This window comes from Streptomyces sp. NPDC043853, from assembly GCF_056436025.1.
The window spans coordinates 56,000-171,342 of record NZ_JBWKDJ010000001.1; the positions used below are offsets into that span (position 1 = coordinate 56,000).

At 73.1% G+C, this 115,343-nt stretch carries 78 protein-coding genes and 7 pseudogenes (2 of these 85 running past the window's edge); 31 read left to right on the forward strand and 54 right to left on the reverse strand.

Annotated features, from left to right (window positions below; all coding sequences use genetic code 11):
- Both AC067U_RS00255 and AC067U_RS00260 read right to left on the reverse strand, forming a co-directional pair.
- Nucleotides 1-1,954, reverse strand: partial view of a SpoIIE family protein phosphatase gene (locus AC067U_RS00255; RefSeq protein WP_478827351.1) — the 5' portion only. The gene continues 110 nt to the left of window position 1, outside the view; the window shows 1,954 of its 2,064 coding nt (coding positions 1-1,954); its start codon is at nt 1,952-1,954; its stop codon lies off the left edge, out of view.
- A 7-nt stretch (nt 1,955-1,961) separates the two neighbouring features.
- Entirely contained in the window at nt 1,962-3,464 is a 1,503-nt protein-coding gene (locus tag AC067U_RS00260) for a DUF6777 domain-containing protein (protein WP_478827352.1), read from the reverse strand.
- 221 nt (nt 3,465-3,685) lie between these two features.
- Between AC067U_RS00260 and AC067U_RS00265 the strand changes: the two genes are divergently transcribed.
- Nucleotides 3,686-5,179 carry a lipase maturation factor family protein gene (locus AC067U_RS00265; RefSeq protein ID WP_478827353.1) on the forward strand — a complete coding sequence of 498 codons (1,494 nt, stop codon included), beginning with the start codon at nt 3,686-3,688 and terminating at the stop codon, nt 5,177-5,179.
- 475 nt (nt 5,180-5,654) lie between these two features.
- Here AC067U_RS00265 and AC067U_RS00270 read toward each other — a convergent pair whose 3' ends face one another.
- The gene (locus tag AC067U_RS00270) at nt 5,655-5,828 is read right to left on the reverse strand and encodes a hypothetical protein (RefSeq protein ID WP_478827354.1); all 174 of its coding nucleotides are present in this window, start codon (nt 5,826-5,828) and stop codon (nt 5,655-5,657) included.
- A 302-nt stretch (nt 5,829-6,130) separates the two neighbouring features.
- On the opposite strand from AC067U_RS00270, the gene AC067U_RS00275 reads away from it, so the two are divergent.
- Nucleotides 6,131-6,724 carry an HD domain-containing protein gene (locus AC067U_RS00275; protein WP_478827355.1) on the forward strand — a complete coding sequence of 198 codons (594 nt, stop codon included), beginning with the start codon at nt 6,131-6,133 and terminating at the stop codon, nt 6,722-6,724.
- On the opposite strand, the gene AC067U_RS00280 is transcribed toward AC067U_RS00275, so the two are convergent.
- Nucleotides 6,703-8,184: an SDR family NAD(P)-dependent oxidoreductase gene (locus AC067U_RS00280; protein ID WP_478827356.1), complete on the reverse strand. Its 1,482-nt coding sequence runs from the start codon at nt 8,182-8,184 to the stop codon at nt 6,703-6,705. The two genes, AC067U_RS00275 and AC067U_RS00280, sit on opposite strands and share 22 nt — an antisense overlap.
- A gap of 237 nt (nt 8,185-8,421) precedes the next feature.
- Between AC067U_RS00280 and AC067U_RS00285 the strand changes: the two are divergent.
- Nucleotides 8,422-9,228 (forward strand): annotated as a pseudogene (locus tag AC067U_RS00285) (DMT family transporter); the annotation flags it as partial.
- Between the two features lie 64 nt (nt 9,229-9,292).
- Nucleotides 9,293-9,340, forward strand: a pseudogene (locus AC067U_RS00290) (hypothetical protein); the annotation flags it as partial.
- Nucleotides 9,341-9,378: 38 nt separating this feature from the next.
- Here AC067U_RS00290 and AC067U_RS00295 read toward each other — a convergent pair.
- From AC067U_RS00295 to AC067U_RS00325, 7 genes are all read right to left on the reverse strand, one after another.
- Nucleotides 9,379-10,659: a transglycosylase family protein gene (locus tag AC067U_RS00295; RefSeq protein WP_478827357.1), complete on the reverse strand. Its 1,281-nt coding sequence runs from the start codon at nt 10,657-10,659 to the stop codon at nt 9,379-9,381.
- Between the two features lie 261 nt (nt 10,660-10,920).
- On the reverse strand, nt 10,921-11,094 hold the full coding sequence (locus tag AC067U_RS00300; protein WP_478827358.1) for a hypothetical protein: 174 nt from the start codon (nt 11,092-11,094) through the stop codon (nt 10,921-10,923).
- Nucleotides 11,095-11,136: 42 nt separating this feature from the next.
- Nucleotides 11,137-11,778, reverse strand: a complete 642-nt coding sequence (locus tag AC067U_RS00305) for an arylsulfatase (RefSeq protein ID WP_478827359.1) — start codon at nt 11,776-11,778, stop codon at nt 11,137-11,139.
- Nucleotides 11,775-12,107 (reverse strand): GNAT family N-acetyltransferase, encoded by a 333-nt coding sequence (locus tag AC067U_RS00310; RefSeq protein WP_478828241.1) that lies wholly within the window; start codon nt 12,105-12,107, stop codon nt 11,775-11,777. Before AC067U_RS00310 ends, AC067U_RS00305 begins: the two co-directional genes overlap by 4 nt.
- Nucleotides 12,108-12,202: 95 nt before the next feature.
- Nucleotides 12,203-12,622, reverse strand: coding sequence for an aspartate 1-decarboxylase (panD, locus tag AC067U_RS00315; RefSeq protein WP_478827360.1), 420 nt, complete (start codon nt 12,620-12,622; stop codon nt 12,203-12,205).
- A gap of 628 nt (nt 12,623-13,250) precedes the next feature.
- Nucleotides 13,251-14,690, reverse strand: a complete 1,440-nt coding sequence (locus AC067U_RS00320) for a hypothetical protein (RefSeq protein WP_478827361.1) — start codon at nt 14,688-14,690, stop codon at nt 13,251-13,253.
- Between the two features lie 17 nt (nt 14,691-14,707).
- Nucleotides 14,708-15,634, reverse strand: coding sequence for a hypothetical protein (locus AC067U_RS00325; RefSeq protein WP_478827362.1), 927 nt, complete (start codon nt 15,632-15,634; stop codon nt 14,708-14,710).
- A gap of 610 nt (nt 15,635-16,244) precedes the next feature.
- On the opposite strand from AC067U_RS00325, the gene AC067U_RS00330 reads away from it, so the two are divergent.
- A complete protein-coding gene (locus tag AC067U_RS00330; protein WP_478827363.1) occupies nt 16,245-17,318 on the forward strand; it encodes a hypothetical protein in 1,074 nt (357 codons plus the stop codon).
- 181 nt (nt 17,319-17,499) lie between these two features.
- Here AC067U_RS00330 and AC067U_RS00335 read toward each other — a convergent pair whose 3' ends face one another.
- The 5 genes from AC067U_RS00335 to AC067U_RS00355 all read right to left on the reverse strand — a co-directional run bounded on the left by AC067U_RS00335 (nt 17,500) and on the right by AC067U_RS00355 (nt 21,958).
- The gene (locus tag AC067U_RS00335) at nt 17,500-17,901 is read right to left on the reverse strand and encodes a DUF6463 family protein (RefSeq protein ID WP_478827364.1); all 402 of its coding nucleotides are present in this window, start codon (nt 17,899-17,901) and stop codon (nt 17,500-17,502) included.
- Nucleotides 17,902-18,042: 141 nt separating this feature from the next.
- On the reverse strand, nt 18,043-18,762 hold the full coding sequence (locus AC067U_RS00340; protein ID WP_478827365.1) for a DJ-1/PfpI family protein: 720 nt from the start codon (nt 18,760-18,762) through the stop codon (nt 18,043-18,045).
- A gap of 151 nt (nt 18,763-18,913) precedes the next feature.
- Nucleotides 18,914-19,861: a GlxA family transcriptional regulator gene (locus AC067U_RS00345; protein WP_478827366.1), complete on the reverse strand. Its 948-nt coding sequence runs from the start codon at nt 19,859-19,861 to the stop codon at nt 18,914-18,916.
- 34 nt (nt 19,862-19,895) lie between these two features.
- Entirely contained in the window at nt 19,896-20,579 is a 684-nt protein-coding gene (locus tag AC067U_RS00350; RefSeq protein ID WP_478827367.1) for a class I SAM-dependent methyltransferase, read from the reverse strand.
- 392 nt (nt 20,580-20,971) lie between these two features.
- Nucleotides 20,972-21,958, reverse strand: coding sequence for a GlxA family transcriptional regulator (locus AC067U_RS00355; RefSeq protein WP_478828242.1), 987 nt, complete (start codon nt 21,956-21,958; stop codon nt 20,972-20,974).
- An 818-nt stretch (nt 21,959-22,776) separates the two neighbouring features.
- Between AC067U_RS00355 and AC067U_RS00360 the strand changes: the two genes are divergently transcribed.
- Together AC067U_RS00360 and lysA are read left to right on the forward strand one after the other, a co-directional pair.
- Nucleotides 22,777-23,142, forward strand: a complete 366-nt coding sequence (locus AC067U_RS00360) for an SAV_915 family protein (protein WP_478827368.1) — start codon at nt 22,777-22,779, stop codon at nt 23,140-23,142.
- A gap of 11 nt (nt 23,143-23,153) precedes the next feature.
- Nucleotides 23,154-24,494, forward strand: coding sequence for a diaminopimelate decarboxylase (lysA, locus tag AC067U_RS00365; RefSeq protein ID WP_478827369.1), 1,341 nt, complete (start codon nt 23,154-23,156; stop codon nt 24,492-24,494).
- Nucleotides 24,495-24,756: 262 nt separating this feature from the next.
- Here the strand turns inward: lysA and kdpB are convergent, their stop codons facing one another.
- Nucleotides 24,757-26,907 carry a potassium-transporting ATPase subunit KdpB gene (gene kdpB / locus AC067U_RS00370; RefSeq protein ID WP_478827370.1) on the reverse strand — a complete coding sequence of 717 codons (2,151 nt, stop codon included), beginning with the start codon at nt 26,905-26,907 and terminating at the stop codon, nt 24,757-24,759.
- Nucleotides 26,908-28,045: 1,138 nt separating this feature from the next.
- On the opposite strand from kdpB, the gene AC067U_RS00375 reads away from it, so the two are divergent.
- On the forward strand, nt 28,046-28,852 hold the full coding sequence (locus AC067U_RS00375; RefSeq protein WP_478827371.1) for an SDR family NAD(P)-dependent oxidoreductase: 807 nt from the start codon (nt 28,046-28,048) through the stop codon (nt 28,850-28,852).
- Between the two features lie 167 nt (nt 28,853-29,019).
- On the opposite strand, the gene AC067U_RS00380 is transcribed toward AC067U_RS00375, so the two are convergent.
- The 3 genes from AC067U_RS00380 to AC067U_RS00390 form a co-directional block, all read right to left on the reverse strand.
- Complete coding sequence (locus tag AC067U_RS00380; protein WP_478827372.1) at nt 29,020-29,472, reverse strand: YbhB/YbcL family Raf kinase inhibitor-like protein; 453 nt, start codon at nt 29,470-29,472, stop codon at nt 29,020-29,022.
- Nucleotides 29,473-29,607: 135 nt separating this feature from the next.
- Nucleotides 29,608-31,140: an amino acid permease gene (locus AC067U_RS00385; RefSeq protein WP_478827373.1), complete on the reverse strand. Its 1,533-nt coding sequence runs from the start codon at nt 31,138-31,140 to the stop codon at nt 29,608-29,610.
- An 84-nt stretch (nt 31,141-31,224) separates the two neighbouring features.
- Nucleotides 31,225-32,205, reverse strand: a complete 981-nt coding sequence (locus AC067U_RS00390; RefSeq protein WP_478827374.1) for a hypothetical protein — start codon at nt 32,203-32,205, stop codon at nt 31,225-31,227.
- 311 nt (nt 32,206-32,516) lie between these two features.
- Between AC067U_RS00390 and AC067U_RS00395 the strand changes: the two genes are divergently transcribed.
- The 3 genes from AC067U_RS00395 to AC067U_RS00405 are packed head-to-tail and all read left to right on the forward strand — an operon-like array spanning nt 32,517 to nt 36,639.
- Nucleotides 32,517-33,953: an FGGY family carbohydrate kinase gene (locus AC067U_RS00395; RefSeq protein WP_478827375.1), complete on the forward strand. Its 1,437-nt coding sequence runs from the start codon at nt 32,517-32,519 to the stop codon at nt 33,951-33,953.
- Nucleotides 33,950-35,416: an FAD-dependent oxidoreductase gene (locus tag AC067U_RS00400; RefSeq protein WP_478827376.1), complete on the forward strand. Its 1,467-nt coding sequence runs from the start codon at nt 33,950-33,952 to the stop codon at nt 35,414-35,416. Before AC067U_RS00395 ends, AC067U_RS00400 begins: the two co-directional genes overlap by 4 nt.
- Nucleotides 35,413-36,639, forward strand: coding sequence for an NAD(P)/FAD-dependent oxidoreductase (locus AC067U_RS00405; RefSeq protein WP_478827377.1), 1,227 nt, complete (start codon nt 35,413-35,415; stop codon nt 36,637-36,639). Before AC067U_RS00400 ends, AC067U_RS00405 begins: the two co-directional genes overlap by 4 nt.
- A 148-nt stretch (nt 36,640-36,787) precedes the next feature.
- Here the strand turns inward: AC067U_RS00405 and AC067U_RS00410 are convergent, their stop codons facing one another.
- The 8 genes and pseudogenes from AC067U_RS00410 to AC067U_RS00445 all read right to left on the reverse strand — a co-directional run bounded on the left by AC067U_RS00410 (nt 36,788) and on the right by AC067U_RS00445 (nt 46,476).
- On the reverse strand, nt 36,788-38,575 hold the full coding sequence (locus AC067U_RS00410; protein WP_478827378.1) for a cation:proton antiporter: 1,788 nt from the start codon (nt 38,573-38,575) through the stop codon (nt 36,788-36,790).
- 41 nt (nt 38,576-38,616) lie between these two features.
- Nucleotides 38,617-39,660, reverse strand: coding sequence for a cytochrome d ubiquinol oxidase subunit II (locus AC067U_RS00415; RefSeq protein ID WP_478827379.1), 1,044 nt, complete (start codon nt 39,658-39,660; stop codon nt 38,617-38,619).
- Complete coding sequence (locus AC067U_RS00420; protein WP_478827380.1) at nt 39,657-41,132, reverse strand: cytochrome ubiquinol oxidase subunit I; 1,476 nt, start codon at nt 41,130-41,132, stop codon at nt 39,657-39,659. Before AC067U_RS00420 ends, AC067U_RS00415 begins: the two co-directional genes overlap by 4 nt.
- 39 nt (nt 41,133-41,171) lie before the next feature.
- A pseudogene (locus tag AC067U_RS00425) lies at nt 41,172-41,474 on the reverse strand (SDR family oxidoreductase); the annotation flags it as partial.
- A gap of 245 nt (nt 41,475-41,719) precedes the next feature.
- Nucleotides 41,720-42,721, reverse strand: a complete 1,002-nt coding sequence (locus tag AC067U_RS00430) for a peptidogalycan biosysnthesis protein (RefSeq protein ID WP_478827381.1) — start codon at nt 42,719-42,721, stop codon at nt 41,720-41,722.
- Nucleotides 42,718-43,962, reverse strand: coding sequence for an MFS transporter (locus AC067U_RS00435; RefSeq protein ID WP_478827382.1), 1,245 nt, complete (start codon nt 43,960-43,962; stop codon nt 42,718-42,720). Before AC067U_RS00435 ends, AC067U_RS00430 begins: the two co-directional genes overlap by 4 nt.
- A 1-nt stretch (nt 43,963) precedes the next feature.
- The gene (locus AC067U_RS00440) at nt 43,964-45,208 is read right to left on the reverse strand and encodes an ATP-grasp domain-containing protein (protein WP_478827383.1); all 1,245 of its coding nucleotides are present in this window, start codon (nt 45,206-45,208) and stop codon (nt 43,964-43,966) included.
- A 14-nt stretch (nt 45,209-45,222) separates the two neighbouring features.
- Nucleotides 45,223-46,476 (reverse strand): ATP-grasp domain-containing protein, encoded by a 1,254-nt coding sequence (locus AC067U_RS00445; RefSeq protein ID WP_478827384.1) that lies wholly within the window; start codon nt 46,474-46,476, stop codon nt 45,223-45,225.
- A 216-nt stretch (nt 46,477-46,692) separates the two neighbouring features.
- Here AC067U_RS00445 and AC067U_RS00450 point away from each other — a divergent pair, with 216 nt between their 5' ends.
- The 4 genes from AC067U_RS00450 (at nt 46,693) to AC067U_RS00465 (ending at nt 53,426) form a co-directional block, all read left to right on the forward strand.
- On the forward strand, nt 46,693-48,132 hold the full coding sequence (locus AC067U_RS00450; RefSeq protein ID WP_478827385.1) for a coproporphyrinogen-III oxidase family protein: 1,440 nt from the start codon (nt 46,693-46,695) through the stop codon (nt 48,130-48,132).
- Nucleotides 48,129-49,187, forward strand: coding sequence for a DUF1152 domain-containing protein (locus AC067U_RS00455; protein ID WP_478827386.1), 1,059 nt, complete (start codon nt 48,129-48,131; stop codon nt 49,185-49,187). The genes AC067U_RS00450 and AC067U_RS00455 overlap by 4 nt, the downstream gene beginning before the upstream one ends.
- Nucleotides 49,188-49,498: 311 nt before the next feature.
- On the forward strand, nt 49,499-52,153 hold the full coding sequence (locus tag AC067U_RS00460) for a SpoIIE family protein phosphatase (protein WP_478827387.1): 2,655 nt from the start codon (nt 49,499-49,501) through the stop codon (nt 52,151-52,153).
- Between the two features lie 127 nt (nt 52,154-52,280).
- Nucleotides 52,281-53,426, forward strand: a complete 1,146-nt coding sequence (locus tag AC067U_RS00465; RefSeq protein ID WP_478827388.1) for an ABC transporter substrate-binding protein — start codon at nt 52,281-52,283, stop codon at nt 53,424-53,426.
- A 94-nt stretch (nt 53,427-53,520) separates the two neighbouring features.
- Here the strand turns inward: AC067U_RS00465 and AC067U_RS00470 are convergent, their stop codons facing one another.
- The 4 genes and pseudogenes from AC067U_RS00470 to AC067U_RS00485 all read right to left on the reverse strand — a co-directional run bounded on the left by AC067U_RS00470 (nt 53,521) and on the right by AC067U_RS00485 (nt 57,108).
- A complete protein-coding gene (locus tag AC067U_RS00470) occupies nt 53,521-54,072 on the reverse strand; it encodes an NADPH-dependent FMN reductase (RefSeq protein WP_478827389.1) in 552 nt (183 codons plus the stop codon).
- 255 nt (nt 54,073-54,327) lie between these two features.
- Nucleotides 54,328-54,477, reverse strand: a pseudogene (locus AC067U_RS00475) (hypothetical protein); the annotation flags it as partial.
- 48 nt (nt 54,478-54,525) lie between these two features.
- Nucleotides 54,526-55,473 (reverse strand): annotated as a pseudogene (locus AC067U_RS00480) (biotin/lipoyl-containing protein); the annotation flags it as partial.
- A 222-nt stretch (nt 55,474-55,695) separates the two neighbouring features.
- Complete coding sequence (locus AC067U_RS00485; protein ID WP_478827390.1) at nt 55,696-57,108, reverse strand: aldehyde dehydrogenase; 1,413 nt, start codon at nt 57,106-57,108, stop codon at nt 55,696-55,698.
- Between the two features lie 601 nt (nt 57,109-57,709).
- Here AC067U_RS00485 and AC067U_RS00490 point away from each other — a divergent pair.
- A complete protein-coding gene (locus AC067U_RS00490; RefSeq protein ID WP_478828243.1) occupies nt 57,710-58,519 on the forward strand; it encodes a transposase family protein in 810 nt (269 codons plus the stop codon).
- Between the two features lie 79 nt (nt 58,520-58,598).
- Here AC067U_RS00490 and AC067U_RS00495 read toward each other — a convergent pair whose 3' ends face one another.
- The 9 genes and pseudogenes from AC067U_RS00495 to AC067U_RS00535 all read right to left on the reverse strand — a co-directional run bounded on the left by AC067U_RS00495 (nt 58,599) and on the right by AC067U_RS00535 (nt 70,807).
- On the reverse strand, nt 58,599-59,609 hold the full coding sequence (locus AC067U_RS00495) for an MBL fold metallo-hydrolase (RefSeq protein WP_478827391.1): 1,011 nt from the start codon (nt 59,607-59,609) through the stop codon (nt 58,599-58,601).
- 169 nt (nt 59,610-59,778) lie between these two features.
- Nucleotides 59,779-60,405: a TetR/AcrR family transcriptional regulator gene (locus tag AC067U_RS00500; protein WP_478827392.1), complete on the reverse strand. Its 627-nt coding sequence runs from the start codon at nt 60,403-60,405 to the stop codon at nt 59,779-59,781.
- A 58-nt stretch (nt 60,406-60,463) separates the two neighbouring features.
- Nucleotides 60,464-62,038, reverse strand: coding sequence for a DHA2 family efflux MFS transporter permease subunit (locus AC067U_RS00505; RefSeq protein ID WP_478827393.1), 1,575 nt, complete (start codon nt 62,036-62,038; stop codon nt 60,464-60,466).
- Nucleotides 62,039-62,307: 269 nt separating this feature from the next.
- The gene (locus tag AC067U_RS00510) at nt 62,308-62,961 is read right to left on the reverse strand and encodes a hypothetical protein (RefSeq protein WP_478827394.1); all 654 of its coding nucleotides are present in this window, start codon (nt 62,959-62,961) and stop codon (nt 62,308-62,310) included.
- A 673-nt stretch (nt 62,962-63,634) separates the two neighbouring features.
- A complete protein-coding gene (locus AC067U_RS00515) occupies nt 63,635-65,380 on the reverse strand; it encodes an ABC transporter ATP-binding protein (protein ID WP_478827395.1) in 1,746 nt (581 codons plus the stop codon).
- Nucleotides 65,377-66,123: an ABC transporter ATP-binding protein gene (locus tag AC067U_RS00520; RefSeq protein WP_478827396.1), complete on the reverse strand. Its 747-nt coding sequence runs from the start codon at nt 66,121-66,123 to the stop codon at nt 65,377-65,379. The genes AC067U_RS00515 and AC067U_RS00520 overlap by 4 nt, the downstream gene beginning before the upstream one ends.
- A 190-nt stretch (nt 66,124-66,313) precedes the next feature.
- Nucleotides 66,314-67,195, reverse strand: a pseudogene (locus tag AC067U_RS00525) (ABC transporter transmembrane domain-containing protein); the annotation flags it as partial.
- Nucleotides 67,196-67,299: 104 nt separating this feature from the next.
- On the reverse strand, nt 67,300-69,951 hold the full coding sequence (locus AC067U_RS00530; RefSeq protein ID WP_478828244.1) for a SpoIIE family protein phosphatase: 2,652 nt from the start codon (nt 69,949-69,951) through the stop codon (nt 67,300-67,302).
- Nucleotides 69,952-70,168: 217 nt separating this feature from the next.
- Nucleotides 70,169-70,807 carry a hypothetical protein gene (locus tag AC067U_RS00535; protein ID WP_478827397.1) on the reverse strand — a complete coding sequence of 213 codons (639 nt, stop codon included), beginning with the start codon at nt 70,805-70,807 and terminating at the stop codon, nt 70,169-70,171.
- Between the two features lie 174 nt (nt 70,808-70,981).
- On the opposite strand from AC067U_RS00535, the gene AC067U_RS00540 reads away from it, so the two are divergent.
- Entirely contained in the window at nt 70,982-71,653 is a 672-nt protein-coding gene (locus AC067U_RS00540; RefSeq protein WP_478827398.1) for a M15 family metallopeptidase, read from the forward strand.
- Nucleotides 71,654-71,799: 146 nt separating this feature from the next.
- Complete coding sequence (locus AC067U_RS00545; protein ID WP_478827399.1) at nt 71,800-73,617, forward strand: VanW family protein; 1,818 nt, start codon at nt 71,800-71,802, stop codon at nt 73,615-73,617.
- Between the two features lie 64 nt (nt 73,618-73,681).
- Here the strand turns inward: AC067U_RS00545 and AC067U_RS00550 are convergent, their stop codons facing one another.
- From AC067U_RS00550 to AC067U_RS00570, 5 genes are all read right to left on the reverse strand, one after another.
- Nucleotides 73,682-76,678 carry an NHLP bacteriocin export ABC transporter permease/ATPase subunit gene (locus AC067U_RS00550; protein ID WP_478827400.1) on the reverse strand — a complete coding sequence of 999 codons (2,997 nt, stop codon included), beginning with the start codon at nt 76,676-76,678 and terminating at the stop codon, nt 73,682-73,684.
- Between the two features lies 1 nt (nt 76,679).
- A complete protein-coding gene (locus tag AC067U_RS00555; RefSeq protein WP_478828245.1) occupies nt 76,680-78,797 on the reverse strand; it encodes an NHLP family bacteriocin export ABC transporter peptidase/permease/ATPase subunit in 2,118 nt (705 codons plus the stop codon).
- A 116-nt stretch (nt 78,798-78,913) separates the two neighbouring features.
- On the reverse strand, nt 78,914-79,720 hold the full coding sequence (locus tag AC067U_RS00560) for a hypothetical protein (RefSeq protein WP_478827401.1): 807 nt from the start codon (nt 79,718-79,720) through the stop codon (nt 78,914-78,916).
- A 109-nt stretch (nt 79,721-79,829) separates the two neighbouring features.
- Nucleotides 79,830-80,069, reverse strand: coding sequence for a hypothetical protein (locus AC067U_RS00565; RefSeq protein ID WP_478827402.1), 240 nt, complete (start codon nt 80,067-80,069; stop codon nt 79,830-79,832).
- Between the two features lie 698 nt (nt 80,070-80,767).
- Entirely contained in the window at nt 80,768-82,222 is a 1,455-nt protein-coding gene (locus AC067U_RS00570) for a glyceraldehyde-3-phosphate dehydrogenase (RefSeq protein ID WP_478827403.1), read from the reverse strand.
- Between the two features lie 384 nt (nt 82,223-82,606).
- Between AC067U_RS00570 and AC067U_RS00575 the strand changes: the two genes are divergently transcribed.
- The 5 genes from AC067U_RS00575 (at nt 82,607) to AC067U_RS00595 (ending at nt 89,964) form a co-directional block, all read left to right on the forward strand.
- On the forward strand, nt 82,607-85,174 hold the full coding sequence (locus AC067U_RS00575) for a SpoIIE family protein phosphatase (RefSeq protein WP_478827404.1): 2,568 nt from the start codon (nt 82,607-82,609) through the stop codon (nt 85,172-85,174).
- Between the two features lie 104 nt (nt 85,175-85,278).
- Nucleotides 85,279-86,064, forward strand: a complete 786-nt coding sequence (locus tag AC067U_RS00580) for a carbonic anhydrase (protein ID WP_478827405.1) — start codon at nt 85,279-85,281, stop codon at nt 86,062-86,064.
- Nucleotides 86,065-86,464: 400 nt separating this feature from the next.
- Nucleotides 86,465-87,742: a serine hydrolase domain-containing protein gene (locus tag AC067U_RS00585; protein WP_478827406.1), complete on the forward strand. Its 1,278-nt coding sequence runs from the start codon at nt 86,465-86,467 to the stop codon at nt 87,740-87,742.
- Nucleotides 87,743-88,052: 310 nt separating this feature from the next.
- Nucleotides 88,053-88,781 (forward strand): cyclodityrosine synthase, encoded by a 729-nt coding sequence (locus tag AC067U_RS00590; RefSeq protein WP_478828246.1) that lies wholly within the window; start codon nt 88,053-88,055, stop codon nt 88,779-88,781.
- Entirely contained in the window at nt 88,771-89,964 is a 1,194-nt protein-coding gene (locus tag AC067U_RS00595; protein ID WP_478827407.1) for a cytochrome P450, read from the forward strand. The genes AC067U_RS00590 and AC067U_RS00595 overlap by 11 nt, the downstream gene beginning before the upstream one ends.
- Nucleotides 89,965-89,983: 19 nt before the next feature.
- On the opposite strand, the gene AC067U_RS00600 is transcribed toward AC067U_RS00595, so the two are convergent.
- From AC067U_RS00600 to AC067U_RS00610, 3 genes are all read right to left on the reverse strand, one after another.
- Complete coding sequence (locus AC067U_RS00600) at nt 89,984-90,397, reverse strand: PaaI family thioesterase (protein WP_478827408.1); 414 nt, start codon at nt 90,395-90,397, stop codon at nt 89,984-89,986.
- Between the two features lie 48 nt (nt 90,398-90,445).
- Nucleotides 90,446-92,473, reverse strand: coding sequence for an oxidoreductase (locus AC067U_RS00605; RefSeq protein WP_478827409.1), 2,028 nt, complete (start codon nt 92,471-92,473; stop codon nt 90,446-90,448).
- Nucleotides 92,474-92,617: 144 nt separating this feature from the next.
- A complete protein-coding gene (locus AC067U_RS00610) occupies nt 92,618-95,689 on the reverse strand; it encodes an alpha-mannosidase (RefSeq protein ID WP_478827410.1) in 3,072 nt (1,023 codons plus the stop codon).
- A gap of 190 nt (nt 95,690-95,879) precedes the next feature.
- Between AC067U_RS00610 and AC067U_RS00615 the strand changes: the two genes are divergently transcribed.
- Genes AC067U_RS00615 through AC067U_RS00625 form a run of 3 tightly spaced genes read left to right on the forward strand, consistent with a single transcriptional unit; the run spans nt 95,880 to nt 100,091 of the window.
- Nucleotides 95,880-96,638 carry an SAVMC3_10250 family protein gene (locus tag AC067U_RS00615; RefSeq protein WP_478827411.1) on the forward strand — a complete coding sequence of 253 codons (759 nt, stop codon included), beginning with the start codon at nt 95,880-95,882 and terminating at the stop codon, nt 96,636-96,638.
- Nucleotides 96,635-98,773 (forward strand): AIPR family protein, encoded by a 2,139-nt coding sequence (locus AC067U_RS00620; protein ID WP_478827412.1) that lies wholly within the window; start codon nt 96,635-96,637, stop codon nt 98,771-98,773. Before AC067U_RS00615 ends, AC067U_RS00620 begins: the two co-directional genes overlap by 4 nt.
- The gene (locus AC067U_RS00625) at nt 98,763-100,091 is read left to right on the forward strand and encodes a serine/threonine-protein kinase (RefSeq protein ID WP_478827413.1); all 1,329 of its coding nucleotides are present in this window, start codon (nt 98,763-98,765) and stop codon (nt 100,089-100,091) included. The genes AC067U_RS00620 and AC067U_RS00625 overlap by 11 nt, the downstream gene beginning before the upstream one ends.
- 60 nt (nt 100,092-100,151) lie before the next feature.
- Here the strand turns inward: AC067U_RS00625 and AC067U_RS00630 are convergent, their stop codons facing one another.
- Both AC067U_RS00630 and AC067U_RS00635 read right to left on the reverse strand, forming a co-directional pair.
- A complete protein-coding gene (locus tag AC067U_RS00630) occupies nt 100,152-101,078 on the reverse strand; it encodes a serine/threonine dehydratase (protein WP_478827414.1) in 927 nt (308 codons plus the stop codon).
- 33 nt (nt 101,079-101,111) lie between these two features.
- The gene (locus AC067U_RS00635) at nt 101,112-101,756 is read right to left on the reverse strand and encodes a TetR/AcrR family transcriptional regulator (protein WP_478827415.1); all 645 of its coding nucleotides are present in this window, start codon (nt 101,754-101,756) and stop codon (nt 101,112-101,114) included.
- A 178-nt stretch (nt 101,757-101,934) separates the two neighbouring features.
- Between AC067U_RS00635 and AC067U_RS00640 the strand changes: the two genes are divergently transcribed.
- From AC067U_RS00640 to AC067U_RS00655, 4 genes are all read left to right on the forward strand, one after another.
- Nucleotides 101,935-103,623 (forward strand): ricin-type beta-trefoil lectin domain protein, encoded by a 1,689-nt coding sequence (locus AC067U_RS00640; RefSeq protein ID WP_478827416.1) that lies wholly within the window; start codon nt 101,935-101,937, stop codon nt 103,621-103,623.
- Nucleotides 103,624-103,661: 38 nt separating this feature from the next.
- The gene (locus tag AC067U_RS00645) at nt 103,662-105,923 is read left to right on the forward strand and encodes an alpha-N-acetylglucosaminidase (RefSeq protein WP_478827417.1); all 2,262 of its coding nucleotides are present in this window, start codon (nt 103,662-103,664) and stop codon (nt 105,921-105,923) included.
- Nucleotides 105,924-106,079: 156 nt separating this feature from the next.
- A complete protein-coding gene (locus tag AC067U_RS00650) occupies nt 106,080-106,343 on the forward strand; it encodes a hypothetical protein (RefSeq protein WP_478827418.1) in 264 nt (87 codons plus the stop codon).
- A 17-nt stretch (nt 106,344-106,360) separates the two neighbouring features.
- Complete coding sequence (locus AC067U_RS00655) at nt 106,361-108,019, forward strand: molybdopterin-dependent oxidoreductase (protein WP_478827419.1); 1,659 nt, start codon at nt 106,361-106,363, stop codon at nt 108,017-108,019.
- 226 nt (nt 108,020-108,245) lie between these two features.
- On the opposite strand, the gene AC067U_RS00660 is transcribed toward AC067U_RS00655, so the two are convergent.
- The 3 genes from AC067U_RS00660 to AC067U_RS00670 form a co-directional block, all read right to left on the reverse strand.
- Entirely contained in the window at nt 108,246-109,523 is a 1,278-nt protein-coding gene (locus AC067U_RS00660; RefSeq protein ID WP_478827420.1) for a cytochrome P450 family protein, read from the reverse strand.
- Nucleotides 109,524-109,617: 94 nt separating this feature from the next.
- Complete coding sequence (locus AC067U_RS00665) at nt 109,618-110,937, reverse strand: Ig domain-containing protein (protein ID WP_478827421.1); 1,320 nt, start codon at nt 110,935-110,937, stop codon at nt 109,618-109,620.
- A gap of 108 nt (nt 110,938-111,045) precedes the next feature.
- Nucleotides 111,046-111,939: a LysR family transcriptional regulator gene (locus AC067U_RS00670; protein ID WP_478827422.1), complete on the reverse strand. Its 894-nt coding sequence runs from the start codon at nt 111,937-111,939 to the stop codon at nt 111,046-111,048.
- 2,762 nt (nt 111,940-114,701) lie between these two features.
- Here AC067U_RS00670 and AC067U_RS00675 point away from each other — a divergent pair.
- Nucleotides 114,702-115,343: pseudogene (locus AC067U_RS00675) on the forward strand (type I polyketide synthase); its annotated part runs 2,067 nt beyond the window's last position; the annotation flags it as partial.

Sequence of the window (115,343 nt, forward strand, 5' to 3'; positions counted from 1 at the left end):
ACTCCCCCGCCTCGCGACGGCGGGGCAGGGCGCTCGAACGGTCCTCGACCTCCACCCGGAGCCGCCGCTCGGGCCCGGTCAGCACCCGGAGGGTGACGATCGCCGGGCCGTCCGTGTGCATCAGGGCGTTGACGATCAGCTCGTCGGCCACCAGCTCGATCTCGTCGGCCCGCTCGCGCGCGCCCCAGGCCCGTACCGCCGCGCCGATCATGTGTCGGGCCGAGACCAGTGCCTCGGGATCGTTCTGGGCGACGTGCTGCTGGAGGCGTCCGCCGCCCTGCTCGGACTCCGGGATCTCGCGGCGCAGCAGCAACAGCGCCATGTCGTCGTCCCCGCCGCGCTCGTCGACGAGCTCGCACAGCCGGTCCGCCAGCCTCCGCAGGTCCCCCGGCAGGCTCTGGACCGTGCGGACCAGGAAGCGGACGCCGTCGTCGAGGTCGGCGCCGGGCTGTTCGACCAGGCCGTCGGTGCACAGCAGAAGCGTTTCCCCGGGGTCGAGCTCCACCGTGGTCACCGGGTATTCCAGACGGCCGAACTCGGACGACAGGCCCAGGGGCATGCCGCCCTCCACCGGAAGCCGCCGGCAGTCCCCGTCGCGGGTGCGGACCAGCGGGTCGATGTGCCCGGCCCGGACCAGCTGCAGCACCCCGGTGTCGAGGTCGGCCTCGGCGTACGTGCAGGTCGCGAAGCGGTCCGTGTCGAGCTCGTGCAGGAAGGCCGAGGCCCGCGCCATCACGGTGGCCGGGGAGTGCCCCTCGGTGGCGTACGCGCGGAGCACGATGCGCAGCTGCCCCATGACCGCGGAGGCGTGCGTGTCGTGGCCCTGGACGTCGCCGATGACCGCGCCGACCCGCCCGCCGGGCAGCGGGATCACGTCGTACCAGTCCCCGCCGATGTCCCGGCCCATCCGGGCGGAGCGGTAGCGGACCTCGATCTGCGCGCCCGGCACCTTGGGGATCCGGCGCGGCAGCATGGCCTGCTGCAGCCCCTCCGCGATGTCGTGCTCCTGCTCCAGCAGCATGGCGCGCTGCAGGCTCTGCGCGATGCTGCTGCCCAGGGCGACGAGCAGGTTCCGCTCCTCCTGGGTGAAGCCGTCCTTGTCCTGGTAGAGGAGTCCGATGGCGCCGATGGGGCGGGCCTGGGCGATCAGCGGCAGGTAGGCGGCCGCCGAGATCTCCATGTGGGTGATCTTCGACCAGAGGTAGGGGTAGCCGTCGGCGAACTCCTGCGGGGAGTGGATGAACTTCGGCTGGAGCGAGCGGACCACCTCGCTCATCGGGTATTCCTCGTCGATCCGGGTGAACCGGGTGCCGGGGACGAAGCTGCCCTGCGGGCCCTCGGCGACCAGGTGGATCCGTCCGGCCTCGACCAGCCCCATGACCATGCCCATGGAACCGAGCCGCTCCAGGCCGTGGGCGTCGCTCAGCGCGTCGATGACGTCCTGCACGGTGCGGGCGTGGGCCAGGGCGGCGGTGGTCGCCTCGACGACGGAGGTCTGGCGGCGGCGCTCCTCGTCCAGCCCGAGGCGTTCGGCGGAGTGGTTCAGCTCCTCCGTGGCGTCCCGGACTATGCCGATGATGCGGTACGGGCGGCCCTCGGCGTCGCGCAGCACCCGGCCCTGGGTGTGGGTCCAGCGCAGCTCCCCGTCCCGGCAGCGGATCCGGAAGTACGCGCCGTAGCTCTCGGCGCCGCTCTTGAGCGCGCTGGACACCAGCGCGTCCAGCCGTACCGACTCGGCCGGCGGGACCCGCGGGGCGAGCGACTCCGGCCGACCGTCGTAGTCCTCGGCGGCCGTGTCGAAGACGTCCAGTGCCGGGGCGTCCATGTGCATGGACCCGGTGACCAGGTCCCAGTCGAAGCTGCCCATCCTGTTCAGCGCGAGGGACCGGTCCGGGTGTGCGGGCCAGTCGTCCGGCAGAGATACGGTGGGCTGCACCGGTCCACCATGACACACGGGCGGTTCAGGCGCTCCCCAGCTGCGCTCCCTGGTCCGCCTGCTGCGCCTGGTCCGCGGTGAGGCCCTCGTCCGGGACCGCGTACGGGTCCTGTTGCTGCTGTTCCTGTTGCTGCTGTTCCTGTTGCTGCCACTGCTCCAGCTGTTCCTGCGGGAGCTGGTCGTCCGGCACGAACTGCTGGTCCGACGGGCCCTGGTCCTGCGGCTGGAACTGCGGGTCGAGCTGGTCGGGCAGGACCTGCTCGTCCGGCTGCGGGGCCGGCTGATCGAGCTGGTCGAGCTGGTCCGGCTGGAGCTGCTGGTCCTCGGGCAGCGCCTGGCCCTGCTGGTTCTCCGGCGCGTTCGGGTCCTGGGCGAGGTCCCCGCCGGCACCGTCCCCGCCGGCGGAGCCCTGCAGCCACGGGTCACCGCCGGCCGCTCCCTGCAGCCACGGATCCCCGCCGGCCGCTCCCTGCAGCCACGGGTCGCCGCCGGCCGCCCCCTGCTGCTGCTCCTGCGGGCGGGCGGGCCGCATGTTCGGCGGGGGCAGCGGCCCGGGGTCGATCGGCCGGGTCTGCCCGCCCGGCGGCATCGGCACGGACGCGGTGCAGTCCGGCTCGCCCGGGGTGCAGGACTCCGCCTGTGGGGTCCCGGCCGGGGCGGGCGCCGCGGCATGGGCCGGAATGCCGTCCTGCGGGCTGTACGGGGGCATCACCTGCGGGGGCCGGTCCTGGGCCCCGTCGTCGCCGGTGCGCCGCTCGATCCAGGTGTTGTCGGTGAGGTTCGCGATCACCAGCTTGTCGAGGGCGTGCGCGGTGGGCTCGATGACGACGACCTGGTTGGGGTGGTAGCCGGACCACGGCCGTCCCTGCGGCGCCGGTGCGCCCTTGGCGGCGCGCGGCGATGCGAGGGGGTTGCCGCAGGAGCAGCGGACCCGGGGCATCCCGTGGGCGTCCACCAGCACGGCGGTGCCGGCCTGCAGCACGGACTGGAAGGGGTGGGAGGTGCCGTCGCGGAAACCGTGGCTGGTCACCCGGGTGTCGGCGCGCAGCACGACGGGGGTGAGGGAGCGCAGGTACTCCGGAATCCGGTCCGTTTCGATGCCGGTGGCCTCGGCGAAGGCCTTGGCCTTGCCCTTGGACTTCTCGTCGGTGAGCGCCCTGACCTGCTGTTCGATGTCGCAGCTGCCCAGCCGCGGGGTGCCGCCGTACAGGCCCGGCGTGGCGCCGCCGATGGTACGGATGCCCTGGCCGGTCGGATTGGGGACCGGCGGCTGCAGCGGGGCGGACTCGCCGGTGGCGGTGGACTGGGTGAACGGGTCGGGCTCGGCGGCGCCGACCGGCTGCAGGAAGAGTTCCTGGCTCTCGGCGGGCGGGGCCGGGCTCTCGTCCGAGGCGCTGCAGCCCGCGGCGAGGAGGCCGAGCAGCGCGAGGAGGGCGGCGCCGGCCGGCGCGTGGCGGCGCGGCGCCTGACGAGGTGTCGGTCCGTGCACCTGGTTCGGCACGTGTTTCGGCACGTGGTTCGGCCTCACGTGGTTCTTCCTTTCCCCGGATACCCCTCCTGTCTGACGTATGCCCGGGGGTGTCGCAAGCGGGGTCCGCCGCCCGTTGCTCCCACCCCGCCGTACTTGCCCCGACCGGCCGAAACCCGGGGCGTCCGGCGGGCTGCGGCGGGGCCGCCGTCCGCCGGACACCCCCCTGGGGTTCCGCCGGGTCGTGCCGTGCGGCCCGGGCCGGGCCGATACTGGAGGTGATGGACTGGTTCACGTCGCCCGGGTACTGGCTGGGCCGGCTGGTCTTCCAGCGGGCCCTGGCCGGGCTCTACCTCGTCGCCTTCGTCGCGGCGGCGCTGCAGTTCCGGGCGCTGATCGGCTCCCGTGGGATGCTGCCGGTGCCCGACTACGTGCGGTACGTGCCGTTCCGCCGGGCGCCCAGCCTGTTCCAATGGCGCTATTCCGACCGGCTCTTCGCGTCCTGTGCGTGGGGCGGGGCGCTGCTGGCGGCCGCGCTCGCGGCGGGCGCGGGTGACGCGGTGCCGCTGGGCTGTGCGATGGCGATGTGGGCGGTGCTGTGGCTGCTCTACCTGTCGGTCGTGAACGTCGGGCAGACCTGGTACGCCTTCGGCTGGGAGTCGCTACTGCTGGAGACGGGTTTCCTGGCGGTGTTCCTGGGGAACGCGGAGGTCGGCCCGCCGGTGCTGGTGCTGTTCCTGCTGCGCTGGCTGGTGTTCCGGGTGGAGTTCGGCGCGGGTCTGATCAAGATGCGCGGGGACGCCTGCTGGCGGCAGCTGACCTGCCTCTACCACCACCACGAGACCCAGCCCATGCCGGGACCGCTGAGCTGGTTCTTCCATCATCTTCCCAAGCCGCTGCACAAGGTGGAGTGCGCGGCGAACCACGTGACCCAACTCGGGGTACCGGTGCTGCTGTTCACTCCGCAGCCGGTGGCCTCGGTGGCGGCCGGGTTGATCATCGCCACCCAGCTGTGGCTGGTGGTGTCGGGTAATTTCGCCTGGCTGAACTGGATCACCATCACGATCACCGTGTCCGCGGTGGACTTCACCGGGCTCACCGGTCCGCCGCCGGCCGCGGCGTACCGGTCCCCGCCGGTCTGGTTCGCGGTCCTGGTGTGCGCGGCGACCGTGCTGGTGCTCGTCCTGAGCCGGCATCCGGTACGGAACATGTTGTCCCGTCGCCAGGTGATGAACCGGTCCTTCGACTCGCTGCACCTGGTGAACACGTACGGGGCGTTCGGCACGGTGGGCCGGATAAGGGACGAGGTGGTGGTGGAGGGCACCGGGGACCATGTGCCGCGCGAGGACGGGGACTGGCGGGAGTACGGGTTCAGGGGCAAGCCGGGGGACGTGCGCCGGATGCCGCGCCAGTTCGCGCCGTACCATCTGCGGCTGGACTGGCTGATGTGGTTCGCGGCGCTCTCCCCCGGCTATGCCCGCGACTGGTTCGGGCCGTTCGTGGAACGGCTGCTGGTGGGCGATCGGGACACGCTGCGGCTGCTCCGGCACAACCCGTTCCCGGACGCCCCGCCGGTGTTCGTACGGGCCCGGCTGTACCGGTACCGGTTCACCACCTGGCGGGAGCTGCGCGAGACGGGTGCGTGGTGGCACCGCCGGCTGGTGCGGGAGTACCTGCCGCCCACCCGCCTCGCGGTTCGGGTGCCGGAGGCGTCGGGACCGGCTCCGTCGCGGTCGCCTTCGGCCGGACCGCCGTCGGGGTCCGGCGAGGAGTGAGTCCGCCCGCTCGCGGTCCAGGCCGGAGCGGGGCCGGTCGGCCCGGCCGGGGACAGCAGGGCACGGTGTACCCGCGGGCGAGTCCGGCCGCCGCCGCGTCCAGGGTCCACCGGGCCGGATCGCGTACGTCGACGTACTGGATCGGCAACTCGTGCGGGTCCGGGGGCGAGCACGGGGCCTCCCACCGCCATCCGGGTGAGCCACCGGAGGGAGCCGGATGAGTGTCGGCCACCAGGTCCCAGGTGTCGGGTGCCGGGTGCCGGGTCCCGGGTGCCGGTTGTCGGGTCCCGGGTGCCGGTTGTCGGGTGCCGGGTGTCGGGTGTCGGGTCCGGCGAGGGCCGTCGGGCGTCGGGCCGTCGGGGGCGGTGCGGTCCCCGTGGCCGCCGGTGCGGCGCGCCCGCGGGCACGCGTCGCCCCCGTGGCCGGGTGGCCCGGGGGCGGCGGTCGTGGTCCTGCCGGGAGCGGCAGGGGGCGGTCAGTCGATGCCGGGCAGGATGTGCGGCTCCGCCAGGTCGTCCTCGTACCCGGCCAGCCGGATCGGCGCGGAGCGGGCCCACACTTCCAGGCTGCCGAGCTCGTCGGAGCGGGTGTGCCGTTCCGGGCCCTCTGCCAGGCCCTGCTCGTGCTTCTTCTTCAGATCTCGTGTCACCGCGCACTCCTTCGTGTCGCGAAACCCGGCGGGCGTACCGCACCGGGCAGGGAGAAGAGGGCAATCCGGTCGCGGTGGCGCCGTCGTTCTGGATACGGAGCGTGGCCCGGGTGGGGCCGTCCGTGTGCCTCAGCGTACACATTTGAGCGGGGTTCCGCTCAACGGGAAAGTAAAATCCGGTCTGGACTGCTTGTCTTCTCCAGGAGTTCAGCACCTCGTACGTCGGCGTGTCGACCGAAGCTGGTCTGCTCGGGGAGCAGTTGCGATCGGTTGTGCCCGGACGACGGAAGGAACGCGTGGTGATGGAGGCCGGCGGAATCCGCGGTGTCGAGGAGCTGATGGAGCTGCTGCACGCGTGCCGGGGAGCCTGGGACACGCCCGATCGCAGCGGGGATCCGGTGGATCTGCACGATCACGGGCTACAGACGGCGGCCCTGCTCCGGCGCTCCCATCCGTACGACAAGGAGCTCCAGGTGGCGGGCCTGGTACACGATCTCGGCCACCTGCTCCGTCCGGGTGATGACTCCGGTCACGCGCAGGCCGGTGCCGCGGCGGTCCGGCCGCTGCTCGGGGACCGGGTGGCGCGCCTGGTGGAGCTGCACGTGCCGGCGAAGCGGTACCTGGCGACGGTGGAGCCGGGGCGTCCGCTGTCCGCGCAGAGCGCGCTGACGATGCGGGCGCAGGGCGGGCTGATGGGCGCGGCCGAACTGCGGGCGTTCGTCTCGGACCCGGAGGCGGAGGCCGCGGTCATCCTGCGGCAGGCCGACGACGCCGGGAAGGTCGTCGGCCTGGACGCGGGGGTGATGGAGGACTGGCGCGAGGTGCTGCAGCTGGTCGCCGACCGCGCCCGCACCCGGCGCGCCCGCGCCGGGGTCTACCAGCCGGCCGGGGAGTAGTCCTTCAGGAAGACGCCGTACAGGTCCTCGCCGGCCTCGCCGCGGACGACGGGGTCGTAGACCCGGGCCGCGCCGTCGACCAGGTCGAGGGGAGCGTGGAAGCCCTCCTCGGCCAGCCGCAGCTTGTCGAAGTGCGGGCGCTCGTCGGTGATCCAGCCGGTGTCGACCGAGGTCATGAGGATCCGGTCGGTCTGGAACATCTCCTGGCCGCTGGTCCGCGTCACCATGTTCATCGCGGCCTTGGCGGCATTGGTGTTCGGGTGCCCCGCGCCCTTGTAGCCGCGGCCGAACACGCCCTCCATCGCGGAGACGTTGACCACGTACGCGCGCCCGCTGGACGCCCGCCGGGCCGCCTCGGCCATGACCGGCCGGAGCTTGCTGATCAGGATGAACGGCGAGGTGTAGTTGCACAGCTGGGTTTCGAGCAGCTCCACCGGGGAGATCTGGTCGATGGTCTGCACCCAGGTGTTGGTGTCGACCACGTCCGGCAGCAGGCCGCCCGCGTCGATGGCGGTGCCGGCGAGGTGCCGTTCGAGGCTGGCGTTGCCCGCGACCAGGGCGAGATCGGCGACCTTCTGCGCCTCGAGTCCGCTCACGCCGACGGGCAGCGCGGCCAGGCCGTCGACGGCACCGGAGTTGAAGGCGCCGATCACGTGGTGGGCGGGGAGCTCGCCGGCCGGCAGCGGGGCCCCCTCCCCCTCGACCAGCGCGGCGTACGCGGTGGGCAGGCGCCGCACGGTCTGCGTCGCGTTGTTGATGAGGATGTCCAGCGGACCGGCCTCGGTCACCTGGTCGGCGAGCGCCACGGCCTGGGCCGGGTCGCGCAGGTCGATTCCGACGACCTCCAGGCGGTGCATCCAGTCCGCGGAGTCCTCCATCGCCTTGAAGCGGCGGATGGCGTCCTTGGGGAAGCGGGTGGTGATCGTGGTGTGGGCGCCGTCGCGGAGCAGCCGCAGCGCGATGTACATGCCGATCTTGGCGCGGCCGCCGGTGAGCAGCGCGCGCTTGCCGGTGAGGTCCGCGCGGGCCTCTCGCCTGGCGCGGTTCTCGGCGGCGCAGTCCTGGCAGAGCTGGTGGTAGAAGTAGTCGACCTCGACGTACCGCGTCTTGCAGACGTAGCAGGAGCGCGGGCGCTGGAGTATGCCGGCGATCCGGCCGGCCTCCGTGACCGAGGAGGGCAGGATGCCCTCGGTCTCGTCGTCGATGCGCTGCGCGGAGCCGGTGGCGGTGGCCTCGGTGACGGCCTTGTCGTTGGCGGTCTTGGCGGCGCGACGCTCCTGGCGGCGGCGCTGCTTGACCGTCCGGTAGATGCCCGCGGTGGCCCGGCGGACGGTGATCGCGTCGGGGTGGTCGACGTCGATCTTGTCGAGTTCGTCGAGCACGCTGAGGCAGACCGCCAGCCGCTCGGGGTCGATGCCCGGCCCGTATGCCTGGTTGTCTTCGGTCTCGGTCACCGTCATGGCCGCTGCCGTTCCTCGATCACTCGTGTCCTGCGGACGCACCCGAAAGGGGGGCCTCAAAAGGGGAACTGTACGGATCGGGGAGCGCAGTAACCAAACCCGGCGACGCTCCGTGATCGCACGGGCCCGGACGGCCACGGAGAGCAAAGGGACTAGTCCCGTAGTACGACGGGAGTACGGCGATCTTCTACCACGGGTGGAGGAATACCGGGATCACCGCACTGCATTCTGGAATACATGACTGCCCTCGCCCTGTCGTTACTGCTCAGCCTGGTGTCGGCGCTGGCTTACGCGGCCGGCGCGATCGTCCAGGAGCAGGTCGCCCTTGCCCATCCCGAACGCGCGTCCGCGGCGCTGCGGCAGCCGGGGTGGTGGGTGGCGGTCGCGCTGAACGGCGTGGGTGCGGTGCTCCACGTGGTGGCCCTGGCGTTCGGGCCGTTGAGCCTGGTGCAGCCGCTCGGGGCGCTGACGATCGTGTTCGCGCTGCCGCTGGCGGCGGTGTGCGTGGGGCGCCGGGCCGGTTCGGCCGCCTGGCGGGGGGCGTTGATCGCCACGGTGGGGCTGGCCGGACTGCTGGCGCTGACCGGCGGGGACCGGCGGTCGCAGACGCTGAGCGGACCGGAGCAGCTGATGCTGCTGGCCTTGACGGGCGCGGGTGCGGCGGTGCTGTTCCTGGCGGCCCGGGCGGTGCGGCGCAAGGTGACCCGGAGCGTCCTGCTGGCGGTGGCGGCCGGGGCCTCGTTCGGCATGGCCTCGGTGTTCACCAAGTCGGTGGCGGAGGGGTTCGACCCGACCTCGCTGCTGGCGCAGTGGCGGGACATGGCCGCGATCGCGGTGCTGGCCGGGGCGGGGCTGATGCTGTCGCAGGCCGCCTACCGGGGTGCCGGGCTGACCGCTCCCCTGGCCACGCTGACCGTGGTGAACCCGGTGGTGGCGGCCGCGGTGGGCATCACCCTGTTCGAAGAGGGGTTCCGGTACGGGGCTCCGGGGGCGTTGGCCGCGCTGCTGTGCGGCGGGCTGGCGGCGGCCGGCCTGCTGATGCTGATGGCCGTACCGCCGCACACGCGGGTGTCATCCGCCGCGGAGCTCTCGGACGCGGAGCTCTCGAATGAGGAGCTGTCGGTTTCGGAGTTCTCAGTTCCGGGGTTCTCGGTTTCGGAATTCTCGGTTCCGGGGTTCTCGGATGCAGGGGTCTCAGATGCTGACGCCGTGCCCGCGGAGGTACCGGAGCGGGTTGACGTCCGAGCCGTACCCGGGGCCCGTGCGTATCTCGAAGTGCAGGTGGGGGCCGGTGCTGTTGCCGGTGGACCCGGAGCGCCCGATGCGCTGTCCGCCGCCGACCTGCTGGCCGCTCTTGACGGAGAGCGCCGACAGATGCGCGTACTGGGAAAACTTCCCGTCGGTGTGGCGGATCACGACCTGGTACCCGTAGGCGCCGGCCCAGCCCGCGGACACGACCTCACCCGGCCCGACGGCCTTGACTGAGGTGCCGGTGGGCACGGGGAAGTCGATCCCGGTGTGGTATCCGCTGGACCACGAGGAGCCGGCCACCCCGTAGCCGGTGCCGATGGCCGCGTCCACGGGCGCGCTGTAGCCGGTCGCCCGCTGGGGCGCGGCCGGCTTCTTCTCCTGCTTCACCGGTACGGGCCGGGCGGTGTCGCCGGACTTCGGCAGTGCGGGCTTGGGCTGCGCGGCCTTCGGCGGTGCCGCCTTCGGGGGCGCGGGCCTGGGCGCGGCCGCCTTCGGGGGCGCGGGGCGCTGCGCGGGCGGCGCGGTGGTGACGCGCAGGGTGAGCCGCTGCCCCGGGAAGATCATGTCCGGGTCGGCGCCGACGGTGGCCCGGTTGGTCTCGTACAGCGCTTGCCACCCGCCCTCGACGTGCTGCTGTTGCGCGATGGCGGAGAGGGAGTCGCCGGGCGCGACGACGTAGGGGTTGGGGAGCACCGAGGTCTGGGTCGGGCGGGGCGAGGCGGTCTGCTGCTTCGGGACCGGCTGGGACCTCAGGACGGGGCGGTCGGCCGGCTTGCTGCCGGTCTTCCCGGCGGCCCGGCCCGTCGTGTCCGTGCGGGATGTCGTGTCCGTGCGGGGTGCCTGCCCGGCGCGGGTGAGACCGGCCTTCTTGGAGCAGACGGGCCAGGCCTGTGGGCCCTGCCCCTTGAGCACCTTCTCGGCGACGGCTATCTGCTGGTCCTTGGTGGCCAGGTCGGCGCGCGGGGCGTAGGCGGTGCCGCCGAAGGCGCGCCAGGTGCTCTGGCTGAACTGGAGTCCGCCGTAGTAGCCGTTGCCGGTGTTGATGTGCCAGTTGTTCGTGGACTCGCAGGACGCCACCTTGTTCCAGGTGTCCACGGACGCGGCGTGCGCGGTGCCAGCTCCGACGAAGGGTAACGCGAGCCCGGCGCCACCCGCGGTGACGGCCAGCGAGGCCCGGTTGATGTTGCTCGGCTGATACCGGCGGTGCCGGCCCCGTTCGCCCATGGGAGCCCCCCTTGATGACATCCGTAACGGCACAACCTAGTGTCGGGTCACGGACGTGACAAGGGTCGCAACCGGGCGCACACGACCGGAAGTTGATGTCCGAGCGGCCGGTTGTCGATCACCGCGGGAGGGTGTCGGTGCGGGGTCGGCCGGGCGGGCGCACGGGGGTGCGTGACGGCGCGGGCGGCGCGCGACGCGCCTTCCGCGCGGCCCTGCGGAGGACGCGGGCCCTCAGCTCCAGGGGCCGGGCTGCCCGGGCCCTCAGCTCCAGGGGCCGGGCTGCGGGACCGGCGCGGGCCCCGGCGGCGGGGGCACCGGGTCGGGCTCGGGGAAGGGCGGCGGCGTCGGCGGCACGGGCCGCGGTACGGGCTCGGGGTCCGGGAAGGGCGGTGCCGGCTCGGGGGGCGGTTCGGTCTGGTCCAGATTCGGTGCCATACACCCCACCTTCCCCCGGCCCGTCCCGGTATGCCCGCCGGGTCACTCCATGCGGAGGGCGGCCGCCAGCCCGAGCGCGGGCGCGGCCAGCACCGGTACGGCCGTGGCGGCCAGGGCGGCGGCACCCGTCATCGACACCTGGGCCAGCACGATCACGTCGGTGTCGGCCGGAGCGCAGGCGTCCACTGCCGCGGCCACCAGGGCGTGGGAGCCGTCCACGTCACCGGCCACGAAGCGGTCGAACGCCCCGGGTACGACGGCGGTCCGCACGGCCACGTCCCGTCCGGCGGCCCGCGCCTCCTCCCCGATCAGCTCCGCGGTGGGGCCGACGGTGCTCTCCACCGTCGCGAGGACGAGGATCCGGGGCCCCAGCCGGACGGCCTCGGCCGCCATCGGCCGGTCCACCCGCATCAGGGGCACGCCGAGCTCCGCCGCGAGTCCTTCCGCCACGCCGCCGATGGTCGAGCAGGTACAGAGCACGGCCCCGCCGGCCGCCCCGGCCTCCCGCAGCAGGCCGCGCAGCTCTGCCGCCACGGCGTCCGGACCCGCCTCCCGGGCCCGGGCGAGCAGCTCGGGCTCGACCACGTGGCGCAGCCCGGCGCCGGGGTGGTTCCGGTCCCGGAGCGCGTCGAAGACGGGAACATGCAGGGCGGAGGTGTGGAGCAGGGTCAGGCCCCGGCTCACCGGCCCCCTGCGGCCAGCTGCTCCTCGGCCGCCGCCACCAGCTCCGGCTCCGCCGCCGGGGCGAGCTCGGGGTGCTTGGCGGCCCAGGCCGCCGCGTACGGGCAGAGCGGCACCACCGGGACGCCCTCGGCGGCGGCGATCCCGTAGAAGGTCCGGACGAGGTCCCCGGCGATGCCGCGCCCCTCATGGCCGGGCTCGACCACGGTGTGCACGGCGACGAGGGCTCCGGGCGCGTCCTGCTCCAGCACGAAGTAGGCGATCACCCCGGCGAGCTGCTCGCCGTCCCAGGCCTCCAGCCGTCCGGCCTCCCGCCGGTCCCTGATCTCGATGCCCACGCGTCCCCCTCTGTCGTCAGCCTCTGACCTCAGCCTCTGTCGCCGGCCTCTGCCGCCGGCCGTGCGCCGTCGTCCTGCCGTGCCGCGGGTCAGGCGCCCACCGCGTGCGGGCTGCGGAGCTGGTCCGTGCCCGGCACCGGAGCGGAGGCGTCCGTGCCCAGCTCGATGATGCGGTTGTCCGCGTCCACGTGCACCACGCGCGGCTTGAGCGCCCGCGCCTCGGCGTCGTCGACCTGCGCGTAGGAGATGAGGATGACCAGGTCACCGGGGTGCACCAGATGGGCGGCGGCCCCGTTGATCCCGATCACCCCGGAGCCGCGCTCCCCCTCGATGACGTAGGTCTCGAGCCTGGCGCCGTTGGTGATGTCGACGATGTGCACGAGCTCGCCGGGCAGCAGGTCCGCCGCCTCCATGAGCTCGGCATCGACCGTCACGGAACCGACGTAGTGCAGGTCGGCCTGGGTGACCACAGCCCGGTGGATCTTGGACTTGAACATGGTGCGAAACATGAAGAAGCTCCCAAAATGTCTGCTCCCTGCCTGCTTCCCGCAGGTCAAGGGCGGTGCCCGGAGCCTACCTCGCCTTCCCCTGTGCGCGATACGCGCGGGTCGGCCGCCTGGCCACCTCGCGCGCCGATCGGGAACGCAAGCGGGCCCGACGCCGCGCGGTGCAGGAGGGCGACGGCCGGCGACCCAGGCCTGACTCCGACCGTCACTTTCGCCGTTGTCGGGACCTCTGCGAACTCTCCCCGTCGGCATGAGCCTGTCGCTGCCCAACTGCCCAGCAGTTTCAACGCGGTTTCGTCAGCAGGGGCAAAGTGGACGACCATGGGGGTGGCGGAAGGTCTTGGTGCCGGGTTGCCTTTTCCCGGACCTCCTGCGCCACCCACACCTGCCGAAATTCCGGCATGAACTCCAGGGTCCCGGCTCCCATGAACCGTCCATCCCCGGAGCTCGGCCAGGCCAACTCCCCGGCCCCCTGCACCGCAGGATCGAGCGACCACCCTGCTGCCTGGCCGGCAAGAACGGCACCCGCTTCCTCATCCGGAACCCCGGCGGCAGGCCCGGCATGGAACCTGTCGGCCGGGCGAGCGACCCTCCCCCCCTGTCGACCCACCGCGATGGACACCGGCGGGGTTCACCAGTTGGGGTTCAGCACCAGGGGGGTGTCGTCGGGGTCGGTCATCCAGGTGTCGAACTCTTCGGCGGTGAGGTGGAGGGGGATACCAGCGTGGTGGGCTGTGAGGGCGGCCAGTGAGGACAGCGCGCGGGCAGGGTCGGTGCCAGTGAGGTGTTCGCGGACGGGCGCGAGGGCGGGCAGAACGGTCGTGCAGGCGTGGGTACGTGGGCCCAGCGAGGCGGCCGCTGTGGCGACGAGGCCGGTGGTCAGGGAGGCGGCAAGGAGTTCGTGTTCGAGCAGGCGTGTCCCGGTACTTCCCGTGCCGCGGGCGATGACAAGGGCTGCCTGCAGGCCCTGAACGATGACGGTTCCGGCAGCCTGCCCCACGAGCCCGCCGACCAGCGCTCCGACGACGGGGACCGGGATCACGCTCTGGGCGACCGCACCGCAGGCCCAGGTGAGGGAGGCTTGTAGAGCGGCTTCGGCGCTGCGTGCGGCGAACTCGCTGCCGTCGATCTGCCCTTGCGCGAGTCGGAGACTCGCTTCGGCGACGGCAAGGGCTGCGGTTGCGGTGGCTGAGGCGAGTTCGCCGCCGCCGAATGCGGCGGGCAGATGGCCGGCGCGGCCTGCTGTGCGGACCAGGGACGCAAGCCCGGCCAGGGAGCCGGAGTGAGCAGCGCCGCGGGCCGCGGCCGCGGCTGCGGTGAGCGCGGCCTGGGCAGGGGAGGTCTCCCCGGCCCGGATCCGTCCCAGCTGCCCGGCAGCTGTGATCGCGGCCGCGGCCGCAGCGCCGGCTGCCGCCCCGGTGGCGGCGGCCGCGGCGGCTTCCCGGCCGACCGCCCGGCGTACCTGACCGCGCATCCACTTCTCCGGGTCGGTGGCGTGGCGGTGGGCATCGGCTATGTCCACCGGCTGCGAGGTGATGTCGCCGTACCGAATGGAGTCAGTGAGTTGAGCGCGGGCGTCGGCGTAGTCGGCGAAGCCGATTCCGTCCGGGTTCATGGTCAGGCGCCGTTGAAGGAGGCTGTCCACGGCGGCCACCTTGTCCCCGGCCACCAGGCGTGCCATACCCGTGTAGTGACTGCGACGGACCTGATGTGCGGTGCCGGACGCCGACGCCATCAGCTTGGCCTGCACCCGGCCGACCGTCTTCGCCCCGTCGACGAGCAGAATGTCCGCGGCAGCCGTGTGCGACCCACCCGCCACCCACTCCGACACCACAGCCCGCACACCGGACCCGGTCCGGGCTGCGGCCTGGTTGAACGAAAGCGCGTGCTCCACCTCGAAGAGATGGCCCGCCCGCTGCGCGTTGGCCAGGGCCGCATAGCGGCGAGCGAGGCGCTGCACCGTCTCCCTTGTATCCAGGGTCTCCATGGTCGACGCGGCGAACCTGCGGGTCGCCGCATCCGCCACCACCCATGCGGCCTCCCCCGCCGCCCGCGACGCGGCAGACGCCACCTTGTCGGCACCTGCGCTCACGCCGCGGCCGCCAGAGCCGCCAGCTGCGCGCGGGCGTCTGCGACCACTCTGCCCGACAGCTCGCCGACACGCCCGTCCTCGCCGGCCGGAGGCGCCCCCATCACAGCGACGGCGGCCACGGCCAAGTCGAACATCTGCTTCACCAAGGCCCGCGCGCCAGGACCGTACGACCCGTAGTCCTCGCAGCGGTCCACGAGTTCGGCGAATGCCGCCTGACGGGCCTTCATCGCCCGGCTCAGCTCTTCGAGGACCAGGCGTATCTCCCGGCTGCGTTGGAACACGGCCGACAGCACCGCCCGGGCCTTCTTCAGCTCCCGCTCGGCCTCGGCCAGTCGGCGAGCGAACTTCCTCTGCTCGTCCTTCGCCGCACGGCCGCGCCATTCCAGCAGGACACCCGCCGCGAGCAGCGCGGGGCCGGCGACCAGTGCCGTCATCACCAGCGTACCCGCCGCAACTCCGCCGCCCCCGGCCGCCAGAGAACCTCCACCCAGCCAGGCCAGGGTGGCACTGGTGGCCGCCGCCCCCGACAGCCCCGAAATCGCCGTACCCGTCGACGCCGTGGCGAGGGCTCCCACCGCCGCATAGGCCACAGCCCCCACACCGGCGCCGGTGACAGCCCCTCCGGCCAGTGAAGCCACCGCCGTGGCAGCCACGTGTTGCAGCTCGCGCAGCTCCACGTCCGGCACGCCCGCGCCGGCGGGCTCCACGGGTGCCAACTCCGCCAGGTCTACGTGCTTGAGCCGCTCGAAGACCGCTTGGAACGGAACCAGCGCCTGGTCGTAGACAGCCCTACGGCACTCCCCCTGCGCCTCGCTCTCCTGCCGGATGTGCCGCTCCAGCTTCTTGCGCCGGCGCTCCAGCTCCCCAAACTTCTGCTCGTTCCTGCGCGCGACCAGAACCGCTTCGACCATCGCCACCGGCATGGCAGGCCCACCCCCCTCCGCGCCGACACAGGGCGCGCTCAGTACGGCCGGCAGTCGCTGTTCTCCGGTCCCGCCACCATCCCCGCTCACACAGCCGAAGTGGCAGTGCGCCATCAAGTTACACAAAATGTCAAAGCATGCCACCCCGTGCACGCACCATGAGACGCGTCGATACTCCCCACCGCAACCAGTCCAGCTGCCTACGCGTCGGCATCGACACACCGAGCCCTGTCCAGACGCGATGTCCGGCTCAGGGCCTCGGGAGCATGCTGCCGGCTGCCGCAACTCTTCCTCGGGACCGGATTGGTGTGCAGCGGCCATGATGAGCACAGACCGAGATCCGGACCACTTCCCGACGCCGCATGGCAGTACGGAACAGCTCGCCGATGACCGTTAGCTGCGGCGCCGCCTGGAGCTGCGGGCGGCCGCCGCCGGCGAGGACACCGGCATCGTCCGGGAGCGCATTCTGAGCCTCCTCGACACCCGCCCCTTCGCCCGCTACGGGTACGTCGAGTACGCCGACGCCCATGCCTACGGCCGGCAGGCGGCAGAAGCCGTCACGGCACTGCGTGCGCTGACGGCGAGCGGCCGGTCGGCGGATGCGGTGGACGTGGCTCGCGAAGCCCTCCGGACTCTGGGGCGCACGTACGGCGAGATCGACGACTCGGACGGCCTGATCGGGGAGGTCGCCACAGGCCTGGCCCAAGCCCATTTGGAGGCTTGCCGGATCGCCCGACCTGACCCGGTGGAAACCGCCGAGTGGCTGGTCCGGTACCTGCTGGACGAGGTGAACGACGCCACCGACATCGACCTCTTCGACTACCGGGACGTTCTCGGTGAACCAGGCCTGACCCGGGCGCGCGCCTTGGTGGTGGCCGCGTGGCGGGCCAACCCGAAGGGATGGGTGGAGAAGTACCTCATGGAGCGCGTCCTGCGGGCCGACGGCGGGGGCGTGGACGCACTGGTCGAGGTCCACGCGGCGGACCTCGCCCCGAACGGCCACACGCATCTGGTGATCGCCCGGGAGCTCGAAGTGGCGGGCCGCGCGGCCGAAGCCCTGGAGTGGGCGGAACGCGGCCTGCGGGAGGCCGCCTCCGAATGGGGACCGGACAGCGATCTGGTCGACTACGTCTGCGAATGCTACGAGAAGGCCGGCCGCCTTGGTGACGTGGTCGCGGTCCGCCGCACCCTCCTGAGCACCCGCCCGTCGCCGGCCGCCTACCAGCAACTGCGTACGGCGGCCCGTGCGGCAGGAACCTGGGAGGGCGCCGAACGCACGGGCGCCCTTGCTGTACTGAAGGCCGTCACCCAGCCCGAGAAGGGCCGCTGGTACGGCGGCTCCCCGCTGGTCGACGCGCTCATCGACGACAACGACCTCCAGGCTGCCTGGCAGGCCGCCGGCGACGGCTACGCCGACCAGCGGCAGTGGCTCGCTCTGGCCGACCGGATCCGCGACCGGGAGCCGGCCGACGCGCTGAGCGTTTACCTCCGCTGGATCGAGCCGCTGCGCAAACAGACTGGCGACAGTGCCTACGAACGCCTCGCGGGGCTACTGCTCAGCGCCCGCGCCTGCCAGCGCGCGCTGGGTGCGGAGGAGGAGTTCGCCGCGTACCTGGCCGGCTTGCGCGCCGACCAGAAACGCAAGAGGAAGCTGATGGCCATTCTCGACCGGTACGGGCTCTGAGCAGCTGCCGCAGCAGGTCGAGGCCGAGGCCGTGTCGGCCCGGCGCAGACCCTCCGGCAGAACGGCGAGTGTGCGTGGGGCGGATCGCGACCTCTGCCTCATTCATCCGGGCCGGCGGTACTGCACCGACTCCGACGTGGCCGCCCCAAGTGCGTCGACCAGGCCATCGCCGCAGCCACACCTACGAAGGTCGCGGGCGGTGCTCTGCCGCCTCTGCTGCTGTCGTGGCCTTCGGGTCCTGCCGGGAAGCCAGCAGAGCCAGTACCCCGACCACGATCAGCCCGGGCGCGCCGGATACGGGGTAGAGGATCTGCAGCGGTACGCCGGTGGCGAGCAGGTACCAGCCCAGCTGTGCCGGGAGTCTGCCGGTGTCGCGGACGATGCGCCGGCTCAGGGTGCCCAGGGCGAGCAGGCCGAATCCGGCGAGGAAGAACCACATCTCGTATTCGCGCTGCGGCTTGCCGGGAGCGGCGTTCCAGAATCCGTCGGCGGCCAGGTCGTCGAAGGTGCTCGACGCGATCACGGCGACCGCGAAATGCGCCGCGGCCAGTGCCATGACGAGCCGGGGAATCAGCCGGGTCACTGCCGACCTCCTCTGTGTGGATGGTAAGGGCGATGGTGGCAGCGGCGGGTGGCGGCGGCATGGGCCGCGGTCACGCGGGCGGCCACCGGCCCCGCGCGCTCTCGCCACCTACGATTCGCTGAACTTCGGGGAGCCGATCAGTCAGCGGGTCCGCCAGACGGTGCCGCGTCGTTCGTACTCGAGCACGGTCTCTGCGAACACCGCACTCTGCGGGCCGAAGAAACGCTCGGTGAGCCAGAGCCCCAGGTCGATTCCCGAAGTGACTCCGCCGCAGGTGACCAGGTCACCGTCGTCGACGACCCGGCCGTCGACCACCTTCCCGCCCTGCGCCAGCAGGTCCTGCTTGGCGACGTGGTGGGTCGTACAGGGCCGTCCGGCGGTGATCCCGGCGGCGGACAGCAGCATGGTCCCGGAGCAGACTCCCGCCAGGGTCAGGCCGGGCCGACGGGCTGCGGCCAGTGCCTTGGGCAGGACGCCCCGGCGGATCTGCTCATCCAGTCCCGAGCCGTCGCCGTAACCGCCGCCGGGAACGACGAGCAGGTCGGCCGAGCGCGGGGACCACGGGGCGCGAATCACGATCTCCATGCCGGCCGAGGTGGTCACCGTGCGCGGACCCTGGGCGGTGACGAAAGTCTGATCGATCCTGCCATCGTGGCCGAGGACGCCGAAGACCTCGACCGGACCGGCGAAGTCCTGCTCTTCCACGCCGTCGTAGAGGACGGTGTGGACCCGCAGCGGTTTGCCGGTGGGTGCGGCGGGCGGTGCGGGCACGGCCTGGGCCGTGGACCGGTTCGAGGCCACGGCGGCGCCGAGCCCGGCTGCCGCGGCCACGCCGGATCGAAGCAGGTTCCGCCTGTGCATGTCGGTCCTCCGGAAGGGGTCGGGGTGCGGGGACGCGTCCCAGTCTTGTGGCGGTGCCCGGAGGGTGGGGAGTGGCACGAGTGCCGATGTGGCGCAAGATGCGGCCAGGGGCGGGAGGTCGCCGGAGCGGTCCGGTGCCCGGGCGGGCGACTCAGATCCGGAAGGCGGTGCGGTAGGACGTCGGGGTGGTACCGACGTGGCCGGCGAAGTGGTGTCGCAGGGTCTCGACGGAGCCAAAACCGGTTTGCTGCGCTATCCGACGCACCGGCACATCGGTCGTCTCGAGCAGTTCCCGTGCGCGCTGCAGGCGTTGATCGAGCAGCCAGCGAAGCGGCGTGGTGCCCGTCTGCGCGCGGAAGTGCCGCGCCAGGCTGCGCTTGCTCAGCGCCGCCCGGGCCGCGATGTCAGCGACGGTCAGCGGCCTGTGCAGGTTCTCGCGCATCCACTGGAGCGTGGGGCCGAGGTCCTCGCTGCCGCCTTCGGGATCCGGGTGCTCGATGAACTGTGCCTGGCCGCCGGAGCGCTGCGGCGGCATGACGATCATGCGTGCGACCTCGGCCGCGGCCGCCGCCCCGAAGTCGCGGCGCACCATGTGCAGGCAGAGATCCAGGCCGGCGGCGATGCCCGCGGAGGTCAGAACCGGCCCCTCGTCGACGAACAGGACGGAGGGGTCGACCTGCACGCCGGGGAAGGAGTCGGCCAACAGGCCGGCGTACCGCCAGTGGGTCGTCGCCCTGCGCCCTTCGAGCAACCCGGCCCGCGCCAGCACGAAGGCCCCCGTGCAGATCGACGCGATGCGCACTCCACGGGCTGCCGCGTCGCGCAGCAGCCGCACGACGCGCGGGTGCGGCTCCCGCTCCGCATCGATGCCGGGGACGATCACCGTGTCGGCCGCAGAGGCGTCGTCCAAACCGTGGGGGGACACGATACGGAAGGGCTCCAGCTCACCTGCGGTGGCGGTGACCGGCCGCTGCGCGCACACTCTGACGTCGTAGGCGCGGCCGCCACCGGGGTGCTGTGCGAGCGCGAAGACCTGACAGGGGATGGCGAGGTCGAACGCCGACACGCCGTCCAGGGCGAGAACGGCTATCACGTGCATGTCGCCGTACCCCTTCGTCACTGGTCCACCCCCCTCAGAGTCTGCGGGCGTGCCCCAGGTAGGTGACGGCCGGCCGGCTGTCGGGCGCGAGGACGAAGTCCACGAGTGGTGCGATCTCCTCGTCGGTGATCTGCCCGCGGCGGCGGGCGAGTACGGCCTTGATGAGGTTGCGCGGGTCCTTGGGTTTGAAGTCGCAGATGTCTTCGTTGATCAGCCCGTTGCGCTCCAGCATCTCGGCGAGTGCGCGCGGGGTCCGCAGCCGTGCCGCCGCATATCGTCCCGGAGGCATGATCCGGGTCATGGGCAACGCCTGGAACGCCCCGAGGTAGACCAGCCGGGACAACAGGGTGCGGTTGACGGTGTCGTAGACGAGGATGCCTCCGGGCTTGAGTACCCGGGCGGCCTCTCCCAGCACTCGCCGAAGGTGCGGAGTGATCTCGAAGGTATCGGCGTAGTAGGCGAGGTCGAACTCGGCGTCCTCAAGGCCCAGTTCCTCGGCCTGTGCGGTCTTGTACGTGATGCCGGGGCCGCCCCCAGGCTCCTCCGTCTCCTGAGCCATCGCAGTCGCGGCGGCGGACGGATCGACGGCGACGACGGCGAACCCCAGCCGCGCCAGGCCCCTCGCCAGCAGCCCGCGGCCGCTCCCGACGACCAGAGCCCGCCTGCCGGCCACGGCGGTCAGACCGTGTCTCTCCAGAGCGCCCGTCAGATATTCCATACGCACGTCCTGGAAGGCAACGGCTCTGATCTGGCGGCCGTCAACCGCCTCAGGGGACGGTGAGTCGAGCGCGACACGCGGAGCAACCATCACTTCTCCCTCTTCTCCCTCTTCTCTCTCTTCCGAGGTGACCCACCGCACGCCGTCCCCCGGTCGGCGGCGGCGCCCTCGGTGGCCCTGTCGCCGAGAGCCGGAAGCCGCGGACATCACGCATGGCCCGCTCGGCCACCAGCTCCAGCTCACCGGTGTCGGTACGCACCGGCCCCGCCTCCCGGGCCACCATCGTCACCCTTACACCCGGTACACGGCACAGCACCTCGTACGGCCCCTCGGCGTCCAGTGCGGTGAACCCGTCGTACAGCAGCACCGCGACGCGTCGATTCCCCACCTCTTCATGGCACCGGAGTCTTCTGTACCGACGGGATGCGCGCTCGTGGCATGTCCGGCATCCTGCGAATCCTGTCCCCGCTGACCCCATAGTGGTCCAGGAACGCCTGCCGCAGCGTCTGTGCCGACCCGAACCCGCAACGACGGGCGATCACGGCCAGCGGTAGCGTGCTGGACCGCACCAGGTGTACGGCCGCTTCCGTGCGGGCCGCCCGCACCGCCCGTGCCGGGGTCGTGCCGAGATGCGCGGTGAACAGGCGTGTCAGGTGCCGGGGGCTCACATCTGCCCGGGCCGCCAGCGCCCCGGGGGTCAGGTCCTCGGCCAGGTGGCCGGCGATGTAGCCGGTGAGGTCCCGTACGAGCCGGTCCTCCGGCGGCGGGGCGGCCAGGAACATGCTGATCTGGGCCTGATCGGCGGGCCGGTGCAGATAGGAGACGAGTTCCCGGGCCACGGCTCGGGCCAGCGTCGGCCCGTGGTCGTCCTCGATCAGAGACAGCGTCAGGTCGAGCGCGCTGGTGACCCCCGCGGAGGTGTAGACATTGCCGTCGCGGATGTGGAGCGGCCCCACGTCCACGGCCACGGCGGGGTGGCGGTCGGCGAGCTGCTCGCCGTATCCCCAGTGCGTGGTCACCCGCCGGTGGTCCAGTAAACCGGCGGCGGCGAGCACATAGGTGCCGGTGCAGACGGAGGCGACGCGACGACTGCGCTCAGCCAGTCGCCGCACCTGTGCCACCAGTCGTTCGTCCGCCGCCGCGTCCTCGTACCCGACTCCGCCCACGACGATCAACGTGTCCAGTCGCCCGGTCACCGATTCCAGCCCTCGACCCGGACCGAGCACGATCCCGGCCGAACTGCGGGCCGCTCGGCGGCCGAGGGTGCCCAGCTCTATGAGGTAGGGCGGGGCCGCACCGTACCGGTTGGCGATGTCCAGAGCGCCGCTCGGGCAGGCGATGTCGAGAATCTGCGCGTCGTCGTAAGCCACGATGAGGATGCGCCGCTGATTGTCCATGGGCCGATACCATCACGTCCCGCTGCCGTGCCCCTCGCGGTCGGGCAGCCGGGCGCCGACTCCGGCGCGCAGCGCGGCCGGGTCCGGGGGGGTCCCGGCTCGGGGACGACGTACCCGACGAGGTGGGTCTGGCCGACGCGTTCGCGCCGGCCCTTCCCTTCGCGCTCACCGCGCCGGCCGCGACCCTGTTCGTGCGCGGCGCGCCCCTGCGGACCGGCCGGGAGGGGTGAGCCGGTCTGCGGCCGGGCCGGGGCGAAGCCCGGGCGGCCGCCTCGCCGGGGCGGGACGAGCAGCACCTCGCGGTCGCCCCGCGGAAGCCGGTCGAGGACCTGCTTCACCCTGGCGAGGAACTCCTGGTCCTCCAGGCGCCCCACGAGTTCGTCCGCGAAGTCGGGCCGCAGCCCGGGCGCGGGCATCCGCTCCATCAGCGCCTGGTGTCGACGGCTCACCCGCCACCGCCGGTGCACCACGTAGTGCGCGATGCCCAGCAGCCACGGCAGCAGGCTGCCGCCCTCCGGATCCACCCTCTCGCGCAACCGCCATGCTTCGAGCGCAACCGAATCCGGTCCCTGACGCCCTGGTGAACCCTTCCGGCGCGAGGGGCGGAATCCATGACGTGTTTCCGACGCCGCAGGACGCGTGCATCAGTGATCCGTAAGAACTCGGGCGGGAGCCGTCAAAGTCCCGTTATCGGGTGACCACAGGTGTGGGACGGCGGGGATAGCTTCGGTGCCGTGCCCCGGATCGCCTCCCCGCGTCCGGGGCCTCAGCCGCCACTCGTGGTTCCTTGAGGAGAGCCCATGTGTCTGTTCCAGTACGACGACGATCCCGAGCCTGAAGAACGCGTCCCGGCCGGAGCCCTGTACGTGCCGGTCCGGCCGGGATGCCGGGGGGTCGTGCTGCGGCTGTTCCGCACGCCGCTGGGAGCCCGTACCGCCGTGGGCTTCACGAGCCCGGACGCGCTGGCCGCCACGCTCGGCGCGGGGCAGGCATGGGTCCGGCTCTCCGGATCCGCGCTCCGCGCCATGGCCGAGCCGCTCGGCGTGTCCTCACTGACCGTCGATCCGACCCTGACCGCTCCCGCGATCCGCGCGGGCGCTGCGGCACCGCCGCCGGACGCGGCGCAGGTTCCGCCGGCGTCCGCAATCGCCGCCCGGACCGCCTGATGGGAGAGTGCGTGACCACGGCCGTTCTCTCCGAGGTGCGAGCCGGCGGCGCCGATGACGACCTTTCCGTCTGGCCCGCCTCCACCGCGCGGCTCGCGCACGGGGGACTGACCGTCGGCGGGGTGTCGCTGGCGGAGCTCGGCGGGCGGTTCGACACCCCCGTCTACGTCCTGGACGAGGGCGAGGTGCGCAGGCGCTGCCGGAGCTACCGGGACGCCTTCCCCGAGGCCGACGTACTGTACGCCGCCAAGGCGTTCCTCTGCCGTGCGATGGTGCGCTGGGTGCGGGAGGAGGGCCTCGGCCTGGACGTCTGCTCCGCCGGGGAGCTGGAACTCGCCGTGACCGCCGGTTTCCCGGCCGAGCGGATGGTGCTGCACGGCAACGCGAAGTCGCCCCGTGACATCGAGGCCGCGCTGCGGCTCGGGGTGGGTCGGATCGTGATCGACAGCCCGTCGGAAATCGCCCGGATCGCTGCCGCCGTCGGCCCTCAGGGCCGGCAGAAGGTGATGCTGCGGGTGGTCCCGGGCGTCTCGGCCGGGGGCCACGACAAGATCCGCACCGGTACCGAGGGCCAGAAGTTCGGCCTTTCCCTGGGCGACGGGTCCGCGCAGCACGCCGTCATCCGCGTCCTCGCGCAACCGCAGCTCGAACTGGTCGGACTGCACTGCCACATCGGCTCCCAGATCACCGACGTGAAGCCCTACCTGGTGGCGCTGCGCCGCATGGTGGGCCTGATGTCCCGTATCCGAGAGGCGCACGGCGTCGTCCTGCCCGAGCTGGACATGGGCGGTGGCCACGGCATCGCCTACCGGGCCGGAGAACCCGCCCTCGACCTCACCGCGCTCGCCCGGAGGATGCGTGCCGAGCTGGTCGAAGGCTGCGCAGCCGCCGGGCTGACCGTCCCGCGGCTCCTCGTCGAGCCCGGCCGGGCCGTCGCCGGGCCGGCCGGCGTCGCCCTGTACCGGGTGCTCGCCGTCAAGCGCACCGGCGGGAAGGTGTTCGTCGCCGTGGACGGCGGCATGAGCGACAACCCGCGCCCCGCCCTGTACGGGGTGCGCTACGAGCCCCGGCTGATCGGCCGTCACTCCACGGCCGCGCCGTGCACGGCCACGGTCGTCGGCCGGCACTGCGAGGCCGGGGACGTCCTGGCCGCCGATGTCGAACTGCCCGGCGACGTCCACCCCGGCGACCTGCTCGCCGTCCCCGTGGCGGGCGCCTACCAGTTGTCCATGGCCTCCGGCTACAACCTCGTCGGCCGCCCGGCGGTCGTCGCGGTCCACGAGGGCACCGCTCGCCTCCTGGTCCGGCGCGAGACCCTGGACGACGTCCGGAGCCGTGATGTCGGCGTCTAGAACCGGCAGTGGGGCCGGGAGTTGGTCACAGCGGTGAGAGTCCCGCCGGGCCCGCGCTTCGGCGGGGGTCCGGCGGGTCCGGCTCGGCTTCTCGGCGCCGGACGTCAGCCCACGTGGAGCTGGGGCGGCGGGCCCGGTCGGGTTCTGCCTCGCGGACGACTCGCCGAGGCAGGAGATCCGGGAGCGGGGCGGGCGGATGCCGCACCCGCTCGGGAACCTGCGGGATGGACCGGCGCCGGCCGGCCGGGTGCGGATGCGGATCTCAGCCGAGGCCGGGGATGGTGGACACGACCAGGTCGATGAGCTTGATGCCCACGAACGGAAGGACCAGTCCGCCGAGGCCGTAGACGCCGAGGTTGCGGCGCAGCAGGTCGTGTGCGGAGGCGGGCTTGTAGCGGACGCCGCGCAGGGCGAGCGGGATCAGCGCGATGATGATCAGGGCGTTGAAGATGATCGCCGAGGTGATCGCGGAGGTGGGGCTGCTCAGGCCCATGACGTTGAGGGCTTCGAGCCCCGGGTACGCCGCGGCGAACATGGCGGGGATGATCGCGAAGTACTTCGCCACGTCGTTCGTGATGGAGAAGGTGGTGAGCGCGCCGCGGGTGATCAGGAGCTGTTTGCCGATCTCGACGATCTCGATGAGCTTGGTGGGGTTGGAGTCCAGGTCCACCATGTTCCCGGCCTCCTTGGCGGCCGAGGTGCCCGTGTTCATCGCCACGCCGACGTCGGCCTGGGCCAGCGCCGGGGCGTCGTTGGTGCCGTCACCGGTCATCGCGACCAGCTTGCCGTCGGCCTGCTCCCGCTTGATGAGGGCCAGCTTGTCCTCGGGGGTGGCCTCGGCGAGGTACTCGTCCACGCCCGCCTCCGCGGCGATGGCACGGGCCGTCAGCTCGTTGTCACCGGTCACCATGACGGTGCGGATACCCATCCGCCGGAGCTCCGCGAACCGCTCCCTGATCCCCTCCTTGACCACGTCCTTGAGGTGGATGATGCCCAGCACCCGCGGGCCGTCCCAGTCGTGGACGGCCACGAGGAGAGGTGTGCCGCCGGACGCCGAGACGGAGGCCGACCAGGCCGCGGCCTCGGCCGCCACGACACCGCCGCGCGCCGCCACCCAGTCGCAGACCTGTGTCACGGCGCCCTTGCGGATGGCGCAGCCCGCCCCGTTGGGCCAGCTCAGGTTGATGCCGCTCATCCGGGTGCGGGCGCTGAACTCGGTGAAGCGTGGATTGCTCAGGTCCTCGGGGGCGACCGGCGCGAGCCCGTACGCGTGGGCCAGGGCCACGACGGACCTTCCCTCGGGGGTCTCGTCGGCGAGGGAGGACAGCTGGGCGGCGTCGGCGAGCCTGCCGCCGTCGATGCCCGGCAGGGGGATGAAGGCCGTGGCTTCGCGGTTGCCCAGGGTGATGGTGCCGGTCTTGTCGAGGAGCAGGGTGCCGACGTCCCCCGCGGCCTCGACGGCGCGGCCGCTCATCGCGATGACGTTGCGCTGGACCAGGCGGTCCATGCCCGCGATGCCGATGGCGGAGAGCAGGGCGCCGATCGTGGTGGGGATGAGGGTGACGAGGAGGGCGACCAGCACGGTCGTCGACTGGGCGGCACCGGCGTAGGCGGCCATCGGCTGGATGGCGGCCACGATCAGGATGAAGATGAAGGTCAGGGCGGCCAGCAGGATGTTCAGCGCGATCTCGTTGGGGGTCTTCTGCCGGGACGCGCCCTCCACCAGCGCGATCATGCGGTCGATGAAGCTGTTGCCGGGGCGCGAGGTGACCCGTACGACGACGGAGTCGGACAGCACGGTCGTCCCGCCGGTGACGGCGGTCCGGTCGCCGCCCGATTCCCGCAGTACCGGGGCCGATTCGCCGGTGACGGCGGACTCGTCCACCATGGCCGCGCCGTCGACCACGTCGCCGTCGGCCGGGATCAGCTCGCCGGCTTCGACGAGCACGAAGTCGAAGGGCTGGAGCTCGGCCGGGGTGACGGCCTCGGTCCGGGCCTGCCGCAGGTTCGCACCGTACGTCCAGTGCTCCAGCCGCAGCGCGACGGTGTCCGTGCGGGCCTTGCGCAGCGAGGCCGCCTGGGCCCGGCCGCGGCCCTCGGCGACCGCCTCGGCCAGGTTGGCGAAGAAAACCGTCAGCCAGAGCCAGACGCTGATCACCCAGGTGAAGACGGACGGGTGGACGAGCGCCGAGAGCGTGGTCAGGACGGATCCCACCGCGACCACGAACAGGACCGGCTTCTTGACCAGTTCGCGCGGGTGGAGTTTGGCGACGGCCTCCCGCGCGGAGGCGGCGAGGAGCTCGGGCTCCAGCACGTTCACCTGACCGGAGCGTTTCCGGGACGGCCGGTTGACCGGGGCCCGCGGAGGAGTTCCAAGGCCCGGAGGAACGTGCTGCGCGGTGGCGGGAGGCATGAAGCGACCTTCTGGTGGGTTCGGCTGGGCGGTGGGTTCGGCTGGGCGGCACCGAGCCCTTGCCGACGAGAGGCCGGGCAAGGGCTCGGTACGGGTGAGAGGTGCCGCCGGGGGCTCCTCCATGGACCCCCTCGGCCGTCATGTGAGCATGCGAGCTCCTCCGGCGGCGCAACAGGCAGGAAACTACTGCCCGTTCCGGGAGAAGTGGCCGGGCCGCCGGGGGAATTGGCACCTTCTTGACGGCGGCGCACGGGACGCGTCAAGCCGCCGCCAACAGCACGTCAAGGCGGGTCGGCGGGGATGCGGAAGCGCAGGCCGCAGACCGTACGGGGCGCGTCAGAAGGTGGGCGCCGCAGATCACTGAGCACACCGACCGGCCGCACGGGGAGATCGACTGCGCGTCGTCGCTCGGTGGCAGCGGCGTGGATCGCGGACGGCTGCAGCGTGACGACCGTCAGCGGGAAGACGATCGTGAGCGAGGCCGGCAGGACACCCCCACGGAAGGCGCCCAGAACCACGCGAGCCGTCCGGCCCCGGTATCCCCACACCGGAAGCCGGACGGCTCTTGGGTTGTGCGACGGCCGACCCGGCACGCGCGCCTCGTCCGAACCCCTACGAGCCGGACTCGGCGCCTCCTTCCGGCAGTGTCCATGCCACCGCCTCCGGACGTGCACCGCGGGACCGTCTTCCCGTACCGTCGCGGCTCGATTCTGACGCCGGCCGGCAGCCCCGGCAGCATTCCTTGACGGGTTCCTTCCGCGTGGTGCCGATCTTTGACGCGGCCCTGACGGACCGGCATCAGAGGGGTGTCAAGGAGCCCTTGAGAACTTGCCTCCGCCTCCTCCGATGGGGTGGGATGGCGTTCATGAACAGCGGTCCGCGCCATGACGATCGGCCACCGCCACGGCGAAGCCGTGCCGGTGTCACGTCGGTGCAGCCGACGGCGCCCGCTGTCCGCCCGGCCGTCTGACACCAGACGTCAGGCCGCGCGTCCTGCGCATACGGTGCGCCGGGTCCTGAAGGACTCCGGCCGCTGCTCCGTACGCGTACTCACCTTCACCGCATGACCGCCAACCCGCGCCCCGGCCTCGCTCCGGGCCGCCGGGCACACCGGCCATGCCTCCTTCCGGGAACCCACATGCCTTCATCCCTGTCCGGTCGTACCGTCCTGGTCACCGGCGCCACCTCCGGCATCGGCTACGAGACCGCGCGCCGACTCGCCGAGAGCGGCGCCACCGTCCTCCTGCACGGCCGCACCGCCGAAGAGGCGCGGGCGGCCACCGACCGGCTCATCGCCACCGCCGGCATCGCCGCCGACTCGGTGCGCCCGTTCGCCGCCGACTTCGCCCGCCTGGAGGAGGTCGAGAACCTGGCCCACGCCGTCGTGCGCGACCACCCGCACCTGGACGTACTCGTCAACAACGCGGGCATCGCCGCACCCGAGCGCCACACCCTCACCGTCGACGGCAACGAGGTCGCCTTCCAGGTCAACTTCCTCGCCCACTACCTGCTCACCAACCTGCTGGAGCCGGCTCTGACGAGCGACCCCGGCGGGCGCGTGGTCAACGTCTCCTCCTCGCTCCACCGCACCGCCGCCATCCAGTGGAGCGACCCGAACCGGGAGCGCCGTTACTCCAGGCTCGCCGCCTACGCGCAGTCGCAGCTGGCCCTGACCGTCTTCGCGTCCGACCCGCGGGTGACCGCCGTGTCCGTCCACCCCGGGGTCTGCGAGACCGGCCTGCTGCCCCTCTACGGGCACGAGGGCACGAGCGCCGCCGAGGGCGCGGCCCATGTCGTACGGCTCTGCGATCCGGCCACCGAGATCGTCAACGGCGCCTACTACGACCGCGCCGAGCGCGTCGCCCCGGCGGCTGCCGCCACCGAGGACCGCACCATCAAGCGCCTCAACAAGCTCGCCGACCTCCTCGTCGGCCACACCGCCTGAAGGGAACCACCACCGCCATGTCCAAGCGCGCACGCAAGAAGAGGGCCCGCCGCAGGAAGGGCGCCAACCACGGCGGCAAGCCCGGCCAGCGCTGAACCTCCCCCGGCCCGCGGGGCGGCCCTCCCTGAAAGGCCGCCCCGCTTCCGTACCGGAACGAGGAAGTCCGGTCAGCGCTGATAGGTCCCCATCAGGGTGCCGGAGGCCAGTTCCCGGCCCTTCAGGGCGCGGTGCACGTCCTCGGCGCTCGGGTGGCCGTGCAGCGGCAGTGACCCGGACAGGGCGTACAGGCGGAAGAAGTAGCGGTGCGGCCCGTGCCCCGGTGGCGGCATCGGCCCGCCCCAGCCCACGTGCCCGAAACCGTTGGGCCACGGCAGGCCGCCGTGGGGTTTCTGCCCCTCCACCACCCCGGCCGTCGCCGGATCGATCCCGGTCACCAGCCAGTGCAGGAAGGTCGCCCCCGGTGCGTCCGGATCCTCGCAGAGGATCACCAGCTCCGTGGCCTCCTGGGGCACCCCCGACCAGGTCAGGGGCGGCGAGATGTTCTCGCCCTCACCGCTGTACCGCCGGGGGATCACCGCGTGGTCCTCGAACGCCGTACTGCTGATCTCGATTCCGCTCATGCGCGCCGCCATACCCGTGGGCGGCGGCACCGCCACCGGTCCGCGGCACAATCCCCCCGTTCGGCCGAGCCCCACCGGTGCGCCGCCGCCGGGACGGCGGTGGAGCGTGGGGAGCGTGGGGAGCGTGGGGAGCGCTCAGATGATGTCCTCGGCGATCTCCGCCTGTTCCCGGGCGTTCCCGTAGGCGGAGGGGGTGCCGTACGAGCGGCGGGCGGCGTACCACCAGGCGCTGGCGAGGAGCAGCACCACCGCCAGGGCGATCACCGCGTAGTTCATCGAGTCGACGGTGACCGGGGACTTCTGCGGCAGGCAGAACAGGACGGTGACCACGGCCACCCAGGCGACGGCGGTCCACCCGATCGGCTTGCTCCAGCGGCCCAGGTTCCACGGGCCGGGCTCGAACCGGTGGCCGGCGCGCAGGCGGAGGTAGATCGGGATCGCGTAGGCCGGCGTGATGCCGATGACGTTGATGGCGGTCACGGCCCCGTAGGCGGTGGTGGAGTACAGCGAGGGCAGCGCCAGTACGCCCGCGGCGGCGACCGAGAGCCAGACGGCCGGGACGGGTGTCCGGGTACGGCTGCTGATCCTGCGCCACAGGGTGGAGCCGGGGAGCGCGTTGTCACGGCTGAACGCGAAGACCATCCGGCTGGCGGCGGCGACCTCGGCGTTGCCGCAGAAGAGCTGGGCGACGATGACGACGAGGAGCAGGGCGGTGGCGCCGCCGGATCCCAGGGCGTCGAGGAAGATCTGTGCGGGCGGGACGCCGGTGACGGTGCCCTGGACGGCCGCGTAGTCCTCGATGGCGAAGGTGAGACCCGCGAGCAGCGCGAATCCGGCGATCCAGGAGACCCAGATGGCCCGGACGATGCCCTTGGCGGCGGAGACCGAGGCGTTGGAGGTCTCCTCCGAGAGGTGCGCGGAGGCGTCGTAGCCGGAGAAGGTGTACTGGGCGAGCAGCAGGCCGACCGCCGCCACGTAGAACGGGTTGGCCCAGCCGGTGTCGTTGACGAACTCGGTGAAGACGAACGAGGGCGACTGGTGGTGGTCGGGGACGAAGGCCAGGGCGCCGACGATCACGGCGACCCCGGCCAGGTGCCACCAGACGCTGATGGAGTTGAGCAGGCTGACGAGGCGGACGCCGAAGAGGTTGAGGGCGGCGTGCAGCAGCAGGATGGCCAGGAAGATCAGGAAGGTCGAGCCGGGGGTGGGCGTGAAGCCGAACTGGAGGTTGAGGAAGGCGCCGGTGAACAGGGCGGCGCCGTAGTCGATCCCGGCGATGGCGCCGAGCAGGCCGAGCAGGTTCAGCCAGCCGGTGTACCAGCCCCAGCGGCGTCCGCCGAGCCGGTCGGCCATGTAGTAGAGCGCGCCCGAGGTGGGATAGGCGCTGGTGACCTCGGCCAGGGCGAGACCCACGCAGAGGACGAAGAGGCCGACGCCGGCCCAGCCCCACAGCATCACGGCAGGACCGCCGGTGCCCAGGCCGAACCCGTACAGGGTCATGCAGCCGGACAGGACGGATATGACCGAGAAGCTGATGGCGAAGTTGCCGAAGGGGCCCATCCGGCGGGCGAGGACGGGCCGGTAGCCCAGTTCCCTGAGCCGTTCCTCCTCGTCCTTCCGGGGTGGGGTTCCGGGGACCTGGAGTGGGGCCGGGGCGCTGCGGGACATGACGGGGTACCTCCGGCGTTCGTGGAGCGCGGGGACGGAAGAACGGGGCGGTGGGGCGGATGGAGCTGTGCCGAGGAGCGGGGGTCAGGCCCGGTCGGCCAGGCTCCGGGACCGGGCCTGCAGGAAGACCTCTTCGGCCAGTGCCCGGTCGGCCGGGTCGCGGGTCCGTTGGGCCCACGGCTGGACGGTCCAGTACCGGCCGATCGCGTCGAAGACCTCGGCCGCCTCGGCGAACCGGTGGGCTCCCCAGAGGGCATGGGCGAGATGGTTCAGGTCGAGCGGGGAGGCACGGCGCGGATCGGCGCGCCGGAACCAGCTGTCCAGGGCGTGGGTGGCGTCCCGGACGGCGTCCCCCGCGACCCAGTGGAGGTCGAGCGCCCTCTCCTGGTCGTGTGTACGGCGGTAGCGTTCGACGCTCAGGTAGAGCGGCAGGAGGTGCACTGCCGACCCGGGCGCGGCGGAGCCGACCGCCCAGTGCACGAAGTTGGCGGCCTCGAGGAACGGTCCGGGCGGGCCCGGCAACACGAACTGGAGCATCCGGTGGTACGCCTCGCGGTTGTGCGGGTCCCGTTCGTCGGCCCGGGCGAGGATGCCCCAGGGGCCGGGAGGCAGCATCAGGGCGGGCGGCGGGAGCCGGTGCTCCTCCATCGAGCGGTGCTCGTCGAGAGGGGCGAGGGCCAGCAGGCAGACCCAGGGCACGGGGTCGGCCGGGCTGATCCCGGCGGTCTGCCGGCAGGCCGCCCAGGCCTCCTGCCAGAGCTCGTGCGTGCTCGGGTGCCGCGCGCGGTGGGCGCGGACGGCCCGTTCGACGGCGACACGGGTGTGCATCACGGTCGCGGCGACGCTGTGCGGCTGCTCGGCCCGCCAGGCCTGGACCACGTCGGATCCGGCGGCCACCGCGGCGAGGACCTGGGTGCGCTGGGTCCACAGCCCCCAGGCGTCCGTGCGTTCCAGTAACCGCGCCGTCGACAGCCACCGGCCGGTGCGTAAGTCCTGAACCGCGGCGCGCAACTCGTCGTCGTGGCCGGCGGGGTGGTAGACGGGCCGGGAATCGCTGCCCGCCATCACCTCGTCCCGGTCGACGGGTGGCAGGGACGAGCCTTTCGTGCGGTGGTCGTGGTCATCAGTCCTCGGATCGCATGGCCGTCGCGCCCTGTTGATCGGCGATCACTATAGAGCGAGTGCGCGCATCCGCATCCCCGGCGTCGGTCGAACACAAGTATCAAGCCACAGAGGGGATATGAACGTACGTCAGCCCGCGCTGCGGCCGGCGGGCGGATCTTGACGGGTGAACTCTGCTGGTGAAGGCTTCCCTACCGACGCCGCAGGGGATCGACACCGGCGATCGACTTTGCCGACACCAGGACGGAGTGGTGATGACGGGCCCGGTGCTCGCTGTCGACCAGGGCACCTCGGGAACGAAGGCCCTCGTCATCTGTCCGCTGCGCGGGGTCATCGGCTCCGCCTCCGCCCCCGTACGGCCCCGGTACCTGCCGGGCGGCCGCGTCGAGGTCGACCCGCGTGAGCTGCTGGAATCGGTCGTCGAGGCCGGGCGCGCCGCGCTGGCCGCGGCCGGTGAGCCGGTGGTGGCGGTCGGCCTGGCCAACCAGGGCGAGACCGTCCTCGCCTGGGACCCGGCGACCGGTTCGCCGCTCACCGACGCGATCGTCTGGCAGGACCGGCGCGCCGAGGAGCTCTGCACGGAACTGGCCGGGCACGCGGCATGGTTGCAGGAGCGGACGGGACTGCCCCTCGACCCGTATTTCGCCGCGCCCAAGATGGCCTGGATACGTCGTCGGCTGACCCGGCAGGGGGTCGTGACGACCAGCGACGTGTGGCTCGTGCACCGGCTCACCGGTGCGTTCGTCACCGACGCGGCGACCGCGGGCCGCACCCAGCTGCTCGATCTCGACACCGTCGACTGGTCGCGGGCGGCACTCGACGCCTTCGGCCTCACCGGCGAACGGCTGCCGGAGGTCGTGGACGCGGACACCCCCGTCGGCACCACCACCGCGTTCGGTCCCCCGCTGCCGCTGACCGGACTGCTCGTCGACCAGCAGGCCGCGCTGCTCGCCCAGCGCGTCACCGAGCCCGGCACCGCCAAGTGCACCTACGGCACGGGCGCGTTCCTGCTCGCGCAGAGCGGACCGCTCCCCCGCCGCAGCACCTCCGGCCTGGTCGGCTGTGTCGCCTGGCGGCTCGCCGGAAAGACCAGCTACTGCCTCGACGGGCAGGTCTACACGGCCGCCTCCGCCGTACGCTGGCTCACCGACCTCGGCGTGATCTCCGGCGCGCAGGACATCGACGCCGTGGGAGCCACGGCTCCCGACGCCGGCGGCGTCACCTTCGTCCCGGCCCTCGCGGGGCTCGCCGCCCCGTGGTGGCGGGGCGACGTACGGGGCTCGGTCACCGGCCTGGGCCTGGACACGACGGGCGGGCACCTGGTGCGGGCGCTGTGCGACGGGATAGCCGCGCAGGTGGCGGAGCTGACGGACGCGGTCGCCGCCGACCTGGGCGCGCCGCTCACCGTCCTGCGCGTGGACGGCGGGCTGACCCGGTCCGCGCTGCTCATGCAGGCGCAGGCCGATCTGCTCCAGATCCCCGTCGAGGTGTCGGCCCTGCCCGACGCCACGGCGCTCGGGGTCGGCGCGGTCGCCCGGCTGGGGCTCGACCCCTCGCTCACCGTCCACGAGGCCGTACCGGAGTGGAAGCCGTCCGCCGTCTTCGAGCCTCAGGCCGACGCCGACCGGGCGGCGGAGCGCCGCGCCCGGTTCAGTGCGGCCGTGTCGGCCCTGCTCCAAGGCCCGGCATGACCGTCCCCACCGCTGTCCCCACCACCGTCACCACCAGCGGCCCCCTGCCCGGCGGCACGTACGACGTGACGGTCGTCGGCGCCGGTGTGGTGGGCGCGGCGATCGCCCGCGAACTGGCCCGGCTCCCGCTGCGCATCGCCGTGGTCGAGGCCTCCGACGACGTCGGCAACGGCACCTCCAAGGCCAACACCGCGATCCTGCACACCGGTTTCGACGCCGTGCCCGGCTCCCTGGAGTCCCGGCTGGTCCGGGAGGGGCAGCGGCTGCTCGGTGCGTACGCCGCCGAGAGCGGCATCCCGGTGGAGCCGGTCGGGGCGCTGCTCGTGGCCTGGAACGAGGAACAGCGGGCCGCGTTGCCGGCCCTCGCCGACAAGGCCGAGCGCAACGGCTACCGTTCGGCCCGGATCCTCCCGGCCGGGGAGGTGCGGGCCCGCGAGCCGGAGCTCGGGCCCGGGGTGCTGGGGGCGCTCCACGTGCCGGGCGAATCCGTCGTCTGTCCCTGGACGACCACCCTGGCGTACGCGACGCAGGCCGTGCGCGCGGGTGCCGACCTGCACCTCAACTGCCCGGTGCGGTCGGTCGCCGCGGGCAGACCGGGGAAACCGGGGAAACCGGGGAAACCGGGGGAACCGGGTGAACCGCACACGCTGACCACCGGCCGGGGAGTGCTGCGCACCCGCTGGCTGGTCAACGCGGCGGGCCTGTACGCCGACGAGATCGACCGGCTGCTCGGCCATGCGGACTTCCGGGTGACGCCCCGGCGCGGCCAGCTGATCGTCTTCGACGAACTCGCCCGCGGCCTGGTGCGGCACATCCTGCTGCCCGTGCCGGACGCGCGCGGCAAGGGTGTCCTGGTGGCGCCGACGGTGTACGGGAAGGTGCTGCTCGGGCCGACGGCCGAGGACCTGGAGGACAAGGCGGCCACCGAGTCGACCGCCGAGGGGCTCGCCCTGCTACGGGAGAAGGGCCGGCGGATCCTGCCGGCGCTCCTGGAGGAGGAGGTCACCGCCGTGTACGCCGGGCTGCGGGCCGCCACCGGGCAGGAGGACTACGCGATCCGGGCCCACCCCGCGCAGCGGTACGTGACCGTGGGCGGAATCCGCTCGACGGGCCTGACCGCGTCGTTGGCGATCGCCGCCCACGTGGTGGACCTGCTCGCCGACGCCGGTCTGCCGGTGACCGGGGCACGGGACCTTGACCCGGTACGGATGCCGAACCTGGGCGAGGCGTTCCCCCGGCCCTACCGCGACGCGGGGATGATCGCGGCGGACCCGGAGTACGGCAGGATCGTCTGCCATTGCGAGCGCGTGACCCGCGGGGAGATCCGCGACGCGCTCGCGGGAACCGTCCCGCCCGCCTCGCCGGACGGCCTGCGGCGGCGGACGCGCGCGCTGGGCGGCCGCTGCCAGGGCTTCCACTGCGGGGCCGGCGTCCGCGTGCTGTTCGAGGAGGCCCGCCGGTGAACCGTGCGGACGTGCCGGTCGTCGTGCCGGTCGACGTACTGGTCGACGTACTGGTCGTCGGCGCCGGCCCCGCCGGGCTGGCCCTGGCCGCCCGCCTCGCGGCAGCGGGCGCGGGGCGGGTCGAGGTCCTGGAGCGCGAGCAGGAGGCCGGCGGGATGCCGCGCCACTGCCGGCACGGCGGTTTCGGCGGCCCGGCCCCGCTCCCCTGGGTCCGGGGTCCCGCGTACGCGCGGCGTGCGGTGGAGGCGGCGGTGGCCGCCGGAGCCTCCGTCCGTACCGGTGTCACCGCCACCGGCTGGGCCGGCCCGCTGTGCCTGGAGACCACGAGCCCGGCCGGCCTGGAGCGGATCACGGCCCGGGCCGTGGTCCTCGCCACCGGCGCCCGGGAACGCCCCCGCAGTGCCCGGCTGGTTCCGGGTTCCCGCCCCGCGGGTGTGCTGACCACCGGGGAGCTGCAGCAGTCGGTGCACGGGTACGGGCGGCCCGTCGGCCGACGGGCCGTGGTGGTGGGCGCCGAGCCGGTGGCCCGCCACGCGGTGCGCACCCTCCGCCGGTCCGGTGCGGAGGTGGTGGCGATGGTCACGGAGCTCCCGCGGGCCGGCGCCCTGCCCGGGATCCCCCTGCTCACCTCGACGACGGTGAGCGAGCTGCGCGGCCGGGGCCGGCTGTCGGGCGTGGCCGTGCGTCACCGGGACGGCCGGTCGGGGGTCCTCGCCTGCGACACCGTGGTCTTCACCGGGGACTGGATCCCCGACCACGAACTGGCCCGCCGCGGTGGCATCGCCCTGGACCCCGGCACCCGGGGCCCCGGTGTGGACGCGTCCTTCCGTACGTCGGCGCCGGGCGTGTTCGCGGTCGGCAACGCCCTCCACGGCATCGAGCGGGCCGGCACCGCGGCCCGCGAGGGCGCCGCCGCGGCGGCCCCGGTGCTGGCACACCTGGCGGGCGCCCACTGGCCGGCCCCCGGCCCGCCGCTGGTGGTCCGGGCACCGCTGGCGTGGGTGGCACCGAACCGGATCACGGGCTTCGCCGGGCGGCCCGTGCTGCTGCGGTCCGGGGAGCCGTTGACCGGCCCGGTGGTGACGGTGCGCCAGGACGGCCGGCTGCTGTGGCGGCGGCGGTTCGTGGGGCCCGTGTCCCCGTCCAGGTCACTGCGGCTCCCGTCGGCGTGGACGGTCCGCGTGGACCGGGCGGGCGGTCCGGTCGTGGTGGGTGTCGGCTGAGCCCGTCGGTCCGCCGAACCCATCGGTCGACTCGGAGGAGATCGCCCTGACGGGCCGCCAGCTCGCCAACTTCCCGCAGGCGTTCACCCACCTGGCCCTCATCGACGCGGCCATCACCCTGGACGCGGCGCTGAACCGGCGATCGTGGTCAGCCCTCGTCGGGGGCGCCGGCGGACGACGCCGCGCCGTGCGGTACGGGTCCCAGGAGTACGAGCGTGTCCCCTTCCGCCGGGGTGACGTGCTGCGCCGCGGTGATCGGTTCGAGCCGGCCGTCGGCCCGCACCACGAACAGCGTCTCGTGTCCCGGGGGCACCGGGTCGGAGGCGGCCCGCACGAGGAAGCGGGCCCCATCCCCGTGACGGGCCGCCAGGGCGTTGCGCAGGAGGCGCGGGCCGAAGAGGACGGCGCCCCCGGTGTACGGGGCGACGACGCCCTCGCCGCCGGAAGGCGGGCCGATCCGGTAGACCGGTCCTTCGACCCTGCCCTCCACGACCGCCGAGGCGAGCGCGTTGAAGTCGTCGTCGTTCGTGAGCAGGAGGACGGCCGTCACTCCCTCCAGCCGGGCTTCGGGGTCGGTCACCGTGGCCAGGAGTTCACCGGCGGCCAGCTCGACCCCCGCTTCCCGGATCCGGTCCCGTTCCTCGGGGTGTCCGGCCCACATCAGCACGTCCAGGCCCGCCGCGCGCAGCGACCGCGCCAGGTCGATCACCCACGCGTCTCCGCCCACCAGCAGGGGCCTGGTCCGCGCCGGCCGGACGACGCCCAGTCCGGCGGCCACCGGCCTGGCCGTGAGCGCGTACACCAGGACGGTCCCGACGATCACCAGGAAGGTGATCGGCAGGATCGTCTCGGCGCCGGGCAGTCCCTCGTCGACGAGCGTGGCGGAGAACGTCGCGGCGGTGGCGGCGGCGACGATGCCCCGGGGCGCCATCCAGCCGATGAACCCCCGTTCCCCGGAGCCCAGACTCGTCCCCGCCGCCGCGCAGACGGCGACCAGGGGCCTCACCACCAGGACGAGCGCGGCGACGAGGGCCAGGGAGGGCAGGACCACGGGCGCGACGGCTGCCGGGGTCACGGTCGCCGAGATGGAGATGAACAGGAGGCCGATCACCAGCTCGACGACGGTTTCGAAGAACGGCCGGCGGGCCGGCATGTCGAACCCGGGCATGTTCGTCACCGCCATGCCGATCACGATCGCCGCGATCAGCCCGGTGTCGTCGAAGACGATGTCGCATCCCGCGGACACCGCGACGACGGTGGCCAGTTGCGCGAGGGTGCCGAGCGTCCCGCCGAGCCGCATCCTCCGCAGGGCCAGCCACAGCAGGGCTACGCCGACCGCGCCGCCGGCCAGCCCGACGGCCATGCTCCCGGCGAGGACGCCGAACCGGAACCCCTGGTCCTCCTGGAACCGGACGATGCCGTGGAAGACGACCGCGCCGAGGATGCCGCCGAGGGGATCGATCAGGGACCCTTCCCAGATCAGGATCCTGCGCAGCCGGTCGGTCGGTCTGACGTGGGCGAGCAGCGGACCGACCACGGTCGGGCCGGACACCACGAGGATCACGCCGACCAGCACCGCCACCGTGAGCGGGACGTCGAACAGCGCGGTGACCAGTCCCAGGCAGGCCCCCCACGTGACGAAGACCCCCAGCACGATCAGCCGTGCCACGACCCGCCGGGTCTCGCCCTTCAGGTACCGCAGGTCGAGGCCCAGCCCGGCGTCGTAGAGGATGACGGCCACCGCGAGCGACACCAGGGAGTCGAAGTCGGGTGCCAGCCGGTCGGGATGGATGACGTCGGTGAGGGCTCCCGCGGTGAAGCCGACGGGCAGCAGCACGATGAGTGCGGGGACGCGCAGTCGGCCGGCCAGGATCTGGGAGCCGACCGCGAGCACGACGGTCAGGCCGCTGCCCAGCAGGATCTGGTCACCGGTCACGGTGCCCCGCCCCTGTCGTTCCCGGTGGGGAGGCCACGCGGTCAGCCTTCGTCGCCGGCACCCGGTCGCCGGAGGTCGGAGTCGGCGAGGGGTTCGAGTTCGCCGTGCGTGTCCAGCCAGTAGAGGAAGCCGACCGCCGGGAACACCAGCAGCACGGCCACCAGCGTGACGATCCCGAGCCAGTGCAGAGTGCTGGGGGCACCCGCCCCCTCTGCGACGGTCAGGCTGGTGGGAATGAGGTACGGGCGCTGGGCCATGCCCCAGGCGATCACGGCCGAGGCGACGGTCACGACGGCCGTCACCCGCGGCCAGGGGCCGGAGGTACGCAGCAACAGCAGTACGGCGGTGGCGAGCGTGGCCACCGCCGCCAGGACGACGAAGACCAGGCCCACCCCATGGGTGAGGCCGTGCCAGACGTGCGGTGCGTCGTCGCGGGTGACGAACAGGGTGACCACGGCGAGTACGGCGACGGTGGCGAGGGCGGCGAGCGCGCGCCCGCGGAAGTAGCCGGCGAGGTCCGGCGCGTCGAAGCGCCGGGCGTCCGCGGCCAGGAACACGGCTCCCAGGAGCGCCGTCGCCGCGATGGCGAGCAGCCCGAAGAGGAGGGAGGTGGGGTTGGACCAGGCGTCGGCCGCCGCGGGTGTGCCGGGGGCGACCCGGCCCGAGGCGACGCCGCCGGCGGCCGCGCCGAGGAAGAACGGGGTGAGCAGCGAGGAGAGGGCGAACACGGCACCGTACAGGCGTCGTCCGGCGAGCCGGCGGCTGGGCTTGCGCAGGGCGAATCCGGCGCCGCGCAGGACCATGCCCACGGCGGCCAGCGCCAGCGGCAGCCACAGGGCGGAGAAGACCGTCTGGAACATCACGGGGAAGCCGGTCCACATGATCACCAGGACGAAGATCACCCAGCCGTTGTTGACCTCCCAGACGGGGGCCATCGCGTGGTCGATGAGCCATCTGGGGCGCTCGCCCCGCTTCGCTCCCCCGGCGGTCAGGTCCCAGAAGCCGGCCCCGTAGTCGGTGCCGCCGGCGCAGGTGTAGGCGGCGACCGCGAGGAGCAGCACCACGGCGATGACGTCGGCGATCACGATCCGCTCCCCCCGGACGGGCCGCCGCCCCGTGCACCGGGGTCGTCGGCCGCCACGGCGGGGCGGGGGCCGTAGGGGGTGTCCGTCTCCGGGCCTTCGGGCGGGCGTCCCGCCGTCTGTCGCTCGTCGGCGCGACGCCACCGGGTGCGCATCTTGAGCAGCACGACGAGGAACGAGCCGAAGACGAACACGTAGACGACGATCACCAGGCCGAACATGATCCACAGACTCGTGGAGCGGGTGGCGGTGACCGCTTCGGCGACCCGCATGTTCTCGTAGACGATCCACGGCTGGCGTCCCACCTCGGTGGTGATCCAGCCGCATTCGACGGCCACGACCGAGGCGGCGCCCGCACACGCGGCGCCGCGGTAGAACCACGTGGACTCGGGCAGCCGGCGCCGGCGCAGCCACACCAGTCCGTACCAGAGGGCGAGCAGGACCAGCAGACTGCCGATGCCGACCATGATGTCGAAGGCCCAGTGGGCGATGGTGGCCTGGGTGGCGTTCGGCCGGTCACCGGCCGGCACGGACGTCAGTCCGGTCACTTCGGTGTCCGGGCTGAAGCCGGCCAGGATGGAGTCGAGCTGCGGGATCCTGATCCCGCCGGAAACGGTTCCGTCCGGGTGGAGACGTCCGAACAGGTACTCCGGCACGTGGGTGTCGGTCTCCCAGACGATCTCCATCGCGGCGAACTTGACGGGCTGTTTGTGGAACACCTGCCGGGCGATGGAGTCGCCCAGCAGCAACTGGACCGGCGTGAACACCGCGGCCACGGTGAACGGGACGGTGAAGCCGAGGCGGTGGTAGCGGTCCCGGCGTCCGCGCAGCCACCCGGCGGCGTAGACACCGGCCGCCACGTAGCCGGCGGTGACCAGCATCGCCACCACGAAGTGCCAGTACTGCGGCCCGAACATCGGCGTGAAGATCGCCTTCCAGACGTTCACGTCGGTGGGGTTGCCCTCGGCGTCGAGGGTGAAGCCCCGGGGCGTGTTCATCCAGGAGTTGGCGGCCAGGATGCCGAAGGCCCCGAGCAGGGCCGCCGCCGGGAGCGGCAGCCCGAGCAGGAAGTGGGTGCGGGGCTCCAGACGCCGCCACCCGTACAGATAGATGGCGATGAGCACCGCCTCCAGGAAGAAGGCCCACGCCTCGACGCCGAACCCGATCCCGAACACGTCGCCCCAACGCCCCATCAGGCCGGGCCACAGCAGGCCGAACTCGAAGGACAGGACCGTGCCGGTGACGACGCCGATCGCGAACTGGACCGCCATCACGGCCGACCAGCGCCGTGCCAGCAACAGGGCGTCCGGATCGCCCTTGCGCAGCCCGTACCCGTGCATGATGAGCGTGATCAGCGGCAGGGCCACGCCCAACGGCACCAGGATGATGTGGGAGGCGAGGGTGAAGGCCATGAGGGACCTGGCCGGCAGCATCTGGGGCGGCGCGTCCGCCAGCAGGTGGACCGTGATGTGCATGCGTATCTCCCGGAAGGCCGGCGAGGCGGTGGGGCAGGGTCAGCCGCCGGTGGCGAATCCGGGGAACAGGGTCATTCCCCCGTCCACGTGGAGGGTGGTGCCCACCACGTAGTCCATGGGGTCGGATGCGAGGCCCACGGCCGCGTGGGCGATGTCCTCGGGATCGCCGACCCGCCCGTAGGGGATCAGCCGCAGGAGATCCCGCTCGGCCTCCGGTGTCTTCCAGGCGCTGCGGTTGATGGGGGTCCTGATGGCTCCGGGGGCGATCGCGTTCACCCGGATCCGCTTCGGAGCGAGCTCCTGCGCCAGGGTCTCCATCATCATCTGCACGCCGCCCTTGGCGGGATACGCGTCGGGGCGTGTCCCCTCGGTGGAACTCACGGCCGACGGCCTCCTCCACTGCGCGGCCCCGTCCGGTCGGGTCGCGGCCGGGGGGATGACGAGCGTCACACAACCAGCGCGGGCGGAAGCGGGCATCCGCGGCAGGCTGGGGTTGCGCCGCGTGGACGACGATGTTCCCCCGGTGGGAGGGCGGCGGCTGCCGTCAGCCCGGACGGTCCGCGCCTGCTCGTCTCCGGCGCGAAGCGTCACTGGTCGACCAGCGCGTACAGGCCGGACACCACGGCGCCGCGCCGCCGCTTGGCCTCGATCGTGGTCATGCCGGCGTGCAGGGCGGTCGTGCCGTGGGCGTAGCCGTCCTCGGCGGGCAGGTAGTACGTGAGGTTGAAGTACAGGTGGGGCGCCGGATGCCGGCGGTCGACGGCGACCGCGCGGATCCACGTCGTGCTCCCGTGGTGGTAGTACAGGCAGAACCCGATCATCCGCTTCCCGTCGTGGGCGGCCACCACGCGGGCTTCGCCGCCCATCGCAGCCGCCTGCCGCTCCAGCAGACCGGTCATCGCGGTGATGCCGTCGCGGTCGTGTCCGTGGTGCTGCTGGTGTCCGGCGAGGAGGACCCCGGCCTCCTCGAAGCAGTCCGCGAGCGGCAGCCGGCGCAGGTCGAGCCCGGCGGAGGCGAAGGCACGGCGTTCGCGGCGCACGCCGACCCGGCGCTGCGAGGGCAGGGAGGCGATGTAGTCCTCGATGCCCGCGCCGGGGAGGGGGATCAGGGCGTCGTCCTCCAGGTGGAGGGGGCTTGAAGGGTAGAGGCGGGCGAGCAGGCCGGCGGCCGGGGCCGTGAGGTAGGGCCACCAGTGCGTGGTGCCGTTCCGGTCGGCGAACTCGCGGGCGGCGTCCCGGAGGAGGGCGAGGCAGGTGTCCCGCCGTCCCTCGTCGAGGCCGGGGGCGGTGAGCGGGGAGTTGTGGTAGCCCCGCCGTGCCCCGGCGATCACCCGGGGCCGCAGGTCCGCGGGCAGCACGGTGCCGGGCCGGTAGAGGTCGTTCGGCTCCTCCCGTACCAGGTACAGGGGCGCGGCGGCGAGCAGGTCGCCGTCCCGGTCCCGTACGAGCGCGTACGCGCAGGTGGCGGTGGGATCCTCTTCCTCCCCGGCGAGCCACCTGTGGGAGAGGTAGAAGCCGGCCGGGCGGGCGAGCCGTTCCCACTCGGCGGCGGGAACGGACCGGATGGACGGGGCGGTGCTCGTGATCAACTGCGTGTCCTTCGGCGGTGGTGGTCGGGCGTCTTCAGTGCGGGCGCGGCGAACACGGCGATCAGGCAGGCCGCGGCTTCGACGCCCCACGGCAGGAGGGGCCCGGCTTCCAGCAGCAGGGTGAACAGGGCGGGAGCGGCGACCATGCCGATGGCCCAGGAGAACTGGTAGAGGCCCTGGGTGAAACCGCCGGCCGCGTCGGGGGTGAGGCTCACGGACAGTTCGCCGAGCGCCGGGCCGAGGAGGATCTCCGCCACGCTGAACAGCACGATCGCGAGGACGAGGGCGGTCCAGGCCGCGGAGGCGGGGGAGGGCAGCGCGGGAACTCCGAACGCCCCCATGCCCAGAGCCATGACCAGGTATCCGGCCGCCACGGCGCGGCGGGGCTCCGCCGGTGCCAGGTGCGCGGTGATGACCGTCGAACACCCGGCGACGATGGCGGTGTTGATGAGGAACAGCACGCTCGCCGCCGATGCGGGCAGCTCCAGGACCCGGATGGTGTAGAGGGCGATGAGCACGGCGAGCATGGCCTGGGCGAGGACGTAGGGGATGTTCACCGCGACGAGCAGCAGGTAGCGGCGCGTATGGCCGGCCCGGGTCGCCGGGTCGCCGGGCGGGACGTCCTGCGGTTCCGGTGGAGTGGTGGTGAGGGCGGCGAAGCAGGCGGCGGCCAGCAGGTAGGTCGCGGCGTCGGCCGCGATCATCCACGACAGCGCGCCCTTCCCGAACACCGTCAGGGCCCCGGCCGCGGCGGCGGCCCCGGCGGCGAGGCCGATGTTGCGCAGCGAGCCGGTGAACGCGAACCAGGTGCGGCGCTCCGCGGGTTCGGTGACGTGCGTGATCAGGGTGCGCTGCGCGGTGAAGTACATGTTGATCCCGGCCTGGACGAGCAGGTGCACGCCGGCGACGTGCCACGTCTCCCCCACGAACAGGAACAGGGCGAACCCGGCGGCGGACAGCACGTTCGCCCACACCACCACCGCTTTCGGCCCCAGACGGTCCATGAGCCGGCCGGCGAGGAAGGTGACCGGCAGGGCGAGGGCCTGCCCCACGGTCATCGCCACGCCCACCGGCGCCGGGGGCAGACCCCGCACTTCGGTGAAGTACAGCAGCCCCAGGGGCAGGAGCATGCCGTTGCCGACGGAGTCGATCAGGTTGCCGGTGATGAAGAGGCCGTGCCCGCGCAGCGCGGGCAGGCCCAGGCGGTCCGCGGTGCGGGGGCGGCGGGTGTCCGTGGCCATGTCAGGAGCCCAGCAGGGCGCGGATCTTACCCAGGACGCCGGCGGCGGGGAAGCCGGTCGCCCCGTGCAGTTCCGTCAGGGCCTTCACCGTCGCGCTTTCCTCGCCCTCGGCGAGGGTGAGGACCACGATGTCACCGTGCGGGACGCCGTCGACGACCAGCTCGTGCGCGGTCACCACCGTGACGCGTTCCCGGAGGGCGGCCCGCACCGCCGGGGGGATACGGCCCTCGGTGAGGAATTCGATCGCCCACCCGGCCCGTCGCACCATGCCGCCGGCCGGCAGGGGAAGGCCGCGGGCCATGCGGGCGAGGGAGGCGAAGGTGTTGGTGCCCGAGGCGGCGCAGGACAGGGTGGTGGCGCCGCCGATGCGCGGGTTGACCTCCAGGACCACGAACCGGCCGCCGGTGTGGACCATGTCGACGTTGACCGACCCGCACACCCCCAGGTTCCCGCACAGGGCGACCAGCCTGCGGGCCACTTCGGCGAACGCGGCGTCCGCCTCCGGACAAGGACCGCACCAGCGCAGGTCGGCGAAGGTGAACACCGGCTCCGCCCCGGCGCGTCCGGTCCAGCACAACGGCAGGACCCGGTAGGAGCCGGGCCGCCCGACGATGTCCACGCTGCACAGGTCGCCTTCGACGACCTCCTCCATCACCGTCGAGACCTCCGGCGGGGACGCGAGGCAGGCGTCCAGATCGGCGCGGGAGCGCAGGGCTCGGATGCCCGTGCTGGTCGAGTCCCACACGGGCTTCGACATCAGCGGATAGCCGATCCGTTCGGCCTGCACGCGCAGTGCGTCCCGGTAGCCGGGCGCCGGCAGGCCCCGTCCGGCCAGCAGATCGGAGTCGGCGCGGAAGCCTTCCGGCACCTCCAGCCCGGCCTGCTCGCAGAGCCGTTTGGTCTCCCACTTGTCCACCAGCTGCACGGTCGCCGCGAGCGGGGTCATGACCGTCGGGATGCCCGCGGCGTCCAGGAAGGCCTTGGCCGCGGCATCGCGCAGCGCGTTCTCGCACGGCAGCGAGATCGACACCGCCGCGTCCGCCCCCCAGGCGGCCACCGCGTCCGCGAGCTCCCGTGGGGTCACCCCGCGGTCGAGTCGTTCGCGGTATCCGGGGAAGTCCTCGTCACCGGCGCTGCCGCTGGTGTGGAAGAGCCCGGCCTCGATCCCGTCGGCCGCGAGTCCGCGTACGGCCTGCTGGATGTAGGGGTCGGCGCGTTGGATGCGGACCGACCTCAGGAACGCCATCTTCCGCACCTGTCTCAGCCCACTTCCACTCGGGACCGGCCGGCCACCCGGTCCGCCAGTTCGCGTGCCCGGTCGGCCGTTTCCGCACGGGCCACCACGTGGCCGATCCGGCAGGCCGAATCCGCCGGGTCCGGCACCGGTTCCCCGGGCCGGATGTGCAGCTCGCTGTGCGTGCCGGGGAGGTCCGGGATGGCCACCTGCCGCAGCACCCCGCCGTGCTCGGGCAGCAGGAAGCGGATCGCCGCCGCGCCGGTGCGGGAGGCGACGGTGTCGGGGACCCTGCCGAGCACGGCCTGGAGGCAGGCCACGGCCTCGCTGACGCCCGTCGCGGCCTCGACGATCTCGCACAGGTTGTCCCCCGGCAGTCGGGCACCGGTTTCGATCACGTACGGCGTCTCGCCGCCCGGGGGGATCTTGACCTCCGTGTGCGCGATCCCGTTGCGCACACCGACGGCGAGCGCTGCCCGCGCCGCGGTGTGCTGCACCAGCCTGGCCAGCGGCGAAGGCAGGCCGGAGGGACAGGTGTGCCCGGTCTCGATGCGGTACCGGCCGCCGGTGGTGTCCTTCCTGACGACCGGCAGGGGGTAGGCCACGCCGTCCGCGACCACCGTGTCGCAGGAGTACTCGGGCCCCGGGACGTACTCCTGCACCAGGGCCCGCGCGTCCAGCTCCAGGCCGTGCGGGTGGGCGTGCGTGTACTGGAGGGCGGCGCCGATCGCGGCGGTGAGCCGGTCCGGGCCGTCCACCACGGACACGCCCCAGGAGCCGCCCTGCTCCGCGGGCTTCACCACCAACGGCCAGCCCAACCCGGCCGCCCGCGTCACCCGGTGGGACTCGGCCCCCTCGCGCACGACCGTCCAGCGGGGGGCGGGGATCCCGGCCGCGGCGAAGGCCTCACCCATCAGGATCTTGTTCCTGGCCGCCCGGGCCAGCAGGGGGTCGTTGCCCGGCAGGCCGACCCGTCGGGCGAGCAGCGCGGCCAGCGGGGTGAACAGCTCGAAGCAGGCGACGACGCCCGAGACGGCGTGTTCCCGGCAGAAGGCCGCCATGTCCTCCAGGGCCTTCGGGGCATCCGCGAGATCCGTCGCGCACACCCCCGCGAGGGCCGACCGCAGCCAGTCCGGGTAGCCGTCGTGGATGTCCTTGCGCGTGGCCGCGTACAGGCGCAGCCCCAGCCGGTCAGCGGCCTCGACGAGGAACCGCCCCGCGTTCCCCATCGGCTCGATCACCAGCACTCGCGGCCCTCCCGGGCCCGTACCGATTGTCATTCCACCAGCAAAGCCGCGGGGTGGTCGCAGCGACTATCGGCCTGACAGACGAAAATAACGCACCGCACAGCACGGTGATTTGGAGCAACACCCAGTCAACTCACCAGTAACCACAGGTCATTTGGTGTGCACAGCCCATGGAAGCGCGGCAGCGTCCCGTGATCGGATCGGTACGCCAGTTACAACGCACCGCTACCCGAACGGGGAACGAGCATCGTGACCAGCCTGCGGCAGCAGCTCGCCGACCACATCGAGCAGGGCGTCATCCCGCCGTACCAGTACTCCTATCCGCCCCGCTCCACCTACCGCCCCCTCCCCGAGGGAAAGTGGAGCATTCCCGATGTCTGGGCCATGGACCTCGCCAACCACCAGGTCCCCGAACTCAACCTCTACCTTCACGTCCCCTTCTGCGACCGCAAATGCGGCTTCTGCAACCTCTACACCGTCATCAGTACCGACGAGGAGGTCTTCGACGCGTACACCGACGCCCTGTGTACGCAGATCCAGGACCACGCCGAGATCATCCAGGCCCGGCGCCTGCGCACCGTCTACATCGGAGGCGGCACCCCCGCGCTGCTCAAGCCGCGCCACTTCGAGCAGATCTTCGCCGCCCTCGGCCGCATCTACCCCAACTGGCGCTCCACCGTCGAAGAGGTCGCCGTCGAGGCCACCCCGTCCTCCATCGCGGACGAACCCGGCGAGTTCAAGGCCCTGATCGACATGGGGCTGACCCGCGCCAACGTGGGCATCCAGTCCCTCGTCCCGCGCGAGATCCGCGAAGCGGGCCGTGGCGGCGAGGACGAGGACGTCATCCGCCGTGCCATCCACACCGCGCACGAACTCGGCCTGCCGGACCTGTCCACCGACCTGATCATGGGCTTCGCCGGACAGACCCCGGACACCTGGCGCCACAGCGTGGACGAGCTGGCCAAGCTCAAGCCGACCACCATCAGCACCTACTTCCTCACCGTGCGGCCGGACGCCTGGTTCTCCAAGACCGGCGCCTACCAGTACATGTGGCAGCCCGAACTGTACGAGCGCTACGACTACGCCCGCCGGGTCTTCCTGGAGCACGGCTACGTCCAGGAAGGCTCCGTCCGCTACAAGAAGCCCGGCCGCGGCGGCTACGCCCAGAAGGTCCTGACCTTCCACGGCGTCCCCCTGCTCGGACTCGGCGTCGGAGCCCGCTCGTACACCAGCGTGCTCGACTACATGACCGGCAGCGTGAAGCCCTCCACGGCCGAGGTCGCCGAGTACATCAAGAAGGCCGCCGACCACGAGATCGTCCCCGTCACCGGCATCGAACTGACCGGCGAGGAGATCGTCCGCAAGCGACTGGTCCTCGACTCCTTCGATCTCGACCTCACCGAACTCGACCGCTTCGGCTATCAGAAGCACGCCGCCGAGTTCGAGCCCGTCCTCGACGCGGCCGAGTCCAACGGGCTCGTCCACCGCCTGGGCCGTCGCATCCAGCTCACCCCCAAGGGCTTCAAGTACCGGGACGTCCTGTCCTGGATGTTCTACTCCGAATCCGTCAAGGACCTCGACCGCGAGTACTACGAGAACCTCCACGCGGCGAACACGCGCGCCCGGAAGAACATGGGAGCGACCCCGGTGCGCATCACGGGCGTCGACCTGCGCGAGGGCGCCGCGTGACCGACCTGTACGTGGCGGCGGGCGGCGGCGGGGACCCCATCGGCACCCTCATCGCCTCCCGCGCCGTCACCGTCGGCCAGGAGCCGCCACTGATCGCCACCTACGCGTGGGAACGCCCCGAGGTCGACCCCACGCCCCGGCCGCTGAGGGAAGGGGACTTCGACGGGCTCGCCCGCCATGCCGGCGGTGCCGCGGCCTTCACACCCGCCACCCGCGCGCGCCCCCCGGCCGGTTCCACCATGCCCGGCCTCGCCAGGGACCTCCCCGGCCGGCTGCTGCTGCTCGACCCCTCACGGGGGCTCTCCGCCCTGGCACGGCGGATCGCGTCCATGGCCGGGGCCGCGGGCGGCCGGATCCGTATCGTCGACATCGGCGGCGACATCCTCACCCACGGCGACGAGCCCACCCTGCGCAGCCCGTTCGGGGACGCCCTCACCCTCGCCGCCTGCCGGCTCGCCGGCCTCCCCACCACCGTCTACGTGGCCGGGCCCGGCCTCGACGGGGAGATCGGCGAACGGGCCCTCCTCGAACGCCTCACCGGATGCCACCCCCTCGCCCCCGGCAGCGGTGCGGCCTCGGCGGCCGCCCGCGCACTGGCCTGGCACCCCTCCGAGGCGTCCGCGCTCTGGGCCGCCGCCATCCACGGCGCCCGCGGCACCGTCCGCACCGTCGACGACACCCTCCGCCTCACCGAAGCCTCGCCACTCCTGTACCACCTGCCGCTCGACCAGGCCATCGGCCACAACCCGGTCGCGCGGGCCCTCCTCGACGAGCTCCCGGAGACCCTGCAGGCGGCGGCCGACGTCTCCCGGCGGCTCACCGGCATTCCCGGGCTGGAGCACGAACGCAGCCGGGCACCCCGGCCGGACCCGCCCGCCCGCGAGACCGCCCTCCCCGGCCGGGACGAGGCCATGGAGACCCTCCGCGAAGCGGCCGGCGGAGCCGACCACGTCACTCTCCGGTACGCCGCCCGCACCCTCGGTCTCGCCTGGACGGAGATCCCGGCCCTCCGGAAGGTCCTCGGCACCGACACCCCGCTGGTCCGGATCGCCTGAACCCGCCCGCACCGCGCACCGCCGGGCCCGGCACACGCCTCCCGTGTGCCGGGCCCCGCCCTCCCCGGCCGCTTCCCTGCCACTCCCCTGCCGCTCCCCGCTGCCGACGCGCCACCGGGGTTAGAAGATGAAGTGTGAGCGACTTCCTGGGACGTCTCCGGCGTCGGCTGCCCGGCTCGGCCAAGGGTTCCTCATCGCGCCCCCGGCCGTCCCGTGCAGGACGCCGCCGGGAGCGCCGGGAGCAGGCCGGGTCCCCCAGGGAAGCGGCACGCCGGCCGCAGGGCCTGTCCTCCCTCCTGAGCGCCCGCAGCGTGGCCGGAGAGGTGTTCCTCGTCCAGCTGGCCGTCGTGGTCCTGCTCGTCGCCGCCGCCGTCGTGGTGCTCGTGGTCCAGGGCCGGAACGCCGCCATGCTGGACGCCCGGCACCGTACGCTCGCCGCCGCCGGAACGTTCGCGGAGTCCCCGGGGATCGTCGCCGCCCTGCGCAGTCCCCATCCCAGCGCCGTACTCCAGCCCAGCGCCGAGGCGGCCCGGAAGATCGCCGGGGTGGACGGCATCAACGTGTACACGCTCGACGGGGTCACCGTCACCCACAGCGACCCGCGGCAGATCGGGAAGCACGTCGTCGGCCCCTTCTCCAAGGCGGTGGCCGGCAAGTCGTTCACCGAGACCTTCGAAGGGTCCCTGGGGCAGTCCGTGGTGTCGGTGGTCCCCGTCAAGGACGCCGAGGGCAACGTCATCGCCGTCGTCTCCTCCCCGGTCACCGTCCAGAACGTCCAGGACATGGTGAACCGGCAGCTGCCGGTGGTCCTGGGCACCGCGGCCGTGGTGCTCGCCCTGTCCGCGGGCGGCACCGCGCTGGTGAGCCGCCGACTGCTGCGCCGCACCCACGGCCTGGGACCGGCCGAGATGACACGGATGTACGAACACCACGACGCGGTGCTGCACGCGGTCCGGGAGGGCGTGCTGATCGTCGGCGACGGCGGACGGCTGCTGCTGGCCAACGACGAGGCACGGCGGCTGCTGGACCTGCCGGAGGACGCCGAGGGGCGTCCGGTCACGGGCCTGGATCTGGAGCAGGGGATCGCCGAGCGGATCGCGTCGGGCCGGTCCGCGACCGACGAGGTGCACATGGCCGGCGATCGGCTCCTGGCCCTGAACATCCGGCCCACCGCCCCGTACGGGACGGCCGGGACCGTCGTCACGCTGCGGGACAGCACCGAGCTGCGGGCCCTGTCCGGCCGGGCCGAGGTGGCCCGCGAGCGGCTGAAGCTGCTCTACGACGCGGGGGGGCGGGTGGGAACGACGCTGAACGTGGAGCGCACCGCGGAGGAGCTGGCGGAGGTGGCGGTCCCGCGGTTCGCCGACGTGGTCACGGTCGACCTGCTGGACCAGGTGCTGCACGGCGAGGAGCCGCCCGAGGCGACCACCGAGATGCGCCGTACCGCCGCCGTGGGCCTGCGGGGCGACCACCCGCTCTACCCGGTCGGCAAGCTGATCCGGTTCGTCCCCACCAGCCCCATGGCCGTGGGGCTGGCGGGCGGCCACGGAGTCCTGGAGGCGGACCTGCGCGTCGCCCACAGGTGGCGGGACCAGGACCCGCCCAACGCCCAGCGGATCCTGGAGCGCGGCATCCACTCCATGATCGCCGTTCCGCTGCGGGCCCGGGGCGTCGTCCTGGGGATGGCCGGCTACTGGCGGGGGAAGGACTCCCCGCCGTTCGACGAAGAGGACCTGTCCTTCGCCGAGGAGCTGACCGCCCGGGCGGCGCTGTCCGTCGACAACGCGCGCCGTTACACCCGTGAGCACACCGTGGCCGACACCCTGCAGCGCAGTCTGCTGCCCCGGGGCGTACCGGAGCAGTCCGCCGTCGAGGTCGCGCACCGCTATCTGGCCGCCCAGGCCGGTGTGGGCGGTGACTGGTTCGACGTCATCCCGCTGCCCGGCGCCCGAGTGGCGCTGGTGGTCGGCGACGTCGTCGGCCACGGTCTGCACGCAGCCGCCACCATGGGTCGGCTGCGTACCGCCGTGCTCAACTTCTCCGCCCTCGACCTGCCCGCGGACGACCTCCTGAACCACCTGGACGAGCTGGTCGCGCACATCGACACCGACGAGCAGGAATGGCAGGGGATCACCGGTGCCACCTGCCTGTGCGCCATCTACGATCCCGTCTCGGGCCGGGCGACGGCCGCCACCGCCGGTCATCCGGGCCCGGCCCTGGTCCACCCCGACGGCACCGTGTCCTTCCCCGAGGTTCCGGTCTCCCCGCCGCTGGGCCTGGGCGCGGGCCTGCCCCGGGAGACCGCGGAGCTGAGCCTGCCCGAGGGCTCCCTGCTGGCGCTCTTCACCGACGGGCTGATCGAGAGCCGGAACCGTGATCCGGACGCGGGTCTGGCGGCGCTGCGGGCCGCCCTGACCGGGCCCGCGCGGACCCCGGAGGAGATCTGCACCGCGGTGATCGACGCGATGCTGCCCGCCAGGCCCAGCGACGACGTCGCGCTGCTGGTGGCCCGTACCCGCCGGATGGATCCCGAGCGGATCGCGGGGTGGGACGTGACCCCCGACCCCGCGGAAGTGTCCCGGGTGCGCAACGCCTGCGCCCGCCGGCTGGCGGACTGGGGCCTGGAGGACATCGCGTTCACCTCGGAGCTCATCCTCAGCGAGCTGATCACCAACGCCATCCGCTACGGGACCGAGCCCATCCGGGTGAGGCTGCTCTACGACCGCAGCCTGATCTGCGAGGTCTCCGACGGGTCCAGCACCTCCCCGCACCTGCGCCGGGCCTCGGTCACCGACGAGGGCGGCCGCGGGCTGTTCCTCGTCGCGCAGTTCGCCCAGCGCTGGGGCACCCGCTACACCCCTCGCGGGAAGATCATCTGGAGTGAGCAGGCGCTCCAGGACGGGGCCGCCGCCGGGGCGCTCACCGGGGAGGACATCCTGGCCGGGTGGGACGACGAGCCCCTCTGAGGACGCGCCGGCACGGCAGCCGCGGGGGCGGAAAGGCGGCGGACACCGACGGCTGGGACTGCGCCGCCGAGGCCACCGAACGTACCCTGGTCTCGACCGGTACGCGACCGCCCGCCATGGAGCCTTAGTGCCCGCATCTCGTCTCCGGACAGCTGCCGTCGCCGTCTGCCTGGCCTTCGCGGCGGCGCCCCTGGGCGCCTGCGGAGACAAACCCCCCGCCGCGCCCGCGGCACCCGCGGCGGCCACCTCCGCCGCGGACGCCGGCGGCATGGACGCGCTGACCGCGGCCGCCCGGAAGGAGGGCGCGCTCAACACGATCGCGCTGCCGAGCGACTGGGCCAACTACGGTGCGCTGATCGACGGCTTCGAGAAGAAGTACGGGATCAAGGTCACGGTGGAGAACCCGGAGGGCAGCAGCCAGGACGAGATCAACGCCCTCAAGGAGCACCGGGGCCGGGGCCGCGCCCCCGACGTGATCGACGTGGGGAGCTCGTTCGCCCGGGCGGCGGCCGACCAGGGCCTGCTGGCTCCGTACAAGGTCGCGGAGTGGGACAGCATCCCCGGGGAACAGAAGGACCCGCGGGCCCGCTGGTACAACAACTACGGGGGCTACGTCTCGATCGGCTGCGACGCCAAGCGCGTCGAGACCTGCCCCTCGACCTTCGCCGATCTGCGCAAACCCGGGTACCGGGGCAAGGTGGCGCTCAACGGCGACCCGACCAAGTCCGGCTCGGCCTTCGCCGGCGTGTGGGCGGCGGCCCTGGCGAACGGGGGTTCCTTCGACGACATCCAGCCCGGTATCGACTTCTTCGCCGAGCTCAGCAAGAGCGGCAATTTCATCCCGGTCGAATCCACCCCGGCCACGATCGAGAACGGCCGGACCCCGATCAGCATCGACTGGGACTTCCTCAACCTCGGCTACGCCGACGAGTTCCGCAGGAAGGGCGCGGACGTCGACTGGCGGACCGCCATCCCCTTCGACGGCAGCTTCGCCGAGTACTACGCCAACGGGGTGAACAAGGACGCACCGCACCCCGCGGCGGCACGCCTGTGGCAGGAGTACCTCTTCAGCCCGGAGGGCCAGAACATCCGGCTCGGCGCCTACGCGCGCCCCGTGCTCATGGACGCCATGGAGAAGGACGGCACCCTCGACAAAGCCGCCGCGGAGAACCTGCCGACGGTCGAGGGAACGCCGACCTTCCCGACGGAGGCGCAGCGGGAGAAGGCGCGCGAGACCGTCAACCGCAACTGGGCGAAGGCCGTCTCGGGCTGAGGCGTCTCGGGCTGAGGCCTCGCGGCCGGGGCGGGCCGGGGCCGGCCCACTGGCCGAGATCGGCAAGCGTGAGGAGGACTCGGGCCGGGAACGGTCAGTCCCAGAGGTCGGGCCCGGTGTCGGCGACTGCCTTCCGGAGGGCTTCGAGGACCCCGCGCAGGGCGTCCAGGGTGGCGGGATCGGCGACCCGGCCGTTCTTGATCTTGGCGCTGGCCTGCGGGATGGGCAGGCTCTCCGGAATGACCCGGGCGCCCATCATGGCGAGGGTCTCGTGCAGCCAGGCCTGGGCACGGTCGCCGCCGGTCATGGACGGTGAGGCGGTCACCACCGCGAGCGGTTTGCCGACCAGTTGGCCTCCGCCGACCACCCACTCCAGGGCGTTCTTCAGGACGCCGGAGGTGCCGTGCGCGTACTCCGGGGAGGAGATCAGCACCGCGTCGGCCCCGGCCAGCACGGCACGGAACTCCAGGACCTCGACCGGCGGGCCGCTGCTCTCGCGGTCCTGGTCGAAGTAGGGCAGCAGGCCCAGGCCGGAGTAGACGGTCGTGGTGACGTCGAGGGACCGGCCCAGTTCCGCCACGGTGCGGACCACACCGGTGTTGAGCGAGGCACTGCGCAGACTGCCGGAAAACGCGACGAGGTTCATGTGCTCATCCTTATCAGGAAATCGGACCGGGGCGGGAACGAGGCGAGGCGCCGGGCCGCCGCGACGGCGGCCACGGTCTGTCTCGCCACCTCGCGGGCCCTTGCGGTGAGGTGGAAGGTGGTCCCCGTCATGGAGGTTGAGGCCGAGGTGGTGCTCGGTGCGGGCGGCCCGGGCCGTCAGCCGGCCGCGGCCGGCGAGCCGGTCGGCCCGGCCGCCGAACGCGGAGACCGGGACGCCGAGCGGGGGTTCGCCGGTCCGGGGCCGGCAGGGGTCCACCGCGATGCCCAGCCGGGCCATCGCCCGGCGCGCGCAGTGCCGGCCGGTCGCGAACTCGGCGACCCGGCGCGGCACCGCGCGGCGTACGACGGCACGCTCCTCGGGGGAACAGCCGGTGGTCCGGCGAATCGGCGTACGCCTCGCACACCGAGACGGAGGCCGGCAGGAGCCGCTCGATCACCGCGCCCCCGGTGTCCGCCGCGGCGGTCGGACGGTCCAGGTGTCGTTGCCGGCGAGGAGGCGGCCGAGGTCGCCCTTGCCGTTCTGCTCGATGGCCTGGTCGAGCTGGTCGGACATCTGGGTGTCGTAGACGGGCCGCTCGACGCTGCGGAAGACGCCGATGGGGGTCTGGTGCAGGGTGTCGGGGTCGGCGAGCCGGGAGAGGGCGAAGGCGGTGGTCGGGGACGCGCTTTGGGCGTCGTGGACCAGGATCCGCGCCTCGTTCTCGGGGGTGACCGCGACGACTTCGGGGTCGCCGGTGGCCGGGTCGCGGACGACGCCCTTGTGGCCTCCCCCAGAGCCTGCGGCCTGGGAGGTGCCCCCAGCGCCGAACCGGATGGGTTTGCCGTGTTCCAGGCGGATGACGGCTTCCAGGGCCTGGTCCTGGTCCTTGAGGACCTCGAAGGCGCCGTCGTTGAAGATGTTGCAGTTCTGGTAGATCTCCACCAGGGCGGTGCCGGGGTGGTCGGCGGTCTGCCGCAGGACCTCGGTGAGGTGCTTGCGGTCGGAGTCGACCGTGCGGGCCACGAAGGAGGCCTCCGCGCCCAGGGCCAGCGAGACCGGCCGGCGGGGGCGGCGGCGCGAGGCACCGGCTGCGACCCCGTAGCCGACGAGGACCGGTTCGCGCTGCCCCGTCGGGTCCGGCACCACGTCCGGGCCGCCGTCCGGCGGGGTGTCGTCCGGCGGGGCGTCGTCGGCCACGGCGATGATCACCGCACCGACCTCGGCCGTCCGGCCCTCCGCGACGCGCAGTTCGTGCACCACCCCGTCGAACGGGACCGGCAGCTCCACCACGGCCTTGGCCGTCTCGATCTCACACACCACCTGGCCGTCGGTGACCCGGTCTCCGGGCCGGACGTACCAGGTGAGGATCTCCGCCTCGGTGAGCCCCTCGCCCACGTCGGGCATCCTGAACTCGCGCAGGCGGATCGCAGTGTCGGTCATCGGGATTCCTTCGTGGATACGCCCACCTTTAGGTGGGGGAGGAAACGAGGCTCTTGCGGAGCAGGGCAGGGAAAGCCGGTTCGCCCCCTGGGCGGAACGGCGTTGTCAGTGAGGTTTTCTCAACGATCCGCAGGCCTGAGCGCTTCACACCGCCTTCGCGGAGATCCTTTCACTGAGGCAACCTCAGTGGGCTGCTCCGTCGGGGAGGTTGATCGTCTTGTACTCGAGGAAGGAGCTGAGCCCCTCGGGTCCCAACTCACGACCGATCCCGGACTCCTTGTAGCCGCCGAAGGGTGCGGCGAATTCGATCCGGTAGCCGTTGAGTGTCAGGCTTCCCGTGCGTACTCGGCGGGCGATCCGCATGGCGCGGTCCTGGTCGGGGCTCCAGACGCTTCCCGACAAGCCGTACTTCGAGTCGTTGGCGATACGGACGGCGTCGTTGTCGTCGTCGAACGGGATCACGACGAGTACGGGGCCGAAGATCTCCTCCTGGGCGATGCGCATGGAGCTGGAGACGTCGGCGAAGATCGTCGGCTCGACGTACCAGCCCTTCGGTTGGCTTGACGGCCGTCCGCCACCCACGGTGATCGTCGCACCCTCCTGTCGCCCACTGGCGATGTAGTCCTCCACCCGCTGCCGCTGGCGTTCCGCCACCAGCGGGCCGACCTCGGTGGCAGGATCACGCGGATCGCCCACCGTCAGCTCGGCGGCGGCCTGAGTGAGCGCGTCGACGACCTGACCGTATCGGCTGCGGTGAGCGAGGATCCGGGTCTGCGCCAGGCACTGCTGGCCGGACATCATGATCGCGAATGGCATGAGGTTTGGCACGACGCTATCGGGGTCGGCGTCGTCGAGGATGATGGCGGGGGACTTCCCGCCGCATTCGAGGGTGACCCGCTTGAACTGCTCGCCGCACAAAGCGGCGACCCGTCGTCCCGTGGCAGAGCTGCCGGTGAAACTGATCTTGTCCACCAGCGGGTGGCGGACCAGCGCCTCGCTGCTCGGCCGGTCGGCCGGCACGACGTTCAGGACGCCCGGAGGCAGCTGGGCTTCCACCGCGGCATCGGCAAGGTGGTACGCGTCGAGCGGCGTCTCGGGCGCGGGCTTGAGCACCACGGTGCAGCCGGCGACCAGCGCCGGGGCGAGGCTCACCATCGTGAGGATGAGCGGGACGTTCCACGGCACGATCTGCCCGACGACGCCCGTCGGTTCCCTGAGGATCCGTACCGGTCCGGTAAGGCCCGCGCGGTCCTCTTCGAACGGGAAGGTCGCGGCAAGCCCTCGGAAGTAGTCGAGGAGCATCACGGGAAGTGGTGCCTGGAGCTGATTGGAGAAGGTGATCGGCGAGCCCATCTCCTCGGTGATGAGCTGAGCGATCTGCGGGACGCGCGAGCGGAGATGGTCGGTGAAGGGCTCCAGCGCGTCGGCACGCTCCTGGGGCGACATGAGTGGCCACGGTCCGTCGTCGAAGGCGGCCCGGGCCGCGCGGACGGCCCGGTCCACGTCGGCGGGCGTCGAGGATGGGGCCGATCCGATTGGCTCCTCGGTGGCCGGAGAGATGATCTCGATCCGGTCGTCGGCCTCCGGCTCGACCATGTCGCCGCCGATGAAGAGGTGGTCCCGTACGAGGTCTGAGGCTTGGATGATCGCATGCGCGGACATCGCTGACCTCCCGATTTTCCGACGGGTACGGGCGTCACGGCCCTGGCCCGCATTTCGTGTCGGTTGAATGCCCAAGCAGTCCGGATCTCGGCGCCTACCCGACCCACTTCACCAGGCCTTGCCGGACGAAGACCCGCATCGGTGTCGCGCTCGTGGCCGGACGGCTTCACACTGGCTGCCCCACTCTCAGACGGCGAGCCCACACGTCCGCCGCCCCTATTAACCGTACGCTGATCGATGAACGGGGCCTGGCCTGCGCTCGCGATGTGCGACGGACAGTGAGACTCCATGCCTCTTCGTCATGGACGCCTCGTCCCGACAGTGGCAAGCACACGCGATCTGAAGAGGTCGTGTCCTCGGCAGTCTGTACGTGGCGAGCACTGAGGTTGCCTCAGCGGAATGATCTTCGAGAAGCTGTGTGAAGTACCCGGGCGGGTATGGATCGGGCAGGCGGGGACCTGGCGGTAGGAAGGCGTGAAGCCCCTGGTAGGACAGGTCTGCCAAGATCATGTCCGTAGCAACCAGAGGCCTCACGTTGGTCACCTACGCTGCCACGCTCGACGTCCCGCGCCACGTCGTCGAGTTCCTCGCCCGCCTGCTGGCCGCCCACCGGCGACGGATCGGCACCCCGAAGCGCTCCCGGGCGCTCGGCCCGTTTCGGCAGGCCGTGCTGGTACTGCGCTGGTTCCGCGAGCGAGGCTGCGTGCACTGCCTGGCCCGTGACGCCGGTGTCTCGCAGGCCACCGGTTACCGCTACCTGCACGAGGGCATCGACGTCCTCGCCGACCAGACCCCCGACCTGCACGACGTCCTGAACCGGTGCCAGCGCGAGGGTATGACACACGTGATCCTCGACGGCACACTGATCGAATCCGACCGCCTCGCCGGTGTCCGCGAGAACGGCAACGACCTGTGGTTCAGTCAGAAACACAAGGCGTTCGGCGGCAAAATCCAGTTCGTGTCCGCACCCGACGGCACCCCACGGTGGGTCTCCGACGTCGAGCCCGGCTCCACCCCCGACATCACCGCCGCCCGGATCCACGCCCTGCCCGCGCTCTACAAGGCGGCCGCCGATGGCCTGCCGACCCTCGCCGACAAGGGTTACATCGGCGCGGGCATCGGCATCCTGATCCCCGTCCGTCGCCCAAAGGGGAAGTCTGAACAGGCACTTCACGTCGACACCCGGTTGTTCAACACTCTGCTGCGGCACGTCCGCGCCCTGGGCGAGCGCACCGCTGCAGAACTCAAGCAGCGCTGGCGCACCCTGCAACACGTCACGCTCAGCCCCAGCCGGATCGGCGACATCGCCCGAGCCACCCTCGTCCTCAACGGAATCTGGAAGTGATCACCGCTGAGAAAACCTCAGTCTGTACGGGCCTTCTGTAGAAGGTCTTCATCTCGTCTGGACGCGCGCTGGCCGTCGGCTATGCGCCGGCGGGCAGCACCGCCGAGGCGCCGATGGCCAGGTCCCACAGGTCCTGCCGGGGCCGCCCGGTGGCCGCCCAGGCGTCCCGGACCCGGTGCAGGGGTTCCAGGGGCGCCTCCGCGGAGAGGAGGAAGGTCCCCCAGTGCATGGGCGCCATGATCCGGGCCCCCATGTCCTCGCAGGCCCGTACGGCCTCCTCCGGGGAGGTGTGGACGGGGGCGAGCATCCAGCGCGGCTCGTAGGCGCCGATGGGGAGGATGGCCAGATCGATGCCCGGGTAGCGGGCACCGATCTCGCCGAACCAGTGGCCGTATCCGGTGTCGCCGGCGAAGTGGACTCGGCGGCCGTCCGGCGCGCTCATCATCCAGCCGCCCCACAGGCTGCGGCAGGTGTCGGTCAGTCCGCGCCGGCTCCAGTGGTGGGAGGGCACGAAGTCGAAGCGGACCGGGCCGGCCGGTCCGGGCAGTTCCACTGCCTCCCACCAGTCGAGTTCGGTGACGTCGGTGAAGCCCCGGCGGCGGACCCAGGAGCCGAGCCCGGCCGGGACGAGGAGCAGGGTGTCCGGGGGCATCCGCTGCAGGGTGTCGCTGTCCAGGTGGTCGTAGTGGTTGTGGCTGATGACGACGGCGTCGACGTGCGGGAGGTCCCGCCAGGGAACCCCGACCGGGGTGATCCGGTCGGAGGTGCCGACGATCCGCCTGGACCAGACCGGGTCGGTCAGGACGGTCAGGCCTCCGATCCGGACGATGCAGCTGGCGTGCCCGGCCCAGGTGAGGGCGAGGTCGCCGGGCCCCGCTTCGGGCACCGGTCCGGGGTCCAGGGGCAGGTCGGCGATCTGGGAGAGGGCTTTGGCGGAGGGCCTCAGCCGCTGCCCGCGCAGGGCGAGGCGGACGAAGTCGCTCACGCCGGGCAGCGGGGAGGTGAGCCGGTCGGCGAAGGAGGCGGGCCAGCTCCGGATCTCGCCGAGCCGGCGCGGCGCGGACAGCGGCGGGCGGGCGTACGCGGTCATGGGAGGTCTCCGTTCGTCAGGGCGCAGGACGGCGGCCGGCCCCGGCCCAGGGCGCGGCAGCGGGGCTGCGCGGCGGAGGCGGGCGGGGCCGGTGGCGTTGGTGCGCTGGGGAGCGTCGTCGAAGTGGTGTCGGGCCGGGCGGACTTCGACGACACGGCCCAGGGGTTGTTCAGACGGTTGCGGCTCCACGGACGAGTGCGCCGCCGAGAACCGCGTCGATCATGTCCCGGATCTGCTCGTCGGGCAGCGGGCGGCCGTGTCCCAGGAACAGGCGCAGGATCACCACACCGCCCAGCATGTCGACGATGCCGGTCAGGTTGACGTCCTGGCGGACCAGGCCTTGCTCACGGCCGCCGGTGAGGACGGCCTCGACCGCGTCACGCCAGGGGCAGACCCAGGTGTCCATGTGGCTGGAGGGGAAGTTCGGGTCGCTGACGGCCTGTGCGGCGAGGTGCGGCAGCAGCCGTCCCTCGGGGGCGTTCAGCAGGCCGTCCCGGAGCCAGCAGGTCATGGCGAACAGGTCCTGGTGGAGGTCACCGGTGGCCTCCACGTCGAAGTCGGCCATCAGCGTGTCCAGCGCGCCGATGATCATTTCTTCCTTCGACCGCCACCGCCGGTAGACGGTGGCGCGACCCACTCCGGCCCGCCGGGCGACCTGGTCCATCGTCAGGCCATGGAACCCGGATTCGCCCAGCACGGTGACCGTGGCCTGGAGGATCGCGGTGTCCGCGTGGCGGCTGCGAGGCCGCCCCACGGGGCGGGTTGCGGTCTGTCGGCCTTCACGCGTCTCGTACATGTGTCCCGTCAGCCTCTCGGTATGCCCACCGTGGTAGACCAAGTACGTTCCGAATGACTCATCCTACGCGCTCGGCGGCGGGTGCGGAGGAGCCGGACGAACCGGCCCGGGTGTGGGCGGCGCCGTGGCCGGCGCTCCTGGCGGGCATCCAGGCGAAGACCACCGCGGCGAGGGCGAACAGCACCACCGCACCGCCGATGAGCGCCACGTCCATGCTGTCCACGTACGCCTGACGGGCGGCCTCGGCGAGCGCCTGGCCCTTGGGACCGGCCATGTCCGCGACGTGCAGGGCGGCGCCGACGGTGTCCTTGGCCGCGTCGGCGGCCTCCTCCGGCAGGCCCCCGACGGCCGGTTCCATGTCGTCGCGGTAGGCCGTGCCCAGGACGCTGCCGAGCACCGCCACTCCGATCACACCGCCGACCTGCCGGAAGGCGCTGGTGGCACCGGACGCTTCGCCCGACTTGTCGTCGGAGACGGTGGACAGGGCGGTGTGCATGGCGATGGCCAGGGTGAGCCCGATGCCCACGCCGAGCAGCAACTGGCAGACGGCGACGGCGGTCTCGCTGGAATCGACGTCGGTGGTGGAGAAGATCAGCAGTCCGGCGGCCATCATCAGCAGCCCTGCCGTCACCGGACCGCGCGGCCCCACGCGCGGGGCGAGCCGCTCCGCGGTGCCCGCGCCGACCATGACGGCGAGCACGACGGGAAGCATCCGCACACCGGTGCCCAGCGAGGAGTTCCCGAGGACGGCCTGCAGGTAGGGGCTGAGCATGAACAGGAATCCGGTCATCGCGAAGTGCACGAGCAGCAGGGCCACGACGGAGGCCCCGAAGTGCCGGTTGCCGAAGCTCCGCACGTCCAGCAGCGGGTGCGGCGTACTGCGCTCGCGCACCACGAAGAGGATCAGGAGCACCACGCCGATCGCCGAGCCGCCCAGGGTGTCGGTGCTCAGCCAGCCCTCCTCCGTGGCCCGGGTCAGGGCGAAGGTGAGCGCGCCGAGCCCGGCGACCGAGAGGACCGCGCCCTGCCAGTCGAACGCGTGCTCGCGGACCCCGCGGTGCTCCGGGAACAGCAGGAAGCCGGCCACCATGGCCACGGCCAGGATCGGGATGTTGATCAGGAAGACCGACCCCCACCAGAAGTGCTCCAGCAGCCAGCCGCCGGCCAGCGGCCCGATCGGCAGGCCCAGTGCGACCCCCGCCGACCAGATGGCCAGGGCCCGCGCACGCTCCTGAGGGGCGAACAGTACGGGCAGCATGGCCAGGGACACCGGCGTGACGATGGCCGCGCCCAGGCCCATCAGCGCCCGGCCGAGGATCAGTTCACCGGAGCTGTCGACCATCATCGCGTAGGCCGAGGCGATGCCGAAGACCGCCAGACCCACCAGCAGGAGGCGCTTGCGCCCGATACGGTCTGCGAGGACACCGAACGGCAGCATCAGGCTCGCGAACACCAGGGTGTAGGCGTTGTGGAACCACTGGAGATCGGAATTCGACGCGCCTAACGCGTCCACGAGTTCGGGCATGGCGACATAGAGGATGGTTGCGTCCAGGCCGTTGACCAGCACGCACATCACGAGAACGGCAAGTGCCCACCAGCGCTTCGGGCTACTCCAGACTGCGGATGCGGACATGGAGCCTCCCCCTTTCCAGAGTTTTGATACGAGACTGTTCCGTATCAAAGCACGGCCGTGCGGACCCGGCACCCCCTAACTCCGGGCTAGGGGCGGATTTCAGCCGTTCGGGTGATCACGGCGAGGGGACGGCGCGCGCCCCCAGGACGCCCGCGCGCGCCCACGGCACGGCATCCCGGCGCGCACCACCGCACGGCGAGCCCGGCCCCCGCGGAGCGAAGCCGGGCCGCCCTCCCCCACCCCTGCGGGAGAGGACGGATGACCGGTCCTCAGCCGGTGCGCAGGTTCCCGTAGCCGGGCGGCGGCGCGGCCGGGATCCTGCGCACCGCGCGCGGCAGGCGGGGATCCTGTTCCGCCTCCGCCATCTCCTCCGCGTACGCCCTGATCAGCTCGCGGAACCGGTAGCTGCCGGCGCCGCTCCGCTCCAACAGGCCGAGGTCGGCCAGCAGTTCCAGGTGGGTCATCACCTCGGAGCTCTGGACGCCGGGCACACCGCCGCTCTCCGGCAGTCCGATGGCCTCCAGACCGACGGCGCTCAGCAGCCGGAACAGCCTCGCGGTCTTCTCCGGCAGGCTGCGGTAGCTCGCCCGGAGCGCCGCCCGGACGCTCATGCCCTCGTCACCCGCCACGGCCAGCAGGTCCAGCCGGGTGGCCGGATCCTCGTACAGCGCGGCCAGCCGCTCCGGGGACGCGTAGGGGTCCTCCAGCAGTGCGGCCGCGGTGATGCGGATGCCCAGCGGGAGGTACCCGCACTGCTCGACGAGGCGGTGGATGGCCTCGCGGCTCCCCCGCACCGTCTCCCCGCCGAGCAGCCGCACGAGCAACTCCGCGGCCGTGTCCGGGTCCAGTGGCTTGAGGCTGATGCGATGAGCGCCGCAGCGGGCGACGAGGCCGCGCTGCGGCCGGCGGCCCGTGACGATCACACAGGTCGAGCCCTGCGGGATCAGTGTCCGGATCTGCGAACCTGGTTGAATGCCCCCTGGTCGCCGGCACCACGGTGCCGGCGCCACCGCCCACGGTCCCGTGCACGGGACCGGCGGTCTGACGGTGGTGTGTCGTACGAAACGGCCGGCACCGAGGTCGTCCGGATCCGGCCCCCGGCGGCTCACCCGCGTAGGGGAGGGTCCTCATCCAGAGGGACCGGTCCGGGATCGGGGATTCCTCCCGGGAGGCTGCGGGAGCTACCTGCTGACCGGCGCGCCTGACCTGTGTCGGGTGGTACTCGCATCACGCGGGTCGGTGCTCGCATCACGCATCCCCAGCTGGCTCGGATGTGGTGCTGAAGAATCCCTGTCGACGCGTGCGATTATCGCGCACATGACAGGCTATCTCCACCGGACGATCTCCCGAATCGTGCTCGTGTCGCCTGCCGACCCGCGTTCCCGCCCGGCCGCACCCGGAGCTACGACCGAGCACATACCAGAGGATCCGGCAGCCTGCGTGCGACCGGCGTAAAACGTGGACCTTGGCGGGATCGCTCCCCCGGCGCCGCCCACCGTCGGGCCGCCGGCCCTGCCCCGCCTCGCTCGCGGTCGGACACGGAGAACCGCCGCCGTCGCGTCGTCGACGCGACGGCGGCGGTTCTCCGGCAGGCCGTCAGGGAGTGGGCGCGCCGCCCCCGGGCCCTCGGTCGGCCGCTGCCGGCGCCATGCTGAGGTTCCAGAACTCGGCGTAGCGGCCGCCGCGGCTCAGCAGGGCCTCGTGGGTGCCTTCCTCCACGATCCGGCCGCCGTCGAGGAAGAGCACGTGGTCGGCGTGCCGGACGGTGTGGAGGCGGTGGGCTGCCGTGACCACGGTGCGGCCGGCCATGAGGCGTTCGATGCCCTCGTGGACGGCCGCTTCGTTCACCGGGTCCAGGGCCGAGGTGACCTCGTCGAGCAGCACGACGGGGGCGTTCTTCAACAGGGCGCGGGCGAGCGAGACCCGCTGGCGTTCGCCGCCCGAGAGCAGGGTGCCGCCTTCGCCGACGCGGGCCGCCCATCCGTCGGGCAGGCGCTCGGCGACCTCGTCCAGGCGGGCGGCGGAGGCCGCCGCGCGGACCTCGGCTTCGGTGGCGTCGGGCCGGCCCAGGCGTACGTTCTCCTCGATGGTGCCGTCGAAGAGGTAGACGTCCTGGGGAACGATGGAGATCTGCGCCATCAGCACCTCGGGGTCGATGTCGCGGACGTCCACGCCGCCCATCCGCACCGCGCCGGCGTCCACGTCGTGGAAGCGTGCGAGGAGTTGGAGCAGGGTGCTCTTGCCCGCACCCGAGGGTCCGACGACGGCCAGCCGCCGTCCCTGCGGGAGGGAGAGGGAGACTCCGTCGAGGACCGTGCGGCCGCCGCGGCGGAAGGTGACGCGGTCGAGTTCCAGGTCGTGGCGGTCGGGGCGGACCGGGCGGTCGGGCTCGGGCAGCGGGTCGGTGCGCAGGACCGCGTCGAGCTTGGCGAGGACGGCGCGGGCGGCGCGGAGCTTGCCGCTGATGTCGGTGAGGGAGAGCAGCGGGTCCGCGGAGCGGGCCGCCAGCACCAGGATGGTGAGGGTCTCCGCCGCACCGAGGGTCCCGTCGAGCGCGAGGTGGGCGGCCAGGAACAGCAGTGCGGTGAACACCGCCTGGACGGTGAGGGCGAGGCCGACGGCACCGGGGAGGTGCGAGAGGGTGGAGCGGCGAGAGGTGCGCTCGGCCTCCTTCAGTGCGTCGTCGAGCAGGGCGAAGCGTTCCGCCGTCCGGCCGCCGGCCCGCAGGACGGGCTGGGCCTGGAGGTATTCGATGACCCGTCCGGTGGCTTCCTCCTCGCGTACGGCGCGTTCGGCGTCGGCGGCGGAGGTGAGGCGTCCGGTCCAGATCTGCACGACCGCCACGGCAGGTACGGCGATCAGCGCGGCCAGCCCCATCCGCCAGTCGAGGAAGAGGATCACGGCGACGATGGTCAGGGGGGTCACCACGGCCGTGATGAACGGGGCCAGCAGATGGGCGATCACGCTCATCGCCTGGAGGACACCGCGGCCGGCCAGGACGGACAGCTCGCCGAGGCGGCGGGCGGTGTACCAGCCGATGGGCAGTCGGGCGAGGTGGTCACCGAGCCGGTGGTACATGCCGCGCAGCAGGTCGGTCCCGACGTGGAAGCCGGACAGGTCGGCGGTGTAGCGCAGGGCGGAGTGGAGCGCGATGGCGCCGCCGAAGGCGATCAGCCAGGGCCGTGCGTCGTCGGGGGTGCCCCCGAGCAGTTCCCGGAGGACGGGGACCAGCAGGGCGTAGGAGAGGCCCTCGGCGACGGCGGTCATCGTCACGAGGGCCACGGTGCGTCGTAACGGCCGGGCGTAGTCGCGTCCCAGGACGCTCAGCAGCGTACGGATCATCGGGACTCGTCTCCTCGCGGGATGCCGCTGTGCTGGATCCGGGACTCCATGAACGCGGCGAACCTGCCGCCCCGCGCGAGGAGTTCGGCGGGGGTGCCCTGTTCGGAGATCGTGCCGAGGTCCAGCATGACGACGGTGTCGGCGTCCGCGATCGTCTCCGGGCGGTGGGCGATGACCAGGGTGGTGCGGCCTTCTGCCCGGGCCGCCAGGGTCTGGCGTACGGCCCGTTCGGTCTGCGGGTCGGCGAAGGAGGTCGCCTCGTCGAGCACCAGGACGGGGGTGTCGGCGAGCAGGGCGCGGGCGAGCGAGATGCGCTGCGCCTCGCCGCCGGACAGACCGGTGTCGTCCCCGATCACGGTGTCGTAGCCGTGCGGGAGTTCGAGGATCCGGTCGTGGACGTGGGCGAGGCGGGCGGCGCGGACCACGTCCTCACGGCCGGCGTCCGGTACGGCCAGCGCGATGTTCTCGGCGACCGGGGCGCGCAGCAGGCGGACGTCCTGGAAGACGAAGGAGACCGTCCGGTGGAGCGCGTGGCTGCCGAGTTCGCGCAGGTCCACGCCTCCGAGGAGGACGGATCCGTGGGTCGGGTCGAAGAACCGCGGCAGCAGCCGGACGAGGGTGGACTTGCCGCTTCCCGAAGGTCCGGCGATCGCGGTGACGGTGCCCGGCTCCAGCACCAGGTCGATTCCGCGCAGGACCTCGTGGCCGGGTTCGTAGGAGAAGCGGACCTCGCGCAGTTCCACGCGGTGGCCGTGCGGTGCGACCGGGTGCGCGGGCTCGGGGAGGGAAGGGGACCGCGAGCACGTCGCGGATCCGGCGGACGGCGCGGCCGGCGGCCCGCATCTCGTCGAATCCGTGGCCGAGGGCCGCGACCGGGGCGGTCAGGCCCAGTCCGAGGAGGAGGAAGGGCAGCAGGTCGGCGGGGGCCAGGTCACCGCCGGTGATCCGGTACGTGCCGCCGATGAGGACGACCAGCAGCACGAAGGGCGGCGAGAGCACCAGCTGCATGGCGGCGGCGATCCCGGCGATGCCGTGGACCCACCGGTGGAACGTGGTGGCGAACTCGTCGGCGGAGGCGAGGAAGGCGCGGTGGGCGCGGCGGCCTCCGCCGAAGGCCTTGACCACCGCGATGCCCTGGACGAACTCGATCACGGAGCCCGTGATCCGGCCCATGGCCGCGTCGAACTCCTCCTGCTCGCGCGTCCGGGCCGGCGTCATCATCAGCGGCACCAGTGCCACGGCCGACGTCACCGGCACGAGCGTGATCAGGGTGAGCGGCCAGTCGACGGTGAGCAGGTAGACCAGCGAGGCCAGGGGGACGACGAAGGCGGAGACCAGCTCACCGGGGGTGTGGGCGATGAAGGGGTGCACCGTGCTGACGTCCTCCCCCACCACCTTGGTCAGTTCGCCGGTCCGGCGGTGGGACAACCAGCCGATCGGGACCCTGCCGAGCCGCTCGGCGAGCTGTCGGCGGAAGGCCAGCTGGACCCTTCCGTCGAGGACGTGCCCGAGGCCCGAGGACGCGGCCGTGAGGACGAGGCGGACGGACAGGCCGATCGCCCCCGCGGTCACGGCGAACCACACGTGGCCACGGTCCACCGGGCCCGGTCCGAGCAGCGTACGGCCGAGTTCCGCGACTGCGAGCAGCGGTGCCAGGCCCGCGAGCGTGCCGATGACCTGGAGGAGCACCACGGTCGTGAAGCTCCACGCGTGTGGGCGCAGCAGTCGCTCCAGGGCTCTCCCTTCCGCTGCGAAACCGGGGTCCGGTGACGGCGTGGACTGCTCCTCCGCCTCGGCGGGACAGATCGTGCTCATGGCCTCCCCTTAATTTCGAAACGCGTTCCGATATCACGGTAGCGCGGTCCGGGGCCATGAACCACCGTCCGGGCGCGGAGGGTGCGGGCGGGGGCGACGCGGGGTCAGAAGGGGTTCTGGAGTTCCTGTTCCGCCCAGATGACCTTGCCCTGGGGGGTGTAGCGGGTGCCCCAGCGCTCGCTGAGCTGGGCCACCAGGAAGAGGCCGCGGCCGCCCTCGTCGGTGGTGGCGGCGTAGCGCAGGTGCGGGGCGGTGTTGCTGCCGTCCCACACCTCGCAGGTCAGGGTGCGGTCGTGGAGGAGGCGGACGCGTACCGGTTCGCCGCCGTGCCGCAGGGCGTTGGTGACCAGCTCGCTCAGGATGAGTTCGGTGGCGAAGCCGAGTTCGGTCAGGCCCCACTCGTCGAGCTTCTTCGCCGCGGCGTTGCGTACGGTGCCGACCTCGCTCGGGTGGAACGGCACGTCCCACTCCGCGACCCGGTCCGGGCCCAGTGTCCGGGTCCGGGCGATGAGCAGGGCCACGTCGTCGGCCGGCCGGTGCGGCAGCAGCAGGTCGAGCACGGCGCGGCAGCTCTCGTGCGGGTCCCGGTCGGGGGCGCTCAGCGCGGCGCGCAGCCGTTCCAGTCCCTCGCCGATGTCCCGGGTGCGCTGCTCGACCAGCCCGTCCGTGTAGAGGACGAGCTGGCTGCCTTCCGTCAGGGTCATCTCCACGTTCTCGAACGGCATGCCGCCCAGCCCGAGCGGGGGCCCGGCCGGCAGCTCGAGGATCTCCGTGGCGCCGTCGGGAGCGACCAGCAGGGGCGGCAGGTGGCCCGCCCGCGCCATCGTGCAGAGCCGGGACACCGGGTCGTAGACGGCGTACAGGCAGGTCGCGCCGAGGACCCCGCCGGTCGCGTCGCTGCTGCCCTCGTCGCGGTCGTGGTCGATGCGCTGCACGAGGTCGTCCAGCCGGGCGAGGATCTCGTCGGGCGGCAGGTCCAGGGAGGAGAAGTTGTGCACCGCGGTGCGGAGCCGCCCCATGGTGGCCGCGGCGTGCAGGCCGTGCCCGACGACGTCCCCGACCACCAGGGCGACCCGGCTGCCGGGCAGCGGGATCACGTCGAACCAGTCGCCGCCCACCCCGGACTGCGCGGGGAGGTAGAAGTGGGCCATGTCCACGGCGCTCTGTTCGGGCAGGGCCCGGGGCAGCAGGCTGCGCTGGAGCGTCTCGGCCAGGGCGTGCTCGCGGGTGTAGCGGCGGGCGTTGTCCATGCTGACCGCGGCCCGGGCGACGAGTTCCACGGCCAGGGACAGGTCGTCCTCGTCGAAGGGCTCCGGCTTCTCGGACCGCCAGAAGTTGACCACGCCGAGGACGACCCCGCGGGCGGCGAGCGGTGCGGCGATCAGCGAATGGATGCCGTAGTCGACGATGGCCCGGGTCCGGGGCGGGTCCTGTGCGTGCCAGCCCGGCGCGTCCGACAGGTCGGTCACCAGTTCGGCCCGGCCGGTGCCGTAGCCGCGCGCCTGCGGGGTCGAGGGCAGGAAGTCGATCAGCCGGCCGAGGGGGTAGAACGGGGCGTCGGAGCGGACGCCGCTGACCGCGGTGCGCCGCATGTCGGCGCCCGGTCCCGGTTCGTCGCCCTTGAGCACCGGTTCGGCCAGGTCCACCGTGACGTAGTCGGCGAACTGGGGGACGGCGACGTCGGCGAGCTCCTCGGCCGTCCGGACCACGTCCAGGGTGGTTCCGATGTCGCCGCCCGCGTCGTACAGCAGTTTCAGGCGCCGGCGGGCCGCCTCCGCCCGGCTGGTCAGGACCTGCATCTCGGTGGAGTCACGGATGGTGACGGCACTGCCCTCGGCGCGGCCCCGGGTGTGGGTGGGCCGCTGGTTGACCACGAGCAGCCGGTCCCCGCTCTCCAGCACCTCGTCGGTGGCCGTACGGCCCGACAGCAGCAGCTCGGCCATCTTGCTGTCCAGGCCCGGTACGTCGCCGATCTTGCGCCCTTCGGCGTCCTCGGGCAGCCCGAGGAGGCGTTTGGCCTCGTCGTTCGCGAGCAGGAGCCGCCCGCCGCGGTCCGTGATGAGGACGCCCTCGCGGACGGAATGGAGCACCGAGTCGTGGTGCTCGTACATCCGGGTCATCTCCTGCGGACCGAGACCGCGGGTCTGCCGGCGCAGGCGTCTGCTGATCAGGGCGGTGCCGATGGTGGCCAGGGCCAGGCCGGTGGCGATGGCCAGGAGGATGACGGGCAGCTGGCGGTTGACGACCCCGGTCACGTTCTTCACCGTCATGCCCGCCGAGACCAGCGCCACGACCTCGCCGTCCTCCGAGCGGACCGGCACCACCGCCTGGATCTCCTTGCCCAGCGGGCCCTTGACGCTCTCGGTGTGGACCTTGCCCTGGAGGGAGGGCTCGATCGTGCCGACGAAGCGTTTTCCGATGCGGTCGGGCTGGGGATGGCTGTAGCGGATGCCGTTGGTGTCCATCACCACGATGAAGTCCACCCCGGCGGCCTTGCGCGTGCTCTCGGCCAACGGCTGCAGCACGGAGGACGGGTTCGTGGTCCGGAGCGCGTCCTGCAGGCCCAGGGAGTGGGCGAAGGTCTCGGCGACGGAGACCGACCGGTTGCGCGCCTCGCGGTCACTGTCGTGTCGCGACTGGAGGACGAGGGCCAGCAGGGCGCTGGCGGCGAGCAACACCACGATCGCCACCTGGAGGACGAAGACCTGTCCGGCGACGCTCCTGAACCTGTTGCCTAGAGGTGACCGCACCGGCATGCCCGGCACGGGTGGCGGGTAAGGGTCACGAACCCAGTTGTAGCACTTCCGGGCCGCCATGGCTCCCGTCCGGCGCGGGGGCGCGCCGGGGAGCCGTGGCGGTCGGCGGTGGAGCCGTGGCGCTCGCCGGTCCGGAGCTGTGACGGCTCCCCGATCCGGAGGCGGTCGGCGGTCCGGAGGCCGTCACCGGTCCGGAGTCGTCAGTGATCCGCAGCCGTCAGCGGTAGCGGGCGGCTTCCGCGGCGAAGGCGGAGGCGTGGGCGGGGACCGAGGCGAGCAGGGCGACCCACGAGCCGTCCGTGAACTCGATGTCCATGCGTCCCTTCTGGAGCACTCCCCTGGGGTTGGCGCGCAGGGCGGCCACGGCCTGCCGGGGCGCCTCCCACGCCTGGTCCATCACGGGGGTGAGCTGCCACAGCGGCGATACGTCGGCCAGGGCGAGCCAGCGCCGGTCGGTGACGGCGAGCAGGCCGCCCGTGGCCGAGCCGCGGGAGTTGGCGCGGCTGATCACGAAGTCTCCGGCCGCGCTCTGCCAGCCGCCCTCCATGCTCTTGCCGTGCATCAGGCGGGTACCGAGGTCGTCCACCGCGTCCGGCAGACGGTCGACCGCGTTCGCGGCGGCCGCCGGCCGCGACCGGCGGGGGTCGAGCAGCCGGGACTGGGTCAGCCGGCGCAGCGGCCTGGGCAGCTTCTCCTCGATGCGCCGGTGGAGTTCGGAGGGCTGGGGCGGGGCCAGTAGCGACTCGGGTGGGGTCGGCACCCCCGGACCCAGTTCGTAGGAGCACACCGCGATCAGCCGCTCCCCCATGTGCATGAACGGTCGTACGTATTCACGCTTCTCCGCGTCCGCGATCAACGGGAGTGCCCCCTCTTCCTGTCACCGGCCGTCCTGTCACTGGCCGTGGCGTGCTCTCGCTCGCTGGTGTCACGATCATTCTCCCTGACGCTCCGGCCTTCATGATCATCGGGGGTCGGGTGGCGCGACAGGATCCAGGATGTCGACATATCCACCTTCCCCTACGTTGGGAAGGTGCACCGGCGCACGATCGCCCTGGCCCTGTCGGCCTTCCTGTGCGCGACCGCCCCGGCGTGTACGGCCGGATCCCCCGCACCCGCGGCAGCACCGGCGGCACCCGCCCTCAACGCCCGGGTCGGCCCCGTGCCGGCCGACCGGCTCGGGGCGAGCCACCACCCCGGCTGCCCGGTCCCGCCCGGCCGGCTGAGGCTGATCCGGATGAACCACTGGGGCTTCGACGGGAAGATCCACCGCGGGGAGATGGTGGTCCACGAGGACGCGGTGCGGCCGGTACTGCACGCCTTCGAGAGCGCCTTCAAGGCCAGGTTCCCCATCCGCCGGATGCGGCCGATGGCGGCCTACGGGGGCGACGACCGGGCCGCGATGGCCGACGACAACACCTCCGCGTACAACTGCCGGCCCGTGACGGGCCGCCCCGGCCGCCGCTCGCAGCACTCGTACGGCGACGCCGTGGACGTCAACCCCCTCGAGAACCCGTACGTCGACGTGCACGGCACCGTCCACCCCCCTGGGGCGGCCGGGCACCTCGGGCGCCGGAAGGACGCACGGCCCGGCGTGATCCTGCCGGACGGCGCCGTGGCCGAGGCCTTCCGCGAGGCGGGCTGGGAATGGGGCGGCCGGTGGAGCCCGCCGGACTACCAGCACTTCTCGGAGAACGGGCGCTGAGCGGGGCACGGTCGCCGAGCGGGGAGCGGGCGGTGCGCGGGAATCGGGACCGTGAGAACACACACATTTTTGATCCATTTGGTCCGTTTTGCCGCATGCTGGGTGGCGCCGGAAGGACGCCGACACGCCGAGTGCACGGGAGAGACATGCGACGCGTACACCGCTTGAAGGGCAACTGGCGGATGGCTCTGCCCCTGGTGGGCGGGGCCGCCGTGCTCGGAGTGGGCGGCCTGTACGCCACCGGCCTGATCATGGGCGACGACACCGTCGCCGAGGGCACCTCGGTACGCGGCGTCGACATCGGCGGCCTGAGCCGCGCCGAGGCCGAGCAAGCCCTGAACCGGGGCCTCGGTGCCGCGGCCAGCGCGCCGATGAGCCTCCGCATCGGCGACCGGATCGAGCAGGTCTCCCCCGCCTCCTTCGGGCTGTCCTTCGACGCCGCCGCCACCGTGGAGCGGGCCGCCGAGCCCTCCGGCTCCGGACCGTTCTCCGTGATCGGCCGGGTCGTCGCCCCGAAGAAGGGCGGCGAGGTGGAGCCGGTGGTCCGGGTGGACCAGGCCGCGAGCGCGAGCGCGGTGAAGCGGCTGGCCGCCGCCGGGCAGCAGGCCCGCGACGGCGCCGTCACCTTCGAGAACGGCACCGCCCGCGCCACCACCCCCGTCACGGGCGTCGCCCTGCGCGCGGACCGTGCCGCGGACGCCGTCCGCGCCGCCTACCTGCGCCCGCAGGGCACCGCCGCCCCGGCCCCGGTCGAGCTGCCCGTGCAGCGGACCGCGCCGTCCGTAGGCGCGCAGGAGACCGAGCGGGCGATGCGCGAGTTCGCCGAACCGGCCATGTCCGCGCCGGTCACCCTCACCGTCGACGGGAAGTCCATATCCCTGACCCCGACGGTGCTCGGCAAGCACCTCAAGGTCGAGGCCGACGACGAGGGCCGGCTCGTGCCGGAACTGGACTCCAAGGCCCTGCTGGCCGACGGCGCGGTCGCGCGCCAGGTCTCCGCGGCCACCGCGGAGCCCCGCAACGCCACCTTCCGCGCCGACTCCGCGGACCGCGCCGTCGTCGCCACGGACTCCCGCACCGGGCTGCGGGTCGACGAAGGGGCCCTCGGGAACGCCGTGATGCCGCTGCTGACGCGCTCGGGCGCCGCCGCCCGCACCGGGCAACTGCCCGCCACCCGCATCCAGCCGCAGCTGACCGCCGCGGAGGCGCAGCGGCTCGGCATCAAGGAGAAGGTCTCCTCCTTCACCGTCCAGTTCCCCGCCGCGCCGTACCGGACCACCAACGTGGGGCGTGCGGTGGAGCTGATGAACGGCTCCCTGGTACTGCCGGGCGAGACCTGGAGCTTCAACGACACGGTCGGCGAGCGGACCAAGGAGAACGGCTTCGTCGACGGCATCATGATCAACGACGGGCAGTTCGTGAAGTCGCCCGGCGGCGGGGTCTCGGCCGTCGCGACCACCATGTACAACGCCGCGTTCTTCGCCGGCGTCAAGCCGGTCGAGCACGGGGCGCACTCGTTCTACATCGAGCGGTACCCCGAGGGACGGGAGGCGACCGTCGCCTGGGGGACGCTGGACCTGCGCTGGCGCAACGACTCCGGGCACGCGCTGTACGTCCAGGCGCAGTCCACGGACACCTCGGTGACCATCACCCTGCTGGGCACGAAGAAGTACGACGAGATCCGGGCGACCAAGGGGCCGCGGACGAACGTGGTACCGCCGGCGAAGCGCACGGGGACCGGGCCGACCTGCGAGGTCCAGACGCCGCTGGAGGGCTTCGACGTGGCCGTCGACCGGGTGTTCGTGCAGGGTGGCAAGGAGGTCCGGCGGGAGACCTACGAGACCCACTACACGCCGCGTGACGAGGTCACCTGCGAGCCTTCGGCCACAGCGTCCGGCACGCCGTCCCCGACCCCGTCCGGCACTCCCGCGTCCTCGGCCACGGTGGCCCCGGCCAGGGCCTGACGGGCCCCGTACCGAGGACCTCGGCCCGTTCCGGAGGGCCCAGCGGATCGACCGGGCCGCCGGATCAGCTGAGCTGGCGGTGGACCAGTTCGTGGAAGAGGCCCTCCGGGTCGGCCAGGAGGTCGGACGGGGGGCCCTGCTGGACGATCCGGCCGTCGGCCATGGCGATGACCCGGTCGGCGTCCATGATCGTGGACAGCCGGTGGGCGATCACGACTCGGGTGGCGCGCAGGGCGCGGGTGGCCTCGATGACCACCCGCTGGGCCTCGTTGTCCAGCGCGCTGGTGGCCTCGTCGAAGAAGAGCACGCGCGGCTTGCCGATGAGGGCACGGGCGATCATCAGGCGCTGGCGCTGGCCGCCGGAGACCGCGCCCCCGCCGTCCGACAGCATGGTGTGCAGGCCCATGGGCATGGCCTTGACGTCCTCGGCCAGGCCCGCCATCGCGACGGCTTCCCAGACCTCCTCCAGCGTGAACTCCCCGGCCCCGCGGACGCAGTCGAGGAGTGAACCGCGCAGCGGGCGGCCGTCCTGCAGGACCACGCCGCACTGGCGGCGCACGGCCGCCCGGTCCAGCGCCGCCAGGTCCTGGCCGTCGTAGAGCACGCTGCCGTCGGTGGGCGAGTCGAATCCGATGAGCAGCCGCAGCAGCGTGGACTTGCCGCAGCCGCTGGCACCGACGACGGCGACGAACTCCCCTGCCCCGACCCGCAGGTTCACGTCGTCGAGCACCAGCGGGCCGTCGTCGGTGTAGCGGTACGACAGCTGCCTGGCCTCCAGTTCACCGCTCAGCACGCCCGGCGGGGTGCTGGATCCGCGGACTTCGGGGTCTGCCCGCAGCAGCGGCCGGACCTGCTCGTAGAGGGGCAGTACGGCGGCGGCCGAGAGGAGTGCGCCGGTCAGCTGGGTGACCGAGGACAGCACCATGGTCACCGCGGTACCGAAGGTGAGGAACCCGCCCGCGGACATGGTGCCCCGGGCCGGGCCGGCCAGCAGCATGAACATCACCAGTGTGCACAGCGGCAGGTGGACGGCGCCGAGCACGGTGGCCAGGATCTGGATCCGGCCGGCGCGCTGCTGGAGCTCCCTGCTCCGGGCGAACTCCCGTGCCCACGCGGCGTAGGCGAAGCTCTCGGCCGCGGCGACGCGCAGTTTGGGCAGTCCGCGCAGGGTCTGGAAGGCCCGGTTGCCCAGCTCGTTGCCGAGGGCGATCAGCCGGCGCTGGTAGCGCAGCTGCCACAACCCGAGGCCGAGCAGCACCGCGGCGATGACGAGCAGCATGCCGACGGCCGCCAGCGCCAGCGGCACGCTGTAGAGGAACAGCAGGACGAGGTTGACGGTGCCGACCGTGCCCGCCTGCAGGCACACCGGCCCGATGCCGGACAGCACCCGGCGGATGGCGCTGATGCCCATGGCGGCGCCGGCCAATTCGCCGGTGGAGCGGCCCGCGAAGAAGGTCACCGGCAGCCGCAGCAGGCGGTCCCACACCGCGGGCTGCAGGGTGGCCTCGATCCGGCCCTCCATGCGCAGCAGCGAGACGTTCTGCATCAGCGTGAAGGCGGCCGACACGACGGCGGCGGCGACGAGCGCCAGCGTGGTCTGCACGATGAGGCCGGTTTCGCCGGCCGGGACGTACCGGCCGAGCACGGTGCCGGTGGCCACCGGCACCAGGGCGCCCAGCAGCACCGCGGCCGGCCCGCCGAGCAGCAGGCCGCGCAGTTCCGCCCGGGTGCCGTGGAGGCTGTGGCGCAGCAGGGCCAGGGGCCTGGGCCTGCCTTCGGGCAGCGGGCGGTAGAACATGACGGCGCGCGGTTCGTACGCGTCGGCCGTGGCGGCGCGGATCGGCTCGGGGCGGCCGGCGGGGTCGACGGCCCGGTACCGGCCGCGCCGCCACAGCAGGGCCACGGGTGTGCCGTCCGTCCGCGCGCCCACCAGGGGGCCGCTGTTCTCCCGCCACCAGCGCCCGGTCAGCCGGACGGGGCGGGTGCGGACGCGGGAGGCGAGCGCGATGCGTTCGACGGGGTCCGTGCCGTCGGCCGCGGTGACCGCTCCGTTCGGTCGGGTCAGGGTGATGCGGGCCTCGTCGGCGACCAGTCGGCACACGGCGAGGACCGCGTCGGCGCCGGTGTCCTGCCGGGGCGTCCGGCGGGTGCGGCCGATGGCGGAGAGCAGGGTCCGGTCCGCCTCGGCGTGGGCCGCCCGGCCGGCCTCGATACCGGCCGCCGTACGGTCCTCGTGGGCGCGCTCCAGCCCTTCGATCCAGTCGTCCAGGGCGTACAGCAGCCGGTACTGCTGGTCGACCATGCCCTGCCAGACCTCCGGGTCCAGGAGGAGGGTCCCGGTGGCCTCGGCCTCGCAGGCGGCGCCGTACCGGACGCCGCCCGGGGTGATCCGCATCCACAGGACCTCGTCGTCGGCGGGGTCGCCCGGGCCGGGCAGGCCGGTGCCGGGCGTGGCCGGGCCGCCGAGCGGTGCCTGGTAGAGCACGCGCAGGCCGCGGCCGATGCCGAGGGCGAAGGCGTGCTCCAGCGGGCTGGGGGCGCCGCCGCCGACCGGGCCGGCCCACTGGCCCTCGTACCACTGGCCCTGGTGCCACTGGCCCTCGTACTGCCGGCCCTCGTACCACTGGCCCTCGTACCACTGGCCCTCGTACCACTGGCCTTCGTGCCACTGGCCTTCGTGCCACTGGCCTTCGTGCCACTGGCCGCCCGGCTCCGGGCGTCGCAGTTCCCGCAGTTCGATGCGGCGCAGCAGGCATCCCGGGAGGGGCCGGCCGGCCAGGGTGTGTCCGGCGCCCTCGACCGGGCCCTGCAGCAGTGCGCCCGCTTCCAGCCGGCCCAGGAAGTGCCAGTGCCCGTCACGGTCGGCGTCGACGGCGAACAGGTCCAGGGCGCCCGCCACGACGAGCCAGAGGACGAGCGGGCCCTCCAGGCGCAGGCTGCGCAGGCCGGTGTGGTCCACGGGCGTGCCGAGTCCGCCCAGGGCGGCGACCACGGCGTCCGGGGCCGGGCCGCCCTGCCGCGCACCGGGCGTCGCGGCCGCGGCGGGGTACGGGGTGGTCAACTCAGCGCTCCTTGACGAGGTCGGCGTAGCGGCCCCGCGCGGCCAGGAGGTGTTCGTGCCGTCCCCGCTCCACGACCGTGCCGCGGTCGAGGACGAGGATCTCGTCGCTGTCGCGGACCGTGCTGAGCCGGTGGGCGATGAGCACGCAGGCGCAGCCGCGCCGCCTCAGGTTGTCGATGACGACCTGCTCGGTGGCGGCGTCCAGGGCGCTGGTCACCTCGTCGAGGACGAGCACGCTGGGCCCGCGCACCAGGGCCCGGGCGATCTCCAGCCGCTGGCGCTGACCGCCCGAGAAGTTCCGGCCGTCCTGCTCGACCCGGCTGTGGATGCCGCCGGGGCGCCGGGCGACCACCTCGTACACGGCGGCGTCCCGGAGCGCGGCGACGACGGCCTCGTCGGAGACGGAGGGGTCCCACAGGGCGACGTTGTCGCGGACGGTGCCCTCGAAGAGGAACACGTCCTGGTCGACGAAGGAGACGGAGGCGGCCAGTACGCCGCGGGGGATGTCGGCCGGCCGCATCCCGTCGATCCGGACGGTGCCCGCCCAGGGCGCGTAGAGCCCGGAGATCAGCCGGGACACGGTGGACTTGCCGCTGCCGGAGCCGCCGACGAGCGCGATCTGCCGCCCGGGGCCGACGGTGAGCGAGAAGTCCTTCAGCAGCGGTGCGTCGAGCGGGCCGTAGCCGAAGGTGATCCCGTCCAGTTCGACGTGGCCCTTGAGCCTGCGGGTGCTCGCGGGCGGCTCGCGGCGGGAGTGGACCGGGTCGACGGGGAAGCCCTCGACGTCCCGCAGGCGGGCCATGTCGGCGGCGAAGTCCTGGATCCGGCCGGCGATGCCGTTCAGACGGGTGAGGGGGGCGGTGAATCCGGTCACCAGGGCCTGGAAGGCGACGAGCAGACCGACGGACAGGTGCCCTTCGACGGCGCGCAGGCCGCCGATCATCAGGATCAGCGCGCTGTTGAGCGCGGCGAGGGTGGGGGCCACGACGGCCAGCCAGGCGCTGGGCACGCCGAGCCGCTGCTGCACGTCGAGGGTGACCGCGTGCTGTCCGGCCCACCGCCGGAAGAAGGCGTTCTCGCCGCCGGTGGCCTTCATGGTCTCGATGAGCTGGATACCGCTGTAGGAGGTGTCGGTCAGCCGGGCGTTCTCGGCGCGCAGCTTCTGGGTGCCGGTGGCGCGCAGGCGGACCACGATCCGCAGGGCGAGCAGGTTGAGCAGGGCGATGCCGATGCCGACGACGGTGAGCTGGGGGTCGTACGTCCACAGCAGCACGGCGTAGAGCGCGACCACGACGGCGTCCACGGCCGCGGCGGCCAGGTCGCGGGCGAGGGTCTCGGCGACGGTGTCGTTGGACTGGAGCCGCTGGACGAGGTCGGCCGGGCTGCGCTGGGAGTAGAAGGTGACCGGGAGCCGGAGCAGGTGCCGCAGGAAGCGGGCGCTGCCCAGGGTGGAGGCGATGACGCGCCCGTGCAGCAGGTTGGCCTGCTGGATCCAGGTCAGGGTCGCGGTGAGCAGCAGGGCGAGAGCCATGGACGCGAACAGCACGCCCAGCAGGGAGGTCCGCTCGCCGATCAGGAACGTGTCGATGTACGTGCGGCTCAGCGCGGGCACCGCCGCTCCGACGGCGACCAGCAGCAGACTGGCGAGGACGGCGGCGGCCATGGTGCCCGAGGTACCGCGCAGCCGGCCCGGTACGGCGCCCAGCACACCGGGCCGGCGGCCGGTGCGGCGGAAGGAGCCGCCCGGCTCGAAGGTCAGCACCACGCCGGTGAAGGCGGTGTCGAACTCTTCGAGCGGGACGAAGCGGCGGCCCTTGCCCGGGTCGTTGACGTACGCGCCGCGGCGGCCGAGGCGGCGGCCCATGCCGTCGTAGACGACGTAGTGGTTGAACTCCCAGAAGAGGATGGCCGGGCCGGGCACCTCGGCGAGCGCGGCCAGGTCCATCTGCATGCCCTTGGCCTGGAGGCCGTACCCGCGGGCGGCCTTGAGCAGGTTGCTCGCGCGGGAGCCGTCGCGGGAGACCCCGCAGGAGATGCGCAGCTCCTCCAGGGGGACGTGGCGGCCGTGGTGGCCGAGCACCATGGCCAGGGCGGCGGCGCCGCACTCCACCGCTTCCATCTGGAGCACGGTGGGGGTGCGGACGGGACGGGGGGTGCGGCCCTGCGGGGCCCGGCGGCGCTGCGGGGCGCGTCGGCCCTGTGGGATGTGTCGGCCCTGCGGGGCGTGCCTTCGGCTCACGGCAGGAGCCAGTCGACGGGGCGCTGCGCGGGGAGGTGTACGGCGCCGGTGACCGGGGTGGCGGGGTCGAGGGGGTGGCGGGGGCCGTCGGCGGTGGACCAGGCGTAGCCGGACGCGGTGCGGGCGGAACGCTCCAGGCTGACCACCACCGCGACGGGGTCGCCCTGTCGGGAGAACTGTCCGGCGAGCCGGGCGTCCCCGAGGAAGGCGCCGATCTGCTCGGGGGTGCGGGGCGTCCGGCCGACCGCCTCGACCCGGCCGCGCAGCACGCCGTACCGGGACTGGGGTGCGGACGGGAGGCTCAGGTCGACCCGTGCGCCGAGCGGGATCGCCGGGGCGCGGCCGGTGGCCACGTACAGCACGGCGACGAGGGGGGCGTCCGGGTCCGTGACGCGTTCCAGGGTCGCCACGTCGGCTCCGGTGGCGACCACCGCTCCGGTCCGGGCCGCCAGCGTCCGCAGCCGCCCGCCGGCCACGGCGCGTACGGTCGACTCGCCCCGCTCCGTCCGGACGGTGAGCAGCGGGGCTCCGGGGGTGAGGAACCGGCCCTCCTCGGCGAGGACTCCGGTGACCTGGCCGGCGACCGGGCTCTGCACGGTGTAGCTGCCCTCGGCGTGGGTGAGGACCCCGGGGGCGGTCAGCTTGGCGGCCACGGTGCCGGTGAGGGCCCAGGCGGTGGCGGCTGCCGTGACGAGGACGGTGACGGCCAGGGCGAGCCGGCCCTGCGGGCGCGCGAAGCGTACGGGGAGATCGAGTTCTTCGGGCGATTGCAGCTTGGACAGAGCCTTTTGGCGAAACTGCACGGACTGTTCCTTCAAGCGCAAACGGCCGGTTCGGGGATGCGGGGGGGGCGTGAACCCCGGAAGCCGTGGGGGATCCTCCGGGGTTCACTGGAATTGCGGGTGTTTCCTGTCAGAGACCGGCGATACCGGTGTTCACCGAGACGCCGGTGATCCCGGAGACCAGGCCGGGGGCGTAGGAGACGAGGCCCTGGACGCCCTGGACGGTCTCCAGGGAACCGACGGTGCCCAGGACGGTGCTGACGTCACCGGTCACGGCGCCGGCCAGACCGCCGTTGATGCTGATCACACCGCCGGAGACGGCGTCCAGCTCGGTGTCGGCGATCTCACGGGTCTCGAGGTCGTTACGCATTGCGCGCACCTTTCTTCCATCACTGATTGCACGACCGCGGTGGAAATTCCAGGTCCGCGGTGGGCAGATGAAAGCACGCCAAGGAGGTGCCGGGCCAATTGAGTTGACGGGTCATCCGGATGCGGCGTTCACGACGAAAGGCCGCCGTGCAGCTACATTCACGGAATGCCGACAACGTCTTCGCAGGATCGGGTAACGGATGTGCGGGGTCCGGCACGCTCACGGAACGTGCCGGACAAAACCGCACTTCTCCTCCGCGCTCCCCGCCCGGCCCTGTGCGGCGATTCGGGGAACGGGAGAAGGCGGCTGCCGAACTCATGCACAGTTGTGCAGGTTCTCGGCAGGCCGGCGGAAGTCACGCACCGCGAGGGTTCACCCCCAGCGCGTGACGGTGAGCTTGCGCCCTCCGGAGAAGCCGATGGTGCCCTGCACCTTGTTCGTCACGCTGACGGACCCGGCCGAGAGACCCACACCGGTCCCTCCCGGTGTCATGTGCGGACGTCTGTCCACCCGTCGCGGCACGGAGTCTCCACGGACGGGGGCGGAATTGACCGGATCCGCGGATCGAAGCGGGGCGGAATGCGCCATACCGCGGCATGGGAACGGAAAAGGGGCGGCGCCCGGTGCCGTGATGGCACCGGGCGCCGCCCCTTCTTCCGTCAGGTTCTTCCGTCAGGAAAGAACCTTCCGGATCAGGCTCAGACGCCGGCGACCGGGAAGGTCGGGTACTCCACGCCGGAGACGTGCTGGACGACCCGGATCACCTGGCAGGAGTAGCCGAACTCGTTGTCGTACCAGAGGTAGAGGATCGCGTTGTCGCCGTCCACCTTGGTGGCGCCGGCGTCGACGATGGACGCGTGGCGGGAGCCGACGAAGTCCATGGAGACGGCGTCGGGCGCCGTGGTGAAGTCGATCTGGCGCTTCAGCGGCGAGTTCAGCGAGACGTCGCGGAGGTACTCCAGGACCTCTTCGCGGGTGGTCTCGCGGCCCAGGCGCAGGCTGAGGATGGCGATCGAGACGTCCGGCACCGGGACGCGGATCGAGCTTCCGGTGATCGGGGCCTTGAGGTCCGGCAGCGCCTTGGCGACGGCCGAGGCGGCACCGGTCTCGGTGATGACCATGTTCAGCGGCGCGGAACGGCCGCGGCGGTCGGCCTTGTGGTAGTTGTCCAGCAGGTTCTGGTCGTTGGTGAACGAGTGGACGGTCTCCACGTGGCCGCGCAGCACGCCGTACTCGTCGTCCATCGCCTTCAGCGGCGGGACGATGGCATTGGTGGTGCAGGAGGCGCAGGACAGGATGCGCTCGTCGGGCTTCACCATGTCGTGGTTGACGCCGTGGACGATGTTCGGGACGTCGCCCTTGCCGGGCGCGGTCAGCACGACCTTGTCGATACCGGGGCGCAGGTGCTTGGAGAGGCCCTCGCGGTCCCGCCACTTGCCGGTGTTGTCGATGAGGATGGCGTCCTTGATGCCGTACGCCGTGTAGTCGACCTCGGACGGGTCGTTGGCGTAGATCACCCGGATGGCGTTGCCGTTGGCGAAGATCGTGCTGGACTCCTCGTCCACCGTGATCGTGCCCTGGAACTGGCCGTGGATGGAGTCGCGGCGCAGCAGCGAGGCGCGCTTGACGAGATCTTCGGCGGCCCGGCCGCCGCCACCGCGGACGACGATGGCGCGCAGGCGCAGGCCGTTGCCGGAGCCGGCCTTCTCGATGAGCAGGCGGGCGACGAGGCGGCCGATGCGGCCGAAGCCGTAGAGGACGACGTCACGGCCGGCGCCGCGCTCGAGCTTGTTGGCGCCGGTGGCACCGGCCACGGCCTCGGCGGTGAACTCCTCGACCGACAGGCCGCGGTCGTCGGCCTTGTAGGTGGCCGCGAGCATGCCCAGGTCGATCTGGGAGGGACCGAGGTCCAGGGTCGTCAGGGCCTGCAGGAAGGGGAAGGTCTCGGTGACCGAGAGCTCCTCGCCGGCGATCTGGCGGGCGAACCGGTGGGTCTTGAGAATGCTGACCACCGACTTGTTCACCAAGGAGCGGCTGTGGAGCAGGACCGTGACGTCCCGCTCCCTGTGCAGCTTCCCGATGATCGGGATCATCGACTCCGCGATCTCCTCGCGGTTCTTCCAGCTGGTGAACGAGTCCTCTTTGGCAGTCACAGGTTCATCTTTCGAGCTAGGCGGTGCTCATATGCTAACCCGACCTTCCTCTGATCCTTCCAGCAGTCCCGCCCTGCGGGACGGGGGCCGATGACACCACCCGCAAGAGCCGGTCAGATCCCGCCGATCAGCACGCATATGCGAGGTTCACCGGCGGTTCCACCTCTTGAATGATCCACTGCGCAGTGCCCGGCCTCCGGCCACTCGGCGACTCTCACGGCAGGAGGACCCGGAGGCTCCGCCCGCCGAGCGCGGCGTTCGGCGGGCGGAGCACCGCACTCTTCCGCCCGGCTTCCACCCCGCCTGCCCCCGGGCGACCGGGCTGCGCCGGACGGCACCGGAAGGGACAATTGCAGCGGGACCGGCACGGAGTAGGGCGGAGTGATGCACGACCCGCTGTTCCATGATCCTTCCGGAGTCTTCACCGAGTCGGGCGACGAGACCTACGCCCTGCTGGACGTGCACGGAGTGCTGCTGGGCCTCGGGCCGGGGGCGGAGGGATTGCTCGGCTGGTCCGCGGAGGAACTCCGCGGGCGGCGCGCGACGGAGCTGCTGTACACGCGCTCGGACGCCGCCGCGATCATGGCGCGGTGCGGTACGGACCCGGTGGCCGACCTGGGCCGGGCGGTCCTGCGGCACCGCACCGGACACCCGGTGGAGGTGACCCTGCGGGCGCGCCCCCTGATGGCCACCGGCGGGGACCGGCAGTGGCTGGTGCAGATCGTGGAGAGCGAGGCCGCCCGGCGGCAGGAGCTGGGCGACGCCCTGCTCAGGGGCATGTTCACCGATTCCCCGGCGGTCATCGACATCTTCGACACCCACCTGCGCTTCGTGGCGCAGAACGCGGCCCAGCGCGCCACCGGGACCTTCGCCGGCACCGATTTCGCCGGGCGCACCATGGCCGAGGCGGCCCCGCCCGGCCTGCTGGACCTGGCCGCCTTCGAGGCCCGCCAGCGGCGCGTCCTGGAGACCGGCCAGGCGCAGATCGCCGAGGAGGTGCGCGGCCGCACCCTGGCGGACCCGGACCGGGAGAGCGTCTGGTCGGAGTCGATCCTGCCGCTGCGCAGCCGGTCCGGGGAAGTGATCGCACTGGCGCACGTGGTGGTCGACGCGACGGACCGGGCCAGGGCCCGGGAACGCCTGGCGCTGGTCAACGACGCGAGCGCCCGGATCGGCACCACCCTGAACGTGCTGCGGACCGCGCAGGAGCTGATGGACGTGGCCGTTCCGGAGTTCGCCGACCAGGCCTACGTCAACCTGCTGGATCCGGTCTTCGGCGGCGAGGAACCGACGGCGGGGCCGACCGCCGACTGGGTTCCGCTGCGCCGGGCCGCCAGCTCGGTGGCGGCGGCGGCCCGCAGCGAGGCCATGGTCCCGCTGGGCGAGGTCGACGCGCACGCCTCGGCGCGCGGGTCGCCGACCCGGCTCGCCCTCGCGGGCGGCGAGCCCCGGCTGATGAACGGGGAGGAGCTGATCGCCGAGTTCGCCCCCGTCGACCCCGCGCGGGCCGAACTGGTGCGGGAGTACGGGGTGCACTCGTGGCTGCTGGTGCCGATGTTCGCGCGCGGGGCCGCGCTGGGCACGGCCGTGTTCATGCGGTCCGAACGCGCGCACCCCTTCGAGCCCGACGACGTCATGCTGGCCGAGGAGTTCGTGGCGCGGGCCGCCGTCTGCATCGACAACGCGAGCCGCTACACCCGGGAGCGCACCACGGCGCTGGCCCTCCAGCGGAGTCTGCTGCCGCAGCGGCTGCCGGACCTCGGGGCGGTGGACGCCGTGGCCCGCTACGTTCCGGCCACCGGACACACCGTGCTGGGCGGCGCCTGGTACGACGTCATCCCGCTGTCCGGCGCCCGGGTCGCCCTGGTGGTGGGTGACGTGGCGGGGCACGGGCTGCACGCGGCGGTGACGATGGGCCGGCTGCGGACCGCCGTACGGACCCTGGCGGACCTGGACCTGGCGCCCGAGGAGCTGCTGGCCCGGCTGGACGACCAGGTCAACCGGTTCCACGACGAGCACGGGCAGGGGCTCGCGGGCAGCGGCGCGGCGGGCACCACCTGCGTGTACGCGGTCTTCGATCCGGTCTCGCGGCGGTGCGGCCTGGCCCGCGCCGGGCATCCGGCGCCGGCGGTGGTGTCGGCGGACGGGTCGGTGGAGTTCCTGGAGCTGCCGGAGGGTCCGGCCCTCGGCCGGAGCGGACTGCCGTTCGAGAGCCGGGAGGTGACCCTGGGCGAGGGCCAGGTACTGGCCTTCTACACCGAGGGCCTGGTGACGGCGGAGGAGGAGAGCCTGGCCGCGGGGCAGGAACGGCTCCGTTCCGCGCTGTCGGACCTCCGGGCCGAGGAGGACGGCGGGACCGGCGGGACGCGCGGGACCGGCGGGAGCGGCGGGACGCGCGGGGCCGGCGGCGGACTCGATGCGGCCTGCGACCGCCTGATGGGCCAACTGCTGCCGACCCTGCCGCACGACGACGCCGCCCTGCTGATGGTGCGGGTGCACGGGCTGGACGAGGACCACCAGGTGAGCTGGGAGCTGGCGGCGGAGCCGGCGGAGGTGGCCCGGGCCCGGGCGCTCGCCACGGCGAAGCTGGCGGAATGGGGACTGGAGGAACTGTCCTTCGCTACGGAGGTGGTGGTCAGCGAGCTGGTCACGAACGCCGTCCGGTACGGGAGTCCACCGGTGCGGCTGCGTCTCGTCCGGGACCGCGAGCTGATCGTCGAGGTGTCCGACGGCGCCAGCACCTCCCCGCACATCCGGCGGGCGCTGGAGACCGACGAGGGCGGCCGGGGCCTGTTCATGGTCGCGCAGCTCACCCAGCTGTGGGGCACGCGCTACCACGACCGCGGCAAGACCATCTGGGCCGAGCAGGCCTTCCCGGAGGCGGAGGGCGGCGGGACCGGCTCCCCGTCCGGGTTCCCCGGCTTCCGGGCGCTGTGGGACGCCGCCGACTGAGGGCCTCCGCAGGTGTGACCGGTGTGCTCAGGATGGGCCAACCTTCGGGACGGACCCCGCGCCGGGCGCCCTCCCCGGTCCGCGAGCGCCTACCGTGACCGGCCATGACGGGCGAAGCGGAACCCCCTGAGGCCGACCAGTCCCCGGGGCGCAGGCGGCTGGTGCGGACCGTCCTGACCGGCGCCGCGGTGCTGAGCGCCGGGCTGCTCTCCGGCCCCGGCCCGGCCGCGTCCGGCACCGGCAGCGGCAGCTCGGGCGCCGCGAGCACGGGTACGGGTACGGGTACGGGTACGGCGAAAGCGGTTCCGGCCACCCCGGACTCGGCGCTGCGCGAACTTGCGGCGGGGAACCGGCGCTGGCGGACCCTGCACGAGACGCACCCGGACGAGACGCGCACGGTACGGCGGGCCCTGCTCGGCGGGCAGCACCCGTTCGCCGTGGTGCTCGGCTGCGTCGACTCCCGGGTGCCGCCCGAGCTGGTCTTCGACCAGGGACTCGGCGATCTGCTGACGGTGCGTTCGGCGGGGCAGGTGCTCGACGAAGCGGTGCTCGGCAGCATCGCGTACGGAATCCTGGAGCTGGACATCCCCTTGGTCGTGGTGCTGGGGCACCAGTCGTGCGGGGCCGTCGCGGCCGCGGTCCACGCGGACGGGACGGGCGCGGAACTGCCCGCCCACATGCAGTACCTGGTCGAGCAGATCCGCCCCGCGATCGACCGGAAGCTCCGGGGGGACGCACGGGTGGATGCCGCGATCACCGCCAACGTGCTGCGGGTCCGGGCACGGCTGGCGTCCGAGCCGGACCTGACGGCCCGGATCGCCGCGAAGCGGCTGGCCGTCATCGGCGCCCGGTACGAACTCGGCAGCCAGCGGGTGCACCAGGTCGGTTAGGCGGTGTCGGGGTGCGGGGGCGTAGGGCCATGGGGGTGCGGGTGGGGGTGCGAATCGCCGTGCGGACGTGGGTCGACCCGGTCGCGGGTGTCGTGGCCGTGCGGGGGGGGGCGGAGGTGGGCGATCCGGTGGCGGGTGCGGGCCCGCCCGGTCGGGTGGGAGTGGTTGCCTGCCAGGCCGTTCACCCCGACATGCGGGGGCCCTTCCGGCTACTGCCGTCATACGGCCGCTGACCAGGTGCGACGCTCTCGCACTACGCCGTACGGGCAGGCGTGGTGATGCGGCGGTGACGGTTCCGCGACGAGTCCGTGGCAAGGCCACGACGCGGCTGTGCGGGGTCCGGTCGTGATCTTCCGTAGGCTCTGCGGTGATTGCAACTGATCACGAGTCAAGGAGCGTCATGGCCCTGTCCGTTCGTCCGTCCGCCCGCCGTGGTGTGACCGTTTCCGCCGTCGCGCTGGCGCTGGTGGCCGGTCTGGCCCCGGCCGCGTCCGCGGCCTCCGCCGTCTCCGCGCCGCCCGTCGCCGGAACGGCCGATTCCGCCGCATTGGCCCAGGTCCTCCGCAACACCATGACCGAGGGCGCGCCGGGTGCGATGGCCCGCTACACCGGGCCGGAGGGCGTGGTGACCGAGACCGCGGGCGTCCGCGACCGGGTCTCGGGTGCGGCGATGGACCCGAAGGCGCGCTTCCGGGTGGGCAGTGTCAGCAAGACGTTCTCCTCGGTGGTGCTGCTCCAGCTGGTGGCCGAGGGCAGGATCAAGCTGGACGACCCGGTGAACCAGCACCTCCCGAAGCTGCTGCCGGACGACCGGATCACCGTCCGGCACCTGCTCACCCACCGCAGCGGGCTGTGGGACTACACCGAGGACATGTTCCAGCAGACCGTCCCCGGCTTCGAGGCGGTCCGCAACAAGCGGTTCACCTACCGCGAACTGGTCGAGCTGTCGCTGACCAAGCCGCGCACCACCGAGCCCGGCGTGGCGTACAAGTACTCGAACACCAACTTCGTGGTCGTGGGCATGCTGATCGAGCAGATCACCGGCAAGCCGGTCGCCAAGGCGTACGAGAACCGCATCTTCAAGCCGCTGAAGCTGAAGAACACCTCCTACGTGCACCCGGACACGCGCATCAAGGGCACGCACGCCCGCGGCTACCTGCACCCGGACGAGGCCGGCGCGCCGCTCGTGGACTCCACCGAGCAGACGGTGTCCTGGGCGCAGTCCGCCGGAGCGGTCATCTCCAGCCCGGCCGATCTGAACACCTTCACCTCGGCGCTGCTCGGCGGGCGGCTGCTGCCCGCCGAGCAGCTCGACGAGATGCTGAAGATGACCCCGACCGACGCGGCGAAGACCCGGCACTACGGGCTGGGCCTGCGCCGCTACGACCTGTCCTGCGGCACTTCGGTCTACGGGCACACGGGCACCGTGCAGGGTTTCTACACCTATGCGTTCAGCACCCGGGACGGCCGGAGCAGCCTGGCCGCGATGGCGAACACCTCCAACCGGGGGTCGGCCAACACGGCGCTCGGCGGCACCCTGGAGGCGGCGTTCTGCGGCAAGGCTCCGGCCAAGCAGGCGGCGGGAACGGCGCGCGGCTTCGCGGCCACCGAGCGGGGTTCCGCCTCGGCGGTGCTCGCCCCGGCGGAGGTCGACCTGCCGGAGCGCAACGCGCGCTGAACATTCTAGGCAGCGGCGGCGGAGTGCGTACGACCGGGTCCGGTTGCGCACTCCGCCGTTCGGTTCCCGCCATGTGTCGTTCCATTTCCGTCACTTGGCGTTTCCCTGGCGTTCCGTCATCCCGCCGCGGCGCTACTCCGCGGTAGCCCTGACCAGGCCAAACAAGGTGGTAGCCACAGGCAACACGCTTTTCACAAGACGGCGTTGACACGCTCCGTGCTCGCTCGTTAACTTCACGGCGTCGTCGCCACACCATGGGCACGAGGCCCCTCGGGACTAGCGACGCGGAGGACGCTCTCCGTTGACGACGTTGACCACAACGACAACGACAGCGACAAAGACCGCCACTGAACTGTTTGACGTTCAGCCTTACACTTTGCACTGCGAGGTTATCCATGCAGCGGGGGATCATGCCCTGATCGGCATATCGCCCGGCAACAGCTATTTCTCCGCTCAGCGGGTGCTGGATCTCGGACGATGGGGGTTCGAGAACTTCAGCGAGGTCGACATCCTGTACACCGACCTCCATGTGGCCGAGATGTACGAGGCGTTCGGCTACGACGAGGTCGATGCCCAGCGCAAGGCCGTCAAGAACCTGCGCGGCGTCCGGGCCAAGGTCCAGAACGCGGCGGCCGAACTCGATCCGGGCGACGGACGGATCCGGGCGCGCAAGCTCTCCGAGTTCCTGGAGAACGACGCGTACCGCGAGATCCACGCCCGGATCACCAAACTGCTCGACACGGACCATGAGTTCAGGCGTATCTGCGAGGAACTCGCCACGTACTTCTTGTCCACCAAGTCCAACGGGGAACCCAGCACCCAGCGGCAGCGCGAGGTGTGCCTGAAGTACATCTGCGCCGAGGCCCCGCTCTTCCTGGACACCCCGGCCATCTTCGGGGTTCCGTCCTCGCTCAACTGCTACCACCAGCTCCTGCCGATGGCCGAGCTGCTGTACTCCCGGGGCGCCGGTCTGCGTGCCTCCAGAAACCAGGGCCACGCCATCATCACGCCCGCCGAAGGAGCCTCCGATGTCCGTTGAGACGCTGCCCGAGCTGATCGACTTCCCGTTCGACTCGCGCGGTGACCGGCTGCCCGCGGAGATCGAGGCGCTGCGTTCCGAGCCGGTCAAGAAGGTCCGGACGATAGCCGGCGACGAAGCCTGGCTCGTCTCCTCCTATCAGCTGTGCAAGCAGGTCCTGGAGGACCCGAGGTTCAGCCTCAAGGAGACCTCGGCGCCGGGCGTGCCCCGGCAGTACGCGCTCACGATCCCGCCCGAGGTCGTGAACAACATGGGCAACATCACCGGCGCGGGGCTGCGCAAGGCCGTGCTCAAGGCCATCAACCCCAAGGCCGACGGCCTGGTCGACTACATGCGTGCGAACGCCGCCGAGCTGGTCGAGAAGATCCTCGCCACCGGTGCCCCGGTGGACCTGCGGGCCGCGTTCACCAGCCCGTACTCGGAGGCGATGCACTGCCGGATCCTGGGCATCCCCTTCGAGGACGCGCAGAAGCTGGCGGCCAGCCTGGACATCGCGTTCATGAACTCGGCCTGCCCCGTCACCGGTGCCAAGCTCAACTGGGACCGGGACATGGCCTACATGGTGGAGCGGCTCGACGACCCCGCCACCTACGGGCTGATGGCCGAGCTCGCCGCGCTGCGCGAGGACCCGGACTACGCCCACCTGACCGACGAGATGCTCGCGACGGTCGGCGTGACCTTCTTCGGTGCCGGCGTGATCTCCACCATGGGCTTCCTGACCATGGCGATCTTCTCGCTGCTCCAGCACCCCGAGCTCTGGGAGGAGCTCAAGGCCGACCGGTCGAAGATCCCGGCGGCGCTCGACGAGCTGCTGCGCATCAACCTGTCCATCGCGGACGGCCTGCCGCGGCTGGCCACCGAGGACATGCAGCTCGGCGACGTCCTGGTGAAGAAGGGCGAGCTGGTGCTGGTGCTGGTCGAGGGCGCCAACTTCGACCCGGAGGCGTTCGAGAACCCGGACGAGATCGACCTGGAGCGCCCGAACAACCACACGCACCTCTCCTTCGGCGGCGGCGGCCACTACTGCCCGGCCACCGCGCTCGGCAAGAAGCACGCCGAGATCGCCATCGAGACGCTGCTCGACAAGATGCCCGAGATGAAGCTCGCGGTGCCGGTCGACCAGCTGGTGTGGCGGACCCGCTTCATGAAGCGGATCCCCGAGCGCATGCCGGTGATGTGGTAGCCCGTCCCGAGCGGGGGGTTCAGCCCAGCAGGGCGTAGACGGTGGACGCCTTCGCGGCCGGCTCCTGCGCGCCGTCCGGCGTCAGGGTGATGTCCGCGAAGGCCATCCGCTTGCCCAGCTTGGTGATCCGTACGTCGATGAGCAGGTCGGCGCCGACGACCGGGCGCTGGAAGCTGGTCGACTGCTGGACCGTGGTCATCGGCCCGTAGGCGCCGCGGGCGGCCGAGATCGCGATGACCGTCGCGGTGTCGGCCGCGGCCATCATGGCCTGGCCGGACAGGCCGCCCCCGTCCCGGGCGAGCCGGTCCGACCAGGGCAGCCGGAGCAGGGCGTGCGTCGGCCCGGTCTCCTGGACGCTCAGGCCCAGGTCGAGCACCCAGGGGGCGAAGTTGTCGGCGAGGATCTTGTCGGCTTCAGCGGGTGCGAGGGTCACCCGGTGATTGTGGCGGCCCGGGGGGACCGCCACAACACCCCGGACGGGTCAGAGCGAGGCGGCCAGTTCGGTGCCCTGCTTGATGGCGCGCTTGGCATCGAGTTCGGCGGCCACGTCGGCGCCGCCGATGAGGTGCGCCTCGATGCCGGCCGCGCGGAGCTCCTCGTACAGGCCGCGGCGCGGTTCCTGGCCGGTGCACAGCACGACGGTGTCGGCGGGCACCAGGTGCGGTTCGCCGCCGACGGTGATGTGCAGGCCGTCGGCGTCGATGCGCTCGTACGTGGCCCCGGCCACCGTGGTGACCCCGCGGTGCTTGAGCTCGGCGCGGTGGATCCAGCCGGTGGTGGTGCCCAGCCCGGCGCCGACCTTGGTGGTCTTGCGCTGGAGCAGGGTGACGGTCCGGGGGGCGGCCGGCCGCTTGGGGGCGGTCAGGCCGCCCGCCGCCTCGTACGAGGTGTCCACGCCCCAGTGCCGGAAGTAGACGGCGGGGTCCTGGGCGGCGCCCTCGCCGCTGTCGGTGAGGTATTCGGCGACGTCGAAGCCGATGCCGCCGGCACCGAGGACGGCGACGCGCTCGCCGACGGGCGCGCCGTCGCGGAGGACGTCGAGGTAGCTGACCACGTTGGGGCCCTCGACGCCCTCGATCTCCGGGATGCGGGGGGTGACACCGGTGGCGACGACCACCTCGTCGTAGCCGGTGAGGGCGGGAACGTCGGCACGGGTGTTCAGCCGGACCTCGATGCCGTGTGCGGCGAGCTGCCCGCCGAAGTAGCGGATGGTCTCCTCGAACTCCTCCTTGCCGGGAATCCGGCGGGCGATGTCGAGCTGCCCGCCGATGTGGCCGGAGGCCTCGAAGAGGGTGACGGCGTGGCCGCGTTCGGCGGCGGAGACGGCGCAGGCCAGGCCGGCCGGGCCGGCGCCGACGACGGCGACGCGCTTCTTCGTCCGGGTGGGCAGGAGGACGAGTTCGGTCTCGTGGCAGGCGCGCGGGTTGACCAGGCAGCTGGTGATCTTCCCGCTGAAGGTGTGGTCCAGGCAGGCCTGGTTGCAGCCGATGCAGGTGTTGATGGTGTCCGCGGCACCGGCCTTCGCCTTGTTGACGAACGCGGCGTCGGCGAGGAACGGGCGGGCCAGCGAGACCAGGTCGGCGCGGCCCTCGGCGAGCACCTGCTCGGCGACCTCGGGGGTGTTGAGGCGGTTGCTGGTGACGAGCGGCACGCCCACCGCGCCCATCAGCTTCTGGGTGACCCAGGTGTAGGCGCCGCGCGGGACGGAGGTGGCGATGGTGGGGATGCGGGCTTCGTGCCAGCCGATGCCGGTGTTGATGATGGTGGCGCCGGCCGCCTCGATCTCCTTGGCGAGGTGCACGACCTCGTCGAGGGTGGAGCCGCCGGGGACCAGGTCCAGCATGGAGAGCCGGTAGACGATGATGAAGTCCTCGCCGACGGCCTCACGGGTGCGGCGGACGATCTCCAGCGGGAAGCGGACCCGGTTCTCGTACGAGCCGCCCCAACGGTCGGTGCGGCGGTTGGTGGCGGCGGCGATGAACTCGTTGATCAGGTAGCCCTCGGAGCCCATGATCTCGACGCCGTCGTAGCCGGCGAGCCGGGCGAGGCGGGCGGCGCGGACGAAGTCCTCGACGGTCTGCTCGACCTCGTCGTCGCTGAGCTCGTTCGGCACGAAGGGGCTGATGGGGGCCTGCAGGGCGGAGGGGGCGACCAGGTCCGCGTGGTACGCGTACCGGCCGAAGTGGAGGATCTGCATCGCGATCTTCCCGCCCTCGGCGTGCACGGCCTCGGTGATGACCCGGTGCTCGGCGGCCTCCTCCTCGGTGGTGAGGCGGGATCCGCCCTCGAAGGGGCGGCCGGCGTCGTTGGGGGCGATGCCGCCGGTGACGATGAGGCCGGCCCCGCCGCGGGCGCGCTCGGCGTAGAAGGCGGCGAGTCGCTCGAAGCCGCGCTCGTGCTCCTCCAGGCCGGTGTGCATCGAGCCCATGATCACGCGGTTCGGCAGGGTGGTGAAGCCGAGGTCCAGGGGGCTCAGCAGGTGCGGGTACTGGCTCTGGGGGGTGGACATGGCGGCGCCTCCTCGCGCGGATGTGGTCACCCTGTTGTAGCGAGGCGAACCCGGTTATGCAACTAGGTGCACAATGCCTCCGGCGAGGGCCGGGGCGGCACGCCCGGCCAGGGGCGGCCCCCGGCCTGCCGGCCGTGGCGGAGCTCACACGTCCCTACGCCCCTCCCCCGCGGGCTCGGAGCGGTGCAGGCGGAGGGTGACGATCTGGAAGGGGCGCAGGCTCAGGGGCAGCGAGCCGTCCGGCTCCGGGGCGCCCAGGGCGGTGGGTTCCGGGGCGGTGACTGCCATGGGGCGTTCCAGGAGGTCGGTCTCCGTCGCCCCGGTGATCTTGAAGCCCGGCAGCAGGACGGTGCGCGCGCGGCCGCCCAGGGACTCGTAGAGCCGGACGACCACGTCACCGCTGCGGTCCTCGGCGAGTTTGACCGCCTCGACGACCACGGCCGGGTCGTCCACCACGACCAGCGGGGCGACCGGCCCGGCGCCGCGCAGGGTGCGCTCCGGCAGGTTGATCCAGTGGCCCTCGCGCACGGCGTCGATCACGCCGGCACCCGGGGCCAGGGCGAAGCGCAGGACGTGGCGGCCCCGGTCGGTCTCCGGGTCCGGGTAGCGCGGGGCACGGAGCAGCGAGAGCCGGACGGTGGTGGTCACCCCGCCGTCGGGCCGGACGTCCCGGGTCACGTCGTGCCCGTAGGTGGAGTCGTTGACGAGTGCGACGCCCCAGCCCGGCTCCGCGACCCGGATCCAGCGGTGCGCGCAGATCTCGAACCGGGCTGCGTCCCAGGAGGTGTTGGTGTGGGTGGGCCGGTGGACGTGCCCGAACTGGGTCTCGGCCGCGCTGCGTTCGGCCGCCACGTCCAGCGGGAAGGCGGCCTTGAGGAACTTCTCGGTCTCCTGCCAGTCGATCTCGGTGGTGATGTCGAGGGTGGCGGAGCCGGAGCTCAGGGTCATCGACTGGACGGCGGTCGAGCCCTCGCCGAAGGAGCGGGTGGCGGTGACCGTGGCCGCGTCCGGGCCGGTGCGGGTGACCTCCAGGGAATCGAGCTCCACGAGGTCGGTGACCGTGTTCCGGTAGAAGGGGTCGACGTCCCAGGCGTCCCACATGTTCGGGAAGTCGGGGTGGAGCTGGAGCAGGTTGGCGGCCGTTCCCGGGGCGAGGGCCTCGCGGTCGGCCGCCAGGTCGTGGACGGAGACCACCAGGCCGCGGGCGTCGATCGCCACCCGCAGCCGGCCGTTGGCCAGCACGTGGCCGCCGCCGGGGCGCGGCTCCGCGGTGACCGGGTCACCGGCCGGGGCCGGTGCGGCGGCGCCCCCGGCCGGTACGCCCCGGCGGGCGTGCGGGGCGCAGTTGAAGACGAGTTCCATGCCCCCCGGGCCGGCCAGCGCCTCCTGGGCGGCGGCGGTGACCGCCTCCAGTTCCCGCCGTACGGTCTCGTACGCGGTGCGGGCCTCCCGGTGCACCCAGGCGATGGAGGAGCCGGGCAGGATGTCGTGGAACTGGTGGAGGAGGACCGTCTTCCAGATCCGCTCCAGCTCCTCGTACGGGTAGCGGTGGCCGGGCACCCGGACGGCCGCCGTGGCCGCCCACAGTTCGGCCTCGCGGAGCAGTGATTCGGCGCGCCGGTTGCCCTGCTTGGTCTTCGCCTGCGAGGTGTACGTGCCGCGGTGCAGCTCCAGGTAGAGCTCGCCGGCCCAGACGGGCGCGTCGGGGTATTCTGCGCGGGCCTTCTCGAAGAAGTCCGAGGGGCGTTCGACCGCCACCCGCGGGGAGCCCTCCAGGTCCCGCTGCCTCCTTGCGCGGGCCAGGTGTTCTCGGGTGGGGCCGCCACCGCCGTCGCCCCAGCCGAAGGGCACCAGGGAGCGCGAACCCCGGCCCTTCTCGCGGTAGTTGCGGGCGGCGTGGGCGAGCTGGGCGGGTCCGAGGTCGCTGTTGTAGGTGTCGACGGGCGGGAAATGGGTGAAGATCCGGGTGCCGTCGATGCCCTCCCACCGGAAGGTGTGGTGCGGGAAGGCGTTCACCTGCGACCAGGAGATCTTCTGGGTGAGGAACCAGCGCGAGCCGGAGAGCTTCACGATCTGCGGCAGCGCGGCGCTGTAGCCGAAGGAGTCGGGCAGCCAGACCTCCTCGGTCTCGATGCCGAACTCCTCCAGGAAGAACCTCTTCCCGTAGAGGAACTGACGCACCATCGCCTCGCCGCCGACCATGTTGGTGTCGGACTCCACCCACATCCCGCCGACCGGCACGAACCGGCCCTCCGCCACCCGCTCCTTGATCCGCGCGAACAGTCCCGGCCGGTGCTCCTTCAGCCAGGCGAACTGCTGGGCCTGGGACATGGCGAACACGAACTCCGGATGGTCCGCCATCAGGTCGAGCACGTTGGCGGTGGTGCGCGCCACCTTGCGGACGGTCTCGCGCAGCGGCCACAGCCAGGCCGAGTCGATGTGCGCGTGCCCGACGGCGCTGATCCGGTGCGCGGAGGCGGCGGCCGGCGCGGCCAGTACCGGGCGCAGCGCGGCCCGGGCCGCGGGCGCCGTGCCCGGGAGGTCGCCGAGGTCGAGGGTGTCCAGGGCCCGTTCGACGGCACGCAGGATCTCGTACCGCCGGGCGTCGGCGGTGGAGAGCTGTGCCATCAGCTCCTGGAGGACGTCGAGGTCCTGGAGCAGTTCCCAGACCTCGGTCTCCAGGACGGTGAGGTCCATCCGGGCGAGCCGGTAGAGGGGCTGGTCTCCGCTGGTCAGCCGGTCCCCCTCGGCGGTGGGGGCGTGGGCGGTCAGCACGGGGTTGGCGGCGGCCTCCACGTACCATTCGACCCGCTCGCCGCCCACGGCCGCCTCGGCCACCCGCACCCGGTCGTTGAGCGGGTGGAGCCCCTTGACCTCGCTGCCGTCGGCGCGGTGCACCAGTCCCTCGCACTGGAAGCCGGGCATCATCCGGTCGAATCCGAGGTCGAGTACGGCCTCGACGGTCCTGCCGGCCCAGCCGACCGGCACCGTGCCGGTCACCCGGAACCAGGTGGTCCCCCAGGCCGGCCCCCACGCGTCGCCGACGGCGCAGGGCCGGTAGGGCGCGGCCAGGGCCCCGGCGACCCCGACGGGCTCGCCCGGGACGTCCCAGCGTCCGACGGACAGGGGGACACGGGCACCGCGGACGGCGGGCCCGACGCGCTCCGCGAGCACCCGGCGGAGACGCTGCTCGGTGACGCTCCGGTCGTCGTGCATGGCGGCCGCCCTTCCATCCGTGGTGTTCCGTCCTTCTAGCAGAATCCGGCGGCGGTTCCACGGCACCCGTGTGCGGACGTACGAGGGCGTCGTCACGGGTGCGGGATCTTCCCGCCCGAACCGCCTGCCCTCCGCCGGCACCCGGTGGCAGGATGGGCGTACCGAGCGGGCAGTCGAGACGGGGGCCGCAGTGCGCGAGTTGATCTATCTGTCGGACGGCAAGCTGCGGCAGTTCGTGCCCACGGCCCGTCGGGCTCCCCGCGCCGGGGCCCTCCGCCTGACCACACCGGTCGGCGGCATTGACGTCGACGCGCCGACGGTGGACGAGGAGCAGCAGCGATTACGCCGGCTGGACCGGGTGGACCGGCACCTGCACGAGTCGGCCCGCTGGTTCGCCGAGCCTGACCTGCGGCCCGGCCAGTGGGTGCAGTTCGAGGCACCGCTGCACTGCGTCACCCTCGGCGGGGCCTACCGCAACCTCGTCCTCTTCGCCGACACCGCTCCGGGCCGGGAACCGGTCCACGACCGGGAGGCCGGCTGCCGGCTCCTGATGCACGGCTCGGCCCGTCACCTGCTCGGCCACGCGCCCGTCCCCGTCGAGGGCCCGCCCCTGGAGCAGTTCGATTGCGGGTCCAGCTACGGCAGCGTCTTCCTCACCCATGCCGGACGGGTGGTGCAAGCCCTCGCTGCTGCCTCGCACCCGCCCGCCGACGGAGCGGAACCGCCCGTCGGCGACCGGGCACCGTCCGGGGAGGCCGTCGGCCCGGTGGGCCGGCACGGGGTGGCGGCTCTCCTGCGGGCGATCGACCGGAGCCCGGTGCTCGACGGCACGGCCGTGTGGATGCGCGGCTACGCACGGCTCACGGTGCTCCCGGCTGCGGACCCGGGCACCCCGCGCTGTGTCGTGGCCAGCCCGCTGACCGTGGAAGTCGCTCCCGACCTGCCGTGAGCGACCACATGCCCGCGCCCGAACCGGAGGACGCCCGCGTCCGGTTCGTCCACCGGGCCCTCACCAAGGAGTTCGGCGGGCTCCTCGACCCGGGCGACGGCGACGGCCTGACGGCCGGGGAACGCGAGGCGGTGTTCCTCCCCCGCGCCCTCGCCGCCAAGGCGGTGCGGATCGTGACCGACTGCACCACCGAGGCCGCGGCGGCGGCGGTGATCGACGGTCCGGACGACGGGGGCATCGACGCGATCGGGTTCTCCCTGGCCACCCCGGAGATCTGGCTGGTGCAGTCACGGTGGAGCGACCGCGGCACGGCCCTGCTGCGGGCCGAGGACGCGCACCGGATGGCGGCGGCGCTGCGCCGGCTGGCCGAGATGCAGTTCGACCGGTTCGACCAGCGGTTCCTGCGGCTCGCCGACCGGGTGGGCCAGCTGCTCGTCCGGCCTGACGTCAGGATCCACGTGGTGGCCGCGGTGACGGGCGAAGGCCACCTCTCCGCGGAGGCGGAGGCCGTGCTGCGGCACGCGGTGGCGGAGTTCAACGCCGTCGGGGAAGTGGTCGACGTGCGGGTCCTGGGCCTCGCGGACTTCCACTCCGCCGCCCGCCGGGACGCCGCCCCCGGGCCGCTGACCCTCCCGGTCACCCTGGCCGACGGCTGGTTCGCGATGCCCGCCCCCTACCAGGCGTACGTGGGCACGGTGGCGGCGGACGAGCTGGCCCGGTGGTACCAGCTCCACGGGGAGCGGCTGTTCGAGGGCAACCTGCGCCGCCACCTCGGGGACAGCGCGGTCAACTCCGGTCTGGTGAAGAGCCTTCGGGACCGTCCGGACGCGTTCTGGTACTTCAACAACGGCATCACGGTGCTGTGCGAGCGGGTCCGGGTCGAGTACTTCGGACGCCGCGCGGTGGGGCAGCCCGCCCGGCTGGAGCTGGTGGGCGCGAGCGTGGTCAACGGCGCCCAGACCGTCGGATCGGTCGCCCAGGTGTTCGCGACCGATCCCGGGGCCGTGGCCGAGGCCCGCGTCATGGTCCGGGTGATCTGCGTCGAGGGCGCCTCGGAGGCGCTGGCCTCGGAGATCACCTCGGCGACGAACACCCAGAACCGCATCGAGGCCCGCGACTTCGTGGCACTGGATCCGCAACAGCTGGAGATCCGGGATGAGTTCTCCGTCCTGCTGGACAAGGAGTACGTCCTCAAGCGCGGGTCGCTGGACCCCGCGCCGGCGGTGGGGTGCACGGTGGCCGAAGCGGCGTACGCGCTCGCCTGCGCTCACCCCGACGGCTCGCTGTCCGCCCGGCTGCTGCGCGACGGCGACCTCCTGTGGCGCCGGACGCCCGACGGGGCGTACGCCCGGCTGTTCGGCACCCCGCGCCCCGGGGCCCTGCGGATCTGGCGTTCCGTACTGCTGATGCGCGCCGTCCGGCAGTCGCTCGGGGAGCTGACGCACAGCCTGCCCCCGCGGGCCCGCGCCGTCTGTGACCACGCGTACCTGCTCATCACGCACATCGTGTTCCGCGTCGTCGGACTCGACGGCGTCGGCGACACCGGCAGCGGCTGGGAGGACCGTCTGGAGGGGGTGCTGGAGCGCACCGGTCGCGCACTGTCCTTGCTGATCCCCCTGGTGGACCGGCTCTACGGTCCGCACGTGTTCATCGCGAACGTGTTCTCCGACCCGGACCGGTGCCGTGAGCTGGCGAACGGCGTGGTGGACGCGTTCTCCGGGGAGGCCGGCGCCGGGGATCCGGTGCCCGCCGCGGCCCGGCGTACCCGCCGGCCGAACCCCGTCCGCCTGCTGGTGGCCCGCGGGGTCGTGCGGGACGGCACCCGCCTCGTGTACCGGCCTACCACGGCCGCGGAGGAGCAGGCGGTGGGCACCTGGGTCGGCTCGGACCCCGCCCGGTTCCTCGCCACCTGGGTCAACGACCCCCGCGGGCCGCTGGTGTGGGACGTCGACGGGAGGAACTACTCGCCGGCCGGTCTGGTCCTGCGGATCTGGCAGGACGCGGGGTGGACGGACGCACCGGCGGTGGTCCAGGGCGCCGTCCGCTGGTTCGTGCCGGGTCACGGGTCGCTGGTGGACATGGCGGCCGGGCTGACCGGTGACGGCCCGGCGGGGGACGGTGCCGATGCTCCCTGACACCCAGGTCCTGGACGGCCGGTACGAGCTGCGCACCCTGCTCGGCGAAGGGTCCATGGGGCAGGTCTGGCACGCCTTCGACCGGGAGCTGCGGCGGACGGCCGCGGTGAAGCTCATCCAGCCGTACCGGCTGGCGCCGGGCGCCCGGGGGAAGCGGCCGGAGATGTTCCGGGAGCGGTTCCGGCGGGAGGCCAGGCTCATCGCCCGGTTCAGCCACCCCTCCATTCCGGTGCTCTACGACGCCCGGCTGGGTGCCGACGCGGCCCACCTGTACCTGGTGATGGAGCTGGTGGTGGGCGAGGACCTCGACGCGGTCCTGGAGCGGCACCACCGGCTGCCCGCCGAGCGGTGGGTGTCGGTCGGCATCCAGATCTGCGAGGTGCTCGGCCTGCTGCACGGCGAACCGGTCATCCACCGTGATCTCAAGCCCTCGAACATCATGCTCACCACCGGCGACCGGGTGAAGCTGGTCGACTTCGGGACCGCCGCGGTGTTCGGCTCCGACCACCCCCGGCTCACCACCGCCGGGGACGTGGTGGGGACCGTCGGCTACATGGCACCGGAGCAGTTCGACTCGCCCCTCGGTGTCGGCCCGGCCGGCGACCTCTACTCGCTGGGCTGCGTCCTGTACCACATGGCCGCCGGGCAGCCCCCGTTCACCGGGCCGCCGAGTCAGGTGATGCGCGACCACGCCTCCCGGGCGCCGCTCCCCCTGCGGGTGCACTGCCCGGAGATCGACCCGGGGCTGGACGACCTGGTCCTGGCGACTCTGGCCAAGGACCCGTCCGGCCGGCCCGGCTCGGCGGGCGAGCTGCGGGACCTGCTGGCCGGGCACACGGCCGGCTCCGGGACGGCGAGGGCTCCGGTCCCGGCCCGTGCGGCCGTCCCCGGGCCGCTGCCGTCGGAGCTGCGCGCCGAGCGGGCGGCGGTGCTGTTCGCGGACGGAAGGTTCGGCGCCGCCCTGCCGGAATACCTGGCGCTGGCCGAGGGTACGGCGGCGGACCGCCCGGCGCCGTCCGCTGCCGCCGCGTACCGGGCCCGGGCCGCGACCTGCCGTCGCTACCTGGGGGACACGGCGACGGCCCTCAAGGAGTTCCGGGCCCTGGCCTCGGACCTGGCGGTGCCGTCGGCGGACGCCCGCCTGCTGCTGGACGTCCGGCGGCAGGTGGGGCTGCTGCTGACCGAGGCGAGGGAGTGGGGTCCGGCCCTGGAGGCGCTGGCGGAGGTCCATGCGGCCGTGGAGTCGGCCTTCGGGCCGGACTCGGTGGAGACGGCCGAGGTGCGGGCCGCGCTGAACACCATCCGTCGGCTCTGCTGACGCCGACGTCCGCGGGAGGGGGCGGCCGCAGGCGGGGGTGGCGAACGTGCCGCGCCGTGCTCAGGACATCAGGTCCGAGGGGTCGGTGTTGGCGCCGCACAGGAGGACGGCGACGCGGTCGCCCGGCGGTTCGGGGAAGGTGCGCAGGGCGGCGAGGGCGGTGGCCGCGCCCGGTTCCACCACGAGGCGGTGTTCCTCCCACAGGGCGCGCCGGGCCTCGGTGATGGCGGTGTCCGGGACGAGGACGGCGTCCGTCCTGCCCAGCCGGGCGGCGTCCAGGGCGTCCCGGGAGACCCGGGTGGCACCGAGGGAGTCGGAGGCCACGGACGACACCGGGACGTCGACCGGTCGGCCGGCCTCCAGGGCGGCGTGCAGGGCGCGGCAGTTCTCCGGTTCCGCGGCGACCACCCGTACGCCGTACGCGCGTGCGGCCGTGACCACGCCCGCGAACAGGCCGCCGCCGCCGACCGCGACGACCACGGTGTCCAGGCCGGGCAGTCCGGCGCGGATCTCCTCCAGGAGGGTTCCGGCGCCGGCCGCGATCAGCGGGTGGTCGTAGGCGTGGCTGAGCAGGGCCCCGCTGCCGTCGGCGAACGCGCGGCAGGCGGTGAGGGCCTCGGCGTAGCGGTCGCCGGTCAGCCGGACGTCCGCGCCGTAGCGGCGCAGCCGCTCGACCTTGACCCGCGGGGCGGTGACCGGCACGAAGACGGTGGCGGGCACGCCCAGGTCCCGGGCGGCCCAGGCGCAGGCCAGTCCGGCGTTGCCGCCGGAGGCGATGGTGACCCCGGCCTCGGGCAGGGCTCCGGCGTCGGCGTGCGCGGCGAGGAAGTTGCGGGCGCCGCGGGCCTTGAAGGATCCGGTGTGCTGGAGGTGTTCGAGGGCGTACCAGACGCCGTCGGCTGCGGGGACGACGGAGACCGGGCGGACGTGTCCGGCGATGCGGGCGGCGGCGGCGCGGACCGCGGCGTGGTCGAGGTGCTGTTCCACGGGGGCTCCCGTCGGGCGGTGTCGGGGCGGGGGTCAGGCGGCGTCCGGCCGGGCGGCTTCGATCAGCTGGCGCAGGGCGCCGTAGTACACCTGGTGGTCGGTCAGCGGGGGCAGCAGGGCGGCGGTGTGCGTGGTGAGCGCGGGGAACGCCTCCGGGTCCAGGGCGGCCAGCGCGGTACGGCTCGCCGCGGTGGCGGCCGCCGGGTCGCGGTGGTCGACGAAGGCGGCGCTGCCGAGGGTGAGCAGGTACATCCGCCGGTAGGCGGTCATGGCCCCGGCCGGGGTGAAGCCGGCGGCCAGGCTGTCGGCGATCTGCGGTTCCACCAGCCGGGCCAGCAGCCGGCGGCCCGTCCAGGGGCGGCCACCGCGCAGGATCAGCAGTCCGGGGTGGGCGGTGAGCAGCCGGTAGAGCGCGGTGAAGCGGAGTTCGCTGGCCTCGGCCCAGCCGGTGCCGGGCGGGACCTCGGGGATCTGCCCGGCCAGGTGCTCGGTGCACAGGTCGAGGAGTCCGGCGAGGTCGGCGCAGCGGCGCTGGACGGTGGCGTGCGAGACCTCCAGCCGGTCGGCGAGGGTCCGGAAGCTGAGCGCGCGGGGCCCTTCCTCGTCGATCAGGCGGAGTGCGGCCACCGCGATGGCCTCAGGGGTGGCCCGGTCCAGGGCCGCTGATCTCCTCGGCATGAGATACACCGTAACATACGGCGTATCTCACACGGGTCCGGGTCATCGGTGAACTCTTTCGTGTGACGCCGGGCCCCGGAGCGCGGACGGGCGTTGACAGAGGGTGATCGCCTCGCTGCACTGAGCGCACGACAGCCCGTCGGTACGCCCCGCCCCACGCCCAAGCGAAGGAGTCTCCGTGCCGTCTCGCCTGCGCGCGCTCCCCGGCTGCCTCACCGCCGCCGCCCTGCTCGCCGTGTCCCTGGCCGCCGCCCCCGCGGTGGCCGAACCCACCGCGACCTCGGACACCCCGCTCGCCCTCACCCCGCCCATGGGCTGGAACAACTGGGCGCACTACATGTGCGACATCGACGAGCAGAAGGTGGTCGCCAACGCCGACGCGCTGGTGGCCACCGGTCTCGCCGCCAAGGGCTACGACACGGTGACCGTGGACGACTGCTGGATGACCAGGAACCGGGACGCCGACGGCAACCTCGTGACCGACCCGGTGAAGTTCCCGCACGGCATGGCCTGGCTCGGCGAGTACCTGCACGCGCGGGGGCTGAAGTTCGGGATCTACCAGGACGCCGGCCACCTCACCTGCGAGCGCTATCCGGGCAGCGGCACCCCGGACGGCGGCGGCGCCGACCACTTCGACCGGGACGCGCGGCTGTTCGCCTCCTGGAAGGTGGACTACGTCAAGATGGACGGCTGCAACATGTACGTGCCGCCGGGGCAGACCAAGCAGGAGGCGTACCGGGACGCCTACCACAAGGTCGCCCGCGCCCTTCGGAACAGCGGCCGCGACATGGTGCTTTCGGCCTCCGCACCCGCCTACTTCCAGCAGGGCGAATGGGGCGGCCCGGACTGGCACCGGGTGCTCGGCTGGGTCGGCGACACCGGCCAGCTGTGGCGCGAGGGCAAGGACATCAAGGTCTACAACCCGGCCTCGCCGGCCACCTCGCGGTGGAGCTCGGTGCTCGGCAACTACGGCTACAACCGCTGGCTCACCCGCTACGCCGCCCCGGGCAGCTGGAACGACCCGGACTTCCTGATCGCGGGCGCCCCCGGGCTCAGCGACGAGGAGGGCCGCAGCCAGGTCGCCCTGTGGGCGATGATGGCCGCGCCGTTCATCCTGTCCTCCGACGTCGCGCAGATCAGCGGGGCGGGCCTGGCCGCGCTGGGGAACGACGCGCTGATCGCGCTCGACCAGGACCCCCTGGGGCGGCAGGGCGCGGTGGTGTCCGCCGACGGCACCTTCGACGTGCTGGTCCGGCCGCTGGCCGGCGGCGACCGGGCCGTCGCCGTGCTCAACCGCTCGGCCGCCGCCCGCGACGCCGAGGTGCGGCTCGCCGACATCGGTCTGCGCTCCTGCCCGGTGGAGGCCACCGACCTGTGGACCGGCTCCGTCTCGGAGGTCGCGGCGGCACTGACCGCGAGGGTGCCGGCGCACGGCACCGCGATCTGGCGGCTGACCCCGCGCGGCTGCGCCGAACCCGTGCCCACCGGCCAGATCACCGGTGACGGGGTGCGTTGCGCCGACGGGCAGAACACCACGGCCGTCGGCGCGGTCGTGTTGTCGCCCTGCACCGGCGGCGAGGACCAGCGCTGGACCCTGGGCCACGACCGGACGGTACGGCTGCTCGGCCGCTGCCTGACCGCCGGCGAGGACGGCGAGGCGGCCCTCGCGGCCTGCACCGGCGGCGACGGCGACCCCGCCCAGCGCTGGGCCCAGGACCGGACGGGCACCCTGAAGGCCGACAGCGCTTCCGGCCTCTGCCTGGAAGCGCCCCTGGCCGCCGCCGTACCGGACGCCCCGGCCCCGCGTCTGAGTCTGCTGCCCTGCGGCGACCACCAGTCCAACCAGCTCTGGTCCCTCCCCGTCTGATGGCCCGGCACACCCCTACCGCCGCCGGGCGGGCAATCGTGCCGCGGGGCCGGACAGGTGGGCGACCGGCACTGCGGCGCGCACCGGCCGCGCAGCGTGCCCTGCCCCTGGCCCTGCCGCTGACCCTGCTGGCGGTTCTCTGCCTGGGCGCCGCACCCGTACGCGCCACCACCCCGGAACCCCTGCACACGGTCACCGCGCAGGCGTTCGACGACGCCCCGGCCCGAGCCGCGCTCGAACGGCTCCTCCCCCGCCACGCCCACCAGTTCACCCTGGAGCCGGCCGATCCGGCCCGAGACGGCGGGGACACCTTCACGGTGTCCGGCGGCGCCGGAGCCATCACCGTGGGCGGCACCACCCCGGCCACCCAGCTCACCGGTGTCGGCTGGTACCTCCAGCACGTCGCCGGGGTCGACATCGGCTGGCCCGGCGACAGCCTCGGCGCGCTCCCCGAGGTGCTGCCCGCCGTGCCGCAGCCGGTCAGCCGCAGCGCGCTGGTGCCGCACCGGTACGCGCTCAACGACACCGACGACGGGTACTCCGGCCCGTACCGCTCCTTCGAGCAGCACCAGCGGCAGATCGACCTGCTCGCCCTCCACGGGGTGAACGAGGTGTTCGTGCAGGTCGGCGCCGAGTACCCGTACTTCAAGGCTCTCCAGCGCTTCGGCTACACCGCGCAGGAGCTGCGGGAGTGGATCCCCGGGCCCGCCCACCAGAGCTGGTGGCTGCTGCAGAACCTCAGCGGCTTCGGCGGCCCGGTGAGCGAGCGGCTCCTGGCCGCGCGGGCGGAGCTCGGCCGGAAGGTCGCCGGACAGCTGCGCGACCTGGGCATGACCCCGGTGCTGCCCGGGTACTTCGGGACCGTCCCGCCCGGTTTCGCCGCCCGCAACGGCGGGGCCGAGGTGGTGCCGCAGGGCGACTGGGCGGGTTTTGACCGGCCCGAGTGGCTGGACCCGACGGACCCGGTCTTCGCCCGGCTGGCGGCAGCGTACTACGCCGAACAGCGCGCGGTGTTCGGGGACTCGGCCATGTACCGGATGAGCCCGCTGCACGAGGGCGGGCAGACGGGCACGGTGGACGTGAAGGCGGCGGCCGGGGCGGTGCAGAAGGCCCTGCACGCGGCGCACCCGGGAGCGCTCTGGGCGGTGCTGGGCTGGCAGGACGATCCGACGGCGGATCTGCTGGCCGGGGTGGACACCTCGAAGCTGCTGATCCTGGACGGGCTGTCCGACCGGTACAACCGCCTGGACCGGGAGGCCCGTTGGGGCGGAGTCCCGTACGCCCTGGGCACCATCTACAACTTCGGCGGGCACACCACCGTCGGCGCCAACAGCTCGGTGTGGAGCGAGCGCTTCGAGGCCTGGCGCGGGAAGCCGGACAGCGCCCTGCGCGGCACCGCCTACCTGCCGGAGGCGACCGGGACCAATCCGGCGGCCTTCGACCTGTTCACCGACCTGGCGTGGGAGCCCGGGCCGGTCGACCACGCGCAGTGGTTCGCCGCCTTCGCCGCCCGCCGGTACGGCCGCCCGGACGTGCATGCCGCGGCCGCCTGGGAGGAGCTCCGGCTGGGCCCGTACCGCACCTCCTCGGGCCTGTGGTCGGAGTCGCAGGACAGCCTGTTCACCGCCCGGCCGAGTCTGACCGCGGCGAACGCGGCCCACTGGAGCCCGCAGTCCATGCGCTACGACGCGGCCCGGGTGCGGCGGGCCCTGGACCACCTGCTGGCGGTGGATCCGGCACTCCGCGGCTCCAGCGCGTACCGGTTCGACCTGGTGGACACCGCCCGGCAGGCGCTGGCCAACCACTCGCGGGTGCTGCTGCCGAGGATCCGGGCCGCCTACGAGCAGAAGGACCGGGCGCTGTACGGCACCCTGGTGGCGCAATGGCAGGAACGGGAACGGCAGCTGGAGGCCCTGACCGCTTCCGACCCGAACTTCCTGCTGGGCGGCTGGCTGGCGGCCGCCCGGTCCTGGGGCGCCGACGAGGCCGAGCGGGACCGCCTGGAGTACGACGCGCGGTCCCTGCTGAGCGTGTGGGGCGAGCGGAGCACCAGCGAGGGCGGCTTCCTGCACGACTATGCGAACCGTGAATGGGCCGGCCTGATCGGCGAGTTGTACGCGCGCCGGTGGGCGGCCCAGTTCGAGGCGTGGGACGAGGCGCTGCGCACCGGGGCCGCACCGCGGGTGATCGACTGGCACGCCTTCGAGGAGTCCTGGGCGCGGCTGACCACCGGGCATCCCACCGCGCCGGCCGGGGATCCGTACGCCCTGGCCCGCGACATCGCCCGAACACTCGTCTGAGGGGCACCCGAGCGGAGGAATCGGCGGCATCGGGCGGGCGCGGATCCCGCGGCCCGCCCACCCTTTGGTGGTCACCGGGTCACCGGGACACCGGGTCGACCGGACCCCGGCCCTTCCGCGGCCGGGCGCCGGCCGCTGTCGAAGGGAGTCCACCGCATGTCCGAGACCGAGCCGGGACGGCTGCCCGCTCCTGCGCCACGCGCCGCCGCACCGCCCGCCGTGCCGCCCGCCGCACCGCCCGCCGTGCCGACGCCGGACGCCGCGGCGCTCCTCGAAGGGGTCGCGGAGCAAGGAATCGCGGAACTCCGCAAACGGGTCGGCCACGGCCGGGGTGCGGAGGAGTGGCCGGCGTCGCTGGCCCGCCGCGCCGCCGAGCGGGCGGACCGCCCCCGCGTGATCGACTTACCCTGCCGTTCCTGACCCGGTAGGAAGGAGGGGTGGAGGATACGGACCGGCCGGCGGTGCAACGGCGACGGCGCGGGCTCGGCGCGGTCGCCGGCCTGGCCGCGGGGTGCGCCGGGCTGGGCGTGGCGGAGCTGGTCACGGTGTTCGTGCGGCCCGAGGCCGGACCGGTCACCGCGGTCGGCGGCGCGGTGGTCGACCGGACGCCCGCCGCCGTCAAGGACTGGGCGATCCGGCAGTTCGGGACCGCCGACAAGGCGGTGCTGATCGCGGGGATCGTACTGCTGCTGGCCGCCGTGGCGGCGGCGGCCGGGCTGCTCGCCCTGCGCAGCCGCGCGGCCGGCACGGCCGTGGCCTTCGGCTTCGGGCTGCTCGGCGCGGCCGCCGCGCTGAGCCGGCCGGCTGCCTCGGCCGTCGACGCGGCGCCTTCGCTGGCCGGGGGTGCCGTCGCCGCCGGGACGCTGTTCCTGCTGGCCACGGCCCTGGTCCGGCCCCCGCCGACGGGCCGGCCGGAGGGCGGGGCGTGGGCGCTGGACCGGCGCGGGTTCGGACGGATGCTGGCCGCGGTTGTCACCGGGGCCGCGGCGGCCGGGCTGGCCGGGCGGCGGCTCGGGGCGTTCGGTTCGGCGGGCGCGACGGCCTCCCGGGCCGGGGTGCGGCTGCCGCCGCCGGCCGTTCCGGCCCGCCCGGTCCCGGCCGGGGCGGACCTGAAGGTGCCCGGGCTGTCGCCCTTCCTGACCCCGAACGCGGTTTTCTACCGGGTGGACACCGCGCTCGTGGTGCCCCGGGTGGACGCGGACACCTGGAGCCTGCGCATCCACGGCGAGGGCGTGACCCGGCCGCTGGTCCTCGGCTTCGACGAGCTGCTCGCCCGGCCGATGGTGGAACGCGACATCACCCTGGCCTGCGTGTCCAACGAGGTGGGCGGGCCGTACGTGGGCAACGCGCGCTGGCTCGGCGTACCGCTGGCCGGCCTGCTGCGCGAGGCCGGGGTGCGGCCGCCGTCCCGGGGCGGGCCGGCCGACCAGCTGGTGGCGCGCTCGGTCGACGGGATGACCCTGGGCACCCCCGTGGAGACCGTGATGGACGGCCGGGACGCGCTGCTGGCGGTCGGGATGAACGGGGAGCCGCTGCCCTTCGCCCACGGCTTCCCGGTGCGGATGGTCGTCCCGGGGCTCTACGGGTACGTGTCCGCCTGCAAGTGGCTGCGCGAACTGCGGCTGACCACCTTCGCGGCGTACGACGCGTACTGGGTGTCGAGGGGGTGGGCGGAGCAGGCACCGGTGAAGACCCAGTCGCGGATCGACACCCCCCGGCCGTTCGCGTCGGTGGAGGCGGGGCCGGTCATGGTAGCCGGGGTGGCCTGGGCGCAGCACCGGGGCATCGGGCGGGTGGAGGTCCGGGTGGACGACGGGCCGTGGCAGGAGGCACGGCTGGCCGCGTCCGACGGGGTCGACACCTGGCGGCAGTGGGTGTGGCGGTGGGATGCCCGGCCGGGCACCCACACCCTGGAGGTCCGGGCCACGGACGGCGCGGGGGACGTGCAGACGGGCGTGCGGACGGGCGTCCTGCCGGACGGGGCGACCGGATGGCACACGGTGACGGTGCGCGTGGCGGAGCCGGGGGGCGCGGGCGCGCCGACCCGGCCGGGCGACGAGAGCCGACCGCCCGGCGCGGGCCAGGGCCGGCCTTGACCGGCCGGCGGCCGGGCCCCTGTGCCCCTATGCCCCTATGCCCAGGAGGGCGACATGGAGGGGGAGGGCGGGGCTTGCGGGCAGGGCGGACGGCTCCTGTCCGCGACCGGGACGGGCCTGCCCTGCGACCCGCTCGTCCGGCAGGACGAGCGGGCGGGGCCGGAAGTTCCCGCCGGGTGGCCCCGGGGCCGCCCGGCTGGCCGGAGGGGCCTTCTGATGACAGGACCTACGCCTGGTCGTCCGCTGCGACTGCCGGGGTCAGGCGGACCGGGAGGCTCTCCACGCTGTTGCCGATGAAGCTGGGCTGGTGGCTGAGGGCGGGCTCCGGGGTGGCGAGGTCGAGGTCCGGGAAGCGGGTGAAAAGGGCCTCCAGGGCCGTGGTGGCCTCCAGGCGCGCCAGCGGGGCGCCCACGCAGTAGTGGGCTCCGTGGCCGAAGGAGAGGTTCCGGGCCGTGGAGGCGCGGCTGAGGTCGAAGCGGTCCGCGTCCGGGCCGTACGCCTGCGGGTCCCGGCCGGCGGCCGTGTAGCCGGCGAGGACAGGGGTGCCCTTGGGGATGACCGTACCGCCCAGGGTCAGGTCGCGGGTGGGGTAGCGGAACGGGAACCAGCTGACCGGGCCGTCCCAGCGGAGGGTCTCGTCGACCACGTCGTTCCAGCTCGCCTTGCCGGCGAGGACCAGGGCGAGCTGGTCCCGGTGGGCGCACAGGGCGCGGACCGCGTTGGTGATCAGGTTGAGGGTGGTCTCGTGGCCGGCCACCAGCATCAGCCGCATGGTGCCGATCAGCTCGGCCTCGCTGAGCCGGTCGCCGTCGGCCGCGCGGGCGGAGAGCAGGGCACTGGTGAGGTCCTCGCCGGGGTCCGCGGCGCGGGTCGCGGCGATGGTGCCCATCAGCTCGACCAGTTCCCGGACGGCGGCCATGGCCTCGGTCGGGGTGGTGTCGGTGGCGATGATGACCTTGTTGGACAACTCGTGGAGCCGGCCCCGGTGTTCCGGGTCCACGCCGAGCAGTTCGCAGATCACGCTCATCGGGAGCGGGAGGGCGAAATGGCGGCGGAGGTCCGCGGTGCCGTCGGCGGAGCCGGCGGCGGCCGCGGCGAGGTCGTCGAGGAGTTCGCCCGTCAGGGTCTCGATGCGGGGGCGGAGGCGCTCCACCTGCCGGGCGTTGAAGGCGTTGCCGACGAGGGAGCGCAGCCGCCGGTGGTCCTCGTTGTCCGCGGTGTGCATGCCCTGGGCGTTGGCGAAGACGCGCAGCGGCCAGTCGGGGGCTATGCGGCCTTCCTGGAGGTCGGTGAAGTGCCGGGCGTCCTTGGCCACATCGGGGTGCGCGAGGAACTCCAGGAGCGCCTCGTGCCCGAGGACCACGGCGCCCGGCACTCCGCCGGGGAGGACCACTTCGGCCACGTCACCGTGGCTGCGGAGCCGTGCGTTCAGAGCGTGGGGGCAACCGCCGGCGGGGTCGATCCGGTGGGGCCCGGTTGCGGCGTCGTCAATCTGTTCGGTCACCCGACGAACAGTGCAGGGAGGTGCGGGGGTTGTTCAAGCCGGACACACCTCTTCCCGCCCGTTCCCGCTCCGCCCCGCCCCGCCCCGCCCCGTCTCAGAACCAGTTGACGGTGAGCGGGAAGGTGGTGGAGGCGGTGGTGCCGGTGCTGTCGGTGGCGGTGGCGGTGATCTGGATCGTGCCGCTCGCCCAGGGCTTGCCGCTGATGCGGCCGGTGCCGGTGTCGATGGACAGGCCCCAGGGGAGGCCGGTGGCGCCGTACTTCAGGGGTGTCTTGCCGCCGGTGGCGGTGATCTGGACGGTGCAGGACTGGTTGAACTTGCAGGTCTGCGGGCCGGGGTTGGCGAGCTTCAGGTCACCGGGAGTGGGCGTCGGAGTCGGAGTGGGGGTGGGTGTCGGCGTGGGAGTTGGGGTGGGTGTCGGCGTCGGAGTGGGCGTCGGAGTGGGGCCGTCGCAGCCGGGGGTGGCCTCGGGCGGGAGCGGGACCCGCCAGATCTGTGCGTCGTTCTCGGATCCCACCAGCAGGCTGGTGCAGTCCCAGTAGGTGACGGTCTCGCCCTGTGGCTGGGCGGGCAGGGCCACGTCCGCGAGTTTGGCCCCGGACGCGGCGTACACCGACGCCGTGTTGGCGCCGACCGGTCCGCCGCTGCGGAGCACGTACGAGGCCCCGGAGGGCGAGAACGCCCCGTCGGTGGCGAAGACCGGGGCCGGGCCGCTCGCGGTGAGCGTGTTGACCTGGCCGGTCTGCGGGGGCAGCGGGGCCTGGTACAACCGGCCCGCCGCGCCGAAGAGTTTGCTCGCCACGTGGATCCGGCCGGTGACCGGGTCGGCCAGCAGGGATTCGGCGTCGTGGCGGCCGTCCGCGTAGGCGAAGCGGTACGTGACCGGCGTGACCGTGGCGTCGGCGAGCCGGTCGGGCTCCGGGAAGCTGTGCACCTGGACGTCAGCGCGGCCGGAGAGGTTGTCGCCGATGTCCCCGACGAGGATCGCCGCGCGGCCGGCGGCGTCCTTGCCGAGGGCGAGGCCCTCCCAGTCGGTGTTGGCGGCGCCGGACACCGTGTAGGTGGCCACCAGGCGCCCGGTGGCCGCCGTGCAGTCGACGGCGAAGACCTGGTTGGTGTTCCCGCTGTCGTTGACCGCGTAGAAGACGCCCGGGTGCTTCCGGCTCATGGCGAGGCCGCTGATCTCGGTCATGCCGGAGGGCAGGGTGCACTTCTTCTCGGGGGCGAGGGCGGCCGCGAGGGCGGAGGCGTCGGCGGAGGCGGCCATGGTCCCGTGGGCGGCGGCGGTGGAGGCGGTGAGCGGGGCGTCGGCGTCCCCGTTCATCCACGCGGCCGCGGGCAGCGGCCACAAGGTCATGGCGAAGGCGGCCGCGGCCGACAGGGCCGGCCGGCTGGAGCTGAGGCGTAGAGGCATGGCGCCCAATGTGACGAGACGTCAGCAACTCGGCCAGGGTCGGCCCCGTACCGTTTGAGCATCGTTCAATGCCGCCCCGGCATGACCGGGCGGCAGCCCCGTTCGGGGTCATCGGGCCGGCTCCCGGATCGGTGCGTTGTGGCGGGCGTCCGCGATGAAGGCGCGTGCGGCCCGGCTGAGCGGGCGGCGGGCGTGCGCGATGCCCACCGGGCGCAGCAGCGAGGGCGTGAAGGAGCGGATCTCGGCGCGGTGGCCGAAGGCCCGCAGCACCACGTCCCGGTACCAGATCAGCGAGCCCTTGCCGTCCGTCACGCCGGTCACCCAGGCCAGCCGCTCGTCGACCTCCAGGCTGGGCACGGGCCGCACCCCCAGGCAGCTGAACATGGCCTCCATCTCGGTGCGGCGGCCGGTCCCCGGGGTCGGCAGCACCATCGGCAGCCCGTCGAGCAGCCGGAACGGCACGGGGTCGGGCAGCCTGGATCCGGTCGGCGAGACCAGGACGACCTCGCGCTCCTGGATGTGGTGGGTGGAGAGTTCCTTGTCCACCGGAAGGTCGACCAGCGCCAGTTCGGCCCGTCCGTCGAGGAGGGCCTGGACGAGCGCCTCGCGCCCGTCGTACTGGGTGAGCCGCACGTCCACGCCTGGATGCCGGGCGGTGAAGGCGGGCACCAGGTCCGCGGCCAGGTCCAGGGCCAGGGTGGGGGTGGTGACCAGGGTGAGGGTGGCCCGGGCGTTCCTGCCGTGCGCCACGCCGATGTCGTCGATGGCCTCGACGGCGTCCAGCACCGTCCTGGCCAGCCGGACCACCCGGGCACCCTCGGGCGTGAGGTCCACCCCTCTCCCCCGGCGGGCCAGGAGTTCCACACCCAGGTCGCGCTCCATGGCCTGGACGGCCCGGGAGAGGGCGGACTGGGCGACGAAGACCGAAGCGGCCGCACCGGTGATGGAGCGGCTGTCCGCGACGGCGACGAGATAGCGAAGCTGCGCGAGTGTGGGGGTCATGCCCGGAAGGTAACGGCGGGGCCTCGCGGGTGTAAGGGGCAGCAAGATGAACAACTTCGGCTGTCCGGAACGGCGTTCATGCCGGGTCGGTCACAACGCATGCCCCGGCGGCATGACGCCGGTTACCCGCGGTACGCCCTCGTTCGCCCCGGGCGCGCGCCGGCCGCGCGGGCTAAGCGCAGGTCGGCGCGGTGGCCGGGGGCCGGACGGGCGTCCGGCCTCCGCGGGCGGGGCGGGCGACGACGCCGGGCGGGCGAAAGAGCTCCCTCCGCATGGCCGTTGACAGTACAGGTCGGCCCCCGCACGATGCATCGCGGCATCAGGGATTTGATCGCCGCTCAACTCCGGGCGCCGTGCGCCGGCCCTCCGGGACAACGGCCCGGCCCGCGCCGGACCTCACCACCCGCTCCGCCCCGCCACCGGCTCCGCCGCGCCGTGCGCACCCCGCTCGGCGCGTCCGCCCCATGACATGTGACCCGGCAATGCCACATGTGACACAGCCTCAGGGAGCGTCCGTGACCCCTCAGTCCGCATCATCCGCACCTCCCCCCTCCTCAGGCCTGCCCGTCGAGTGCGCGCCGCCCGACCCTCGGGACCGGGTGGTCGCACTGAGCCCGTTCGGGGAGCCGAACCCGCGGATCGTGGTCGCCGCCGAACGCTCCGGCTCTCTGGGCCTGCTCGACCTCGGCCGGGACGCCGCAGCGGCCCGCCGCGCCCTGGCCGAGGCCGCGCGGCGGCTCCCGGCGGGCCGCTTCGGCGTCCGCGTGCCGCCCCGCTGCCCCCTGGGCCCGGCGGACCTGCCGCCCGCCGTGGACACCGTGCTCCTCGCGGACCCCGGGCTGCTCGACCCGCCCCGGATCCTTGCCTGGGCGGGCGCGGGCGGTGGATCCGCCGCGCAACGCGACGACCGGGATCACCGGGGAGAACCGGGAGACCGGGGAGAAATGGGAGACGAGGGAGACGGGGGACACGAGGGAGGCGGGGGAGGCGGGCTGAGGCGGGTGTGGGCGGAGGTCACCCGGGTCGCCGAGGCCGGCGCCGCGGTGGCGGCCGGTGCGGCCGCACTGGTGGCCAAGGGGCACGAGGCCGGCGGGCGGGTGGGCGGGGACACGGCCTTCGTCCTGCTGCAGCGGCTGCTGGCGGACCCGGCGGTCGGCGTACCCGTGCTGGCCCAGGGCGGGATCGGCCCGCACACCGCGGCCGCGGCCCTCGCCGGCGGAGCCGCCGGCGTGCTGCTCGACGTACAACTGGCCCTGACGGCCGAAGGGGAGGAGGTCCTGCCCGGCGAAGTGGCCGCCGCGCTCCGGGCGATGGACGGCAGCGAGACCCGGCTGCTGGACGGGCACCGGGTGTACGCCCGGCCCGGCCTCACCCCGCCGGAGGGGGACGCGGCGGGGCTGCTCGGGGCGCGGAGCCTGCGCGACCAGCTGCTGCCCGTGGGGCAGGACGGGGCCTTCGCCGCCCGGCTGGCCCGGCGGTACCGCACCACGGGTGCGCTGCTGCGGGCCGTCCGGACCACCGCGGCCGGTCATCTGGAGGCGGCCGTACGGGCGGCCCCGCTGCGGCCCGGGACGGACGGCGGCCCGCTCCCCGTCGCCCAGGGGCCGATGACCCGGGTCAGCGACCGGGCCGCGTTCGCGGAGGCCGTGGCCGACGGGGGCGCGGTGCCGTACCTGGCGCTGGCCGTGATGGAGGGCCCTGCCGTACGGGAGCTGCTCGCGGAGACCGCCGAGCGGCTGGCCGGACGGCCCTGGGGGGTGGGCCTGCTCGGCTTCGCCCCGCCGGAGCTGCGCCGGGAACAGCTCGCGGCGGTGGCGGAGGTCCGGCCGGCGTACGCGATCATCGCGGGCGGCACGCCGGCGCAGGCGGCACCGCTGGAGACGGCCGGCACGCGGACGCACCTGCACGTGCCCTCCCCCGGGCTGCTGGAGCGCTATCTCGCGGACGGGGCGCGGCGGTTCGTCTTCGAGGGCCTGGAGTGCGGTGGGCACGTCGGGCCGCGGGCCTCCTTCCCGCTGTGGGAGGAGCAGATCGAGCGGCTGCTCGGCTGCGCGGACCCGGCGGAGCTGGACGTGCTGTTCGCGGGCGGGATCCACGACGCGCGGTCGGCCGCCATGGCCGCGGCGGCCGCCGCGCCGCTGGCGGAGGCGGGCGCCCGGATCGGCGTACTGATGGGCACCGCCTACCTGTTCACCGAGGAGGCGGTGGCCGCCGGGGCGGTGCTGCCGGGGTTCCAGCGGGCGGCACTGGAGTGCGCGGACACGGTGCTGCTGCACACCGCCCCGGGCCACGCGACCCGGTGTGCGGACACCCCGTACGCGGAGACCTTCGCGGAGACCCGGCGGCGGCTGGAGGAGACCGGAACCGAGCCGCGCCAGGTGTGGGAGGAGCTGGAGCGGCTGAACCTCGGGCGACTGCGGATCGCCAGCAAGGGGCTGCGGCACGGCGAGGACGGCCAGCCGGCTCCGGTGCCGGAGGAGGTCCAGCGGGCGGAGGGGCTGTTCATGCTCGGGCAGGCGGCGGCGATGCGCTCCACGGTGACCACCGTCGCCGCGCTGCACGCGGAGGTCACGGAGGGGGCGACCGCGCTGCTGGAGCGGCGGGCCCGCGATCTGGCCGCCGCCGACGGCGGGTCCGGCGCTCCGGGCTCCGCCGGGGCGGACCCGGTCCGCGGCGCCGAGCCCGCCGCGGCCGGCCAGGCCGCGGGGGCCGGCCAGGCCTCGGGGACCGGCCAGGCCTCGGGGACCGGTGGTGGGGCGGATCCGCTCGACATCGCGATCGTCGGCATGGCCTGCGCCTTCCCCGGGGCACCCGACCTCGCCTCATACTGGGCGGCCGTTCTCGCCGGTACGGACGCGGTGACCGAGGTTCCCGCGGAGCGGTGGGACCCCGCCCTGTACTACGACCCGGATCCGGCGCGGGCCGGAGAGCGGACCCCGTCCCGGTGGGGCGGCTTCCTGCCGCCGCTGCCGTTCGACGCCCTCGCACACGGGATCCCGCCGGCCTCGCTGGCCGGGATCGAGCCGGTGCAGCTGCTGGCGCTGGAGATCTCCGCACGGGCCCTGGCGGACGCCGGATACGGATACGGCTACGGGCACGGCAGCGGCAGCGGCAGCGGCAGCGGCAGCGGCAGCGGGAACCGCGGCGGGACGGACAAAGGGGCGGGCAGGGTCACCGGTCCGGGCGCGGGCTCTGGCTCGGGCGCGGGCGCGGGCCGGAACTTCGACCGGTCGCGCACCTCGGTGGTGTTCGGCGCGGAGGCCGGCACGGAGCTCGCCGGCGCGTACGGGCTGCGCGCCCTGCACCCCGCGTACCTCGGGGAACTGCCGCCCGGACTGGACGCGCAGCTGCCCCGGCTGACCGAGGACTCCTTCCCGGGCATCCTCGCCAATGTGATCGCCGGC

Bases quoted from the DNA above. Each gene is read 5' to 3' on its own strand.
- AC067U_RS00265 (WP_478827353.1), top strand. From the start codon at position 3,686: ATGGACTGGTTCACGTCGCCCGGGTACTGGCTGGGCCGGCTGGTCTTC.
- AC067U_RS00275 (WP_478827355.1), top strand. From the start codon at position 6,131: ATGGAGGCCGGCGGAATCCGCGGTGTCGAGGAGCTGATGGAGCTGCTG.
- AC067U_RS00280 (WP_478827356.1), bottom strand. From the start codon at position 8,184: ATGACGGTGACCGAGACCGAAGACAACCAGGCATACGGGCCGGGCATC.
- AC067U_RS00295 (WP_478827357.1), bottom strand. From the start codon at position 10,659: ATGGGCGAACGGGGCCGGCACCGCCGGTATCAGCCGAGCAACATCAAC.
- AC067U_RS00300 (WP_478827358.1), bottom strand. From the start codon at position 11,094: ATGGCACCGAATCTGGACCAGACCGAACCGCCCCCCGAGCCGGCACCG.
- panD (WP_478827360.1), bottom strand. From the start codon at position 12,622: ATGTTTCGCACCATGTTCAAGTCCAAGATCCACCGGGCTGTGGTCACC.
- AC067U_RS00325 (WP_478827362.1), bottom strand. From the start codon at position 15,634: ATGCCGGTGGCGATGGTCGAAGCGGTTCTGGTCGCGCGCAGGAACGAG.
- AC067U_RS00340 (WP_478827365.1), bottom strand. From the start codon at position 18,762: ATGCACAGGCGGAACCTGCTTCGATCCGGCGTGGCCGCGGCAGCCGGG.
- AC067U_RS00345 (WP_478827366.1), bottom strand. From the start codon at position 19,861: ATGCACGTGATAGCCGTTCTCGCCCTGGACGGCGTGTCGGCGTTCGAC.
- AC067U_RS00350 (WP_478827367.1), bottom strand. From the start codon at position 20,579: ATGGAATATCTGACGGGCGCTCTGGAGAGACACGGTCTGACCGCCGTG.
- AC067U_RS00360 (WP_478827368.1), top strand. From the start codon at position 22,777: ATGTGTCTGTTCCAGTACGACGACGATCCCGAGCCTGAAGAACGCGTC.
- kdpB (WP_478827370.1), bottom strand. From the start codon at position 26,907: ATGCCTCCCGCCACCGCGCAGCACGTTCCTCCGGGCCTTGGAACTCCT.
- AC067U_RS00375 (WP_478827371.1), top strand. From the start codon at position 28,046: ATGCCTTCATCCCTGTCCGGTCGTACCGTCCTGGTCACCGGCGCCACC.
- AC067U_RS00380 (WP_478827372.1), bottom strand. From the start codon at position 29,472: ATGAGCGGAATCGAGATCAGCAGTACGGCGTTCGAGGACCACGCGGTG.
- AC067U_RS00385 (WP_478827373.1), bottom strand. From the start codon at position 31,140: ATGTCCCGCAGCGCCCCGGCCCCACTCCAGGTCCCCGGAACCCCACCC.
- AC067U_RS00390 (WP_478827374.1), bottom strand. From the start codon at position 32,205: ATGGCGGGCAGCGATTCCCGGCCCGTCTACCACCCCGCCGGCCACGAC.
- AC067U_RS00395 (WP_478827375.1), top strand. From the start codon at position 32,517: ATGACGGGCCCGGTGCTCGCTGTCGACCAGGGCACCTCGGGAACGAAG.
- AC067U_RS00400 (WP_478827376.1), top strand. From the start codon at position 33,950: ATGACCGTCCCCACCGCTGTCCCCACCACCGTCACCACCAGCGGCCCC.
- AC067U_RS00420 (WP_478827380.1), bottom strand. From the start codon at position 41,132: ATGCACATCACGGTCCACCTGCTGGCGGACGCGCCGCCCCAGATGCTG.
- AC067U_RS00435 (WP_478827382.1), bottom strand. From the start codon at position 43,962: ATGGCCACGGACACCCGCCGCCCCCGCACCGCGGACCGCCTGGGCCTG.
- AC067U_RS00440 (WP_478827383.1), bottom strand. From the start codon at position 45,208: ATGGCGTTCCTGAGGTCGGTCCGCATCCAACGCGCCGACCCCTACATC.
- AC067U_RS00445 (WP_478827384.1), bottom strand. From the start codon at position 46,476: ATGACAATCGGTACGGGCCCGGGAGGGCCGCGAGTGCTGGTGATCGAG.
- AC067U_RS00470 (WP_478827389.1), bottom strand. From the start codon at position 54,072: ATGAACCTCGTCGCGTTTTCCGGCAGTCTGCGCAGTGCCTCGCTCAAC.
- AC067U_RS00485 (WP_478827390.1), bottom strand. From the start codon at position 57,108: ATGGTCGAGCCGGAGGCCGACGACCGGATCGAGATCATCTCTCCGGCC.
- AC067U_RS00495 (WP_478827391.1), bottom strand. From the start codon at position 59,609: ATGACCGCGTACGCCCGCCCGCCGCTGTCCGCGCCGCGCCGGCTCGGC.
- AC067U_RS00500 (WP_478827392.1), bottom strand. From the start codon at position 60,405: ATGTACGAGACGCGTGAAGGCCGACAGACCGCAACCCGCCCCGTGGGG.
- AC067U_RS00505 (WP_478827393.1), bottom strand. From the start codon at position 62,038: ATGTCCGCATCCGCAGTCTGGAGTAGCCCGAAGCGCTGGTGGGCACTT.
- AC067U_RS00515 (WP_478827395.1), bottom strand. From the start codon at position 65,380: ATGATCCGTACGCTGCTGAGCGTCCTGGGACGCGACTACGCCCGGCCG.
- AC067U_RS00530 (WP_478828244.1), bottom strand. From the start codon at position 69,951: ATGCCGGTGCGGTCACCTCTAGGCAACAGGTTCAGGAGCGTCGCCGGA.
- AC067U_RS00545 (WP_478827399.1), top strand. From the start codon at position 71,800: ATGCGACGCGTACACCGCTTGAAGGGCAACTGGCGGATGGCTCTGCCC.
- AC067U_RS00555 (WP_478828245.1), bottom strand. From the start codon at position 78,797: ATGGAAGCGGTGGAGTGCGGCGCCGCCGCCCTGGCCATGGTGCTCGGC.
- AC067U_RS00565 (WP_478827402.1), bottom strand. From the start codon at position 80,069: ATGCGTAACGACCTCGAGACCCGTGAGATCGCCGACACCGAGCTGGAC.
- AC067U_RS00575 (WP_478827404.1), top strand. From the start codon at position 82,607: ATGCACGACCCGCTGTTCCATGATCCTTCCGGAGTCTTCACCGAGTCG.
- AC067U_RS00580 (WP_478827405.1), top strand. From the start codon at position 85,279: ATGACGGGCGAAGCGGAACCCCCTGAGGCCGACCAGTCCCCGGGGCGC.
- AC067U_RS00585 (WP_478827406.1), top strand. From the start codon at position 86,465: ATGGCCCTGTCCGTTCGTCCGTCCGCCCGCCGTGGTGTGACCGTTTCC.
- AC067U_RS00595 (WP_478827407.1), top strand. From the start codon at position 88,771: ATGTCCGTTGAGACGCTGCCCGAGCTGATCGACTTCCCGTTCGACTCG.
- AC067U_RS00605 (WP_478827409.1), bottom strand. From the start codon at position 92,473: ATGTCCACCCCCCAGAGCCAGTACCCGCACCTGCTGAGCCCCCTGGAC.
- AC067U_RS00610 (WP_478827410.1), bottom strand. From the start codon at position 95,689: ATGCACGACGACCGGAGCGTCACCGAGCAGCGTCTCCGCCGGGTGCTC.
- AC067U_RS00625 (WP_478827413.1), top strand. From the start codon at position 98,763: ATGCTCCCTGACACCCAGGTCCTGGACGGCCGGTACGAGCTGCGCACC.
- AC067U_RS00635 (WP_478827415.1), bottom strand. From the start codon at position 101,756: ATGCCGAGGAGATCAGCGGCCCTGGACCGGGCCACCCCTGAGGCCATC.
- AC067U_RS00650 (WP_478827418.1), top strand. From the start codon at position 106,080: ATGTCCGAGACCGAGCCGGGACGGCTGCCCGCTCCTGCGCCACGCGCC.
- AC067U_RS00665 (WP_478827421.1), bottom strand. From the start codon at position 110,937: ATGCCTCTACGCCTCAGCTCCAGCCGGCCGGCCCTGTCGGCCGCGGCC.
- AC067U_RS00670 (WP_478827422.1), bottom strand. From the start codon at position 111,939: ATGACCCCCACACTCGCGCAGCTTCGCTATCTCGTCGCCGTCGCGGAC.